The sequence below is a fragment of the Kitasatospora sp. NPDC059795 genome (genome assembly GCF_042732175.1).
In the GTDB taxonomy this organism is placed as follows: domain Bacteria; phylum Actinomycetota; class Actinomycetes; order Streptomycetales; family Streptomycetaceae; genus Kitasatospora.
The window spans coordinates 413931-529273 of the sequence record NZ_JBHWID010000002.1; the positions used below are offsets into that span (position 1 = coordinate 413931).

Genomic DNA, 115343 nt, shown 5'->3' on the forward strand with positions numbered 1-115343 from the left:
GGCGGAGCAGTCGAAGCGCTGAAGCGCGTGGGCAGCGCTGCTCCAGGCTGCGCCGCAGGCCGCGAGCTGTACGGGCCGGGGCCGACGGGGATTCGGGGCTGTGCGGAAATGCCGCTGGCGCGGTCCGGCGGGACGGCCGAAACGCGGGAGGGCGAGGGAGCCGCCCTGCGAGTCACCACCTGGGCGGGTGGGGCGGGCGGCTGCGGGAGTACGGGCCTGGGGCCGGGCGGAGTGCTGGAGTGCGTGGGCGGGGCTGTTGTGGCTGCGGGCGGTACGGGGGCGGGGCGGGAATGCCGCCGGGGAGGGCGCGACCTGGTGATGGTCGGGCCCTCCCCGGCGGGTGGGTGGTGCGGTTACTTCTCGACGGCCTTGCGGGTCCGGCGCGGGGCCGGGATCTCCTCGCCCGCGGCCGGCGCGGCGGCGGCCTTCTTGGTGGCCCGCTTGCGGGGGGCCGGGGTGGCCTCGTCGGCGACGACCTCGGCAGCGGCGGCCTTCTTGGTCGCGCGCTTGCGCGGTGCCGGGGCCTCCTCCGCCGGGGTTTCGACGGCCTTCTTGGCAGCGCGCTTGCGGGGGGCCGGGGTGGCCTCGTCGGCGACGACCTCGGCAGCGGCGGCCTTCTTGGTCGCGCGCTTACGGGGCGCCGGGATCTCCTCCGCCGGGGTTTCGACGGCGGCGACGGCCTTCTTGGTGGCCCGCTTGCGCGGAGCCGGCGCGACGGCCTCCTCCACGACGACCTCGGCAGCGGCGGCCTTCTTGGTCGCGCGCTTGCGCGGGGCGGGAGCCTCGACGGTCTCCACGGTCACCTCGGTGACCGGCGCGGCCGCAGCCTTGCGGGTGCGCTTGCGCGGGGTCTCGGCGACCGGCTCCACGACCGCCGGGGCGGCCGTCTCGACGACGATCTCGGCGACCGTCTCCACCACGGGGGCGGCGGCCTTGCGGGTGCGCTTGCGCGGGGTGCGGGCGGCGGGGGCCTCCGCGACCGGGGCCTCGACGACCACCGGCGCGGCCTCGACGGCCGTCTCGGCAACCGTCTCGACGACAGGCGCGGCGGCCTTGCGGGTGCGCTTGCGCGGGGTGCGGGCGGCCGGAGCCTCGGTGGCCGGGGCCTCGACGGCCACCGGCGCGACCTCGACCACCGGCGCGGCCGGGGCGGTCTCGACCACGGCCGTCTCGACCACGGCCGTCTCCACCACGGCCGGGGCGGCGGCGGAGTTACGGCGGTTGCGGTTGCGGCGGCGCGAGCTGCGGCCCTCGCCGGGCGCGGGCTGCTCGGCGGCGGGCACCGCGGGGGTGGTCGGCGCAGCGGCGGTGTCGGGCGCGGCCGAGTTGCCGCCGCGGGTGCGGCGACGCTCGCGGTTGCGGCGCGGACGCTCGGCCGGAGCCGGCGCCTCGGGGGCGGCAGCGCCGCGTCCGCCGCGACCGCCACCGCCACCGGTGCGGGCCGGGCGCTGGCCGCGGCCGCCGGTCTCGCCGAGGTCCTCGACCTCTTCGGCGGCCAGGCCGGCCCGGGTGCGCTCGGAGCGGGGCAGGACGCCCTTGGTGCCGGGGGCGATGCGGAGCAGCTCGTACAGGTGCGGGGAGGAGGAGTAGGTCTCCTCCGGGTCGTTGAACGGCAGGTCCAGCGCCTTGTTGATGAGCTGCCAGCGCGGGATGTCGTCCCAGTCGACCAGGGTGACGGCGGTGCCCGAGGCGCCGGCCCGGCCGGTGCGGCCGACCCGGTGCAGGTAGGTCTTCTCGTCGTCGGTGCACTGGTAGTTGATGACGTGGGTGACGCCTTCGACGTCGATGCCGCGGGCGGCGACGTCGGTGCAGACCAGGACGTCGACCTTGCCGTTGCGGAAGGCGCGCAGCGCCTGCTCGCGGGCGCCCTGGCCGAGGTCGCCGTGCACCGCGCCGGCCGCGAAGCCGCGGTTGGTGAGCTGGTCGGCGACGTCGGCGGCGGTGCGCTTGGTGCGGCAGAAGATCATCGCCAGGCCGCGGCCCTCGGCCTGCAGGATCCGGGAGACCATCTCGACCTTGTCGAGCGAGTGGGCACGGAAGATGTGCTGCTCGATGTTGGCGACGGTGGCACCGGTGTCGTCCGGCGCGGCGGCCCGGATGTGGGTGGGCTGGCTCATGTACCGGCGGGCCAGCGAGATGACCTGGCCGGGCATGGTGGCGGAGAAGAGCAGGGTCTGCCGCTTGGCGGGCAGCATCGTGATGATCTTCTCGACGTCGGGCAGGAAGCCGAGGTCGAGCATCTCGTCGGCCTCGTCCAGCACCAGCGCGCGGACCTGGGACAGGTCGAGCTTGCGCTGGCCGGCCAGGTCGAGCAGACGGCCGGGGGTGCCGACGACGATGTCGACGCCCTTCTTCAGGGCCTCGACCTGCGGCTCGTAGGCGCGGCCGCCGTACACGGCGAGGACGCGGACGTTGCGGACCTTGCCGGCGGTCTGCAGGTCGTTGGTGACCTGGGTGCACAGCTCGCGGGTGGGGACCACGATGAGCGCCTGCGGGCTCTCGGTGAGCTGGTCGGCGGTGGCCCGGCCGGCGGCGACGTCGGCCTTGACCACGGCCCGCTCGATCAGCGGGAGGCCGAAGCCGAGGGTCTTGCCGGTGCCGGTCTTGGCCTGGCCGATGACGTCGTGGCCGGTCAGCGCGACCGGCAGGGTCATCTCCTGGATCGGGAAGGGGTGGACGATCCCGACGGCCTCCAGGGCCTCGGCGGTCTCCGGGAGGATCCCGAGGTCCCGGAACGTCGTCTTGGTGGGTTCGGCGGTGGTGGACAGGGTGCTGCCTCTTCCGTGTGGAGGGGCCGAGTTCGAGCGCGTCCTGCCGTGCCCGCGCTGCCCGGTGAGGGGCGCGTCGGGCGGGCGGCGCGGGGGAGGGCGTCCCGTTTGACGGGGTCGTGCGGCCCGGCGCGTCCTGGCGCCGTCCGCGGCGGCCCTCGCTCGGCCTGATGCGGTGCCTGGGCCCGAGGCTCGGGCCAGGTCGGAGCCGATCGGGTCTCCGACCGGGCATCCGCGTACGTGAGCGCCGGGGGCGGTGCACCGGGCGGCGGAACGCCGCCGGGTACGACTGCGCGGCCTGCCGATGAACGGACGGGCCGCGCGGGTTCACACCTGGCCTCGTTACCTACCATACAGTCAAGCGACGACTCGAACACGTGACGGCGAATACTCCGACCGGCCGTGCCGGGGTGGCGGGACGTCTGCGGACGGTCCTCGCAGCGGTCGGGACCACTAAGGTCAGGTGCCATGGAGACTCAGGAACCCGCTGACGGGATCACCGACTCGATCGGGCCCTGGACGGCCCGGGCCGCCGACCCGCAGTACCGCGCGGCGGTGCTCGACCTGCTGGGCGCGCTCGCGTACGGCGAGCTGAGCGCCTTCGAGCGGCTCGCCGAGGACGCCAAGTTCGCGCCCGGCATCGCGGAGAAGGCCGCGCTGGCCCGGATGGCCTCCGCCGAGTTCCAGCACTACCAGCTGCTGCACGACCGGCTGGCCGAGGTGGGCGCCGACCCGGTCGCCGTGATGGAGCCGTTCGTCGAGCCGCTGGAGGCCTTCCACCGGATGACCGCCCCCGCCGACTGGCTGGAGGGCCTGGTCAAGGCGTACGTCGGCGACGCCATCGCGACCGACTTCTACCGCGAGGTGGCCGTCCGGCTGGACGACGACACCCGGGACCTGGTGCTGCGCGTGATGGCCGACACCGGGCACGCCGAGTTCGCGGTGGACCGGGTGCGGCAGGCGATCGAGGAGGACCCGCGGGTCGGCGGCCGGCTCGCGCTGTGGGGCCGACGGCTGATGGGCGAGGCGCTCAGCCAGGCGCAGCGGGTGGTCGCCGAGCGCGACGCGCTGTCCAACCTGCTGGTCGGCGGCGCGCACGTGCGCGGCTTCGACCTCGTCGAGGTCGGCAAGATGTTCAACCGGATCACCGAGACCCACACCAAGCGGATGGCGGCGCTCGGCCTGGCGTCCTGAGGCTCAGAACGCTCAAACGCTCAAACGCTCAAACGCTCAAACGCTCGAACGCTCAGGCGTGACGGTGGCGGCCGCCGCGGCGGGGCGCGAGGTCCGGCCGGGCCGGCACCGACACCAGCAGCGCCGCCACCACGGCGGACACCGCCAGCTGCACCGCCGGGACGTGCCCGTCCAGCACGTAGTGGGTGAGCCGGCCGGACAGCACGGCCGACACCAGGGCGGCACCCACCGGCAGGGAACGCGTCGGGAACAGCTCCGGCCGCGCCAGCAGGGCGCCGAACCCGACGACGAGGCCGATCAGGACGAACGCGGACGTCTCCCACACGGCTGTCTCCCCAGGTAGTGCGGCGCTGCGGCACCCACCGCCTACCCGCCCGGACCCGCCGGTACACAGCACGACGCCCCGTCCCCCCGGCCGGGGGAACGGGGCGCCGGTTGGCGTGCGTGTCAGAGCGTGCCGAAACCGACCTTGCGGACGGACGGCTCGCCGATCTCGACGTACGCGAGGCGCTCCGCCGGGACCAGCACCTTGCGGCCGTGCTCGTCGGACAGCGTGAACAGCTTGGAGCTGCCGTCCAGGGCCTTGGCGACCGCGTCCGCGACCTCTTCGGCAGTTTGCGCGCTCTCCAGGACGATCTCCCGGCTCGCGTTCTGCACGCCGATCTTGACCTCCACGGCTTCCGTCCCTCCGGTAGCAGCCCGCGCGCTCGAACCGCCGTTCGCGGGCGGCGCGCCGTACGGGCTTCACCTTAAGGCAGCCGAGCGGCTGGGAGGGGAAGCTCCAGGGTCGGTCCGCTCAGGGCCGAATCGGCGGTCACTCGCCGGCGGCGCCGGAGCCGTCCATGGTCGGGTGCATCGGGAAGCCCTTCAGGCCGCGCCAGGCCAGGCTGGCGACCAGCCGGACCGCCTCGTCGCGCGGGACCTCGGACTCCTGGGACAGCCAGTACCGGGCGGTGATCTGCGCCATGCCGCAGACGCCGACCGCGAGCAGCTTGGCCTCCGCCGCCGGCAGGTCGGTGTCCTCGGCGATCACCTTGGAGACCAGGGTGGCGCTCAGGTCGGTGGCCCGATCGACCCGCTCGCGCACGGCCGGCTCATTGGTCAGGTCCGACTCGAAGACCAGCCGGAACGCGCCGGACTCGCTGGAGACGTAGTGGAAGTACGCCTCCATGGTCGCGGCGACGCGCTGCTTGTTGTCGTTGGTCGCCTCCAGCGCCGCCCGGGTGCCGTCGACCAGGGCGTCGCAGTGCTTGTCCAGCAGTGCGAGGTACAGCTCCAGCTTCCCCGGGAAGTGCTGGTACAGCACCGGCTTGCTGACACCGGCCCGCTCGGCGATGTCGTCCATGGCGGCCGCGTGGTAGCCCTGGGCGACGAACACCTCCTGGGCCGCTCCGAGCAGTTGTTCACGGCGGGCGCTTCGCGGCAGGCGGGCACCGCGCGGACGCTCCTGCGCCTCCTGGATGGCCGTCACGGCGCTCCTCACTTCACGGTCTGCGATGGGCTGGCAAGGCATTGATTCTACTTTTCGGTAACCCGCACGCGCGCGGGTGAAGCCGAGTAAAGCGCACCACCACCCTTGTCGGGAGCCCACAATACGGCCCGGACCAGGACTGTCCACAGGTCGAGACGGACCCGGGACCGGGTCGGGACGGGCCGAATCGCACCAGTGGCGGGCCGTCCTCACTACCATCGTGCTCCATGAGCGCCGCCCAGCACCCTCTCGCCGCCCTGGAGCCCTACCGCACCGTCGAGGTGCCGGGGGCGGCCGTGGCCGTCAGCCGCCACTCCGAACCCCGCGAAGGACTGCCGCCCGCCCTGTTCGTGCACGGGCTCGGCGGCTCCGGCGACAACTGGCTGGAGCTGCTCGGCGAGCTCTCCGAGGACGTCGACGGCGAGGCGGTCGACCTGCCCGGATTCGGCTGGTCCGCGCCGCCGCTGGACGGCAACCTGAGCATCTCCGGCCACGTCCGGGCCGTCATCGGCTACCTGGAGGAGACCGGCCGCGGACCGGTCCACCTGTTCGGCAACTCGCTCGGCGGCGCGGTCTCCGTCCGGCTCGCCGCGCTCCGCCCCGACCTGGTGCGCAGCCTCACCCTGATCTCCCCGGCGCTGCCCGAGCTGCCCCCGCAGCGCACCGCCTGGCCCACCGGGATGCTCGCCGTCCCCGGCGTCGCCGAACTGGTCCGCCGCCGCAGCGCCGGCAGCGACCCGGAGAGCGTCACCGCCGAACTGCTGCGCCTGGTCTACGCCGACCCCGAGAACATCCCCGCGCACCGCCGCGCCCGCGCCGTCGCCGAGTACCGGCGCCGCACCGCGCTGCCGTACGCGCTGCAGGCGATGGTCGGCTCGGCGCGCGGCATCGTCAGCGCCTACACCGAGCGCGGCGAGCAGTCGCTGTGGCGGCAGGCCCGGCAGATCGAGGTGCCGGTGCTGCTGGTGTACGGGCTCAAGGACAAGCTGGTCTCCTACCGCTCCGCCCGGCGGGCCTGCGCCGCGTTCCGGGACGCCCGACTGCTGGTGCTGCCCGAATCCGGACACGTGGCGATGCTGGAGCACCCCGAGCCGGTCGCCCGCGCGGTGCGCGAACTGCTCGCCGAGGCCGAGGCCGAAGCCGAAGCCGAGGCCGAGGCCGAGGCAAAGGCCGACGCCGGGCGCTGACGGCACCCGCGCACCAGGCGCGAGCGGCGAAAACGCGACGGAGACCTGCGAGGTCACGGCCGTTCACTCGATCAGGTGGCAAGCCGGGCCGGGCCCCCAGGGGTTCCGGCCCGGCGCTCTACCGTCGTGTTGTCGGACCGAACAGGTGTGGGGGGCGAGACGGCGAAGGCGGCGGACGCGGGGGAGCGGACGCCGGCCGAACGACCGTCGAGCACGGACGCTACTCCCTGTGTCGTAGGGCCGGAACCCCGTCGAAACGCTCGTGCTCAGGAGGCGTCGTGCGCATAGCTCTGCTCACCGAGAGCGGTCATACCGGTGCGCAGCGTGGCGAAGGCGGCTGGTGCGGCCGCCTGGTCGACGGCCTGCCCGAGCACGAGTTCCGGCTCTACCGGCTGCTCCCCGCCGACCGGCCCGCCCCGCCCGCCGGGGTGGGCGGCCTGCGCGGCGTCCACGAACTGCCCATGGGGGGCCGCCGCCCGGCCGGGCGTGGACCTGCCGCGCTGCGCCGCCGCGGGTACCTGAAGGCGTACGAGGAACTGGTGCGCGCCCTGGTGATGCCCGGCGAACAGGACGGGTTCGGGCCCGCGCTGTACCGGCTGGCCGCGCTCGGGCGGGGCGACGACGCGCTGCCCGCGTTCCTCGGCTCCGGCCACGCCCACCGGGTGCTGGAGCGGATCTGGCAGACGCCCGGCGCCGACACCGCCGGCGGCGAGCCGCAGGTCTGCGACGTGCTGGTCGCCGCCGACCTGCTGGAACAGTGCCTGCGGCCGCTGTCCGCGCCCTGGTACGGCACCGGCCCGGCCGGGCTCGGCGGCACCGACCTGTGCCACGTCGTCGGCGGCGGGCCGGCCGCGCTGCCCGCGCTGGTCGCCCGCGAACTGCACGGCGTCCCGTTCGTGGTCACCGGGAACGGCCCGCACCTGCTCGCGCAGGACGGCGGCCACCGCGCCGCCCGTTACCGCGGGCCGGTGCGCGCGCTGCTGCTGTCGTTCCTCCGGCAGCTCGCCGAGGAGACCCGCCGCCGGGCCGCCGCGCCCACCCCCGGCCGACGTCGCCATGAGGACGCGCCCGCCGGCGAACCCGGGGTGCCCACCCTGGTCTGGGCCGGCGCGCTGGAACCCGGGCGCGACCCCGAACTGATGCTGCACGCCTTCGCACAGGTCCGCGCCGAACTGCCCGACGCCCGGCTGGCCATGTACGGCGAGGAGGGCGCGCCCGGCTACCTGGCGCACTGCGAGGCGGTCGCCGGGCGGCTCGGCATCGCCGACGCCGTCGAGTTCGCCGGCCGGCCGGAGAGCCCGGCCGCGGCCTGGGCGTCCGGCAGTGCCGTGGTGTTCAGCGCGCCCGACCGGCACGCCCCGCGACTGCTCGCCGACGCCATGCTCAGCGGCCGCGCCGTGGTCGCCACCGAGACCGGTGCGGCCCGCGAGGTGCTCGGCCCCGCCGGGCTGCTGGTGCCGCCGCGCACCCCGCGCGCCCTCGCCGGGGCCTGCCTGGCGCTGCTGCGCGACCCCGAACGGCGGGCCCGGTTGGGCGGCGCCGGTCGGCTGAGGGCGCAGGAACGCTTCGGCGTCGAGCCCACGGTGGGCGCGTTCCGCGAGATCTACCTCGAACTCGCCTCCCGCTACCCGGCCTTCCCGGCCCGGCCCGGCGCCCCCGCGCAACCGTTCGCCCGCCCCGCCGAGTACTGGGTGGCCGCCGCGCGGCCCGCGCTCGCGGAGGCGGTGTGAGGAGGCCTCCGCCTGCTGCTGAACTCGCTTGCAGTGGGCGGGAGTTCGGTCGGCGGTGGGCTGCTCCGGCGGCGCTGGTGCCGAAGGCCGTGGCCGGTGCCGGCGAGCTCTCGCCGGCGGGCAGCGGCGGTTGTTCCGACGTGTCGATCAGTTCTCGTTGCCCGGCCGGTGCCGGGCCTGATGGAAGGACTTGGGCCCGATGAGGGTGCTGTTGCTGGGAGCCGACGGGTTCATCGGCCGGCGGGTTGCCGACCGCCTGCTGGCGGAGGAAGGGCTCCAGGTGACCGTGCTGGGCCGGGGCGATTCCGCCGACATCAGGTTCGACCTGGCTGCGGGGAGTCCGGGCGCGCTGGCCCGGTTCCTGGACGCCGTCGCCCCGCAGGTGGTGATCAACTGCGCGGGAGCCACCTACGGGACGTCCCGGGCGCTGATCCGGGCGAACACACTGGCGGTGGCGACGGTCTGCGAGGCGATCCGGCGCAGCCGGGAACCCGCCAGGCTGGTGCACGTCGGCTCGGCCGCCGAGTACGGTCCGGCGCAGCCCGGCGGGCCGATCCCGGAGAACGCGGAGCCGCGTCCGGTCGGGCCGTACGGGGTGTCGAAGCTGGCGGGCACCGAGCTGGTGCTGAGCTCGGGGCTGGACGCGCTGGTGCTGCGGGTGTTCGACGTGGTCGGGCCGGGCTCGCCGACGGCCTCGCTGTTCGGGCGGCTGGCCGAGGGCCTGCGGCGGGCACTGGAGCAGGAGGAGGGGCAGGTCCGGATGCCGGACCTGTCCGGCTACCGGGACTTCGTGGACGTCCGGGACGTCGCCCGGGCGATCCAGGCGGCGGCGGTGTCCGCGGCCACCGGGGTGATCAACATCGGCAGCGGCCACGCGGTGCGGGCCCGGGAGGCGGCGCACCTGCTGGTCCGGGCGTCCGGCTTCGAGGGGACGATCAGCGAGGACGCCCGGCAGGTGGTGCTGCCCGCGCAGCAGGCGGTCGCGGACGGGGTCAGGGCGGTCGAGGCGCGGGCCGCCGCCGAGCCCGTGCAGTGGCGGCAGGCGGACGTCCGGACCGCCCGGGACCGTCTCGGATGGCGGACACAGGTGCCGCTGGAGGAGTCCCTCGGGGACGTCTGGCTGGAGACCGCCTGCCGCGTCTGATCCGTCCGGTCGGGGCCTGACCAGGGGGTTCGGCCAGGGGGCGCGATGTCTCGCCATCCGGCGTCGCGCATCTCAGCAAGTGGACCTGCTGTCTTGGAATACCCCCGGCACGTGACACTGTTGGCGTAGTCGAACGAGAAACTGACGACCATCGGAGTCCCCGTGTCGCTGCCACCCCTGGTCGAGCCCGCCGCCGAGCTCACCGTCGAAGAGGTCCGCCGGTACTCCCGCCACCTGATCATCCCCGATGTGGGCATGGACGGGCAGAAGCGGCTCAAGAACGCCAAGGTGCTCTGTGTCGGCGCCGGTGGCCTCGGCTCGCCGGCCCTGATGTACATGGCCGCGGCCGGTGTCGGCACGCTCGGCATCGTCGAGTTCGACACCGTCGACGAGTCGAACCTGCAGCGCCAGATCATCCACGGCCAGTCCGACATCGGCCGTTCCAAGGCCGAGTCCGCGCGCGACTCCGTCAAGGAGATCAACCCGCTGGTCGAGGTGGTGCTGCACGAGGAGCGCCTCGACAACGACAACGTGATGGAGATCTTCTCCGGCTACGACCTGATCGTCGACGGCACCGACAACTTCGCCACCCGGTACCTGGTGAACGACGCCGCGGTGCTGCTCGGCAAGCCGTACGTGTGGGGCTCGATCTACCGCTTCGACGGCCAGGCCAGCGTGTTCTGGGCCGAGCACGGCCCGTGCTACCGCTGCCTGTACCCGGAGGCCCCGCCGCCGGGCATGGTCCCGTCCTGCGCCGAGGGCGGCGTGCTCGGCGTGCTCTGCGCCTCGATCGGCTCGATCCAGGTCAACGAGGCCATCAAGCTGCTGGCCGGCATCGGCGAGCCGCTGGTCGGCCGTCTGATGATCTACGACGCCCTGGAGATGCAGTACCGCTCGGTGAAGGTCCGCAAGGACCCGAACTGCGCGCTGTGCGGTGAGAACCCGACCGTCACCGAGCTGATCGACTACGAGTCGTTCTGCGGTGTCGTCTCGGAGGAGGCCTCGGCCGCCGCCATCGGCTCCACGATCACCTCCAAGCAGCTCAAGGAGTGGATCGACAACGACGAGCCGATCGACATCATCGACGTCCGCGAGATCAACGAGTACGAGATCGTCAGCATCCCGGGCGCCCGCCTGATCCCGAAGAACGAGTTCCTGATGGGCAACGCCCTGCAGGACCTTCCCCAGGACAAGCGGATCGTGCTGCACTGCAAGACCGGTGTCCGCTCGGCCGAGGTGCTGGCCGTGCTCAAGGCCGCGGGCTTCGCGGACGCGGTGCACCTGGGCGGCGGCGTGATCGGCTGGGTCAACCAGATCGAGCCCGAGAAGCCCGTCTACTGATCGGCTGCTGATCGACCGCTGAAGGATCGTCAACCGCCCGACCAGGGGATTCCCCCGGTCGGGCGGTTTTGCGTCACCATCGGTGCGGAAAAGCACAGCTGCGTCGGTTGTGGCGCAGGTGTTCGAGACGGTTCCGAGGGACGGGGGAGTCCGATGGGCAAGCACGTGGTGGTCGGCGCAGGGCCGGTGGGATCGGCCACCGCCCGGCTGCTCGCCGAGCGCGGCGAGGAGGTCGTGGTGGTCACCCGCACCGCCGCCTCCGCCGTCCCGCTGGAGGGCGTCCGGCGCCGGCAGCTGGACGCGTCGGACGCGCAGGCGCTCGGCGAGGCCGTCGAGGGCGCGGAGGTGCTCTACAACTGCGCCAACCCGCCGTACCACCGCTGGCCCGAGGTCTGGCCACCACTGGCCGCCGCGCTGCTGACCGCCGCCGAGCGCAGCGGCGCGGTGCTGGCCACCGTCTCCAACCTGTACGGCTACGGCGCGGTGGACGGGCCGATGAGCCCCGAGACACCACTGCGGCCGGTCGACCCCAAGGGCGAGGTGCGGGCCGCGATGTGGCGCGAGGCGCTGGCCGCGCACCGGGCCGGGCGGGTACGGGCCACCGAGGTGCGGGGCTCCGACTACCTCGCGGCGAACGCCGCCGGCGTGCTCGACGGCCGGGCGTTCTCCCGCGCCCTGGCCGGCCGCACCGTGCAGGTCCTCGGCGACCCGGACGCCCCGCACAGCTGGACGGCCCCGCAGGACGTCGCCCGCCTGCTGGTCGCCGTCGGCGCCGACGAGCGCGCCTGGGGCCGGGCCTGGCACGTGCCGAGCAACCCGCCGCGCAGCCAGCGGCAGGTGATCGCCGAGCTGTGCGCGGCCGCCGACCGGCCCGCCGCCAAGGTCGCCCGCATCCCACGCCCGGTGCTCGCCCTGCTCGGCCTGGCCAACCCGACGATCCGCTCCGCCCGGGGGACGGCCTACCAGTTCGAGCGCCCGTTCGTGATCGACGACACCGCCACCCGCGAGACCTTCGGCCTGGCGCCGACGCCCTGGGAGGAGATGCTCGCCCAGGTCGTCGCCGCGTACCCGAAGGGCCAGGGCCGGGTCTAGAGCGAGCCCTTGCGCTGGAGGAGGTTGTAGGCGACCCAGCCGGGGAGGACGGGGAGCCAGAAGGTCAGCAGGCGGTACAGGAACACCGCCGGGGTGGCCGCGGTGGCGGGGACGCCGGCCACGGTCAGGGCGGTGATCAGGGCGATCTCGACCGGGCCGATGCCGCCCGGGGTGGGGATCGCCGAACCGGCCGCGTTGGCGGTCAGGAAGACCACGGCGACGGCCGCGTAGGTGACGTGCCCGCCGCCGCCGAACGCCTGCACCGAGGCGTCCAGGCAGGCGGTGAAGGACAGCGTCAGCAGCAGGATGCCGCCGAAGCCGGTGACCAGCTTGCGCGGGGTCTGCATCAGGTCGAGCATCCGCGGGACCACGCCGAAGAACAGCGAGCGCACCCGGGTCACCACGAACCGGCGCAGCGGGGCCACCGCGGCCACCACCAGGGCGAGCACCGCGGCGGACAGCACCCCGATGATCACCGCCCGGGAGGCGCCCAGGTCGCCGTTGGTCTGGGTGCCGGTGATCAGGCCGAAGGCGAACAGCAGCAGCAGGTGGCCGCTCAGCCCGGCCAGCTGGGACGCGCCGACCGAGGCGACCGCCTGCACCGGCCGGATGCCGGCCTTCTGCAGGTAGCGGGTGTTCAGCGCGATGCCGCCGACCGCCGCCGGGGCGACCAGCTTCACGAACGACCCGGCGACCTGCGCGGCGACCGTCCGTCCGAACGGCAGCTTCTCCGGGACGAAGCCGGTCAGGCTCATCGCCGCCGCCACGTACGAGGCGGCCGCGGCGGCCAGCGCGACCGCCGCCCAGGCCCAGTTCATCTGGGAGACCTTGAACTGGTCCGGCCGGATCGTGGTCAGCGCCAGGTAGGCGGCGAAGGTCAGCGCCACCACCATGATCAGCGTCTTCGGCTTGAGCCGTTCCAGCTTGGCGGGGGCCATCGGCGCCTCGGGGGCGATCTGCAGGATCTGCCCGCGCAGCTTGGACAGCAGGTCCTCGCCGGCCTGCGCGATGTCCTCCTCGGCCTGCTGCTGGGTGCGTTCGCCCGCCGCGACCTGCTTGAGGGCCAGCGCCTGCGCGGCGGTCTTCCGCTCCTTGGTCATCCGCTGCAGGTCGCCGCGGGTCTGCCGGCTCAGGCCGACCGGCTGCAGCAGCGGCAGCGCCTCGGCGATCCGGGCCGGGCCGAGCGCCTCGGTGGCGGCGGCCACCGCCCGCTCCGGGCCGGTGCGAAGCGCGAAGGTGGTGAGCAGCTGGGCGACGTCGATGCGCAGCGTCAGGTCGCCGGCCGCGATGTCGCCGCCGGACAGGTTGATCAGGCAGCCGGTGCGGTCGTCGACCACCAGCAGGGACTCGCCGGTGAGCCGGCGGTGCGCGATGCGGCGCTCGTGCAGGGTGGCCACCGACGTCCAGAAGGAGGTCATCACCGCGTCGGTGACCTCCTCGTCGGCGAGCTCGTCCAGGGTGCGGCCGGCCACGTTCTCGTACACCAGGACGGCGGCGTCCGGGCCGAGCTCGGAGGTGGCGACCAGCTGCGGGGCGCGGGCCCCGGAGGCGGCGGCCGCGTACGCGATCAGCGCCTCCTGTTCGAGCGCCTGGCGCAGCGACTGCGGGCTGCGGCGGACCGCGACCGAGCGCAGCCGCAGCCGCCGCCAGGCCCGGTAGAAGAAGCCGGAGGCCTGCTGCTCGCGGTCGATGATGTGGACGTCCAGCAGCGGCCCGTCCTGTTGGACGACCAGGTAGCGGCGGGTGCCGCCGGGGCCGTCGGGGGCGAGGTGCGCGGCGGACGGGGTGAAGCCGACCTTGCGCAGGCCGATCATCAGGTGCTGCCCGGTCGGCCGGATGTTCGGCGAGCCGATCGCGTACAGCGTGCCGTACGCCACCGACCAGCCGATCAGCACGGTGAGCAGCAGGGACAGCGGCGTCGTGTAGCCGTTGACCAGCTCGGTCGTGCCGGAGAGGATCACCACGATCCACAGCGCGACCCGCCAGCGCGGCCGGCTCGACATACCGACGGCCGTCATGTACGCGATCACGGGGGCGAGGTAGCCGTGCACCGGGTCGGTGAGGGTCTCCTCGTGGCCCGGCGGGAACTGCGTCAGCGCGTTGCGGATCTCCTCGGGCGCACTCGCCGCGACCCACCAGTCGACGCCCAGCGAGACGCCGTACGCCAGCACCGAGGCCAGCACGCCGTCGGCGACCCGCAGGCCGTCGCGTTTGATCAGCCGCTCCACCGCGAACGCCAGCGGCACCGCCAGCACCGCGACCGAGGAGACCAGCGCGGAGACCGTGGACAGCAGGTCGGGGATGCGCTTGGCGTTGGCCGTGATGTCGTTCTCGATCCCGCTGGTGGTGGAGACCGCCACCTGCGCCAGCACGAACACCGCGACGATGCCGAGCAGCCCGGCGAGGAAGCGCAGCAGGTCCGACGGGCGGTGGGCGCGCGGGGCCAGCAGCGGCTCGTCGACCGCCAGGTACTCGCCGGCCGGCTCCTCCTCCGCGAACTCCCCGGGCTCCCCGGGCTCCCCGGGCTCCCGGGATTCCCGGGACACCGCGGACTGCTCGGCTGCTGCGGACGGCTCGGGCCGCTCGGCGGGCAGCCCGCCGTCCGGCCCGTCGGTGTGCTGGTCCGGCCGCTCCGGCGGACGGTCCGGTGTGCCCGGACCGTCCGATCCGCCGTCCGGCGGCAGCTGAGCGGCCACCGCGTCCTCCCCCGTGTGGTGTGCGTCCCGCGCCCGGTGGCGCAGGTCGACCGGCGGGGCGTCCTGCGCCCGCGGGGCGGAACCGTCGGTGGCGGACTCCTCGGAGCCCTTGTCCACGTTCAATTCAGCCGTCCCGGTCATCTGGTCTTGTTTCCTCGCGTGTCGCACTGCCCCGAAGATGCTGCCATGCCCGGAACCCCGGTGCGGTCCAGGGGCGGCATCCCGCGTGCCGCATCGCCCGCACGGGGTGCTGGAAATCGACCGGATGGGGAAGAATGCGTCGGATGACCGAGCCGGAAGACGCGCCCGAGATCCCGCCCTACGCGGAGGCGGTGCTCGACCTGGCCGAGCACATCCCACCGGGCCGGGTGATGACCTACGGGGACGTCGCCGAGTACCTGGGCCGCGGCGGCCCCCGCCAGGTCGGCCGGGTGATGGCGCTGTACGGCGGCTCGGTGCCCTGGTGGCGGGTGATCCGCGCGGACGGGCGGCCGCTGCCCGGCCACGAGCACCGCGCGCTGCCCGAGTACCGCGCCGAGGGCACCCCGCTGCGCACGGTGGCCGGCGAGCCCCGGGTCGACCTGCGGGCGGCCCGCTGGGACGGCGCCGCGGAGGCCTGACCGTCTGACCGGGGAATGTGCGTCGGAGGGGTCTGTGGGTGCAGGATCGTAGGCTCGATGCGGCGGGCGCGATTTTCGGAAGAACCCCACGCCCATCGCCCGCCGTGAACCGCCGTACGACCCTGGACCGCAGTGACCTCACCGTTCCGCCTGGTGCGCAGCCCCCTCGCGCAGCCCGACCCGCCCGTGCTGGACGACTTCCAGCAGGCGGTGGTCGAGCACGCGTCGGGGCCGCTGCTGGTGCTCGCCGGGCCCGGCACCGGCAAGACCACCACGCTGGTCGAGGCGGTCGCCCGGCGGATCGCCGACGGCACCGCCCCCGAGCGTGTGCTGGTGCTCACCTTCAGCCGCAAGGCCGCGATGGAGCTGCGCGACCGGATGACCGCCCGGATCGGCACCACCGCCCCGCAGGCCACCACCTTCCACTCGTTCTGCTACGCCCTGCTGCGCGCCCACCAGCCGGCCGAGGAGTACGCCGAACCGCTGCGGCTGCTGTCCGGGCCCGAGCAGGACGTGATGGTCCGCGAGCTGCTCGCCGGCGGCGCCGAGGACGCGAAGGCCGGCACCGCCACCATCCGCTGGCCGCTCGACCTGCGGGCCTGCCTGACCACCCGCGGCTTCGCCGACGAGGTCCGCGCGGTGCTCGCCCGCAGCCGCGAGCTCGGCCTCGGCGAGCAGGAGCTGCTGCGCTTCGCCGAGGGCGTCCAGCGCCCCGACTGGGCCGCCGCCGCGCACTTCCTGGCCGAGTACCTCGACGTGCTCGACCTGCGCGGCGTCCTCGACTACGCCGAACTCGTCCACCGCGCCGTGCTGCTCGCCGAGCGCGAGGACGTCGCCGCGCAGCTGCGCGGCCGCTACGACGTGGTCTTCGTCGACGAGTACCAGGACACCGACCCGGCGCAGGTGCGGCTGCTGCAGCGGCTGGCCGGCGGCGGCCGGGACCTGGTCGCGGTCGGCGACCCCGACCAGTCGATCTACGCGTTCCGCGGCGCCGACGTGAACGGCATCCTGGAGTTCCCCGACGCCTTCCGGCAGGCCGACGGCCGCCCCGCCGAGGTCAAGGTGCTGCGGGTGTCCCGCCGCTCCGGCGCCGTCCTGCTGGCCGCCTCCAGGGAACTCGCCCGCCGGATGCCGATGGGCCGCCTCCCCGCCGACAAGCTCGCCGCGCACCGCGCCCTGCTGCCCTCCCGCGAGGGCGGCGCCGTCGAGGTGTACACCTACCCGACGCCCGGCGCCGAACTCGACTCGATCGCCGACCTGCTGCGCCGCGCCCACCTGGAGGACGGCGTCCCCTGGGGGCAGATGGCCGTGCTGGTGCGGGCCGGCTCCCGGTCGATCCCGGGCGTGCGCCGCGCGCTGGCCGCCGCCGGCGTGCCGCTGGAGATCGACGGCGACGACCTGCCGCTGCGCGAGGAGAGCGCCGTCACCCCGCTGCTGCTGGCCCTGCGGGTCTGCGCCGAGGGCGAGGGCGCGCTCACCGCCGACCTCGCGCACACCCTGCTCACCGGCCCGCTCGCCGCCCTGGACGGCTCCGACCTGCGCCGCCTCGGCCGCACCCTGCGCGAGGAGGAGCGCCGGGCGCTCGCCGAGGACGGCATCACCGGCGTGGTCCGCCCCGCCGAGGAACTCGTCCGCGAGGCACTGGAGCAGCCCGAACTGCTCGCCCTGCTGGACCCCCCGTACGCCCGGCGCGCCTACGAACTCGGCTCGCTGCTGCGCAAGGTCCGCGAGATGCTGGCCGGCGGCGCGTCCGGCGAGGACGCGCTGTGGGAGCTGTGGGACGGCTCCCGGCGCTGGCGCGAACGCCTGGAGCGGGCCGCGCTGCGCGGCGGCGCGGTCGGCCGCAACGCCGACCGCGACCTGGACGCGCTGTGCGCCCTGTTCGAGACCGCCGCCCGCGCCGAGGACCGGGTCACCGGCCACCGCGGCGCACTCGACCTGCTCGCCGAGGTCGAGGCCCAGGACATCGCCGCCGACACCCTGCACGTGCGCGCCCACCGCCCCGACGCGGTCCGGCTGATGACCGCGCACCGCTCCAAGGGCCTGGAGTGGCGGCTCGTCGTGGTGGCCGGCGTCCAGGAGGGCCTGTGGCCGGACCTGCGCCGCCGCGGCTCGCTGCTGGAGGCCGACCGGATCGGCCGCGACGGCCTCGCCGAACCGCTGTCGCCCGCCGCGCTGCTCGCCGAGGAACGCCGGCTGTTCTACGTCGCCGCCACCCGCGCCAAGGAACGCCTGGTGGTCACCGCCGTCAAGGCCCCCGCCGAGGACGGCGACGAACCCTCCCGGTTCCTGCGCGAGCTCTACCGCGAGACCCTCGACCCGCGCACCGGACGGGTGCTGGAACGCGTCCCGCAGGTGAAGGTCGCCGACGTCACCGCCCGCCCGCGCCGCCCGCTCGCGGTGGCCGCGCTGGTCGCCGAACTGCGCGCCGTCACCGTCGACCCGGCCCGCTCCCCGGAGCTGCGCCGGGCCGCCGCCGAACGCCTCGCCACCCTCGCCGCCGCGCTCGACGAGGAGGGCCGCCCGCTCGTCCCCGCCGCCCATCCCGACCAGTGGTGGGGGCTGGTGGACGCCACCGCCGCCCCCGAGCCGCTGCGCGAGCCCGGGCTGCCGGTCCGGCTGTCCGGCAGCGGCCTCGAACAGCTGGAGTCCTGCGCGCTGCAGTGGTTCCTGGAGAAGGACGTGAAGGCCGGGCAGACCGCGTCCGCCGCCCAGGGCTTCGGCAACGTGGTGCACGCCCTCGCCGACGAGGTCGGCTCCGGCCGCACCCCCGCCGACCTGGCCGTCCTGATGGAACGCCTGGACACCGTCTGGGACGCCCTCGCCTTCGACGCGCCGTGGAAGTCCCAGCAGGAGAAGACCGAGGCCCGCGCCGCCCTGGAACGCTTCCTGCACTGGCACGTGCTGGAACGCGACCGCACCACCGTCGCCACCGAGCACGGCTTCGACCTGACCCTGGACGTCGGCGGCGTCGCCGTGCGCATCCGCGGCTCGATGGACCGGGTCGAGGCCGACTCGGCGGGCCGCGCCTACGTCGTCGACTTCAAGACAGGCAAGCAGATCCCCACCGACAAGTCGCTGCCCGAGCACCGCCAGCTCGCCGTCTACCAGCTGGCGGTGCGCGGCGGCGCGCTCGACGACCTGCCCGGCTTCGACCAGGGCGCGGCGGTCGGCGGCGCCGAACTCGTCCACCTGCGGGAGCCCGCCAAGGCCGACCCGGAAGCGCCCAAGGTGCAGCAGCAACTGCCGCCCGGCGAGCCGTGGATCGAGAACCTGCTCGCCGACACCGCCGGGCGGGTGCTCGCCGAGCGGTTCACCCCCACCGCGGGCGAGCGCTGCGGCCGCTGTGCGTTCCGCGGCAGCTGCTCCGCGCAGCGGGACGGCCGGCATGTCGTCGACTGAGCCGTTGCTGCGGCACCCGGACCAACTCCGCGAACTCCTCGGCATCCCGTTCAACCCCGAGCAGTTGGCGGCCATCGGCGCGCCCATGGCCCCCGGCGTGATCGTGGCCGGCGCGGGCTCCGGCAAGACCACCGTGATGGCCGCCCGGGTGGTCTGGCTGGTCGGCTCGGGCGCCGTCCGCCCCGAGCAGGTGCTCGGCCTGACCTTCACCAACAAGGCCGCCGGGGAACTCGCCGAACGCGTCCGCGGCTCGCTGCTGCGGGCCGGCGTACGCGAGGACGACGCCCTCGGCGACCCGCAGATCTCCACCTACCACGCCTTCGCCGGCACCCTGCTCAAGGAACACGGCCTGCGGCTGGGCATCGAACCCGACGTCCGGCTGCTCGCCGACGCCACCCGCTTCCAGCTCGCCGCCCGGGTGCTGCGCCAGGCCCGCGGCCCCTACCCGGCGCTCACCGGCACCTTCTCCGCCCTGGTCGCCGAACTGATCGCGCTCGACTCCGAACTCGCCGAACACCTGGTCGAGCCCTCGCAACTGCGGTCCTGGGACGAGGAGTTGCTCGACGAGCTGGCCGGCGTCAAGCTCAGCAACGAGGACCTGCGGGCCGTCCCGAAGGCCGCCCGCGGCCGGCAGGAACTGCTGCACCTGGTCGAGGACTACCGGGCCCGCAAGCAGAAGCTCGGCCTGCTCGACTTCGGCGACCAGATCGCCGCCTCCGCCCGGCTCGCCCAGCAGCGCCCCGAGGTCGGGCGGCTGCTGCGCGAGCAGTACCGGGTGGTGCTGCTCGACGAGTACCAGGACACCTCCGTCGCCCAACGCCTCATGCTGGCCGGCCTGTTCGGCGGCCCCGACAGCGCCGGCCACCCGGTCACCGCGGTCGGCGACCCCTGCCAGGCGATCTACGGCTGGCGCGGCGCCTCGGTCGCCAACCTGGACGACTTCCCGCAGCACTTCCCGCAGGCCGACGGCAGCCCCGCACACCGCTTCGCACTCAGCGAGAACCGCCGCAGCGGCGGCCGGCTGCTCGCCTTCGCCAACGAACTCGCCGCCCCGCTGCGGGAGATGCACGAGGGCGTCGAGGCGCTGCGGCCCGCACCCGGCGCCGAACAGGACGGGTACGTGCGCGCCGCGCTGCTGCCCACCCACGCCGAGGAGGTGGACTGGCTGGCCGACTCCATCGCCCACCTGGTGCGCACCGGCACCGCGCCCGGCCGGATCGCCGTGCTCAGCCGGGCCGGCACCGCCTTCCCCGACCTGCACGCCGCGCTGGTGGCGCGCAGCGTCCCGGTCGAGGTGGTCGGCCTCGGCGGGCTGCTCCAACTCCCCGAGGTCGCCGACCTGGTGGCGGTCTGCGAAGTCCTCCAGGACCCGACCGCGAACGCCGCCCTGGTGCGCCTGCTGATCGGCCCGCGCTGGCGGATCGGCCCCCGCGACCTCGCCCTGCTCGGCCGCCGCGCCGCCGACCTGGTCCGCACCGCCCGCCTCGGCGACCAGGACCCGCTGGCCGCCGCCGTCGCCGAGACCGACCCCACCGAGGTGGTCTCGCTCGCCGACGCGCTGGAGACCTTCGTCGACGCCGAACAGCCCGACGAGCTGCCGTTCTCCCCGGAGGCCCGGGTGCGCTTCGCCCGCTTCGCGCGGGAGATCCGCGACCTGCGCCGGGCGCTCGCCGAACCGCTGATGGACGTCCTGCACCGGGTGCTGACCGTCACCGGCCTGGAGGTCGAGCTCTCCGCCTCCCCGCTGGCGCTGGCCGCCCGCCGCCGGGAGACCCTGCACTCCTTCCTCGACATCGCCGCGTCCTTCGCCGACCTGGACGGCGACCCCGGCCTGGCCGCCTTCCTGGCGTTCCTGCGCGCCGCCCAGGAGTACGAACGCGGCCTGGACGCCGGACTGCCCGGCGGCGAGGACACCGTCAAGGTGCTCACCGCGCACAAGTCCAAGGGCCTGGAGTGGGACGTGGTCGCCGTCCCCGGCCTGGTCAAGGGCGGCTTCCCGTCCGGGCAGGGCCGCGAACGCTGGACCTCCACCCGCAAGGTGCTGCCGCACGCGCTGCGCGGCGACGCCGCCACGCTGCCCGCCGACCCCGGGTGGAACGCCAAGGGCATGGGCCTGTTCAAGAAGGAGATGGCCCACCACGCCGAGGTGGAGGAACTGCGGCTCGGCTACGTCGCGTTCACCCGCCCGCGGTCGCTGCTGCTGGCCTCCGGCCACTGGTGGGGCCCTTCGCAGAAGCGCCGGCGCGGGCCGTCCGAGTTCCTGCTGAAGCTGCGCGCGCACGCCGAACGGCCCGGCAACGGCGAGATCGAGCACTGGGCCGAGGCGCCCGCGGACGACGCGCAGAACCCGGCGTTCGACGTGTCCGTGGAGACGCCCTGGCCGCTGCCGCTCGACCCGTCCGCGCAGCACGCCCGCCGCCGGGTCGCCGACGTGGTCCGGCGCCGGCTCGCGGGCGCGCCCGCCGCCGAACAGGAGCAGATGGGCATTGAGGACCAGCGGCTGGCCGCCTCCTGGGACCGTGACCTGACCGCGCTGCTCGGCGAGTTGGAACGCTCCCGGCGCACCGTCCGCGAGGTCGAACTGCCCGCTTCGCTGTCCGCCACCGAACTGATGCGGCTGGCCGCCGACCCCGACGGCTTCGCCCGCGAACTCGCCCGCCCGATGCCCCGCCCGCCCGCGCCCGCCGCCCGCCGCGGCACCCGCTTCCACGCCTGGGTGCAGGCCCGCTACGACCAGCCGATGCTGCTCGGCCCCGACGCGCTGCCCGGCCTGGACGTCGACGTCGAGGAGATCGAGGACGAACGCGACCTGGAGCGCCTCAAGGAGGCGTTCCTGCGCGGCCCCTACGCCGGCCGCACCCCCTACCGGGTCGAGACGCCGTTCCAACTGGTGCTGGCGGGACGGGTGGTGCGCGGCCGGATCGACGCGGTCTACCGGGACGCGGCCGGTGGCGCAGGGTCACCGCGCTACGAGGTGGTCGACTGGAAGACCGGCCGGGAGGACAGCGGAGACCCCCTCCAGCTCGCCGTCTACCGCCTCGCCTGGGCCGAGCAGGCGGGCGTCCCGGTGGAGCAGGTCACCGCCTCGTTCTGCTACGTGCGCAGCGGCCGGATCGAAACACCGTCAGGACTTCCCGGCCGAAAAGAGTTGAGCGATCTTCTGATCGGGAATAGGTAGAAAAGAGTCACTCAGAGCATCCAACTCGTCACGAGATCAAGCGAAACCTGTGCGCCCTGCACGTTTCGTGCCTATTGTGGGGTCGGTAACCGGTCATCCTCCCGTACTCCGGCCGCCGTCAGGGCCCCGACCCCCTGACCTCCCGTCAGACCCGCAGGTGCCGAGCACCCGCACCTTCCGCTGGAGAGACCGACGTTGAGCGCGACCGGATGGATCAGGGACGTCCTCCACGGCCCCACCCCAGGGCCGGTACCCGACACCGTCACCGGCACATGGCCCAAGACCTCGCACGCCCTGCCGCTGATCGGCATGGCGCTGGTGGTCTCCCTCGACCTGCTGACCAACAGCCAGGTCACCGTCGAACCCGCACTGACCGCCGTCCCCGCCCTCGCCGCCGTGGTCTCCCGGCGGACCTGGTACCCGCTGCTGACCGGCGCGCTCGCCGAGCTGTGCGCCTTCGGCATGGCCTGGTACAACGGCGTGCTCGGCGAGTCCGTGCACACCGCCACCGTCGCCGCGATCGTGCTGATCGCCGGCATCGGCCACCTCAGCGCCACCCTCCGACTGCGCCAGGAACTCGCCCTCGCGGAAGCCCAGTTGGTCGCCGAGATCGCCCGCCGGGTACTGCTGCGCCCGGTGCCCGAACGGATCGGGCCGGTGCGTGCCGCGGTCCGCTACGCCGCCGCCGCCGCGCACGCCTCGATCGGCGGCGACCTCTACGAGGTGGTCAACACCCGGCACGGCGTGCGCGCCGTGATGGGCGACGTCCGCGGCAAGGGGCTGGCCGCCGTGGAGACCGCCGCCGCCGTGCTCGGCGCGTTCCGCGAGGCCGCCCACCAGGAACCCGACCTCGACCGGGTGGCCGGCTGGCTCGCCGTCAGCCTGGACCGCGCCCTGCACGAGAACGACCACCCGGGCGTGGAGGAGGAGTTCGTCACGCTGGTGCTGATCGGCGTCCGCGCCGACGGCGTCCTGGAGATCGCCAACTGCGGCCACCCCTCGCCCGTCCTGCTCCGCGGCGAGGACGCGCCCCGGCTGCTGGCCGCCGACGAGACCGTCCCGCCGCTCGGGGTGCTCGACCCGGGCGACGTCTGCCCGCCGCTGCAGCGGCTCGCCACCGAACCCGGCGACCGCATCCTGCTGTACACCGACGGCGTCATCGAGGCCCGCGACCACCGGGGCGCGTTCTACCCGCTCACCGACCGGCTGCCGCTGCTCGCCGACAGCGGCCCCGTCGAGGTCCTGCACCGCCTGCACGACGACGTGGTCCGGCACGTCGGGCACAAGCTCGGCGACGACGCGGCGATGCTGATGCTCCAGTTCGACCCGGTGGTGCTCCCCGCCCAACAGCAGGGCGAGGCCCCGATCGGGCAGGCGCTCCAGACGCCCCCGGGCGCCGGGCAGGCGCTCTAGACGTCGATCTCCACCACCAGCGGGCGGTGGTCGGACACCCCGGTGCGCGGCGCCGACACCGAGCCGACCGTGGAGCGCGGCACGCCGATGCCCAGGATGTGGTCGAACTGCACGGTCGGCCGGTGCGAGGGGTAGGTGGGGGTGCGGGCCAGGTCGTACCAGCCCTGCAGGCGGGTGCGGCGGGCGGTGCGCACCCGGTCGCGGGCCGCGGTGCGCTGGATCGCGTGCGCCGAACCGAGCACGGTGCGCGGCACCGCGCCGATCAGGTTGAAGTCGCCGAGCACCAGGTAGGGCTGCGGCAGGTCGGCGATCCAGCGGCGGATCGCGGCCAGCTGCGCGACGTTCCACCCCGGTACGAACGACAGGTGCGCGGCGACCACGGTGAACTCCCCGGCCGGCCCGGCCAGCACCGCCGCCAGCGCGGCCCGCGGCTCGTCCGGCACCGCCGTCAGCCCGCGCCGCCCGGCCACCCGCAGCGGCAGCCCGAACGGGGCGGGCGCGAACCGGCGGGCCCGCCAGTGCAGCACCGGCAGCCGGGTCAGCAGCGCCGTGCCGTACGCCGGACGCGGGGCGCCGTCGTCCGCGTCGGCCGGACCGTACACCTGCAGGCCCGGGACGGCCGGGTCGGTTACCCAGCCCGCCGACGGCGCGGGCGTGCCGTGCAGCGCGGCGGCGAAGCGCCAGTCGGCGGCGCCCATCGCCTTGGCGGCGACCGCCGCCTGGTCGGTGCGGCCGGAGCGCTGCTGACCGCGGTCGACCTCTTGGAGGGCGAGCACGTCGGCGTCCAGCGCGGCGACGGCCTCGGCCAGCGGGGCGCCCGGCTCGACCGGGTAGGGCGCGGGGCTGCCGTCCGCCGTGAGCGGCTGGCCGTGCAGCAGGTTGTACGTGGCGATCCGCAGAGTGGTCACGGTGCCGACCGTACCGGGTGGGGGTGAACGGGCCGGGGCGGCGGCGCGGCTTGAGCGGGTGGACCATACCGGGTATACATACTCGGTATGTCGATCCGTCACGGCCTGCTCGCCCTGCTCGACCAGGGCCCGCGCTACGGCTACCAGCTGCGATCCGAGTTCGAGGCCCGCACCGGGGCGACCTGGCCGCTGAACGTCGGTCAGGTCTACACCACCCTGGGCCGACTGGAGCGCGACGGCCTGGTCGAGTCCGCGGGCGAGGACGACGAGGGCCACCAGTTCTACGCCGTCACCGAGGAGGGACGCGCGGAACTGCGCCGCTGGTTCGACAGTCCGGTGCCGCGCACCAACCCGCCGCGCGACGAACTGGCGATCAAGCTGGCGATGGCGGTGACCGTCCCGGGGGTCGACGTCACCGGCGTCGTCCAGGGCCAGCGCCGACACAGCATGAAGGCACTGCAGGACTACACCCGGCTCAAGGGCCGGGCGCTGGCCGCCGACACCGGCTCCGGCGGAGACCTGGCCTGGCTGCTGGTCCTGGAGCAGCTGATCTTCCAGACCGAGGCGGAGATCCGCTGGCTGGACCACTGCGAATCCCGACTCGGCCAGCACGCCGAGCGACAGGCCGCTGCCACGGCCGAACCCGGCGCCGCGCCGCCCGCGCGCCGCGCCGTCAAGAGCCGCGCACGCGGCCGCCTCTGAAACTCCTGGGGGAGTCATGACCGAACAACTCAAGCCGGCCCAGCCCGTGCTGCACCTGGACCGGGTGAGCCGGGTGCACGGCCACGGCGCGGCCGAGGTGCACGCGCTGCGCGCCGTGGACCTGAAGGTGTACCCGGGCGAACTGGTCGCCGTGATGGGCCCCTCCGGCTCCGGCAAGTCCACCCTGCTGACCCTGGCCGGCGGCCTCGACAGCCCGAGCGACGGCCAGGTGATCGTCGAAGGCACCGTCCTGGGCGTCCTGGACCGCAAGCAGCTGGCCGCCGTCCGGCGCCGCTCGGTGGGCTACGTCTTCCAGGACTACAACCTGATACCGGCGCTCACCGCCGCCGAGAACATCGGGCTGCCCCGCGAACTCGACGGCGTCTCCGCCCGCGCCGCTCGCAAGGAGGCGCTCGTCGCGCTCGAGGAACTCGGCATCCCCGAACTCGCCGACCGCTTCCCCGACGAGATGTCCGGCGGCCAGCAGCAGCGCGTCGCCATCGCCCGCGCACTGATCGGCGACCGCCGCCTGGTGCTCGCCGACGAACCCACCGGCGCCCTCGACTCCACCACCGGCGAGTCCGTGCTCGCCGTGCTGCGCGCCCGCTGCGACGCCGGCGCCGCCGCCATGATGGTCACCCACGAGGCCCGGCACGCCGCCTGGGCGGACCGGGTGGTGTTCCTGCGCGACGGCCGGCTGGTCGACGAGACCGCCCGACAGGACGCCGGCACCCTGCTGGTCACCGCCGCCGCCAACGCGCTGAAGGGCGAGGACCAGTGAGGCTGACCGCCTGGCGGGCAACGCTGCGGATCGCCCGCCGCGACGCCATGCGCGCCAAGGGCCGCAGCGCCCTCGTGGTGGCGATGATCGCCCTGCCGATCCTCGGCGTGGCCGGCGTCGACGTGGTCGCCCGCAGCGCCCAGCTGGAACCGGGCGAGAAGGCCGCCCGGGCGATGGGCACCGCCGACGCCCGGATCGACGCGCACCAGCGCGGCGACATCGTGCTGCAGGCGCCCAACCCCGACGACGAGATCCAGACCGGCGGGCCCGGCCCCGACGGGAAGCCGAGGCAGAAGACCGCCGAGGAGAAGCGCAGCGCCGACACCGAGCCCGCCGACCTGGTCAAGGAACTGCTGCCGGCCGGCACCAAGCTGGTGCCGACGCCCACCGGGCCGAGCACCACGGCCACCACCAAGGACGGCCGGATGACGGTGCAGGTCGTCGAGGCCGACCTCGCCAACCCGGTGTGGCACGGCATGCTGAACCTGGTCCGCGGTACCGCTCCGGCCAAGCCGAACGAGATCGCCGCCACCCAGGAGTTCCTGAACCAGTCCGGGCTGCGGCTCGGCGACGCCACCGCGGTCCGCGGCCTGGAGTCCAAGCCGTTCACCATCACGGCCGTCGCCGAGATACCCGCCGATCTGAAGCGCACCGAGCTGATCGCCGCTCCCGGCAGCGTGATCGCCCCGCTGGCACAGGCCGACCCGGAGCGGGCCGACAGCCGGTCCGGGCGCGACTCCTGGCTGGTCCAGCTGCCCGCCGGAGCCGCCGCGCTGGACTGGCCGAAGGTGCTGGAGCTCAACAAGTACGGCTTCGCGGTCAACTCCAGGGCCGTCCTGCTCGACCCGCCCGCCCGCTCCGAGGTGCCGCTGTACCAGCAGCCGGGACAGCAGAGCCACGGCGGCATGGACAAGGTGGGCATCGCGATCGCCGCCACCGTGGTCGGCATGGCCCTGCTGGAGATCGTGCTGCTCGCCGGACCGGCCTTCGCGGTCGGCGCCCGCCGCTCGCGCCGCCAGCTCGGCCTGCTCGCCGCCGGCGGCGGCGACCGCGGACACGTGCGCGCCGTGGTGCTCGGCGGCGGAGCGGTGCTGGGCGTGACCGGCGCCGTGACCGGCCTGGTGCTGGCGATCCTGCTGGTCGCGGTGTTCCAGGACAACGCCGAACAGTTCGCCGGCCGCCGCTTCGGCCACTTCGACCTGCAGCCGCTCGACCTGCTGGCGATCGCCACGGTCGGCCTGGTCACCGGCCTGCTCGCGGCCGTGGTGCCCGCCGTCCAGGCCGCCCGGCAGGACGTGGTCGCGGCGCTCACCGGACGCGGCGGCATCAAGCCCGCCAGCCGGATCGTCGCCGTGCTCGGCCTGATCATGGTCGCCGGCGGCGCCGCCCTGGCGATGGCCTGCGCGGCCACCGGCACCGCCGTGGTCTACGGCCTGCTCGGCGGTTCGGTGATCGCCGAGATCGGGATGCTGCTGTGCACCCCGATGCTGATCGGCCTGTTCGGCCGGCTCGGCCGCCACCTGCCGCTCAGCCCGCGCCTCGCGCTGCGCGACTCGGTGCGCCACCGCGGCCGCACCGCCCCGGCGGTGGCCGCCGTGATGGCCGCCGTGGCCGGCGCCGTCGCCGTGGGCATCTACACCACCAGCAGCACCGAGCAGCAGCGCCGCGACTACCGGCCGCAGGCGCCCGCCAACGCCGTCGCGCTGCTCGCCGGTTGGGGCCCGAACGCGGACCAGACCCGGCTGCCGCTGATGCGCGACGTGGTCGAGAGCAACATGCCCGGCCTCGGCGAGCGCGCCGACGTCTTCGACCTGACGCCGACCGCCAAGTGCGCCCCCGGCGCGCCCTGCGGCTACGCCCGGGCCGTGCAGCCCGAGTCCAAGCGCTGCCCGGCCGACGACGCCCGCACCTCGGAGGACTACGAGCGCCTGCACAACGACCCGCGGTGCCTGGCGAACCGCGACCGGCGGTCGTTCCCGATCAGCATGTTCGGTGACACCGTGGTCGGCGACGCGGCCCTGCTGCACAACCTGTTCGGGGTGCACGACCAGGCCGCCGAGAAGGCCCTCGCCGACGGCAAGGCGCTGGTGTTCCGCTCCGGGTTCGTGGAGAACGGCAAGGTCGACGTGCTGGTCGAGGAGGCCTTCGACCAGAAGGCGATGGACTCCGGCGTCCCGTACCAGCCGAAGAGCAGCCACGTCATGGTGGACGCGGTGGAGGTCCAGGCCGCGACGCCGTTCGGCACCGTCATGATGACCCGTCAGGCCGCCGAGAAGGCCGGTCTGGGCACCCGGGAGGCCGGCTCGTTCTGGCTGCCCGCCGCGGAGCCGTCCGACAAGGCGTACCAGAAGGCGAACGGCTCGCTCGCCAAGCTGGACGACAACGCCTTCATCATGGTCGAGCGGGGCTTCCAGCCGGACATCGACCTGGTCACCGTCGGCCTGATGGTGTTCGCCGGACTGGTGGCGCTCGGCGCGGCCGGCATCGCCACCGGCCTGGCCGCGGCGGACTCCCAGCAGGACCTCGCCACGCTGGCCGCGGTCGGTGCGAGCAGCGGCATCCGGCGTCGGCTGTCCGGCTTCCAGTGCGGTGTGATCGCCGCGATGGGCTCGGTGCTCGGCCTGTTGTGCGGCGCCGTCCCGTCCATCGCCCTGCGGATCTTCGAGGCGCAGGACCAGGCGAGGTGGGCGGCGCCCGGCCAGGACGCCCCCGATCCGGTGATCGCGATCCCGTGGGCCGAACTGGCGGCCATGGTGATCGGCCTGCCGGTGGTGGCGGTGCTGCTCGCGGCGCTGCTCACCCGCTCCAAGATCGCCCTGAGCCGCCGGGCCGCCTGAGGCCCGGCAGGGGGAGCGTGACCGTGCTCACGGCTGGGGGAGGCCGTGGGCACGGACCCACCCGGGCGAACTAAAGTCGTCCGTATGACGAAAACCCCGGACAGCGCCGTCCGTTCCTTCATCGACCAGCACGAGGACGCCTTCCTGGCCGACCTCGCCGACTGGCTGCGCATCCCCTCCGTCTCCGCCGAGCCCGACCGGGCCGGCGAGGTCCGCCGCTCCGCCGAGTGGCTGGTCGAGAAGCTGCGCGCGACCGGCTTCCCGGTCGCCGAGGTGTGGGAGACGGACGGGCTGCCCGCGGTGTTCGCCGAGTGGCCGTCCGGCGACGAGGGCGCGCCGACCGTACTGGTCTACGGCCACCACGACGTGCAGCCCGCCGCCAAGGCGGACGGCTGGGACACCGAGCCGTTCGAGCCCACCGTGGTCGGCCGTCGGCTGTACGCGCGCGGCGCCGCCGACGACAAGGGCCAGGTCTTCTTCCACACCCTCGGGGTGCGGGCCCACCTCGCCGCCACCGGCCGCACCGCGCCGGCCGTCAACCTCAAGCTGCTGATCGAGGGCGAGGAGGAGTCCGGCTCGCCGAACTTCGGCGCCCTGGTGCGCCGCGAGGCCGCCCGGCTCGCCTCCGACGTGGTGATCATCTCCGACACCGGCATGTGGTCCGAGACCACCCCGACCGTGTGCACCGGCATGCGCGGCCTGGCGGACTGCCAGATCGACCTGTACGGCCCGGACAGCGACATCCACTCCGGCTCGTTCGGCGGCGCCGTCCCCAACCCGGCCGACGTGGCCGCCGCGCTCGCCGCGGGCCTGCACGACGCGGACCGCAGGGTCGCGGTGCCCGGCTTCTACGAGGGCATCGTCGAGCTCACCGAGCAGGAGCGGGCGCTCTTCGCCGAGCTGCCCTTCGACGAGGCGCAGTGGCTGAAGGTCGCCAAGTCGTACGGCACCCAGGGCGAGGCCGGCTACACCACCCTGGAGCGGGTCTGGGCCCGCCCGACCGCCGAGGTCAACGGCATCTGGGGCGGCTACACCGGCCCCGGCGGCAAGACCATCGTCCCGGCCGAGGCGCACCTCAAGCTGTCCTTCCGGCTGGTCGCCGGCCAGGAGGTCGAGAAGGTCCGGGAGGCCGTCGGCGCCTGGGTCGCCGCGCACGTCCCGGCGGGCATCCGGTACGACATCGTCTTCCCGGGCGCGACCCGCCCGTGCCTGACGCCGCTGGACCACCCCGCGCTGCAGTCCACCGTCCGGGCGATGGGACGGGCCTTCGAACAGAAGATCCTGTTCACCCGTGAGGGCGGTTCCGGCCCGGCCGCCGACCTCCAGGACGTGCTGGGCGCGCCGGTGCTGTTCCTCGGCATCTCGGTGCCCTCGGACGGCTGGCACTCGATCAACGAGAAGGTGGAGCTCGACCTGCTCCGCAAGGGCGTCGAGACCTCCGCGTACCTGTGGGGCGACCTCGCGGAGAACTTCCGCCCGTGAGCGCGCGTTCCGGAGCGATCTCGCACCTGCCGCACCTGCCGCACCTGCCTTACCGAAGCGAACGGGGATGGACGAGTTGAGCAGCGCCCCTGACAGCAAGCACCTTGCGCTGGCCCGCGCCGGGGTGGACCGGGCGGCGCACCGCCGACTGGACGAGCCGTGGCTGGCCGCGGCCTGGAGCCACCCCACCACCAAGGTGCTGCCGATCGCCGGCGGCGAGGCGTTCGTGGTGGACACCGACGGCGGCAGCGAACTGGTGCTGCTGCCGTCCTTCGAGGCCCCGCAGAGCGGTGACCGCTACTTCCTGGGGACCGGCGAGGACGGCGTGCACTACTTCGCGCTGGACTGCGAGTCGCTGCCCGGCCGGCTGGACGGCGACGCCCGTCCGGCCGGGCTGCGCGAGGTCGGCGGCACGCTCGCCGACCGGGACGCCGGACTGCTGGTGCACGCCGTCGCCCTGGAGCACTGGCACCGGCTGCACACCTTCTGCTCCCGGTGCGGCCACCGCACCGAGAAGGCCGGCGCGGGCCACCTGCGCCGCTGCACCTCCTGCGCGGCCGAGCACTACCCGCGGACCGACCCGGCGGTGATCATGCTGATCACCGACAGCGAGGACCGCTGCCTGCTGGGCCGGCAGGCGCTCTGGCCGGAGGGCCGCTGGTCGACGCTGGCCGGGTTCGTCGAGCCCGGCGAGTCGATCGAGCAGGCGGTCGGCCGCGAGGTGCTGGAGGAGGCGGGCGTCCGGGTCGCCGAGGTCGAGTACGTGGCCAGCCAGCCCTGGCCGTTCCCGTCCAGCCTGATGCTGGGCTTCCTCGGCCGGGCGCACCCCGACGGCACCGGGATCACCGTGGACGGCGAGGAGCTGTCCGAGGCCCGCTGGTTCGCCCGCGAGGAGCTGCGGGCGGGCATGGAGGCCGGGGAGATCCTGCCGCCGTCCGGCATCTCGATCGCCCGGCACCTGATCGAGCTCTGGTACGGCGAACCGCTGCCGACGGCCGCCCGCTGGTGATCGTCGGCAGCTGCGGGGGCGTGTGGATTGCTCCGCGCGCCCCCGCAGTGCTTCCGTCGCGCCGGGTCGATCGGTGCGACCCGCGCCGTCCGACCGGAATGTGTTCGAATCCCGTCGGGCGGATTCGCGGGGTACCCGAACAGCGCCGCGCACCCGGTTGCCGGTTCGGCTGAAATGCCACGAAGGGCCTCACTACATTCGCTCGCGTGACGATGCCCCGCGCCGCCGCGCCCACGCCCACGCCCAAGTACCAGCTCCTCGCCGCCGACCTGCGCCGCCGCATCGACTCCGGCGAATGGGAGGACGGCGGCCGGCTCCCCGTGGAGAGCGAACTGGAGGGACAGTACGGGGTCGCCCGCAACACCGTCCGCCTCGCCGTCGACGTCCTGGTCAACGAGGGCCGGGTGGTCCGCGTCCAGGGCAAGGGCACCTACCTGCGCCGGCAGGCCCGGTACGACCACCGCGTCCACCCCCGCTCGCACCGCCGCGGCGCCCTGCCCGTGGCCGGCGAGACCTACGCCGCCGAAGCCCGCCGGGCCGGGCTGGACCTCAGCTTCGAGTACGAGGTGTGGGCCGTGCGGGCCCGCCGCGACGTCGCCGACTGGCTCGGACTCCAGCCCGAGGACGCCGTCATGATGCGCCGCCAGCGCTGCCTGGTCGCCCGGGAGCCCTACGCCATCGAGGACAGCCACTACTGGCCCGGACTGGCCGACGGCACCCCGCTGATGGAGGACCTCCCCGCCCCCGGCGGCGACGAACGGACGCTGGCCGACCTCGGCCGCACCGAGACCACCGCCACCGACCACCTCACCGCCCGGATGCCCGACCCCGCCGAGGCCGCCTGGTTCGGCCTCGGGCCCGGCGTGCCGCTGCTCGTCAACACCCGCGTCACCCGCGACCGGCGCGGCCCGATCCGGGTGGTGGAGACCCGCTACGCCGCCGACCGGGCCCGGCTGCTCTACGAACTCGGCGACCCGCCCCCGACCGACTGAGCCGGGCGGGGGCGGGCCGCCGATGCGCGGCCCGCCGGTCAGACCAGCGCGGCCTGGACCTGGCGCAGGCTCGGGTTGGTCATCACGCTCTGCTCGCCGGAGGCGCCGACCACCACGACCGTCGGCACCGTCTGGTTGCCGTCGTTCACCGACTCCACGTAGGACGCCGAGGCCGGGTCGTGCTCGATGTTGATCTCGGTGAAGGCGATGCCCTCCCGGTCCAGCTGGCTCTTGAGGCGGTTGCAGTAGCCGCACCAGGTCGTGCTGTACATCGTGACGGTGCCGGACATGGTGAGGGACTCCTTCGATCGACGGACGGGGGCCGTGCAGCCCACGGAACAAACGTCCGGCGGGCCGCCCCCATTCCGGAACGGACAACAGTGGGACGATCCGATCATCCGGGCAGGCCTGTGGACAACACCGACCGGACTGTCCGGCGCGCCTGCGAGGATGGAAGGCATGCAGGATGACCTCCCCGGCCTCGGCGGCCCCAACCAGCCCTACAGCCCCGACGGCCCCGCCCCCCTCGGGGCGGACGCCGTGCTGGCCGGACTCGATCCCGAACAGCGCGCCGTGGCCACCGCCCTGCACGGCCCGGTCTGCGTGCTGGCCGGCGCCGGCACCGGCAAGACCCGGGCCATCACCCACCGGATCGCCTACGGCGTGCGCAGCGGCGTCTACCACCCCGCGCAGGTCCTCGCCGTCACCTTCACCGCCCGTGCCGCCGGCGAGATGCGCGGCCGGCTCCGCCAGCTCGGCGCCGAGGGCGTCCAGGCCCGCACCTTCCACTCCGCCGCGCTGCGCCAGCTCCAGTACTTCTGGCCGCGCGCCATCGGCGGCGACGTCCCCCGCCTGCTGGAGCGCAAGGTCCAGCTGGTCGCCGAGGCCGCCGGCCGCAGCGGCCTGCGCGTCCAGCGCACCGAACTGCGCGACCTGACCGCCGAGGTCGAGTGGGCCAAGGTCACCCAGGTCGTCCCCGACGACTACCCGACCGCCGTCGCCAAGTCCGCCCGCGAGGCCCCGCGCGACCCGGCCGAGATCGCCCGGGTCTACGCCACCTACGAGCGCACCAAGCAGGAACGCGGCCTGATCGACTTCGAGGACGTGCTGCTGCTCACCGCCGCGATCCTGGAGGACCGCCCGGAGATCGCCGCCCAGGTCCGCTCCCAGTACCGGCACTTCACCGTCGACGAGTACCAGGACGTCTCCCCGCTCCAGCAGCGCCTGCTGGAGCAGTGGACGGGCAGCGACGGCGGCGCCAGCCTCTGCGTGGTCGGCGACGCCAGCCAGACCATCTACTCCTTCACCGGCGCCACCCCCGACCACCTGCTGAACTTCCGCCACCGCCACCCCGAGGCGACGGTGGTCAAGCTGGTGCGCGACTACCGCTCCACCCCGCAGGTGGTCCACCTGGCCAACGGACTGCTCTCGCAGGCCCGCGGCCAGGCCGCCCAGCACCGCCTGGAGCTGATCTCCCAGCGCGAGGCCGGCCCCGAGCCGGTCTACCGCGAGTACCAGGACGAGCCCACCGAGGCCGAGTCCACCGCCCGGCTGATCCGCGACCTGCTCGGCACCGGCGTGCGGGCCAGCGAGATCGCCGTGCTGTTCCGCACCAACGGCCAGTCCGAGGTGTACGAGCAGGCCCTCTCCGACCTCGGCATCTCCTACCAGCTCAAGGGCGCCGAGCGGTTCTTCGAACGGCCCGAGGTCCGCGAGGCCGGGGTGCTGCTCAAGGGCGCCGCCCGGGCCGCCGACGACCCGCTGACCTCCGGCGCGCCCGACCTCGCCGCGCAGGTCCGCGCGGTGCTCGCCACCCGCGGCTTCTCGGCCACCGCCCCGGCCGGCTCCGGCGCGGTCCGCGAACGCTGGGAGTCGCTGAACGCGCTGGTGCGCCTCGCCGAGGAGTTCGAGACCGCGCGCCGCGCCGCCGGGGAGAGCGCCGACCTCGCCTCCTACGTCGCCGAACTCGACGCCCGGGCCGCCGCCCAGCACGCCCCCGCCGTCGAGGGCGTCACGCTGGCCTCGCTGCACGCCGCCAAGGGCCTGGAGTGGGACGCGGTGTTCCTGGTCGGCCTGAGCGAGGGCACGCTGCCGATCATCTACGCCAAGACCGACGAGCAGATCGAGGAGGAGCGCCGGCTGCTGTACGTCGGCGTCACCCGGGCCCGCCGCTTCCTCACCCTCTCCTGGGCGCTGTCCCGCTCGCCGGGCGGCCGCGCCTCCCGCAAGCCCACCCGCTTCCTGGACGGCCTGCGCCCCGGCTCGTCCGGCCCCGGCGCGCGCACCCGCGGCGGGCGCGGGGGCGTCGAGCCCGGCGCGGACCGCTCGGCCGCGCGCCGGGTGCGCGGGCCGGTCAAGTGCCGGGTCTGCGACCGCACCCTGACCGACGCCGTCGAGCGCAAGCTGCGCCGCTGCGAGGGGTGCCCGTCCACCATGGACGAGGCGCTGTTCGAGCGGCTGCGCGAGTGGCGGTCGGCCCGCGCCAAGGAGCAGGGCGTTCCGGCCTACGTGGTGTTCACCGACGCCACCCTGACGGCCATCGCGGAGGACGTGCCGGGCAGCCTCGCGGAGCTCTCCCGGATCTCCGGGGTGGGCGCCATGAAGCTGGACAAGTACGGCTCTGACGTGCTCTTGTTGTGTGCGGGGGAGAGTCCGGAGCTCGTGGGGGAGCCCGACGGGGAGCAGGCGCAGGACTCGCCCGGCGACGAAGCCTCGGAGCAGGCCGGGAACCCGCCGGAGAACTCGCCGGAAAAATAGTTTGCGCGCCGCATGTAAGGCGCAATAGCCTGCCGGAGCGGTCAAGGGGACGAGACCGCAACGCTCGCAGAGGGCTTGTTTCTGCGTGCGCTGACCATCAACCAGATATCGGAGCCCGGGGGACTGGGCACCGCGAGACGCCGAGAGGAGGCGAGTTCAGTGTCGACGAAGACGATCATCAAAATGACCGACCCGATGTCCACCCTCGCCATGCCCGCGCGCGTCCTCGTGCCGGGTCTGGGTCTCGACGTGGCCGGCGGCAACGCCGGAGTCCTACTGCTTGCCGAGCACTGCCTTGTCAGTGGTCGTGGCAATGCTGAGGGCACCCGTGTCGAGGCGGGTCCGTCCCGTGACTGGTCCATGTTTGTCGACGGCGTCTCGCTGTCCGACGAGCGACCGATCAAGGCACCGAAGGCAGTAGCGGCAGAAGCGGCCCATGGGCGCTATGCAGCCGTCGTCGGTGCCGGAGTCGAGCAGAAGCAGCAGCAGATCATTCTGGCCACGGCCGCCGTCAACGGCGCCGATGCCGTCCGGAAGCAGGCTTTCCGCGGGCCTGGACCCTGGAGCGAACGACCCTGACGCAACCCGTCAGGGCGGTACCTCCAGGGCCGCGGAAACCCAGCAATCGGGTTCCGCGGCCCTTCTGTTTTGTCCGGTACGCACGACCTACCCAGGCCCCCTCGGGGCCTCCGGCCGAACTCGAACAACGAGAGCGGCCGGATCCACCAAGAAGACGAGGAAGACGCCCACAGTGTCCACGGTCATCACACCGCCGCCCCTCCCGTCCGTACCCGACAAGACCGTCAAGGCCGACCAGGCCGACCCCCCGGAGGTAACACTCATGCAGCTCACCGCCATCGACGAGGCCGACTCGCTCGGGCTTCCCATCCCGTGCCGGGCCTTCGACCCGGAGGTCTTCTTCGCGGAGACGCCCGCCGACGTCGAGTACGCCAAGTCGCTGTGTGGCACCTGCCCCGTCAAGGCCGCCTGTCTCACCGGTGCGCTCGAGCGCCGCGAGCCCTGGGGCGTCTGGGGCGGCGAGCTCTTCGTCCAGGGCGTCGTCGTCGCCCGCAAGCGTCCCCGTGGCCGCCCGCGCAAGACCGAGGTCATGGCGTGAACCCCGCAGCCAGGACCCGCACCGAAGGCGCAGCCGTCCGCAGGGGAGAGCAGCCCCCGCTGGACACCGCACTGCGCGACTCGGTACGCCTCGCGGCCGCCAAGGCCGACGCCGAACTCTCCCGTCCCTTCCCTTCTACGCACCACGAGCAGGACCACCACATGAACCCCGCCGGCATCGATCCCACCGTCCGCTCCGAGCAGACCACCGAACTTCAGATCCAGAACAGGACGCTCGAAATGAATCTTCTCCAAGAATCCCTGGCGCGTGCGCATATGCAGGAACGCCTCCACGAGGCCGAGGAGCAACGCCTCGGCCTGCGGGTGCTGCGCGCGACGCGATTGCGTCGCAAGGCCGAGCAGGCCTCCCTGCGCGCCCGTAAGGCCCTTGCCGTCGCCCTGATGTGACGGCTGCTCCACCCCTGCCGGCCGGGCCCGCGCCCACGCCGGTGACCAACCCCTGAACGCCGATGGCCGACTCCCCGCCGGGGAGCCGGCCATCGGCGCGTCCCGGCCCGGCCGCCGCCGGACCGGGAGCCGCCACCGGCCCGGGGAGCGTGTGCCCGCTTCCTCCGCAGTCATGCCGGTTCGACTGCGACTGCGACTGCGACCGGTCCAACTCGTGCCGGTCGTACTGTCGTTCGGTGGTCGAACTGGCTCTGGAAGGATGGGCCGCATGTGGTCCTCCCTTCCGCTCGGCGAGCGGCTGCGCGCGGAGCTCGGCCCGCCGCGCAAGGCCCGCCGTCTGGTCAGCAGCCCGCGCTCCCGGATCTGGCGGGCCGAGCTCTCCGGCGTCCCGGTGGTGGTGAAGCAGCTGGTCAACTCGCCCGGCGTCGAGGAGCGCTTCGCGCGCGAGGCGGCCGCGCTGGCGCTCGCCTCCCGGAGGGCCGGCCGCACCGGCCGTCCCGTGGTGCCCGCGCTGCTCGGCACCGACCCCGCGGCGCACGTCCTGGTGCTGGAACGCCTGGTGGACCGCACGCCCGGCCCCGACTGGCTGGCCCACTACGCCACCGCGCTGGCCGGGCTGCACGCCAGCGCCCCCGCCGATCTGGACGACCTCGCCGGTACGGCCCCCGCCACCGCCCTGCCCGCCTGGACCGGGCCGACCGGGCGCGACCTCGGCTGCTTCATCGCGCTGGCCCGCGCCCTCGACGTCCCCGCCCCGCCCGGCGCCCGGGCCGAGGCCGAGGACCTGCTCGCCCGGCTGTCCGCCACCCCCGTGCGGCACGCCCTGCTGCACGGCGACCCGTGCCCCGGCAACGACCTGCACACCGCCGACGGCGTCCGGTTCGTCGACTTCGAGCAGGCCGCGCTCGGCCCGGGCGCGGCCGAATTCGCCTACCTGCGCACGGGGTTCCCGACCTGCCGGTGCTCCACCGCCCCGCCGCCCGCGGTCCTGGCCGAGGCCGAGGCGGCCTACCGCGCCACCTGGCGGGCCGCCACCGGCACCGAGGCCGCCGGCCGCGCCGAACTCGCCGACGCCTGCGCCGGTTGGCTGCTGCGCGGCGACGCCCTCGTCCCCAGGGCCGAACGCGGCACCGCCGACTACCTGGCCCGCCTGCACCACGCGGACTGGACCTGGGGCAACGCCACCGCCCGTCGCCGCCTGCTGCACCGCGTCCGGGCCGTCGCCGCCCTCGCCGACGCCGACACCGACCTGCCGATCTTCGGCCGCTTCTGCGCCACCCTCGCCACCCGGATCCGCACGGCCTGGCCGACGGCGGGGCCGCTGCCGGGCGACCGCGACTGACTCCGGCCGGACGTCAGGCGCGGACCACCCGGATGCCGCGGCTCTCCATCAACCGGGCGAGCTCCTCCGGGTAGCCCGACCTGCCGTCCTGGCCCGCCCCGCCCGCCCCGGGTTTCCCGCCCGCCCTGGCCGCCAATTCCCGCTCCGTCGCGGCGAAGTCGTGCCAGACCAGGGTGAACGGCGGGACCGGCCCGAAGCCGCCGCCGAAGCAGTCCTTGAAGCCGTTCCACTCCCGACCGTAGTAGCCGCCCGGGCCGTTGACCGCCTCGCCGAGGGCGCAGTGCAGGCCGGTCTCGTCCTCGACGCCCGCGCCCGCCAGGTGGTACTCGCCGCCCGGACGGTCCGGTCCGGGATCGCGCCGGTACAGCGCCAGCGACTGCCACTCCTTCTTGGCGGCGACGCTCAACCCCCGCCAGCTGCCCGGCTCTTCGGGCGGCCCCTGCTGCCACCGCTGCCAGGCCTCGCGGCCCGCGGAGCCCGGCAGGTCCCCGGGCGGGACCGACAGCAGCAGGTCGAGCAGGCCGCCGCCGAGCACCGACGGCCGGACACGGTCGACGGCCAGCCCCGTGTGGAGCCGGGCCATCACCCGGCCGGTGTCGTCCAGCGCCCACAGCTGGGTGTACGCGGGCCAGCCGAGGTAGCCGCCGTCCAGCTTCGCCCGCAGTGGCTCGGTGGGCTCGCAGCCGATCAGCCGCACCGGCAGTCGCGTGGGTTCGGCCGGCGCCACCGGCAGCCCCGTCACCTCCGTGCACGTCGTCGGCGGCTCGTCCCGGCCGACCGGCAACTCGAAGCGCTCGCACGGGTCCTGCGCGAGGCGGAAGTCGTCCACCTCGCCGACCGCCGCCCCGACCACCACGTCGACCAGCGTCGGATCGGCGGAGTGCGGCCCGACCACGAGGACCTCGGCGTCCAGCAGCTCCCACGAGTACTCGCGCCCGGACTCCGACAGCCCGACGAGCACCGCCGGACCGAGTCGTCCGGCCGCAAGGCCCGGCGCGCAGCCGCGCAGCACCAGGACCTCGCGCGGTGGCGGTGGTGGGTCGGCGAACAGCCCCTCGGCGGCCGCGCACCGGCCGAGCAGCAGGTCGACGTCGATCGCGTCGTCGTCCTCGCTCTCCCCGACGATCAGGAAGCGCACCGGGTACGGCCGTTCCCACTGCGGGCGGTCCGTCACTCGCACCTTCACCCCCTTCGGCGGCGCGGCTACTCGGCCTCGGCGAAGCCGGGGAGCCAGCGGAGGAGTTCCTCGTGCAGGCGGACGGTGGCGCCGAGCTGGCAGAGCACGCCGATGGTGGAGAGCGTGACCCGGTGGATGAGGAGGTAGGACGGCGGGAGGTTGAGCTGCTTGCCGAGGTTGTAGGCGGGGGAGCGCGGGTCGGCGATCCGGGCGGCCTGGGTGCGCATCCACTCGCGGCTGAAGGTGAACTCCTCGGCGAGGGTCGGTTCGATGATCGGCAGCAGGTAGTCGAGCACCGCGTCCGGGTCGAGCGAGATGGCGGGCCGGACGAACCCCTCCTGCTTGAGCAGCTCGTAGACGGCGCCGGCGTCTCCCGCGAGGGCGAGCCGCAGGGAGGTGCCGATCGGGCGGGGCAGGCCGCCGGGGAGGCGGTCGACGGTGCCGAAGTCGAGCACGCCGAGCTGCCAGGTGGAGGCGGCGCGGCCGGTCTTGACGAGCCGGAAGTTGCCGGGGTGCGGGTCGGCGTGCAGCAGGCCGGTGCGGGCCGGGCCGGCGAACAGGAACCTGGCGAGCAGCTGCCCGGCCCGGTCGCGCTCCGTCCGGGTGCCGTCGGAGATGACCTGGGACAGCGGCTTGCCGTCCAGCCACTCGGTGACCAGCACCCGCCCGGACTGGGCGACCACCCGGGGCACCCGGATGTCGGGGTCGTCGGCGAACTCCTGGGCGTGCAGCTGCTGCGACTCGGCCTCCAACCGGTAGTCGAGCTCCTCGGTGACCCGCTCGCGCAACTCGGCGATCAGCGGCTTGATGTCCATCCCGGGGATCAGCGGGCCCAGCATCCGGGCCAGCCGGGCGAGTTGGCCGAGGTCGCTGAGCAGGGCGTCGCCCGCGCCCGGGTACTGGATCTTGACCGCGACGTCCCGCCCGTCCTGCCACACGGCCCGGTGCACCTGGCCGATGGAGGCGGCGGCGGACGGCTGGTCGGAGAAGGAGCGGAAGTTGGCTGCCCAGTCCTCGCCCAGGTCGGAGGCCAGCACGGAGTGCACGGTGCGGGTCGGCATCGCCGGGGCGGAGTCCTGGAGCTTGGTCAGCGCGGCCCGGTAGGGGCCCGCGACGTCCTCCGGGAGGGCCGACTCGAAGACCGACATGGCCTGCCCGAACTTCATCGCACCCCCCTTCAACTTCCCGAGCGTGGCGAAGAGTTGCTCGGCGGTCTGGGCCTGGAGCTCGGCCGCGACCTCCTCCGCGGGGCGACCGCCGAGCCGCTTGCCGAGGCCCAGCGTGGCGCGGCCGGCGAAGCTCAGCGGCAGAGCGGCCAGCCGGGCCGTCCGGGAGACCGCCTTGCGCGGCATCTCAGACATCGGCCGCCTCCGTCCGAACCGGGCCGCCGGCGACAGCCGTGGCCGGCGGCCGCAGGGCCGTCGCCGGGCGCGGGCGGGCGACCGGTCGCGCCGTGCCGGTCACTGCCTTGCGCGGTAGATCGCTCACCGGACCTCCAGATCAGCCGGACCGACCGGCGGCCCCCGCCGGCGGTGGTGCGGACTCCCCGGGCCCGCCCGACGCTCCTCCCCGCCGAGGCCCGCGCGCTCCGGCGGCGGTGCGCCGGACAGGGCGTGCGGTGGTTCGGCGGGGCTTCGCCGGACGGACCCGAAGGCATGTCCTAGGCCATTGTGCCCGCTTGAACGGGCGTGGCGGACTGCCACAGGCAACCGCAGTCGGGGTGACTGCGCAGCCGCAGGCGGCGCACCATGCCGTCGGCGGCGGACAGTTCGCACCAGCCGTCCACGCTGGGCGGCAGCACCCCGTCCAGGTAGAGCTGGACGTGCAGCGCGGCGAGCCCGGCGACGGAGGCGGCGACCGCGCTGTCACAGGCCGGGGCGCGGGGCCGGCCGGGGCCCTCGTCGATCAGCTGGGCCAGCAGCCGGGGCCAGGCCTCGTCCTGGTCGCGCCGGGCCAGGGTGGCGCAGCTGCCGCACGCGGAGGCCCCGGGGACGACCAACGGGCCGACCACACCGAGGTGTTCGAGCACCCCGGTGTACAGGTGCGGGATGCCGGCCCGCATCAACTCCTGGGCGTCCACGGCGGCCCCGGTGTACGCGGCCGAGCCGTCCCGCGGGGCGAGCACCACCAGGGTCGGCGGTGGCGGGCTGGCGGGCGGCCGCCGGTAGCGCTCGCCGACCGGGGCGCCGGTGGCGCGGTGCACCAACTCGCGGGCGGCGGTGGCGCGTAGCCGCCCGACGTCGGCCGGCGGGAAGCCGCCGGGCGCGCAGTCCCGGGCGGCGACCCGGCCGCGATCGAGCACCGCGACCTCGCCGATGCCGCCGGCGGCCAGCGCCGTGCCGACGGCCGCGCCGACCCGCCCGGCGCCGCGCACCTCGACCCGGGCCAGGGCCCGGCTGTGCAGCACGGCGGCGGCCTCGTCCGGCGCGGGGTGCACCAGGGACAGCGAGGAGACGTCGGGGCCGAGCAACTCGCCGCGCGCCGCCGGGTACAGCTCCAGTACGTCGTGCAGGGCCTCGGCGTCATCGAGCAGTTCGCTCTGCCCGAGCGAGTCGAGCATGCCCTGGCAGTACTCCTCGCTCAGGCCGAGCCGTCTCCCGGCGGCGACCACCGCGGGCCCGTCCCGGGTGCCGTCGATCAGTTCCAGGAACAGGCAGAGTTTGCGGTCGACGCCCTCGATCACCCGGGCGTGACGGCGGACGGTGCCGAACTGCAGGGTCTGCTTCTCCCGCCAGAGCCGGGACAGGGCGGGCTTGATCACGGGGCGCATGTCGGTCCTCCAAGCGTCGGTCTCCGGCGTCCCGGTCGAGGCGTCGGATCAACTGGTGACCGCAGCTTGCCCGCGACCGTCCGCACACGGAAACCCGTTGTCCACAGACCCGTGCCGACTATCGGTTCATCACCGTGCACAGCCTGTGGATAACGCACCCGGGTGGTACCCGGGGCCGCGCCGTCCCGGTACCGGACTTCTGTCGTGACGACGGGGTAACGTCCTGTTCCATGGCAGCCGAACCGGACTCCCATCGGGCGGCGTCGCGTCGGCGTGCCCGGGCAGCCTCCGGGTCCACGGTCGCGGCGCCCGGTGCGCATGCCAGCACCGAGGCCGAACGGGCCCGCGGCCCCGAGCGCGGCATCGACCGCAGCAAGGTCGAGGTCCGCCGCAGCGCCCGCCGCAGCCGCACCGTCTCCGCCTACCGCGAGGGCGACCGCACCATCGTGCTGATCCCGGCCCGGATGTCGCACGCCGAGGAACAGCGCTGGGTGGCGCAGATGCTCGACAAGCTGGCCGCGCAGGAGAAGCGCCGGGTGCTCGGCGACGAAGCCCTGCAGGCCCGGGCCGCCGAACTGTCCCGGCTGTACCTGGGCGGCCGCGCCGAGCCCGAGCACGTCCGCTGGGTGACCAACCAGAACTCCCGCTGGGGCTCGTGCACCCCCAGCGAACGCACCATCCGGCTCTCCCACCGCCTCCAGGGCATGCCCGAGTACGTCGTCGACTACGTGCTGCTGCACGAACTCGCCCACCTGCTGGTGCCCGACCACGGCCCCCGGTTCTGGGAGCTGCTGGACGCCTACCCGCGCACCGAACGGGCCCGCGGCTACCTGGAGGGCGTCGCCTCGGCCGCCCGCCTGCCGCACATTCCCGGCGCCCGGAACACCTGACGGACAACGACGGACCCCCGCAGGCCCGCCAGGGGGCCCACGGGGGTCACGGAGGAACCTCAGACCAGCGCCCGGGCCCGCGCCACCAGGTCGCGCACCGAGTGGTCGGTGTCGGCCGGCAGCTGCTCCCAGCCGAACCAGCGCAGGTCCAGCGACTCCTCGCTGATCGACTCGCGCGCCCCGGCCGGGGCGAGGGCGACGTACTGGACGTCCAGGTGGACGTTCTCCGGCCGGTCCTTGCCCATGCAGCGCACGTGGTGCCGGTCCAGCTTGACCGGCGCGGTGCGGCCGCCGACCGCGAGCAGCTCCAGGTCGGCGATGCCGGACTCCTCGACCGCCTCGCGCAGCGCCGCCGCCGCGAGCGTCGCGTCGCCGGGCTCGCAGTGGCCGCCCATCTGCAGCCACATCCCGACCTTGGGGTGCAGCGTCAGCAGCACCCGCCCCTCGGCCGGGTCGACCACCAGCGCGCTGGCGGTGATGTGGCCGGGCACGCAGGCCCGCCACAGGCCGTCGGGGTTGGCCGCCAGGTGCGCCAGGTAGTCGCGGCGCAGCTCCTGCTGGCCGTCCTCGCCCGGTGCCCAGTCGGTCAGTGCGCGGACGGCATCGGTGTGCAGCGACGTCACTTGGCGTCGCCCTCCCGGCCGTCGTCGTCCTTGCCGTCGTCCTTGCCCTCGGCCTTGTCGTCGCCCTTGCCCTTGCCCTCGGCCGGGTCGTCGCCGGAAGCGGCGTCGCCCTTGGTCAGGTCGGGCTTCGCGCCGCCGCCGGCGGCCTCGCCGAGCAGCTTGGTCAGCGCGTCGAAGTCGAAACCGCCCTCGATCTCGGCGCTGGTGTCGCGGTGCACGAAGCCGTCCGGGTCGTCCAGGTCGGCGGCGGTGGGCAGCATGTCGGGGTGGCTCCACAGCGCGTCGCGGCCCTCGACGCCGCGGGCGTCGGCGAGCGAGGCCCACAGCCGGGAGGCGTCGCGCAGGCGGCGCGGGCGCAGCTCCAGGCCGACCAGGGTCGCGAAGGTCTGCTCGGCGGGGCCGCCGGTGGCGCGGCGGCGGCGGAGCGTCTCGCGCAGCGCGGCGGCGTGCGGCAGGTGCGGGGTGGCGGCGGCGTGCACGACGGCGTCGACCCAGCCCTCGACCAGGGCGAGGGCGGTCTCCAGCCGGGCCAGCGCGGCCTTCTGCTCGGGGGTGTCCTCGGGCTGCAACAGGCCACCGGCCAGCGCGTCCTGCAGGGCCTCGGGGTTGCTCGGGTCGAGCTGGCCGACCAGCTCCTCCATCCGCGAGGTGTCGACCTTGATGCCGTGCGCGTACGCCTCGACCGCGCCGAACAGGTGCGCCCGCAGCCACGGCACGTGGGCGAAGAGCCGCTGGTGGGCGGCCTCGCGCAGGGCCAGGTAGAGCCGGACCTCCTCGGCGGGCACGTTCAGCCCGTCACCGAACTCGGCGATGTTCTGCGGCAGCAGCGCGGCCTTCCCGGCCGGGGCGAGCGGCAGGCCGACGTCGGTCGAGCCGAGCACCTCGGCGGCCAGCGCGCCGAGCGCCTGCCCGATCTGGGTGCCGAACATGGCGCCGCCCATGGAGCGCATCATGCCCATCAGCGGCCCGGCCACGGCCTGCATCTCCTCGGGCAGTACGCCGCCCATGGCGTTGCCGACCCGCTCGGCGACCGGGTCGACCAGGTCCTTCCAGACCGGCAGGGTGGCCTCGATCCACTCGGCGCGGCTCCACGCCACGGCCGCCGAGGAGGTGGACGGGAACTCGGTCGCCGAGTCCAGCCACAGGTCCGCCAGGCGGACCGACTCGACGACGGCGGTGCGCTCGGCGGCGCCCACCGAGCGGTCCTTGCTCTTGCCCTCGGGCTGCTCGGCGACCACGGTCTGCCGGGCGATGTTCTTGGCCAGCTCCCAGTTGACCGGGCCGCCCTCGAACGAGAGCATCTGCCCGAGCTGCTGGAACGCCGCGCCCAGGTCGTTGGGGTTGAAACCGCCCATCATCGCGGCGAACGGGTTGTCGCCGCCCGCCCCGCCGGCGCCGCCCATGCCGAACAGCGCCCCGAAGGGGTTTCCGTTGCCGAAGCCGAACGGCTGCTGCTGCGGGGTGGAGTCGCCCTGCTCGCCGTCCTTCTTGCCCTTGTTCTTGCCGTCCTCGGGCTCCTCGGGGGGAACGCCGAATCCGAAGGGGAGGTCGTTCACGGGGATCCTCGATCTGGTCGGCCGTCACGCGGGTGGTGTGGCGGGAAATTCTGTTGCCCGGAGGCTCCGGGCGGCTTCAATGGTCTCGCGGCCGACCGCGCCGGGTGCACCGCAGGGGCTGAGCCTCGGGCAGGATGGACGGTGCGTGACACTCGTACGTACGCACTTAAGCTAACCGTGGAGGATGGCCGGTGAGTTCCCCGCCTTCGGACGTTCGCTCTGGGCTGACCGAGGGCGAGGATGCGCCGGCCGATGCCGGTTCGCCGTCTCCAGCCTACGGCGGCAAACCCCTTACCGTGGCCGTCACCGGCGCGGCGGGCGTGCTCGGTGAGCGCGTCGCCCAACGCCTGGTGGCCTCGCCGCACGTGCGCCGGGTGCTCGCGGTGGACGACCGCCGCGGCGAAGTCCCCGGCGTGCACTGGCGCGTGCTCGACGTCCGCGACCCGGCCGTCGCCGAGCGGCTGACCGGCGTGGACGTCGTGGTGCACCTGGCGATGGACCTCGGCATGGAGTCCGACCCGCGCACCCGCAGCGCCTACAACGTGCGCGGCGCGCAGACCGTGCTGACCGCCGCGGCCGCCGCCGGAGTGCACCGCGTCGTGCTGTGCACCTCCGCGATGGTCTACGGCGCGCTCGCCGACAACGAAGTCCCGCTCGCCGAGGACTCCGAGCTGCGGGCCACCGAGGAGGCCTCGCTGGTCGGCGACCTGCTGGAGATCGAACGGCTGGCCCGCCGCGCCCCGCGCGCCCACCCCGGCCTGCAGATCACCGTGCTGCGCCCGGCCGTGGTGGTCGGCCCCGGCATCGACACCGTGCTCACCCGCCATTTCGAGGCCCCGCGCCTGCTGGTGGTGGCCGGTTCCCGTCCGTGCTGGCAGTTCTGCCACCTGGACGACCTGGCCTCGGCGCTGGAGTACGCGGCGCTCGGCCTGGTCGAGGGCGAGGTGACGGTCGGCTGCGACGGCTGGCTGGAGCAGGAGGACGTGGAGGAGCTGTCCGGGATCCGCCGGATGGAACTGCCCGCCTCGCTGGCCCTGGGCACCGCCGCCCGGCTGCACCGCCTCGGCCTGACCCCGGCCCCGGCCGGCGACCTCGCGTACACGATGTACCCCTGGGTGGTGTCCGGCAGCCGGCTGCACGAGGCGGGCTGGCGGCCCGAGCACACCAACGAGGAGGTGCTGGCCGAGCTGCTCGCCCAGGTGTCCGGCAAGCACGCGGTGGCCGGTCGCCGGCTGGGCGGCAAGGAGGCCGCCACCAGCCTGGGCGCGGCCGGCGCCACGGTGGCGCTGATCGGCACGGCGGCGCTGGTCCGCCGGGCCCGCAAGCACCGGCGGATCTGACCACCGGATTTTCGCACCGCGGGACGACCGTTCCGCGGTGCGAAAATCCGGTGGTCGCGCCGATCGGATGCGGAATGATGGGGGCCATGTCCGAGAACCACGACCCGATCCGGCTGCTCGCCGTCCGCGAGACGCCGCTCTCCCTGGACGAGGTGCACGCGGCGGTCGGCGACGACGCGGCGGGCGGCACCACGCTGTTCGTCGGCACGGTGCGCGACCACGACGGCGGGAAGGCCGTCGCGGCGCTGGAGTACAGCGCCCACCCGAGCGCGGTGCGGGAGCTGCGCCGGATCGCCGAGAAGATCTGCGCGGACTTCCCGGTCCGGGCGCTGGCGGCGGTGCACCGCACCGGCCGGCTGGAGATCGGGGACGTCGCGGTGATCGTCGCGGTCTCCTGTCCGCACCGCGGGGAGGCGTTCGAGGCCTCCCGACGGCTGATCGACGACCTCAAGCACGAGGTGCCGATCTGGAAACACCAGGTTTTCGCCGACGGCGAGGAGGAATGGGTCGGCGCGGGCTCCTGCTGACCGCCCGTGTCCGCTCCGCGCCCCGCTCGTTCCCCGTTCGGGGGTATCCCGGGACGGCGGGCGTGCCACGGGTCCCGTAACTCGGACACCGCACGCGCCGTTCCTCCGGTAGGCGGTTAATCTGCTGATACGCATGACGAGCCTGTGGGGAGTTCGAAGATGGCTGCGCTTGCCTGGTTGATCATTCCTGTAGTGGCCGGACTGCTGGCCATGGTGTGGGCGGGATGGGCGGCGCGGCCGCCGCGCTCGATCACCGACCCGTCCTCGCTCGCCGAACACGAACGCTTCCGTGCCGCGATGGAGCGCAGCACCGGCAGCGGACGCGCCGACGAGAAGTAGCTGCCGGGGGCGGCGACGGGCGCGCACCGGCAGTACATGACGACCTTCACTTCCCGTACTGTCGTGCCATGCCACGCCGATCGGCGACCATGCTCGCCGCCACCCTGCTGCTGATAGGCCTGCTCTGTGCCTCGGTCCTGATGAAGGTGCCGTTCACCGAGATGAGCCCGGGGCCGACGTACAACACCCTCGGCACGCAGGACAAGACCGGCACCCCGGTGATCACCATCACCGGGCGGGAGACCTATCCGACCAGCGGTCACCTCAACATGACCACGGTCCAGGTCACCGGGGCGAACTACCAGCCCAGCCTGATCTCGGCGATCGTCGGCTGGATGCGCGGGGACGTGCTCGTGGTGCCGCACGACAACGTGTACCCGAAGGGGCAGACCGACCAGGAGGCCCAGCAGCAGAACGCGGAGGAGTTCGCGTCCTCCGAGGACAGTGCGAAGACCGCCGCGCTCAAGCAGCTGGACATCCCGGTCACCACGCAGATCATCGTCTCTTCGGTGACCGCCGGCGGCCCCTCCGAGGGCAAGCTGCACGCCGGTGACCGGATCGTCGCGGTGGACGGCGTGGCGATCAACAGCCGGTCCCAGGTCGCCGAGCAGGTGATGAAGCACAAGCCCGGCGAGAACGCCGTCTTCACCGTGGTCCCGCACGCCAAGGCCGCCGACGCGACGCCGGACCCGGCGAACGAGCAGCAGGTGACGATCACCACCGCCAAGGCGCCGGACGAGGACCGGGCCATCGTCGGGATCACGCCCGGCGTCGACCACACCTACCCGTTCAAGATCGACATCGGCCTGCAGGACGTCGGCGGCCCGAGCGCCGGCCTGATGTTCGCGCTCGGCATCGTCGACAAGCTCACCCCCACCGACCTCACCGGCGGCAAGTTCGTGGCGGGCACCGGCACCATCGACGACGACGGGACGGTCGGGCCGATCGGCGGCATCCAGATGAAGCTGATAGCGGCGCGGGACAAGGGCGCGGAGTACTTCTTCACGCCGGCGGACAACTGCACCGAGGCGACGAAGGGGACGCCCTCCGGGCTCACGCTGGTCAAGGTCGAGAACCTCGCCGGCGCGGTCAAGGCGCTGGACTCCATCCGGAGCGGGGACAAGGCGGCGCTGCCCAGCTGCAACAGCAAGTAGGAGGAACAGCCAGGGGCGCGTGGGGAGGTACTCCCACGCGCCCCTGGCTGTGCTCTCCCGTCGTTTCGCGCCGCGGGCTTCGCCTACTGGAAGGTGGCCAGGAGGGCGGTGGTGAGGTTGGGGACGAGGTCGGGGCCGGTGAGGACCTCGCGGGCGATGTCCTTCTCGCGGAGGCGGAGGGCGACCTCGCGACCGCCGCCGCGGAGGACGGCGGCGGTGATGCGGACTTCCTGGCGCTGCGGGTGGGTCGCCACCCAGTCGTTGATCTCCTGCTCGGTGGCGTTCTTCGGGCGGGAGGACTCGGCGCCCGGCGGGAGCATCAGGCGCTCGACGACGAGGGCGCAGCCGACCACGCCGTCGGGCCAGGCGATGGTGCCGAGGAAGCGGTCGAGCTCGGTGCCCCGGGGGATCTCCTCCTGCTCGACCGGGGTGAGGCCGGTCGGGTTCTCGTCCAGGCCGAGCTGCGTGGCGAGCCGCGGGTTTGCCTTGCGCATCTGGGCGTTGTCGACCAGCGCGAACAGGCGGGCCGGGCCGTCCCAGCCGAGGGTGGCGGCGTGCTCGTCGATCTCCAGCGCGGCCCGGGTGAGGGGGGTGGCGGCGGGCATGCCGGAGGCAGCGTTGGTCAGGTCAGGGGAGTCGGACATGGGGCCATCCTCACATGTTCGGGGCGGCCGTCTCCAACTCCGACGCAGTCTCCGGGAACTCCGGTAAAGACTGTTTAAGTTCCACATGGGAGTCCCGGTGTCCGCCCGTCCACGGCGCGACACCGTCATCCCCAACGACAACAACAGCTGAGGTGGCGTCTTGACCTTCCAGATGCCGGATCGTTCCGATCCGGGTTTCCGAGCGAGAGTCGGGCCGCCGCCGCGCCGGACGAAGGTGCTGCTGCTGACGGTCGGTGTGCTGGCGGCGCTGTTCCTGGTGTTCGCGCTGGTGGCCGGCCTGTGGACCGACTGGTTGTGGTTCCGGTCGGTCAAGTACGGCTCGGTGTTCACTTCGCAGCTGGGCGCGAAGGCCGGCCTGTTCGCGGTGTTCGGGCTGCTGATGGCATTGGTGGTCGGGTTCAACCTGTGGCTGGCGTACCGGCTGCGGCCGCCGCTGGCGGCGATGTCGGTGGAGCAGCAGAGCCTGGACCGCTACCGGATGGGCGTGGCGCCGTTCCGCAAGTGGCTGCTGATCGGCCTGTCGCTGCTGGTCGGCCTGGCGGCCGGCGCGGCCGCGGGCGCGCACTGGCGGACGTGGATGCTGTGGGTCAACGGCACCTCGTTCGGGCAGAAGGACAGCCAGTTCCACCTGGACGTCTCGTTCTACGCGTTCGACCTGCCCTGGTACGAGTTCCTGCTGGGCTTCGCGTTCAGCGCGGTGATCGTGTCGCTGCTGGCGTCGGCGGCCGTGCACTACCTGTACGGCGGGCTGCGGCTGCAGGGCCCGGGTCGCCGGGCGAGCGCCGGGGCGCAGGGTCATCTGGCCGTGCTGCTGGGCGTGTTCGTGCTGCTGAAGGCGGGGGCGTACTGGCTGGACCGGTACGCGCTGGCGGTGAAGAGCGAGTCGTACAAGGGCGTCGAGGGCTGGACCGGTCTGCGGTACGTGGACGCGAACGCGTTCCTGCCGGCCAAGACGATCCTGTTCTTCGTGGCGATCATCTGCGCGGTGCTGTTCTTCCTGACGCCGGTGCGGCGGACCTGGGCGCCGGCGCTGATCGGCTTCGGGCTGATGGCGCTGTCGGCGGTGCTGGTCGGCGGGCTGTACCCGGCGATCGTGCAGCAGTTCCAGGTCAAGCCGAACGAGCAGGCCCGGGAGACGCCGTACATCCAGAAGAACATCGACGCGACCCGGCAGGCCTACGGCATCGCCGGCGTCGACGTGCAGCCGTACACGCCGACGGACGCCCCGGAAGCGGGCAAGCTGAAGCAGGACGCGCAGACGATCTCGGACATCCGGCTGCTGGACCCGAACGTGGTGTCGCCGACGTTCCAGCAGAACCAGGCGCTGCGGCAGTACTACTCGTTCCCGAAGACCCTGGACGTGGACCGGTACGGCGACCAGGACACCGTGATGGGCGTCCGCGAGCTGGACCTGTCGGGCGTTCAGCAGCGCAACTTCATCAACGACCACTTCAAGTACACCCACGGCTACGGCATGGTCGCCGCCAAGGGCAACCAGGTCGACGCCAACGGCAACCCGGTCTACACCCAGCAGTCGCTGCCGACCACCGGGTCGCTGGGCGACTACCAGCAGCGGGTGTACTACGGCGAGAAGTCCACCATGTACTCGATCGTCGGCCCCGGCATGGACGAGATCGACTACACCCGGGACTCCGACCCGGACCGGACGTACCAGTACACCGGCGGCAGCGGCGTCTCGCTGGACAACCCGCTGACCCGGGCCGCGTACGCGATGAAGTTCGGCGAGCCGCAGATCCTGTACTCGGGCGCGATCAAGGACGGCGCGAAGATCCTCTACGACCGCACCCCCAAGGAGCGGGTGGAGAAGGTCGCGCCGTGGCTGTCGATCGACGCCGACCCGTACCCGGTGGTGGAGAACGGCCGGCTGGTGTGGGTGCTGGACGGCTACACCACCTCGGACGGCTTCCCGTTCGCGTCGAAGACGGTGCTGGGCGACGCCACCAAGGACTCGCTGACCGACCAGCGCGGCCGCACCCTGAGCGCCGTCAACGAGGTCAACTACATCCGCAACTCGGTGAAGGCCACGGTCGACGCGTACACCGGTGAGGTGACGCTCTACCAGTGGGACGAGGCCGACCCGGTGCTGAAGACCTGGATGAAGGCGTTCCCGGGCACCGTCCAGCCGAAGGCGGACATCCCGAAGGAGCTGGAGGCGCACCTGCGCTACCCGCAGGACCTGTTCAAGGTGCAGCGCGACCTGCTCGGGATGTACCACATGACGGACGCCACGGCGTTCTTCAACGGCACCGACATCTGGGAGGTGCCGGTCGACCCGACCGTCAACGCCGACGAGGTGCAGCCGCCGTACTACCTGACGGTGCGGATGCCGGACGCGGAGAAGGCCAGCTTCTCGCTGACCAGCTCGTTCGTGCCCTCGGGCCGGAAGAACCTGGCCGCGTTCCTCACGGCGGACGCCGACCCCGGGGACGACTACGGCAAGTTGCGGCTCCTGCGGATGACGTCCGAGTCGGGCGCGCTCGGCCCGGCGCTGACGCAGGCGAAGTTCAACTCCGACACCGAGGTCGCCCGCCAGCTGACGCTGCTGCGCAGCGGCAGCGACTCCGACCTGGTGTACGGCAACCTGCTGACGCTGCCGGTCGGCGGCGGCATCCTCAACGTGGAGCCGGTGTACCTGGTGGCGCGCGGTGCGAAGGTGCCGGTGCTGAAGAAGGTGCTGGCGGTGTACGGGGACCACAACGTGGCCCTTGAGGACACCCTGGACAAGGCGCTGGCCAAGGTGCTCGGCCCGACGGCCGGCGGGGCCACCACCCCGCCCGCCCCCGCCGACCCGGGCAGCACCACCCCGCCCGCCCCGACCACGCCGGGCGCCAACCCGGCGCTGGACAAGGCGCTGGCGGACGCCCAGAAGGCGTTCACCGACGGCCAGGCCGCGCTGAAGAACGGCGACTGGGCGGCCTACGGGCAGGCGCAGCAGGCCCTGCAGAAGGCGCTGGACGCCGCGATGGCGGCCGAGTCGAAGAACGGCGGCGGCTCGCCGGCGCCGTCGGGTTCACCGGCGCCGACCGGCTGAGCTGCGAAAACCGATTTGCTGCTCCACCCCGCAGTCGTGCTACTGTTTGTTCACCGACGCGGGGTGGAGCAGCTCGGTAGCTCGCTGGGCTCATAACCCAGAGGTCGCAGGTTCAAATCCTGTCCCCGCTACTCAGTAGCGAAAGGCCCGGAGGCATCAGCCTCCGGGCCTTTGCCGTTCCTCAAGGGCCCCAGAGACCTCAGGGGCCTCGGAAACCTCGGCGTCCCGGGGGTGGTCATGGGTGCGGTCGTGATCGTGATACTGTTTGTTCACCGACGCGGGGTGGAGCAGCTCGGTAGCTCGCTGGGCTCATAACCCAGAGGTCGCAGGTTCAAATCCTGTCCCCGCTACTCTGTAGCGAAAGGCCCGGAGGCATCAGCCTCCGGGCCTTTGCCATTCCCCGGAGTGCGTCCCATTGACACTCCATGTGGTCCAGTCCAATCTGGGTCGTGCCCATGACGAGCGGCCCCCACCGCCCGCCTGGTGGTGCTGCAACGCGTATGCCCGCAACGGGAATTGATCGTGTTCTGCCCCGTCTGCCGCTCTCCCCGACCGGGGTGTCGGACGGCGTTTCCTGCATCCCCACGTGACAGGAGAGGCACATCCGCATGCACCGCAACAACCGAAGGCTCTGGGCCGTCACGGCCGCGGCCGCCACCCTGCTCGCCGGGGCGATGTCGCTGTTGGGAGCCCCCAACGCGTCCGCCGGACCGGCCAACACCACCGGTGCCCCCGCCACCAGCGGCGGCATGAAGGTGGCCTACTTCGACCAGTGGTCGATCTACCAGAACGCCTACTACCTGAAGAACGTCGACACCAACGGCATGGCCGGGAAGCTCGACTACCTGCTGTACGACTTCGCCAACATCGACCCCACCAACCTGACCTGCTTCGAGGCCAACTCGGCGGCCTCCCAGGACGAGAACAACCCCAACGCCGGCGACGGCGCGGGCGACTACTACGCCGACTACGCGAAGACCTTCGCCAACGGCAACAGCGTCGACAACTCCACCGACACCTGGAACCAGCCGCTGGCGGGCAACTTCCACCAGCTCCAGGAGCTGAAGGCCAAGTACCCGAAGCTCAAGGTCCTGATGTCGATCGGCGGTTGGACCTACTCCAAGTACTTCTCGGACGCGGCCGCCACCGACGCCTCCCGCAAGAAGCTCGTCTCCTCCTGCGTCGACATGTTCATCAAGGGCAACCTGCCCGCGCAGGGCGGCTACGGCGGTGCCGGCACCGGCAAGGGCATCTTCGACGGCTTCGACATCGACTGGGAGTACCCGGGCGGCGGCGGCCACCTCGGCAACCACGCCTCGCCCAACGACAAGCAGAATTTCACCGCGCTGCTCGCCGAGTTCCGCAACCAGCTCAACGCCCAGGGCAGCGCCGACGGGAAGACCTACGCGCTGAGCGCCGCGCTGCCGGCCGGTCAGGACAAGATCCAGTACATCGAGACCGACAAGATCGCCCAGTACCTGACCTTCGCCGACCCGATGACGTACGACATGCACGGCGGCTGGGAGGCGCAGGGGCCGACCAACCACCAGACGCCGGTGTACCAGAACCCGAGCGACCCGTCGAACAACATCCCGCCGGGCAACGCCAAGTACTCCATCGACGAGGCGATCAAGGCCTACACGGTCGGCGACCCCTCGTACGGCATCCCCGGCGGCTTCCCGGCCAACAAGCTCAACATGGGCGTCCCGCTGTACTACCGCGGCTGGACGGGCGTGGCGGCCGGCGCCAACCACGGGCTGTTCCAGCCGGCCAGTGGGCCCGCGCAGGGCGCGCCGAACTCCGGCAACGTGGCCGGCGTGCGGATGTACAAGGAACTGCTGGGAGTCGTCGACAACCCGAGCTACACGTACTGGGACCCGGCGTCGCAGGCCTCGTACTTCTACGACGGCACCAACTTCTGGTCCGGGGAGAACACCAAGTCGATCCAGGCCAAGATGGACTACGCGCACTGCAACGGCCTCGGCGGCTCCTTCGTGTTCTCGCTGTACGACGACCCGAACGCGGTGCTGCTCAACCCGCTGATGACGGCGACCTCCGGTTCGGCCGCCAACTGCCCGGCGCCGCCGACCTCGCCGTCGCCGAGCGCGAGCAGCAGCACCAGCAGCAGCCCGTCGCCGTCCAACTCGCCCAGCGGCTCGCCGTCCTCGTCGCCCTCGGGCTCGCCGTCCAGCAGCCCGTCCTCCTCGCCGAGCGGCCCCGGCGGCGGGATCGTCGCCAACCCGGGCCTGGAGTCCGGCGCGCTCAGCCCGTGGACCTGCGGGGGCAGCGGCGGCAGCGTGGTCGGCGGCGGCCACACCGGCTCGTACGCGCTGCAGGGCAACGCCAGTGCCGGTGACACCGCGCAGTGCCAACAGACCGTCACGGTCAAGCCGAACACCACCTACACGCTCTCCGCATGGGTGAAGGGCAACTACACCTACCTCGGCGTCACCGGCTCCGGGGCGGACAGTTCGACCTGGACCCCCGGCGGCAGCTCGTGGGCGCAGCTGTCCACCAAGTTCACCACCGGCGCCTCGGTCACCTCGGTGACCATCTGGGTGCACGGCTGGTACGGACAGGGCGCCTACCAGGCGGACGACTTCACCGTCAGCTGACCCAACGTCACCACGCGTGCAGCGAAGGCCCGGAGGGAGACACCCTCCGGGCCTTCGCCCTTGCATGCGTCGAGAGTTGATCGACTCCGGTACGATGCGGGGTTGGGGTTTGTGGGGCTCAGTGTCGGGAAATCGACAAAGCGCTGAAGCAATCTCGCCGGGCTTCGGCCCCGCTCCGCCAAAACGGACGGAGCAGGTGTACGAGGGTTACGGGTGATGCGACGATGGACCACGAGGGGGACGCGGCGCGGCCATTGACAGGCCGTCCGATCCGGCGCGACCCCCGGGGGAACCACCCCGGGCCGACGGCCGGGGGCGAATGCCGCGACACTCGGGGGGAGCTGGAGTCGGCATGAAACTCATCGGAAAAAACGGGACGGGAGAACGACTGGCGGCCAACAGCACCACGGACAGTGACACCGGTGCCCGACCCGCCCGACGGCCGGGCAGCAGCCTGCCCTCGCAGCGCAGCACCCGGGGCGGCCCCGCCACGTCCGGCTACGGCCCCGACAGCCTCGTCCACCTGACCGCCGACCAGGTCGTCGCCACCGCCTCCGCCCGCGACCTGCTGGAGAGCGACGACGGCGCCGACAGCTTCGAAACCGCTCTCGCCGCCCGCGAACAGGCCGCCCTCGAAGCCCGCCACCGCGGCTCCGCCGACGCCGGCGACCCCGGCGCCGCCAGCCAACTCGGCGCCCTCCTGCTGCGCCGCGGCGACCTCCAGGACGCCGAACCCTACCTGCGCGCCGCCGCCGCCGCAGGACTGCGCGCCGCCGCCAACAACCTCGGCGTCCTGCTCCACCAGCAGGGCCACCGCGCCGAAGCCGGCCAGTGGTGGCGACAGGCCGCCGTCGCCGGCTCGGCCCCCGCCGCCCACGCCCTCGGCCTGCAACTGCGCGACCAGGGCGAAGAAGAAGCCGCCGAATACTGGCTGCACTTCGCCGCCGAACAGGGCCACCCGCTCGGCGCGTACGCCCTCGGCGACCTCATGGAACACCGCCGCGACGTCCGCGCCGAACGCTGGTTCAAGGCCGCCGCCGACTCCGGCCACCGCGAAGCCGCCTACCGCCTCGCCCGGATGCGCGAAGCCGCCGGCGACAAGGACACCGCCGAAACCTGGTACCGCACCGCCGCCGCCCGCAGCCACGCCCGCGCCGCGCTGCGCCTCGGCGTGCTGCTCGAATCCCGCGGCGACCTCGACGAAGCCGCCCGCTGGTACCGGCAGTCCGCCCAGAACGGCGAAGCCCGCGCCGCCTGCGCCCTCGGCTTCCTGCTCCGCGACACCGGCGACCCCACCGCCGCCGCCGAATGGTGGCAGGAGGCCGCCGAAGCCGGCGACGGCACAGCGGCCAACGCGCTCGGCGCGCTGCACGCCGGGCGCGGCGAGAACGCCGTCGCCGAACACTGGTACCGCGCCGCGCTCGACGCCGGCGACCACAACGGCGCGTTCAACCTCGGCCTGCTGTGCGCCGGCGCCGGCCGCGACACCCAGGCCGAACAGTGGTACCGGCGCGCGGCGTACGCGGGCCACCGCGAAGCCTGCAACGCACTCGCCGTCATGCTGCTCCAGCGCGGCGACGAATCCGGCGCCGAACCCTGGTTCTCCAAGGCCGCCGAAGCCGGATCCGTCGACGGCGCGTTCAACCTCGGCGTGCTGCACGCCGGCCGCGGCGAGACCCGGCAGGCCCAGGAGTGGTACGCGCGCGCCGCCGCCGAGGGGCACGGCGAAGCGGCCCTGCAACTGGCCGTCGTCCAGGAACAGCGCGGCAACCTCGTCGGCGCGCTCGACCGCTACCGGCAGGCCGCGGACGGCGGCTCCGCGGAGGGAGCCTTCCGGCTCGCCTCGCTGCTCGACCGGCGCGGGGACGCCGACGCGGACGCCGACCACTGGTACGCGATCGCGGCGGACGCCGGGCACCTCCGGGCGCAGGTCCGGATGGGGGTGCGGGCGGCGGAACGCGGGGCGCTGGAGATCGCGGAGAGCTGGTACCGGCGGGCGGCGGAGGGCGGGAGCCGCAGCGCGGCGTTCAACCTCGGCCTGCTGCTGGCCCGTCAGGACTCCGAGACCGAGGCGATGCTCTGGTACACCCGCGCCGCCGACGCCGGCCACGGCCGGGCGGCTCTGCGGCTCGCGCTGCTCGCGCTGCGGCGGGGGGAGACGGTGCAGGCCGAGAACTGGTGCAAGCGGGCGATGGAGTACGGGCCTGCGGAGGTCGCGGAGCGGGCGGGGCGGCTGCTGGAGGCGATGACGGCGGAGCTCAGCGCGTAGAGGGTGCGAAAACAGGGGCGCGGGGAACTGCGCGACAAGCGCACACCACGTCCGTAAGGTCGCGATCACGTGCAGGTTATTGTCCTGCGTCGCGATCTTGCGGTTGGGTGCCTTCCGCTGCGCGCAGTTCCCCGCGCCCCTGTCGGCTCGCCCTTACAGGCTCAGCGAACGCAGCGTCGCTTCGTGGAGGATGCCGTTGGTGGCGACCGCGTCCGCGCCGGAGGGGCCGTCGATGCCGTCGAGGCCGGTGAAGCGGCCGCCGGCCTCCTGGACGACGATGCAGGGGGCGGCCATGTCCCAGAGGGAGAGCTCGGGTTCGGCGGCGATGTCGACGGCGCCCTCGGCGACCATCATGTAGGACCAGAAGTCGCCGAAGGCCCGGGTGCGCCAGCACTTGCGGGTGAGGTCGAGGAAGGCGTCGAGGCGGGCGCGCTCCTCCCAGCCGCTGAGGGAGGAGAAGGAGAGCGAGGCGTCGGCGAGGCGGGAGACCTTGGAGACGTGGATGCGCTGGGCCTTGGCGAGGCTGCGGCCGGCGAACGCGCCGAGTCCCTTGGCGGCCCACCAGCGGCGGCCGAGGGCGGGGGCGGAGACGATGCCGACGACGGGGGCGTACTCGCCGTCGGGCTGTTCCTCGAGGAGGGCGGCCAGGGTGGCCCAGACGGGGACGCCGCGGACGTAGTTCTTGGTGCCGTCGATGGGGTCGATCACCCAGCGGCGCGGGCCGGAGCCCTGCAGGCCGTACTCCTCGCCCATCACCGCGTCGCGGGGGCGGGCGCGTCGCAGGACCGAGCGGACGAGTTCCTCGGCGGCTTTGTCGGCGTCACTGACGGGCGTCAGGTCGGGCTTGGTCTCGATCTTGAGGTCGAGGGCCTTGAAGCGCTCCATGGTGACCGAGTCGGCCGAGTCGGCGAGGACGTGGGCGAGTCGGAGATCGTCGTGGTAGTCGGCCATGCCCCGAACCCTAGCGGACTCAGTGTCCCGAGCCGCTGAGCTGAAGACCGATCACACCGGCGATGACCAGGCTGATCGAGACCAGCTTGAGAGTGGAGGAGGACTCCCCGAGGAAGACGATTCCGTACAGCGCGGTGCCGGCCGCGCCGATGCCCGTCCACACCGCGTAGGCGCTGCCCACCGGGAGGGTTTTCAGGGAGAGGGTGAGCAGGCCGAAGGAGCCGAGGGCGAAGAGGCAGAAGCTGACGGTGGGCCAGAGCTTGGTGAAGCCGTGGCTGAGCTTGAGGTTGACCGCGAATCCCGTTTCCAGCAGACCGGCGAGGATCACCATGGCCCATGCCATCGGGTTGACTCCCTGTCAGATAGGACGGTGTGACCTTCCTATCGTTACCCAGTGGGCAGGGCCGGGCGACTCGTCGGCTGCGTGAACTCTCAGTCGTCCTCGTGGGCCTCCTTGGTGGCGAGCAGGCGGCGCAGCGAGTACAGCCGGGCCGGGTCGGCGTGGCCGTCGGCGACCCAGGCGTCCAGCGCGCAGTCGGGCTCGTCGTGGGAGCAGGCCCGCGGGCAGTCCTCGGTGCCGGGCTCCAGGTCGGGGAAGGCGAGGATGACCCGGGACGGGTCGATGTGGGAGAGGCCGAAGGACCGGAAGCCGGGGGTGTCGATCACCCAGCCCGGGTCGAGGGCCTTCCGGGAGCCGGGCTTCACGCCGGGCGGCGGGGGCAGCCGCAGGGCGAGCGCGGAGACGGTGGTGTGCCGGCCGCGGCCGGTGACGGCGTTGACGCGGCCGGTGCTCCGCTGCTGGTCCGGGACGAGCGCGTTGACCAGGGTGGTCTTGCCGACGCCGGAGTGCCCGATGAAGACGGTGGTCCTCCCGCGCAGGTGCTCGCGGACGGCCTCCGCGCCGGCGGTGGCCAGCTCGTCGTGCCGGGTCACCACGTAGTCGATGCCGAGCGGCGCGTACGACTCCAGCAGCTCGTCGGCGGACGCCAGGTCGGACTTGGTGAGCACCAGCAGCGGCTTCATCCCGGCGTCGTACGCGGCGACCAGGCAGCGGTCGATCAGCCGGGGGCGGGGCTCCGGGTTGGCGAGCGCGGTGACGATGGCCAGCTGGTCGGCGTTGGCGACCACGATCCGCTCGTACGGGTCGTCGTCGTCCGCGGTGCGGCGCAGCACCGAGGTGCGTTCCTCGACCCGGACGATCCGGGCCAGCGTGTCGGGGTCCCCGGAGAGGTCGCCGACCAGGTTGACGATGTCGCCGACGACCACGCCCTTGCGGCCGAGTTCGCGGGCCTTCATGGCGGTGACCAGGCGTTCGTCCTTGGTGCCGCCGTCGACCAGGCAGGTCATCCGGCCCCGGTCCACGGTGAGGATCATCGCCCCGGCGGCGTCCTCGTGCTTGGGCCGGATGCGGGTGCGGGGGCGGGAGCCCCGGCGGCCCGGGCGGCTGCGGATGTCGTCCTCGTCGGCGTCCTTGCCGTAGCGGCGCATGTTCGTGATCCCCTGTCAGCCCTGGCCGAGGAGGTCGGCCCACATCTGCGGGAAGTCCGGCAGGGTCTTCGCGGTGGTCGCCACGTTCTCCACCAGGACGCCGTCCACCACCAGGCCGAGGACGGCGGCGGCGGTCGCCAGCCGGTGGTCCTCGTAGGTGTGGAAGACACCGCCGTGCAGCGGGCGGGGGCGGATCCGCAGACCGTCCTCGGTCTCCCGGACGTCGCCGCCGAGGTCGTTGATCTCCTTGGCGAGCGCGGCGAGCCGGTCGGTCTCGTGCAGCCGCAGGTGGGAGATGCCGTACAGGTGGGACTCGGAGTCGGCGAGGGCCGCGACGGCGGCGATCACCGGGGTCAGCTCGCCGACGTCGTGCAGGTCCACCTCGATGCCGTGGATCTTGCCGGTGCCGGTGAACTCCAGCCCCTCGTCCTTGAATTGGCAGGAGCCGCCCATCGCGGTGTAGATCTCGCGGAGCTGGTCGCCGGGCTGGTAGGTGTGCTTGGGCCAGTCCCGGACGACGACCCGGCCGCCGGTGGCGAGGGCCGCGGCGAAGAACGGGGCGGCGTTGGAGAGGTCCGGCTCGACCACCAGGTCGCGGCCGATCAGCGCGCCCGGCGTGACCCGCCAGACGTCCTTCTCACCGCCGTCCTCGGGGGCGTCGACCTGGCCGCCGGCCTTGCGGATCATGTCGACGGTCATCCGGATGTGCGGCAGCGAGGGCACCGTCGCGCCCACGTTGCGGATCTCCACGCCGTTGTTGAAGCGGGCCCCGGACAGCAGCAGCGCCGAGACGAACTGCGAGGAGGACGAGGCGTCCACCTCCACCGGGCCGCCGTCCAGCGCGCCCGTGCCGTGCACGGTCAGCGGGAAACCGCCGCGGCCGCCGTCGTCGATCCGGGCGCCGAGGGTGCGCAGCGCGTCGATCACGCCGTGCTGGGGGCGCTCGTGGCTGCGCGGGTCGCCGTCGAAGTGCACCGGGCCGTCCGCGAGGGTGGCCAGCGGCGGCAGGAAGCGCATCACGGTGCCGGCGTTGCCGACGTCCACCTGCGCCGGGCCGCGCAGCCGCTCGGCCGGGATGACCCGCCAGGCCTCGCCGCCGCCGGTGCCGCCGGACGCCTCGTTCACCGTCTCCTCGACCGTCACGCCCAGCGCCCGCAGGCCGTCCGCCATCAGCTGCGAGTCGCGGCTGCGCAGCGGGCGGCGCACCCAGCCCGGGCCGTCGGCGAGGGCGGCCAGCACCAGCGCACGGTTGGTCGCGGACTTCGAGCCGGGGATCGTCACGGTGGCGTCCACGGCGGCGGTGGCGACGGGAGCGGGCCACAGGGAGTCGGTCATGCCGCCCAGTCTATGAGGACCGGGTCCGCTACCGGGGCAGCAGCCAGGCCGCTCCGAGCCCGAGGCAGGCCAGCGCCACCAGCAGGAACAGCGCCACCCAGACCGTCGCGGGCACGCCCGTCAGCCGGGCCAGCTGGTCGGCGTCCGAGCCGGTGGCGCCGCCGTGCCGCCGGGTGGAGAACAGCTCGATCAGCGGGCGCGCCCCCGCCAGCAGGAGGAACCACACGCCCAGGTGGGCGAACGCGCCCTGCCACTCGGCGTCCCCGTACCAGGACACCGCGACGAACGCGCCGCCGGTGGCCAGCACGGCCAGCACCCCGAACAGGTTCCGCAGGGTCAGCAGCATCGCGGCCAGCAGCGCGATGCCGATCCACAGCAGCGCGGTGATCCGGCCGGTCGCCAGCAGCGCCGCGCCGCCCAGGCCGAGCAGGGACGGCGCCGGGTAGCCGGCCGCGGCGGTCAGCACCATGCCCGGGCCGGTCGGGCGCCCGGAGGAGACCGTCAACCCGGAGGTGTCCGAGTGCAGCCGGATCCCGGACAGGCGGCGGCGGGTCAGCAGCGCCATCACGCCGTGCCCGCCCTCGTGCGCGATGGTCACCACCGTGCGGCTCAGCCGCCACACCGGGCGCACCGCCACCGCCAGCAGCGCCGCCGCCGCGGTGGCCCACACCAGCCAGTGCGGCGGGTCGGGCTGTGCGGCCGTCACGTGGTCCCACAGTTGTGCGAAGTCCATGCCGGCGGGCCTCCGATCGCCGTCGCTTCCCGTTCGCCCGGGCGGGCAGCCTCCCACGGAAGGACGGACGGCGACCAGCGGCCGGTTCTGTTCTGGCAAGCTGAACGGCATGTGCGGCCGCTTCGCCTCCTCCACCGATCCCGCCGAACTGGTGCGGCACTTCGGCGTCCGGCAGTGGGACCCGACCGAGACGCTGGCCCCGAGCTGGAACGTCGCGCCCACCGCCGCCGCGTTCGTCGTGCTGGACCGGGCGCCGCGCGGGGAGCGCCGGCCGGTGCGTCAACTGCGGGTGCTGCGCTGGGGATTGGTGCCGGCCTGGGCGGGCAGCGCGGACACCGCGGTGAAGATGATCAACGCCCGGGCGGAGACCGTCCACGAGAAGCCCGCCTACCGGCAGGCGTTCGCCTCGCGGCGCTGCCTGATACCCGTCGACGGCTACTACGAGTGGCAGACCGCCCCCACCGACGACGTCTCCCGGCCGCCCCGCCGCCCCTACTTCGTCTCCCGCGCCGACGGCGCCCCGCTGGCGCTGGCCGGGCTGTACGAGTTCTGGCGCAACCGGGACGTCCCCGCCGGGCACCCGGACGCCTGGCTGGTGACCTGCGCCGTCGTCACCACCGACGCCGAACCGCTGCTCGCCCCCGTCCACCGGCGAATGCCGCTGTACCTGGGCCCCGACCGCTGGGACGCCTGGCTCGACCCGTACGCCGAGACCGCCGACCTCACCCCGCCGCCGCCCGGCGACCTGCGGATCCACGCCGTGCCCGACGAGGTCGGCTCGATCCGCAACAACCACCCCGGGCTGACCAGGCGACTCACCGAGGACGACCGCACCACGCTGTTCTGAGCACGACCTCTCTATACGCTCGCGCCATGCAGCGGATCATCAGCACCCCCGCCGGCGACGCCCGGCTCCACTGGTTCCGGGCCGGCGCCCCGCGCGCCGTCCTGCTGCTCGGCCACGGCGCGGGCGGCGGCATCGAGGCCCCCGACCTGCAGGCGATCGCCGCGGCGCTCCCGGCGGCCGGCGTCACCGTGGTGCTGGCCGAGCAGCCCTGGCGGGTGGCCGGGAAGAAGCTCGCGCCCGCGCCGAAGACGCTGGACGCCGGCTGGCCCGCGCAGTTCGAGGCCGCCGCCGAGGAGGGCCTGCCGGTGTACGCGGGCGGCCGCAGCGCCGGCGCCCGGGTGGCCTGCCGGACCGCCGCCGGGCTCGGCGCGGCGGGCGTGCTGGCGCTGGCGTTCCCGCTGCACCCGCCCGGCAGGCCGGAGAAGAGCCGCGCCGAGGAACTGCTGGAGACCGGACTTTCGACCCTGGTGGTGCAGGGCGGCGCGGACACCTTCGGCGCCCCGGAGGAGTTCCCGGTCCTGCCCGACACCCACCGCCTGGTCGAAGTGCCGTACGGCTCCCACGCGTTCAAGGTCCCGAAGAAGGCGCCGCTGGGCCAGGACGAGGCCCTGGCGCTGATCACCGACGCCGTGGCCGGCTGGCTCTGACCTCCTCGGCGGAGGCCGGGAATGTCCGGGCAACGAGCGGGGTTGCACGAGTCGTCAGAACATGCCCCGGTGGAAAGGCAGCGCCCATGGTTTCGATCGCGTGCCCCGAGCGGCCCGACGAGCGGGCGGCCGAGTCGTCGCTCGTGCCGGACTGGTCGGAGTGGGTTGTCGCGGGCGAGAAGCCGGTCAGCCCGATATCCTCGCTTGCGGGTCGGCCCGAAGTGGGCCGTGTGCAGCTGACCGAGGAGGTGGGTCCGGTCGTCGGGACCGATGACGCGGCCGTGTCGGGTGCTTCAGGCACCGACCAGGGCCGTCCGGAGAGCGACCAGCTCACCGGCGACGAACTGGCCGAGGTGATCGGCGAGGACACCTTCAGGGTGTCCGAGAACGAGAGCGAGGAGGCCAGGCGCGCGCGCTTCGAGCGCGACGCGTTGGGGTTCCTGGATCCGATGTACTCGGCGGCGCTGCGGATGACCCGCAACCCGGCCGACGCGGAGGACCTGCTCCAGGAGGCGTTCGCCAAGGCGTACGCGTCGTTCCACCAGTTCCGTGAGGGCACCAACCTCAAGGCCTGGCTGTACCGCATCCTCACCAACACGTTCATCAACTCGTACCGCAAGAAGCAGCGCGAACCGCAACGCACCGCGGCCGAGGAGATCGAGGACTGGCAGCTGGCGCGCGCCGAGTCGCACATGTCGACGGGGCTCCGCTCCGCCGAGGCGCAGGCGCTCGACCACCTGCCGGACAGCGATGTGAAGGACGCCCTGCAGGCCATTCCGGAGGAGTTCCGGATCGCGGTCTATCTCGCGGACGTCGAGGGCTTTGCGTACAAGGAGATCGCGGACATCATGGGTACACCCATCGGTACGGTGATGTCCCGACTGCACCGTGGTCGCCGCCAGTTGCGCGGCATGCTGGAGGACTACGCCCGCGAGCGGGGGCTGGTCCCGGCCGGTACCGGTGCAGGGCACGAAGCGAAGGGCGCGGGCTCATGAGCTGCGGCGATCCGCACGAGACCGAGTGCGGAGAGGTGCTCGACCACCTCTACGAATTCCTCGACAACGAGATGCCCGAGGGCGACTGCGCCAAGCTGCGGGTGCACTTCGACGAGTGCTCGCCGTGCCTGGAGAAGTACGGCCTGGAGCAGGCCATCAAGGCGCTGATCAAGCGCTCGTGCGGCTGCGACGACACGCCCTCCGACCTCCGGGCGAAGGTGCTGGCCCGGATCGACTCGATCCGCGCGGGCCAGCGCCCCGGCGAGGGCCCGACGGTCGAGGTGTCCTCCGTCAGCATGGAGATGACGGTCGAGGGCGCGGCCGGTCACGGCTCCGCCGTCGCCACCGCGGAGTGATTACTCACTCGATCGGGTGAGCTGTCGCTGCTCCGGCTGCGGCAATCCGCGATCGTGCGCCCCGTCCGGGTGGCCGGGCCCTATTCTCTGACGAGTCCTCACGTCGGAGGGCCCGGTACGGGCTGGGGAGGCCGAGATCGCCAGCGAATCCGAGCGCATCGCCCTGCCGGGGCGGGCCGTGGCCTATCTGGCCGCCGTGCTGACGGCGGCGCTCGCCACGCTGCTGCCGCTGTCGGGTGCCGGACCGGACCTCGACTGGCCCCGGATCGGGCTGCTCGCCCTGCTCCACCTCTGTCTGGAATCGCTCGCCCAGGGCGCCCGCACCCCGTGCGCCCGGGTGTGGCGGTGGCTGCGCGGCCGGCCCGCGCAGGAGACCCCGGCCGATCCGCGCGGCAGCGGCTTCTTCCCGGTGCTGTTCGCCGGCGTGCTGATGCTGCCGCCCGCCGCCGCCGCGCTGGTCGCGCTGCCCGGCGCACTGCTCGGCCCGGCCCAGCGCCCGCGCGCCCTGCGCCGGGTGTGGAACGCCGCCCAGCTGGCGCTGGCCGCGGCGTGCTCCGCCGAGGTGTTCCGGCTGCTCGGCGGCTCCCGGCTGCTGCTCGGCACCCGCTTTCCCGGCGCGGCCCTCGGCGCACTCGCCGCGATCCTGACGTTCTGCCTGGTCAACGGCGTGCTGGTGGCCGGCATGGTGCGGCTGACCTGCGGCTCGGCCGGCCACGGCGTGATCCGCAAGCTGCACCGGGCGGCGCCCGCCGCACTGCTGCACGGCGCGGGCGGACTGATGGTCGCGGTGCTGTGGCAGGGCCCGTACGGGGCGTTCGCGGCGGTGCTCGGCCTGCTGCCGCTGACCATCACCGCCTGGCTGTCCGCGCAGGGCCACCGCGAACGCTCCGCGCACCGCGCCACCGTGCGGGCCCTGGTGCAGGCCGTGGAGATCAAGGACGCCTACACCCGCGGCCACAGCGAACGCGTCGGCCGGGCCTCGGTGCTGATCGCCCGCCAGCTCGGCCTCGCCGAGGACCGGATCCGCACCCTGCACTTCGCGGGCACCCTGCACGACGTCGGCAAGCTCGCCGTCGCCACCGAACTGCTGCGCCGCAACGGCCCGTTGACGCCCGCGGAGCGGCGCGCCGTCGAGGTGCACCCGGTGTTCGGGCACGAGCTGGTGCGGCAGCTGGACTTCCTCGGCGAGGGCCGCGACGGCATCCTGCACCACCACGAGCGGGTGGACGGCCGCGGCTACCCGCACGGGCTGGCGGGGGAGCGGATTCCCGAGTTCGCCCGGATCATCTCGGTCGCCGACGCCTTCGACTCGATGACCTCCACCCGCTCCTACCGGCGCGGCCGGCCCGTCCAGGAGGCCGTCACCGAACTGGAGCGGTGCGCGGGCAGCCAGTTCGACCCGGTGATGGTGCGGGCCCTGGTCGAGGCCGTCGCCGAACACGGCTGGCAGCCCGAGCCGCCGCCGCCCGGCGGCTGGGACGGCGAGGTGCCGGACATCCCGCTCGGCGTGCCCGAACCGGCCCGGCTGCCGCAGCAGTCCGGGCAGGGCCTGCCGGCCGGCGGGGCGCCGTGACCCTCCGGCGGCCGGGACCGGCCGACCTGCCGCACGTGGCCGCCGTCCTGCTCGGCGGCTTCGCGCTGGTGCACGCGCTCGCCGTCGGCACCAGCCAGACCGAGGTGGCGCTCGCGTTCACCGCCCTGATCGCGCTCGGCCAGTGCGCCGGGCCCGCGCTGCCCGGCGATCGCGAACCCGCGCCGGTGGCCACCGCCGTCGCCCTCGCGTACGCGCTGCTCGGGCCGCTGCACGGGCTGCCCACCGCGCACGGCGTGCTGCAGGCCACCGCCGTCACCGCGGCCGGCACCGCCGTCGGCCTCGCCGTGCAGTGGGTCGGGCTGGCCGCGCTGGCCGCCGTCCGCCGCCGGCCGCGCACCCCGCTCGGCGGGCTGGATGCCGCCGCCCGCCGGGTGGTGACCGTCTCCTTCGCGGCACTGCTGTTCCAGCCGCTGTACGACTCCGGCGCCACCGACCGGCTGCCCGGTCCCGCGTACGGGGCGCTGCTGGCCGCCGTCGCCGCGCTGGCCGCGCTCGGCGACGCGGTGCTGGCGGCCGGGCAGCAGCGGGCCCGCACCGGGCTGCGGTACAGCGCCGCGCTCGACGACCAGTTGCACGCGCTGCTCGGCATCGGCTCCGCGCAGGTCGCCACCGGTCTGCTGCTCAGCCTGCTGGCCGGCGAGGCCGGACTGTGGGCGCTGCCGGTGTTCTGCGTGCCGCTGCTGCTCGCGCAGGCCTCGTTCCGGCGGGCCGTCGAAGTCCGGGCCACCACCGGGCAGACCATCGAGACGCTCGCCCGGGCCACCGAGATCGCCGGCTACACCACGCCCGGGCACGCCCGCCGGGTGGCCGACACGGCGTGCGCTCTGGGGCGCGAACTCGGCCTCGGAAGCCGGGAGTTGACGCTGCTGGAGTATGCCGCGCTGATGCACGACATCGGTCAGCTGTCGCTGGTGGAGCCCGTCCCCGGCGGGGCGACCGCGCTGCTGCCCGACGACGAGCAGCAGCAGATCGCCCGGCTCGGCAGCGAGGTGATCCGGCGCACCGGCGTGCCCAAGCAGGTCTGGCAGCAGGTCGCCCGGCTCGCCGACCCGTGCCGGCTCGACGACGGCCGCCACGACCCCACCCTGCCGCTGGCCTCCCGGATCATCCGGGTCGCCAACGCGCACGACGACCTGCGCACCGCCGCCGCCGACCGCCCCAGGGCCGGCGCCCTCGACCCGCTCGACCACCTGCGCCTGGACGCCGGCCGCGGCTACGACCCGGTGGTGCTGGACGCGCTCGCCCGACTCGGCCGCCGCGGCCACCGCGCGGCCCGCTGCCGGTTCGCGGCCCGATGAGTTCCCGGGCCCGCGGACTGAATGGCCGCGCGGGGCGCGCGGCCCGCGGCGGGCGTGGTTGGATGCGGTCGTGGCGGGAAGACCCGGAGGCGGGGCGACCCGGTGACGACCGACGGCAAGGGACCAACGTGAGGATCTTCCACCGCGCACGGCACCGTCCGTCGGCGACCTGGCGGCAGACCACCGACCGTGCGTTCACGCTGATCGGCGACGGCCGGTACGAGGACGCCGGGGCACTGCTGGTGATGGCGGCCGACCTGGAACCCGGCCTGTCCGACTCCTGGTTCAACCTCGCCCTGCTGCACAAGTTCCGCCGCGACTGGGAGCAGGCCCGCAGCGCCGGCCTGCGCGCCGTCGCCCTGCTCGACCGCCAGCACGGCGCCCCGGACTGGTGGAACCTCGGCATCACCGCCACCGCCCTGCAGGACTGGCCGCTGGCCCGCCGCGCCTGGCAGGCGTACGGGCTGCGACTGCCCGGCGGCCCGGGCGCGGACGGGCCGATCGAGCTCGACCTCGGCACCACCCCGGTGCGGCTGTCCCCGGACGGCGAGTCGGAGGTGGTGTGGGGCCGCCGGCTCGACCCGGCGCGGATCGAGGTGCTGTCCATCCCGCTGCCGTCCTCCGGCCGCCGCTGGGGCGAAGTGGTGCTGCACGACGGCGCGCCGCACGGCGAACGGGTCGCCGACGGCGTCGCCTACCCGGTGTTCGACGAGATCGAACTGTGGGCGCCCTCCCCGGTGCCGACCTGGGTGGTGCTGCTGCAGGCCGCCACCGCCGCCGACCGGGACGCGCTGGAGAAGACCGTCGCCGACGCCGGGTACGCCGCCGAGGACTGGACGTCCTCGGTGCGGCTGCTGTGCCGCACCTGCTCGGAGAGCCGGATGGCCATCGACGACGGCCACACCGCGCACCACGACCCGCACGACGACGGTGACCCGCTGCACCCCGGCCACCTCAGCCACCTCAGCCAGGGATCGGCCGGCGGCCCCTGGCAGATCGAACGCGAATGCGGCATCGCCGCGCCCGCCGGCCTGGTCCGCACCCTGCTGGACCGCTGGGCCGCCGCCTCCCCGACCACCCGCGCCTACCGGGACCTCGAAGAGGTGTGCTGACCCGCCTCCCAGCTCAAAGGGGCCGGGAGGTACTTCCGTGCGCCGCCACGCCCCGTACCCTGGACCGGTACACCAGCCGGACGCGGACGGAGCGGAAACCAAGCGATGGCCGAGCACCACGACCACGAGCACGAGCACGACCACGAGCACCCGGGCGGCGACGTCCAGCAGGTGGTCGGCGATCTGCCCGACCCGGGCAAGGGCACCGCCCGCCCGATCACCGTGGTCGGCAACCCGGTCCTGCACCGCGAGACGCAGACCGTCACCGCCTTCGACGACGACCTCGCCGCGCTCATCGACGACATGTTCCAGTCGATGTACGCCGCCGAGGGCGTCGGCCTGGCCGCCAACCAGATCGGCGTCGACCTGAAGGTCTTCGTCTACGACTGCCCCGACGACGAGGGCGTCCGCCACGTCGGGCACGTCGTCAACCCGGTGCTGGAGGAGCTCCCCGCGGGCCGCCGCAGCCTGGACGACGGCCAGGAGGGCTGCCTGTCGGTGCCCACCGCCTACCAGGAGCTCGCCCGCCCCGGCTACGCGGCCGTCAACGGCCAGGACAAGCACGGCAACCCGATCCGGGTCGAGGGCACCGGCTTCTTCGCCCGCTGCCTCCAGCACGAGACCGACCACCTGTACGGGTACCTGTACATCGACCGGCTCTCCAAGCGCGACCGCAAGGACGCCCTGCGGCAGATGGCCGAAGGCACCCCCAAGTACGCCACGGCGCCCAACAGCTGACGGATGATCACAAGAGGGCCGCACTCGAAGTTCGAGTACGGCCCTTCGTCGTTCCCGTCCGCTACAGTCCTGTCCACATGTCAGGTCGGACACGACTTCAGGGGTGGGACATCAGCATGCGACGTCGTGCAGCAGGGCGGGCCGCGATCATCGCGCTCGCCGTCACGGGACTGGCCGCGGCCGTCCCCAACGCCTGGGCCGCGGGGGCGCAGCCGTCTGCGGGCCAGGGCACCAAGCAGGTCGACTACCAGGGCTTCCACGCCCGGGTACCCGCGGACTGGCCGGTCGTCGACCTCGCCGCCAACCCCCGCACCTGTGTCCGGCTCGACGTGAGCGCCGTCTACCTGGGCACCCCGGGCGCGGACCAGGACTGCCCGGCGCACATCGCGCCCGGCCGCTCCGACGGCCTGCTGATCCAGCCCGCGGTGGCCGGACGCACCCAGGGCACCGTGGTGCCCGGCCAGGCCGTGCCGCGGAGCGTCCTGGACGAGGCCGCCGCCGGGCATCAGATCCAGGCCCGGCTCGGCGCCGGCGGCCTTGAGGTGACGGCGAGTTACGCCACCGGCCCGGAGCAGGTCCGGCAGATCCTGGAGACCGCGAGCCTCGACGCCGGGGTCCGCGTCGCCGCGCCGGCCGCCCCCAAGGCCGCCGCCGCGACCGGCGCCCCGCGCACCGACGTCGCCGGGTACGGCTTCGACCGCTGCGCCGCGCCGTCGGACACCACCATGGCGGCCTGGGCGGCGAACTCCCCGTACCGGGGCACCAGCGTGTACCTCGGCGGGCCCGCGCAGGCCTGCGCCTCGCCCACGAAGAGCTGGGTGGACGCCCGCAACGCCGAGGGCTGGGGCTTCATGCCGCTGTACGTCGGCCGCCAGGCCTCCATCGGCAACCTGCTGGTCGACGCCGACCCGACGGTCGCCCGCCAGCAGGGCTCCGACGCCGCCGACGACGCGGTCGCCAAGGCCGCCGCCCTCGGCTTCCAACAGGGCTCGGTGCTCTACAGCGACATGGAGGGCTACGACTCCTCCGTCTACCGCGACCGGGTCGTCGCCTACCTGGCCGGCTGGACGGCGCGGCTGCACGGCAAGGGCTACCGCTCGGGCATCTACACCGGCGCCGCCAGCGGCGTGAAGGACCTCTCCGCCCGGTACAACGACAGCTCCTACCCGGAGCCCGACGTGCTGTGGGCCGCCGCCTGGAACTCGCACCACGACGTGACCGACGCCGGCATGGGCCTGCCCGCCGGCGCCGGCCAGTGGATGCCCGGCCGCCGCGGCCACCAGTACGCCGGCAACGTCACCGAGACCTACGGCGGCATCAGCCTGGGCATCGACGCCAGCTACCTGGACGTCACCTCGCCCGCCTCCGGCAACTCCCTCCAGCCCGGCCGGCGCCTCGCCTCCGGCCAGAGCATCAGCAGCGACGCGGTCACGCTGACCATGCAGACCGACGGCAACCTGGTCGCCTACCTGAAGGTCGGCGGCGGCCGCGCCCTGTGGGGCACCAACACCTACGGCAACCCCGGCGCGTACGCCGTGATGCAGGACGACGGCAACCTGGTCGTCTACCGCAGCAACGGCGGCCCCGGCAACGACGGCGCGCTGTGGGCCAGCAGCACCTCCGGCGGCGGCGCGTACGCCACCGTGCAGGACGACGGCAACGTGGTGGTCTACCGCCGCGGCGGCGGGCCGGGCACCGGCGGCGCGCTGTGGGCCACCGGCACCTCGGCCTTCCCGTCCAAGATCGGCTCCGGGCAGCGCCTGTACAGCAACCAGTGGACCCAGTCGGCGACCGTCCGGCTGGTCATGCAGGACGACGGCAACCTGGTGCTCTACCGCCGCAGCGACGGCGCCGCGATCTGGTCCACCAACACCTGGGGCAACGCCGGCGCGTACCTCTCCGTGCAGCCCGACGGCAACATGGTGATCTACAAGGCCGGCAGCACCACCGCCGCCCTGTGGAGCACCGCCACCTGGGGCAACACCGGGGCGTACGCCCTGCTCCAGGACGACGCCAACTTCGTGATCTACACCCAGAACGGCGGCCCGTCCACCGGCGGCTCGCTCTGGGCCAGCGGCACCTCGGGCCGCGGCTGACCGGCCGCCACCCCCGGACACGGCCGAGGGCCGCACCCCCGCTCTGCGGCGGGGGTGCGGCCCTCGGGTCGTTCCGGCGTCGGCCTAGAAGTCGTCGTCGAAGGAGACCGAGCCCTCGACGGCGACCTGGTACGCGGAGACCCGGCGCTCGAAGAAGTTGGTCAGCTCCTGGACGTTCTGCAGCTCCATGAACCCGAACGGGTTGGTCGAGCCGTAGCGGATCGGCAGGCCGAGCCGGGCCAGGCGCTGGTCGGCGACGGCCTCCAGGTACTGGCGCATCGACTCGGTGTTCATGCCGGGCAGGCCGTCGCCGCAGAGGTCCTGGGCGAACTGGAGCTCGGCCTCGACGGCCTCCTCCAGCATCTCGGTGACCTGCTGGGCCATCTTGTCGTCGAAGAGGTCGGGCTCCTCCTCGCGGACGGTGTCGACCACCGAGAACGCGAAGTCCATGTGCATCGACTCGTCGCGGAACACCCAGTTGGTGCCGGTCGCCAGGCCGTGCAGCAGGCCGCGGCTGCGGAACCAGTACACGTAGGCGAACGCGCCGTAGAAGAACAGGCCCTCGACGCATGCCGCGAAGCAGATCAGGTTCAGCAGGAAGGCCCGCCGGTCCTCCTTGCTCTGCAGCGAGTCGATGTGGTCGACCGCGTTCATGTACTTGAAGCAGAACTGCGCCTTCTGCGCGATGGAGGGGATGTTCTCCACCGCGGCGAAGGCCGCGTTGCGGTCCTCCGGGTCGGGCAGGTAGGTGTCCAGCAGCGTCAAGTAGAACTGGACGTGCACGGCCTCCTCGAACAGCTGCCGCGACAGGTAGAGCCGCGCCTCCGGCGAGTTGATGTGCTTGTAGAGGCTCAGCACCACGTTGTTCGAGACGATCGAGTCACCGGTGGCGAAGAACGCGACCAGCCGGCCGATCATGTGCCGCTCGCCCTCGGAGAGCTTGGCGAGGTCGGCGACGTCGGAGTGCAGGTCCACCTCCTCGACGGTCCAGGTGTTCTTGATCGCGTCCCGGTACCGGTCGTAGAACGACGGGTAGCGCATCGGACGCAGGGTCAGCTCGAAGCCCGGGTCGAGCAGCATCTTCTTCTGGTCTTCGGAGCTCATTACTGGCACGCCTCGCAGGACTCGGGGTTCTCCAGGGAGCAGGCGATGGCGTCCTGCTCGGCCTGGCTGAGGGTCGGGGTCTGCACCGGCACCGGGGCGGCGGTGCGGGCGGTGCCCGACGCGGCCTGCGCGATCCGGGTCGCCGGACGGGACCGCAGGTAGTAGGTGGTCTTCAGACCGACCTTCCACGCGTAGGCGTACATCGAGGAGAGCTTGCCGATGGTCGGCGCCGCCATGAACAGGTTCAGCGACTGGCTCTGGTCGATGTACGGCTGCCGGGCGGCGGCCAGGTCGATCAGCGCGCGCTGCGGCAGCTCCCACGCGGTGCGGTACAGCGAACGGACGCTCTCCGGCAGCCACTTGAAGTCCTGCACGGAGCCGTTGGCCTCGCGCAGCGAGTCCCGGGTCTGCTGGTCCCAGACGCCGAGCTCCTTCAGCTCGCGCACCAGGTACGGGTTGACCTGGAGGAACTCGCCGGACAGGGTCTCGCGCTTGAACAGGTTGGACACCTGCGGCTCGATGCACTCGTAGACGCCGGCGATGGACGCGATGGTCGCGGTCGGCGCGATGGCCAGCAGCAGCGAGTTGCGCAGGCCGGTCTCGGCGATCCGGGCACGCAGCGCGTCCCAGCGGCCGGTCCACTGCGGGGCGGCCGCACCGCTGTGCTGGTCTTTAAAGAAATGGTCGATGTGCAGCTGGCCGCGGGCCGCGCGGGTCTCGCCGTACGCCTCGTGGCGGCCGAACTGCTCGGCCAGGTCCGCGGAGCGCTCGTACGCGGTGAGCATGATGCGCTCGGAGATCAGCGTGGACAGCTGCTTCGCCTCGGCGGAGTCGAAGTCCAGCCGCAGCTTGAAGAAGACGTCCTGCAGGCCCATCACGCCGAGGCCCACCGGGCGCCAGCGGGAGTTGGACGTCCCGGCCTCGGTGGTCGGGTAGAAGTTGATGTCGATCACGCGGTCGAGGAAGGTCACCGCGGTGCGCACGGTGGCGTCCAGGCGGTCCCAGTCCATGGCGTTGACCAGGTCGTCGGCGGTGGCGCCCGGGGCGACGTGCGCGCCCAGGTTGACCGAGCCCAGGTTGCAGACCGCGGTCTCGGAGTCGTCGGTGACCTCCAGGATCTCGGTGCACAGGTTCGAGGAGTGCACCGTGCGGCCCGGCAGCGCGGTCTGGTTGGCGGCCCGGTTGGAGGCGTCCTTGAAGGTCATCCAGCCGTTGCCGGTCTGCGCCAGGGTGCGCATCATGCGGGCGTACAGGGTCTGCGCGGGGATGGTGCGCACGGCCTTGCCGGCCAGCTCGGCCTTGCGGTACGCCTCGTCGAAGTCGGCGCCCCACAGGTCGACCAGCTCGGGCACGTCCGCCGGGGAGAACAACGACCAGTCCTCGTTGGCGTTGACGCGGCGCATGAACTCGTCCGGGATCCAGTGCGCCAGGTTCAGGTTGTGGGTGCGCCGGGCCTCTTCGCCGGTGTTGTCGCGGAGCTCCAGGAACTCCTCGATGTCGGCGTGCCAGGTCTCCAGGTACACGCAGGCCGCGCCCTTGCGCCGTCCGCCCTGGTTGACCGCCGCCACGGAGGAGTCCAGGGTGCGCAGGAACGGGACGATGCCGTTCGACTTGCCGTTGGTGCCGCGGATCAGCGAGCCGCGGGAGCGGATCCGCGAGTAGGACAGGCCGATGCCGCCGGCGTGCTTGGACAGCCGGGCGATCTGCGCGTACCGGTTGTAGATCGAGTCCAGGTTGTCCAGCGGCGAGTCCAGCAGGTAGCAGGAGGACATCTGCGGGTGCCGGGTGCCGGAGTTGAACAGCGTGGGGGAGCTGGTCAGGTACTCCAGGCGGCTCATCAGCTTGTAGAGCTCGGCCACCTCCAGCACCGACTGCTCGGAGGTGCCGACCGCCAGGCCCGCCGCGACGCGCAGCAGGAAGTGCTGCGGGGTCTCGACCACCTTGCGGGTGATCGGGTGGCGCAGCAGGTAGCGGGACTGCACGGTGCGCAGGCCGAAGTACTCGAAGCGGTCGTCGCCGGAGGCGTCGATCAGCGAGTCGAACAGCTCGGTGTGCGCGGCGACGAACTCGGCGGTGGCGTCACCGATCAGGCCCTCGGCGTGGCCGACGGCGATCGAGGCGGAGAACGAGGTGACGCCCTGGGTGGCGGCCTCGTCGGCGATCTCCATCGCCAGCAGGCGCGCGGCCAGCTTCGAGTACTGCGGGTCCTCGGCGATCATCGACGCGGCGGCCTCCACGGCCAGCCCGCGCAGCTCGGCGAAGTCCGAACCGGCGTGGCGGCCGCGCAGCGCGGCGGCGGCGACGTGGCCGGGGTCCACCTGGGGGAGGTCGGTGCTGCGGTCGGTGAGCAGCCGAAGCAGCGCCGCACCGGGGTCGGTGAAGGCGTCGGCGGAACCCTGGGACGGCAGGGTGACTGAGGCGGCGACGGTCAAGGCGCACTCTCTCCTGTGGCGGCGACGGACGTGGATCGAGGTGTCCGGTGGCACACGGGAGGACAGGGGAGGACGGCACGCCGAAACGCTCGATCGGCGCGCGAAAGACCCACCCCCGGCCCGCCCGCGAGGCCGGACGGCAAAGCTGTGCTGCATGGCGTCTGCGGGGATGCCGTGTCGCACACCGTCGGCAGGTCCTCGGACTGCGCGGGCGTCGCTACAGCCCGCTCACCGTTGCGGGGCAGTCCCGGATTTGCACCGGGTTCCCCTGCTTCGACAGCGAGTCGAGCATACATGTTGTGGCGGCTGGAGCTGGCGGCACCAGATGTAGTAGCCGCGTGTCGCGGCGTGGTGCCGCGCGTAGACAACGGGAACCACGCCGGAGAGGCCTCAGAACCGCATCGTGTAGACCATCAGGTCCACCCCGGGGGCCGGCGCCCAGTCCCGTTCCGGGGTCCGGACGAAGCCCAGAGCATCGTAGATCCGATGCGCGGCGGTCATCGTCGGCCGGGTGGAGAACGCCATCCCGGCCAGTCCGAGTTCCCGGCTGCGGTCGATCGCCGCGGACACCAGCGCCCGGCCGACGCCGCGCCCGCGGGCCGCCGTGCCGACCGCCAGCATCCGGATCTCACCCTCGTCCGGACGCGCGATGTCCGCCCACGGGTTGCCGCCCGCGGCGAACGTCACACTGCCGAGCACCGAGCCGCCGGCGCGGTCGACGGCGACCAGCACCTCGGCCTCCCGGTTGCGCCGGGCGGCGTCCCGCAGGAGCTCGACGTAGTCGGACCCGGGGCGGGTGTGGCCGTCGCCGACGAAGGCTTCGACGGTGACCTCCGCGGCTCCGGCGAGGTCGTGGTCGAGGGCGCGGCGGACGAGCGTGACGCGGTCGGTCGGGGAGTGCATCCGGACAGTGTGCCGGACCGCTCCCGGCGCGGATCGGCCAGGTCCGGGTCGAACGGCCCGCCGAGATGGCAGGAATGCGCCTTTGCCGCGAAATCCTGCCAGTGCCATGCTGGGCGGATGCTGAGCAACGTCGCGGTGATCGTGCTGGAGCAGATCCACCCCTTCGAGCTGGGCGTGGCCAGTGAGATCTTCGGTCTGGACCGCAGCGACAGCGGCCTGCCGGCGTACGAGTTCGGCCTGGTCGGCGACCGGCCCGGCCCGATGCGCACCCACGCCGGCTACGACGTCCACGTGCCGTACGGCCCGGAGCGGATCGCCGAGGCCGACCTGGTGATCGCCACCGCCACCGGCATCCGCCCGCACTACCCCGAGGCGCTCGTCGAGGCGCTGCGGGCCGCGCACGACCGCGGCGCCCAGCTGCTGTCGATCTGCTCCGGCAGCTTCCTGCTCGGCGCCGCGGGCCTGCTCGACGGCCGCCGCAGCACCACGCACTGGAAGTACGTCGACGTGCTGGCCGAGCGCTTCCCGCTGACCACCGTCGAACCCGACGTGCTGTACGTGGACGACCACCCGGTGATCACCTCGGCCGGCACCGCCGCCGGCATCGACGCCTGCCTGCACCTGGTGCGCAAGGTGCAGGGCGCGGAGGTGGCCCGGGAGATCGCCCGCCGGATGGTGGTCGCCCCGCACCGCGACGGCGGGCAGGCCCAGTTCATCAACCGCCCGCTGCCCGAGGGCGCCGGCGACTCGCTGGCCGGGACCCTGGAGTGGATGCGCCGCCACCTCGACCGGGAGACCAGCGTGGACGACCTCGCCCGGCACGCCCACATGTCCCCGCGGACCTTCGCCCGGCGCTTCCAGCAGGAGACCGGCACCACCCCGCACCGCTGGCTCACCGGCCAGCGGGTGCTGTTCGCGCAGCGCCTGCTGGAGTCCACCGGCGAGAGCGTCGACGCGGTCGCCGCCCGCTGCGGCTTCGGCAACGCCGCCACCCTGCGGCACCACTTCGGCCGCCGACTCGGCACCACCCCGCAGGCCTACCGGCGGGCCTTCGGCGGCCCCGGCCGGACGGCCGCGCTCCGCGCGGTCTGACGGACGCTCAGGACAGGTGCTCGGTCTCGTTCCAGCCGGCAGGCCGCAACCGGCCCTCGCGCGCCCGCCACACGCTGGTCGAGCAGTTGGCCACCGGCGGCAGCGCCAGCAGCTCCTCCTCGCCCAGCCGGTCCAGCACGTGACGCAGCATCAGCACCGTGCAGTCGTGCGCGACCAGCAGCACCGGCCGGCCCGCCTCCTCCTCGCCCAGGTCGCGCAGCACACCGCGCACCCGCAGCGCCACGTCCAGCCAGGACTCGCCGCCGGGCGGCCGGTAGTACAGCTCGCCCATCCGCCGGCGGCGCTCCGCCTCGGCCGGGTGGTCGCGCTCGATGGCGGCCTTGGTGAGCATCTCCAGCACGCCCAGCTCACGGTCGCGCAGCCGCTCGTCCCAGCGGATCGGCAGGCCCACCGGGACGGCGCCCAGCCCCGACGCCTGGGCCAGGGCGATTCTCGCGGTCTCCGCGGTGCGCACGTACGGGGAGCACCACACCGAGCGGGGCCGGTCGGCCGGTGGCAGGGCGGCCCACCAGCGGCCCAGGTCGGTGGCCTGGGCCTGGCCGCGCAGCGACAGCGGGATGTCGGCGTCCCGGCAGGTGATCGGGACGGTCAGCGCGCCCGTGGCGTCCGCGTGCCGGAACTCCACGTTGGCGGTCGACTCGCCGTGCCGGGTGGCGATCAGCACCGACGGCAGCCGCCGCCCGCCGTCGGCCTGGGTGCGGTGCCCGTTGCGTACCGTGGTGAGGTCGGTCATTGGCGGTGGCTCCCCGTTGTCGGTGCTGCGTCGGTGGTTCTCGTCTCTCCCCGGTCTCTCCCGAAAAGCGCTGTCATAACAGATGATCGCGCCGTCACCCCAGTGTCGATCGAGGCAACGGCGCGACCCAAGGGCGCATGCGGGGGGTGGTTGCGCCCCCGCACGCGTCAGTGCGCCAGCGTGGGCTGCGGGGCCTGCTTCACGGCCTCGTCACCGGCCTCCGCGGAGTAGTCGGCCTTCGAGGTCTCGTCGGTCCCCTCGGGGGCCTTCAGGGCCCGCAGCACCAGCGTCAGCAGCACCGCGACGACCAGGTTCAGCGCGAACCCGGTCAGGCCGATGTAGCCGACCTGCCCGAGCACCGGGATCTCCGCGGCCGACCCGCCGAAGTGCTTGGTCGCCGCCGACGAGATCCCGTACGCCTTCCAGGTGCCGTACGCCATGCCGACCGCCCAGCCGGCCAGCAGCGCCCAGCGGTGGAACCAGCGGGTGAACAGGCCCGCCACCAGCGCCACCGCGGTCTGCAGGATCCACACGCCGCCCAGCAGCTGCATGTTGATCGCCGCCTGCTTGTCCATCACCAGCACGAACGCCAGCGCGCCGACCTTCACCAGCAGCGAGGCGATCTTCGCCACCCGGGTCTCGTCGGCCGGCGTCGCCTCCGGCTTCAGGAACTCCTTGTACACGTTGCGGGTGAACAGGTTCGCCGCCGCGATCGACATGATCGCCGCCGGCACCAGCGCACCCACCCCGATCGCCGCGAACGCCACGCCCGTGAACCAGCTCGGGAACATGTCCGCGAACAGCTGCGGCACCGCCAGCTGCGCGTTGAACTTCTTGTCGCCCCGGCTCACCCCGGCGGCGATCGCCATGAAGCCCAGCAGCGCCAGCAGGCCCAGCATCAGCGAGTACGTCGGCAGGATCGCCATGTTGCGGCGCACCGTGTTCCGGGACTTCGCCGCCAGCACGCCCGTCACCGAGTGCGGATACATGAACAGCGCCAACGCCGACCCGAACGCCAGCGTCGCGTACTGCCACTGCGAGGCCGTCGCGATGATCAGCGACCCCGTCGGCTTCGAGCCGTCCGCCGGCGGGGCGAACTTGTGCGCCGCCGCGTCGAAGATGTGCCCGTAGCCGCCCAGCCGCATCGGGATGTAGATCACCGCCACCAGGATCACCACGTAGACCAGGGTGTCCTTGACGAACGCGATCAGCGCCGGCGCCCGCAGACCCGACGAGTACGTGTACGCCGCCAGCACGCCGAACGCCACGAACAGCGGCAGGTCCTGCAGGAACCAGTTGCCGCTGCCGCCCAGGCCCAGCACCGACAGCACCGCCTGGATGCCCACCAGCTGCAGCGCCACGTACGGCATGGTCGCCAGGATGCCGGTCAGCGCCACCGCCACCGACAGCCCGCGCGAACCGTACCGGCCGCGCACGAAGTCCGCCGGAGTCACGTAGCCGTGCACCCGCGACACCGACCACAGCCGGGGCAGGATCAGGAACACCAGCGGGTACGCGACGATCGTGTACGGCACCGCGAAGAAACCCGCCGCGCCCGTCGCGTACACCGCGGCCGGCACCGCGATGAACGTGTACGCCGTGTACAGGTCGCCGCCCAGCAGGAACCAGGTGACCCAGGTGCCGAAGTTCCGGCCGCCCAGACCCCACTCGTGCAGGTGCTGCGCATCGTCCGCCTTGCGCCAGCGCGCGGCCATGAAGCCCATCACGGTGACCACGACGAAGAACAGCAGGAAGACCGTCATCGCGGTCCAGTCCACGTGCTTCACGACTGCTCACCCCCGCCCGGCTGCGCCGGAACCGGCGCCGAACCGGCCGAGGCGGCCCGGCGGGCCGCCTCGTCACGGCGCAGCAGCAGGTACGCGGAGGTGGTGAACACCGCCGACACCGGCACCCACATCAGCTGGTACCAGTAGAAGAACGGCATACCGCCGAGCGACGGCTCGGCCTTGGCGTACGAGGGCACCCACAGCACCACCACGATCGGCACCAGCAGGCACAGGCCCGCCAGCACCCGGGCGGGAGAGACCGCGGGCAGCGCGCCCGCGGATGGCGATTGAGACGACACGAGCGGCTCCCGGATGACGAGGAGTCACCTCACTGGCGCCGCACCGCACATCGCTGTGCGTCCGCCGAGCAGCACCTTCGGTGATCGAAAGGTCTCCGCGAGAGTAGGGCAGGGGAGTGACTTGTGTCACTACCCTGTCAACTACGCGTTACTCGGGCCGCTGCAGCCTGGTGGTGCTGTGCTTGTCCGGGAGCTGCGAAGGACGGCTATTCGGGCCGCTGCAACCTGGTGGTGAACTTGTACCTGTCCCCGCGGTAGATCGACCGCACCCACTCCACCGGCGCGCCGTCCGCGTCGAAGGAGTGCCGGGAGAGCTGGAGCATCGGCAGGCCGAGGTCGGAGCCGAGCAGGCCGGCCTCGCGCGGGTTGGCGAGGGTGGTCTCGATGGTCTCCTCGGCCTCCGCGACCGTCACGCCGTAGACCTCGCGCAGCGCGGTGTAGAGCGAGTTGTGCTTGGCGAGGTTGCGGCGGAGCGCGGGGAAGCGCTTGGCCGACAGGTGCGCCACCTCGATGGCCATCGGGTCGCCGTTCGCGAGCCGCAGGCGCTCGATCCGCAGGACGCGCCCGCCGGGTTTGATGTCCAGCAGCGGGGCGAGCCGCTCGTCGGCGGAGATGTACGCGACCTCGACCAGCCGGGAGGTCGGTTCCATGCCCTGGGCGCGCATGTCCTCGGTGTACGAGGTCAGTTGCAGGGCCTGCGCGACCTTCGGCTTGGCGACGAAGGTGCCCTTGCCCTGGATGCGCTCCAGCCGGCCCTCGACCACCAGCTCCTGCAGGGCCTGCCGGACGGTGGTGCGGGAGGTGTCGAACTGGGCGGCGAGCGCCCGCTCCGGGGGCACCGGGGTGCCGGCCGGCTGGGTCTCGGTCAGTTGCAGCAGGTGCCGCTTCAGGCCGTAGTACTTCGGCACCCGGGCCGTGGTGGTGGCAGGGCCGGTCTGGGTCGGCACCGTGGAGCCCTCGGCGAGCGCCGAATCCCTGTCGCCACTCATGGCAGCTCTCACTCCTCGTTGGAGGTGGTCCTTAACGGACCCCTAAGTCCTATGTAACAGCACATGTTTGCACGCGCGGGGAAGCCTGCGGGACGGCTGGGGTCAAACCGGCATGCGACGGGCCCGGAACGGAGCGCGTGGCGCCCGTCCGGGCCCGTACCCGAGTGTCTCAGCCCGCGGTGGCCGCAGTCACCGCGAGTCCGGCCAACGCCTCCGCCGCGGCGATCGCGCAGACCCGCGAACCGCCGTACGTGGCAAGGGTGGTGACGCCGGACGGGGCGAACAGTTCGGCCAGCCCGTGGCCGGTGCCGATCTCCACCACGACGGCGTCCGGGCGGTGCTCCACCAGGGCGAGCGCGGCCCGGCGCATCCAGGAGTGGCGGTGCACGTCGCGCACCACCAGCACCAGCGGACGGCCCACCGCGGCGCCGAGCAGCGGGGCGGTGTCGATCTCGGCGTCCTCGGCGGCGACGGCCACGTGCAGCAGACCGGAGCCCTCGGTGACGGTGGCCGGCGGGGAGACCCGGCTGGAGGTGGTGCCGGGGACCAGCTCGGCCAGCGGGCCGGCCACGCCCCACGGGGTGTCGTCGCCGGCCGCGATGTTCGCGCCGGGGGAGAACTCGACCACGTGCGGGATCCCGCCCAGCGGGCGCAGCCCGCCGGTGACCCGCAGCGCGCGGCGGGCGGCGACCAGGCCGACGCCGACCTCGCCCTGCCGGCCGACCAGCGACGCCCGCAGGTCGGCGGACCAGCGGGCCACCGTCCGGTTGCGCTCGGCGGCCTCGTGCAGGCGCTCGGCGGACAGCCGGCCCTCGCGGACCGCCCAGACCAGCGCGTCGCGCAGGTACACGAAGGCGTCCTCGTCCTGCAGGCCGCCGCCGACGCAGATGGTGTCGGCGCCGGCCGCGATCGCCCGGACCGAGCCGGCCGCGACGCCGTGGGTGCCGGAGATGGCGCCCATCTCGATGCCGTCGGTGACGATCAGCCCGTCGAAGCCGAGCTCCTCGCGGAGCAGGCCGGTGAGGATGCGCTGCGACATGGTGGCGGGCAGCTGGGCGTCGTAGGCGTCGAACAGGATGTGCGCCGTCATGATGCTCTTCACGCCGGCCGCGATGGCGGCCTTGAAGGGCAGCAGGTGCTGGCCGAACTGGTCGGCGGCCAGGTCGATCCGGGGCAGCCCGAGGTGCGAGTCGCCGGCGGTGTCGCCGTGGCCGGGGAAGTGCTTGGCGCAGGCCGCGACGCCCGCGGACTGCAGGCCGCGGACGTACGCGGCGGTGTGCCGGGCCGCCAGGTCGCCGTCGCCGCCGAAGGCGCGGACGCCGATCACCGGGTTGTCGGGGTTGGAGTTGACGTCCGCGTCCGGCGCGTAGTCGAGGTTCACGCCGACGGCGGCCAGGTCGAACCCGATCGAGCGGGCGACCCGCTCGGTGAGGTCGGTGTCGTCGACCTCACCGAGCGCCAGATTCCCCGGGTACGACGAGCCGCTCGTCACTTCGAGGCGGGTGACGTCGCCGCCCTCCTCGTCGGTGGCGACCAGCAGGTCGCCGTTGAGCGCGTACATCTCGGCGGTCAGCGCGGCGACCTGCTGCGGGGTGCGGATGTTGCGGCCGAACAGGGCGACGCCGCCGAGTTCGCCGTCGCCCAGTCTGCGGCGCAGCCACTCGGGCGCGGTCAGACCGGCGAAGCCGGGCTGCAGGACCGCTCCGGCGTCGCGCAGGAGCGAGGCGCTTTCCGTACCGGGCATCGCCATGGTTCCTTCCCTGGGGGTGGAGGTGCTTCAGGTGCGATCGGGGGGTGTGGAAGGGGACTCAGCCCTTGACCGCACCGGCGGTGAGACCCGCCGACACCTTCTTCTGGAAGAACACGAACAGGATGATCACGGGCAGCGAGACCAGCAGGCCGCCGGCCATCTGCGAGCCGTAGTCCGCACCCCGGGTCGGGGTGGTCGAGTAGAAGGTCAGCCACATCATCGAGGTCTTGGCGCCGCTGCTGGCGAGCAGCGTGTTGGCGACGATGAACTCGTTCCACGCCTGGATCCAGCTGTAGACACCGGTGGTGATCAGGCCGGGCAGGGTGAGCGGCAGGATGACGCGGAAGAACGCGCCCCACTGGGTACAGCCGTCGACCATGGCGGCCTCGTCCAGTTCCGCCGGAATGTTCACGATGAAGGAGCGCAGCGTCCAGATCACGTACGGCACGGTGAAGACCAGGTACGCGAGGATCACACCGAACAGCGAGCCGGTCATGCCGGCCTTGTTCATCACCACGAACAGCGGAATGATGATCGCCAGCAGCGGCACCATCTGGACCACCAGCATGGTGACGATGAAGAAGCTGCGGCCGCGGAACTTGAACCGGGCCACCGCCACGGCGGCGAGGAAGCCGACGGCCAGGCCGAGCAGCATGGCGCCGACCGTGATGATCAGGGTGTTCTGCAGCGAGGGCAGGAACTCCTTGTCATCGAAGATGGTCTTGTAGCTGTCGAACGAGAAGGCCGACGGCCAGAAGGTCGGGTCCTGGGAGATCAGGTCCTTGTTCGTCTTGAACGTGGTGAGGATCATCCAGTAGATCGGGAAGGCCATCACCAGGGCCACGCCCATGGCGACGGTGTTCCAGACCCCCGTCATGACGGGGTTGCGGCCGATGGTGCGGACCTTGGCCTTCTTCTGCTTCTTCGGCTTTGCGGCCTCGGGCGCCAGTGGCGTCCCGGACGGGTGCGTGGTCGTCGCGGTCATCGCTCGTTGGCTCCGATCTTCAGCATCTGGCGGATGTAGTACACGAGGACCGCCAGCATCATGAGGATCATGACGATCGAGATCACCGAGCTCTCGCTGTAGCGCGAGCGGACGATGCCGTTCATGTACAGGTAGGTGCCGATGGTCCAGTAGCCGGGCTCGGGCGAGGCGTTGCGCAGCGCGTAGATCTGCGCGAAGACCTGGAAGTCCCAGATGAAGCTCAGCGCGGCGGAGATCATCAGGAACGGCCGGATGACCGGGATGGTCACGTGCCGGAAGACCTGGAAGCCGGAGGCGCCGTCCAGGCGGGCGGCCTCGGTCAGCTCGACCGGGACCTGGGTCAGCGCGGCGTACAGGCCGAGGACCAGGAACGGTAGTGCGCCCCAGATGATGACCGCGGCGCCGACCACGTACAGGCCGACCGTCGGGTCGGCGAACCAGTCGTAGTGCTTCCAGGTCTCGTCACCGGTGACCAGGAAGGCCAGGTAGTCGACCACGCCGCCGTTGGAGGAGAACAGCCAGCGGAACACCTGGCCGTTGACCAGCGCGGGGATCGCCCAGACGAACATCATCACGGTGATGACGGTGACCCGGGCCCAGTTGGACACCCGGTTCAGGAGCAGCGCGATCAGCATGCTCAGCACCAGCGAGAGGACGACCAGCTCGGCGGTGAAGTAGATGGAGCGGAGCACGACCTCCCAGAACTGGTGGTCGCTGAGGATGTTGGAGTAGCCGTCGAACCCGATGTACTTCGCCAGAGAGGGGTTGACCAGGTACGCGTACCGGTTGACGTTCTGGAACGACAGGTCGAACAGTCTGAAGATCGGATACGCCAGAACGCCCACCAGCACGACGATGGCGGGCAGCAGGAGGGCGTAGGGGATGTACTGGCCGGCCGCGAAGAATCCGCGGCGCTGCGGCTTCCCCACCGGGGCAGGCCCCGACTTTCCGGACCGGGTCACGGTCTCGTTCGTAGTCACACTCATCAGGGTCCTTCCCGGGCCCGCGGTTCTGATCGGTCCTGGCGCACGGGTGGGCAGTCCGCGCGATCGCGGACTGCCCACCCCCTTCATCGGCGCTCAGTGCGGTGGTCCGCCCGGGAGCGGACTCCCGGGCCGACTGCGGAACAGCTGGGTCAGCCGTTCAGGTCCTTGACGATGGTCTCCTGGGCCTTCTTGAGCTCGGCGGCCGCGTCTCCGCCGGAGGCGATCGCACCGAAGGCGGTCTTCAGCGCGGTCTCGTCGGCGCCGGACCACAGCGGCGAGTTCGGGATGAACCAGGTCGCGCCCTCGGCCGCGTCACCGGCCGCCTTGTTGGTCGGGTCGGCGGCCTTGTAGGCGGCGACCAGGTTCTTGGCGTTCGGGATCGCGAACTTGGCGAGCGCGGTCTGCTGCGCGGTGTTGGTGTAGATCTGCAGGAAGGTCGCGCCCAGGCCGGCGTTGGCGGCCTTGGCCGGAACGGCCAGGTCGGAGCCGCCGAGGAAGGCCGGGGTCGGGGAGCCGGCCGCAGCGCCCGGGAGGGCGATGGTGGCGAGCTTGTCCTTCAGCGCCGGGTCACCGGTCTTCGGGTCGGCGACGGAGGAGACCTCCCAGCCGTTGCCGATGATGGCGGCGATGTTGCCCTTGGCCATCAGCGCGTCCTGGGTGGCCTCGTCAGTGGTGGTGCCACCGACCGAGTACTCCTTCTGCAGGTCGTTCCAGGTCTTGACGCCCTCGATGAACTTCGGGTCCGTCAGGTTGCCGGTCCACTTCTCGCCGTCCTTCTTGGCGATGACACCCTTGACACCGAACTGGCCGGCGCCGAAGGAGACCGCCGAGTACCAGTTCTGGCCCGGCATGTAGAGCGCGGAGAAGTTCGGGACGTTGGCGTTGGCGGCCTTGACCTTGGTCAGGGCGTCCTTCAGCTCGGCCAGGGTGGTCGGGGCCTGGGCGACACCGGCGGCCTCGAACAGGTCCTTGCGGTAGATCAGGACGCGGGCGCCGGCGTAGTACGGCACGGCGTAGGTCTTGGAGCCGTCGGGCGACTGGCCGGAGGCGGCCAGCGAGTCCAGCCACTTGTCCGAGTTGTCGAACTGGCTCTTGACCCCGGTCAGGTCGGCGAAGGAGCCGGCCTCGATGTACTTGGCGACCTGGGTGTTACCGAGCTCCAGTGCGTCCGGGCCACCGGCAGCGGCCAGGGCGGTGTCGAGCTTGGTGGTGTAGTTGGTCCAGGTCTGCCACTGGATGTCGACCTCGGCGCCGGTCTGGGCGGTGAACTCCTTCTTCGCCGCCTCGACGACGTCCGGCCAGCCCTTCTGGGCGTCCTCCATCAGCCAGACGGTGATCTTCTTGCCCTTGCCGTCCTTGCTCAGCGCGAAGCCCTTGCTGTCGCCACCGCCGGAGCTGGACGAAGACGAGGAGCAAGCCGAGGCGACCAGCACGGTGGCAATAGCGGCCACGGCTGCGATCTTGCGGTTCAAACCATCCTCCAGAGGGATGAGCAAGGTGAGGCACCGGGCCGCCGGGCCATGGGCCCTGAAGCTGCGTCGTGCCGTTTGGGGGAACGTCACCGGATGACACGGACGCGAACTGCCGGGGCAGGCGGGCCGATCCGTGAGGTGGAGTAGACCATTGGTTTAGACCAACGCCTGGAGATTGGCATGGACCAATGACGAGCGTCAAGGGATCGAAGAGTGCATGCACAAGCCGTTATCAACGCTTGACTCGGCCGTGTTGGACTGGACCAAGTCGGGGGCGGATCCGGATATGGCGGGACGAATCGGCCATCCCGGAACCTTCGCCTCCGGTTGCTCAACGTGGCCTGAAGTGCACCTTAAGTGAGCCTTAAGCGGCATACCCGGCCCGGTATTGACGTGAGCGGGGCAGAACCGGCAACGGATCGACAACAAGCGGGACTTGTAATCATCACGTGCGTTGACGGTGCAATTGGTCTAAGCCAGTATCCGAAGCGCTGGTCTGTACCACTCGCGCAGACCTCCCCGCACCACATTCGGAGGATTCGCGTGAAGCGTCAGGTACTGGCCACGCTCGGCACTGCCGTCCTGCTGGCCACCGCCGTCGGCTGCTCGTCCGGCGGGAAGTCGGCCGCCCCCGCCGGCGCGGTCGACCCGAAGAGCGTCACCGGCACCGTCACGGTCTGGCTGATGGACGACGCGCAGAAGAGCTGGCCGGAGCTGGTGCAGCAGGTCAACGACGAGTTCGGCGCCAAGTACCCGAACGTCCAGCTGAAGCTCAGCTACCACACCTGGAAGGACAAGATCGCCGAGCTGGACGCCGCGATCGCCGCCAACCAGGTGCCCGACGTGGTCGAGCTCGGCAACACCGAGACCACGAAGTACATGGTCAACGGGGCGCTGGCAGGACTCGACCGGACCGATTTCGACAACTCCGACAACTGGATCAAGGGTCTCGCCGACACCTGCACGTACAACCAGAAGCTCTACTGCGTTCCCTACTACGCGGGCGCTCGGGTCGGCGTCTACAACGCGAAGATGTTCCAGGACGCCACCGGTTCCGCGAGCCTGCCGCAGACCGAGGAGGAGCTGACCGCCGCCCTCGACAAGGTCGCCCTGCGCTACAAGAGCACCCCCGGCTTCTCCGCGCTCTACCTGCCCGGCCCCTACTGGTACGCCGCGATGTCCTACGTCACCGCGTACGGCGGCTCGATCGCCAAGTTCGACTCCGCCGGCATCTGGCACGGCACCCTGCACGACACCAAGTCGCAGGCCGGCCTCCAGCACTTCGTCAACCTGGTGAAGACGTACAACAAGGGCGATCTGAAGGTCAACGAGGCCAAGCAGGCCGGCGTGCTCGGCCACGAGAAGGCCGCGCTGATCTACGCCAACGGCTGGGAGCTGAGCGACGCCATCGCGCCGATCACCGGCACCCCGGCGCTCAAGGACTCGCTGAAGATCGTCACCATGCCCGGCCCGAACGGCAAGCCGCTGCCCTCCTTCATCGGCGGCTCCGACCTCGCCGTCACCGCGAAGTCGCAGAACGCCGCGGCCGCCGTCGACTGGGTCCGGATGTTCACCAGCACCAAGTCCCAGCAGGTGCTCGCCGACAAGGACACCCTGCCCAACAACCTCACCCAGCTGGCGCCGCTGAAGAACAAGCCCGCCACCGCCGCGGCCGCCAACGCCGTCCAGGACGCCTGGTTCACCCCGGCCGCCCCCGGCTGGGGCGCGGTCGAGAAGCAGAACGTCCTGGTGAACATGCTCGACGCGATCTTCAAGGGCAAGAGCGTCGACGACGCCACCAAGGAAGCCGACGCACAGATCGACCAGCTGATCAACAATCCGTCCTGATCCGATTTCCGTGGACCGGGTGCCGACGCACGGCCCCCGGTCCACGTAGGATCGGCACAGCACAGTTCCACTGCAGCGAGGGTGCGGTCTCGCCGCCGTTCAAGAGGTCCCCGTCGGGCGTCCCGCCCCACGGGGTAGATCCATCTCTCCACGGAGGCACACCCCGATGTCCGACCCGCAGACTGTTTCCGTACCCGGCAGGATCATGTCGGCGGAGATGGCCGAGCAGCCGGCCGTCCTGCAGCGCATCCTCGACGAGGGCGCGCCGGCGATCCGTGAGATCGCCACGCAGATCGCCGCCCGCAACCCGCGGTTCGTCCTGCTCACCGCCCGCGGCACCTCCGACAACGCCGCGCTGTACGCCAAGTACCTGATCGAGGTCCTGCTCGGCAAGCCCGCCGGCCTCACCTCGATGTCCACCACCACCGCCTACGGCGCCAAGCCGGACCTCACCGACTGCCTGGTCATCACCGTCAGCCAGTCCGGTGGCTCGCCCGACCTGGTCGCCTCCACCAAGGCGGCCCGCGAGGCCGGCGCGATCACCCTGGCGGTCACCAACAACGCCGGCTCGCCGCTCGCCGAGGTCTCCGAGTTCCACATCGACGTGCTGGCCGGGCCGGAGAAGGCCCTGCCCGCCACCAAGACCTACACCGCCGAGCTGCTCGCGCTGTACCTCTTCGTCGAGGGCCTGCGCGGCAACGACGGCTCCGCGGCGAAGGTCCTGCCGGAGCTGGCCGCCGGCATCCTGGCCCGCCAGGCCGAGGTCAAGGCGCTCGCCGAGCGCTACCGCTTCGCCCAGCGCCTGGTCATCACCTCGCGCGGCTACGGCTACCCGACCGCCCGCGAGGCAGCGCTGAAGCTCATGGAGACCACCTACATCCCGGCCTCCCCGTTCTCCGGCGCCGACCTGCTGCACGGCCCGCTGGCCATGGTCGACAACGTCTCCCCGGTCATCGCGATCGTCCCCGACGGCCGCGGCGGCGAAGCCCTGCAGCCGGTCCTCGACCGCCTGCGCGGCCGGGGCGCGGACCTCGTCGTGGTCGGCCGGCAGGACCAGGTCGACGCCGCGAGCGCCGGCTTCGCCCTGCCCGGCGGCGTGCCCGAGGAGGTCCAGCCGATCCTGGAGATCCTCCCGCTCCAGCTCCTCGCCTACGAGGTCACCATCGCCCGCGGCCAGGACCCGGACGCGCCGCGCGCTCTCGCGAAGGTCACCGAGACGCACTGACGCCTGCTGCACGAAAGGCCGCTCCCACGAGAAGTCGGTGGGGGCGGCCTTTTTTTGGGAGGGGGTGGGCTGTGGAGTGCGAAGACCGGGGGAGTGCGAAGCCCGGGGAGGCGCGCGCGGGCGCGTGGGTTCGCGTCCTTGCAGCCTTTCGGAAAACACTACGGGCCACGGCGCCGACACAGGACCCTCAACCTGTGCGGCACCGCAGCCCGGAGCTGTATGTCGGAGGCGGGTGTCGGCCGAGAGTTGTGCGGGACTCTCGAACGACGCCTCCGACCGCGGAGCGGCCTCGCGCGGTCAGGGCAGTTGCGCGGGGGGCCTCTCCTTGGTGCACTTTCATTGTGGACTAGACCAATCCGCGTTGTCCAGGGGCTCCCCCCGATTGGTCTGGACAACGTGGGCCGTGACGGTCGGAGATACGCTCACGGTGTGCCCTCGCTGAACGAACTCGTCCGCCGCCACACCACCCTCACCGGTGCCGATGTGGAGTGGCTGCATCTGCTGGTCTCGGAGTGGCAGTTGCTCTCCGACCTGTCCTTCGCCGACCTGGTGCTGTGGATCCCCACCTGGGACGGCATCCGCTACGTCTCGGTGGCCCAGATGCGGCCCAACACCGGCCCGACCTCGTACCAGGACGACATGGTCGGCCACCTGGTGCCCCGGGGGCGGCGGCCGCTGCTGGACGCCGCGTACGACGAGGGGCGGATCGTCCGGGAGGGCGACCCGGAGTGGCGGGAGGAGGTGCCGGTGCGGGTGGAGTCCATCCCGGTGCGACGGGAGGGCAAGGTGCTGGGCGTGATCGCCCGGAACACCAACCTGCTGACGGTGCGCACCCCGAGCCGGCTGGAGCTGACCTACCTGCAGAGCGCCTCCGACCTGGCGCAGATGATCGCCGCCGGCACCTTCCCGTTCCCGGGCGCCGAGCAGACCGACATGGACGCCGCGCCGCGGGTCGGCGACGGCCTGATCCGGCTGGACGCGGAGGGCGTGGTGACGTACGCCAGCCCGAACGCGCTGTCGGCGTACCACCGGCTCGGACTGACCACCGACCTGGTGGGCAGTCATCTCGGCCAGGCCACCGCCGAGTTGGTGCCGCCGAACCGTGGCAAGGTGCACGAGTCGATGGTGAAGATGGCCAGCGGCTGGGCGCCCCGGCAGACCGAGGTGGAGGCGCAGGGCGGCGTGGTGACCCTGCGGACCATCCCGCTGAAGCCCAAGGGGACGCCCACCGGTTCGCTGGTGCTCTGCCGCGACGTCACCGAACTCCGGCGTCGTGACCGCGAGTTGATGACCAAGGACGCCACCATCCGGGAGATCCACCACCGGGTGAAGAACAACCTCCAGACGGTCGCGGCACTGCTGCGGCTGCAGTCCCGCCGGATGGACTCCGACGCCGGCCGGGCCGCGCTGGACGAGGCGGTGCGCCGGGTCGGCTCGATCGCCATCGTGCACGAGACGCTGTCGCAGGCGCTGGACGAGCAGGTGACGTTCGACGAGATCGCCGACCGGGTGCTGGCGATGGTGATGGAGCTGTCCCAGGACGGCCGGGTGTCGGCCCGCCGCAGCGGCTCGTTCGGCATCCTGTCCGCCGAGGTGGCCACCCCGCTGGCGATGATCCTCACCGAGCTGACCCAGAACGCGCTGGAGCACGCGTTCGGCCCGTCCGCCTCCGGCAACCTGGAGGTGAGCGCGCTGCGCGGGCGTGCGCCGGTCGGCGGCAAGGGCTGGTCGGACAGCTGGAACAGCGGGGCGCGGCCGGAGGAGTACCTGCTGATCACCGTGCAGGACGACGGCCGGGGCATGCCGGAAGGCTTCGACCCGCAGCAGGCCGGCAACCTGGGCCTGCAGATCGTCCGCACCCTGGCCACCGGTGAACTCGGCGGCAGCTTCGACATGGTGGCCGCGCCCGGCGGTGGCACCAAGGTGGTGCTGGAGATCCCCGTCCGCTGACGGCAGGTCGGGAAGAGAAACGAGGCCCTGCCGACCGGGGGGGTGGGTCGGCAGGGCCTCTCAACCCGGTCCGGCCGTCGGGGGGAGTCGGCCGGAACGGGGGCTCTGGTGCGGCGCGACGCCCGCCTCGTGTGTGTTGCACACGGTGAGCGCCACAGGTCCACAATATTGCTCTAAGTGAACAGTATCAAGTGCCTGGGCGGCTCGCGTCGTCGGCCCCGCCGCTGGAGCGGGGCCCGTTCGGGAAGGCTCGGCCGACCGAATGCGGCCGAACCCTTGATCATGGGTTGATCTGTAAGGCTTCTGACGGTGTGTCAGGCGGTGCGGGCGCGGTTGCGGGCGGCGCGGCGCTTCATCGCACGACGCTCGTCCTCGCTCATGCCGCCCCAGACGCCGGCGTCCTGGCCGGTCTCGAGCGCCCACTGCAGGCACTGCTCCATCACGGGGCAACGGCGGCACACGGCCTTGGCTTCCTCGATCTGCAGCAGAGCAGGACCGGTGTTCCCGATCGGGAAGAACAGCTCCGGGTCCTCTTCGCGGCAGACAGCGCGGTGGCGCCAGTCCATGGTCGTCCAACTCCTCCGGTCGACAGGCGGTGGCCCGCGACTCACTCGTACGGCTTGTGAATGTGAACGCTTTCACGAATCCCGCAACAGCAAAAGGGACCAAAGGCCCACCGGGCCCGGGAGGTCTTTGCTGAGAGGGGTTCGGCGATTCGAGGGACTCTGCCGCGATGTCGTCTGCGGTGTGTCCCGATCGCCATGTAGAGGTTCGCAAACCTCGAAGCCGGATACAACCCCCTTCGGCAAGAAATTTTTGATTCTTCGGTGTCGCCTACCTCACAGGCAGTACTTCTATGGAGTGAAGGGGCTCGCACGTTCGAGTGCAAGGTGAAGACCCCCTTCTGGTCACACAATCACACGCAGTGCCCGCCGTACGCCTGTGAAACTGACGCGACTCCTGTCTCCAAGGTGGTCCCCGTCGACCTGAAACGGCACAGGTTCCTGTGAAACCAAGGTGAAGTGCCTGACGTCGTGATAGGAGACGAGATGCTTCCCGGCCGGGCCGGCGGGGTTCGCACCACCCTCTGCGGGGGCCTGTGGGCGCAGGATCTGACGGACCGTCCGGGCTGTGCGGAACGCCGTCATTCGAGTGATGCCGAAGATGTCCAGATCGGTCTCGAAGGACGCCGAGGGGGACGGAAAGACCGGACGGGAGCCCAGGAAAGTCCAGGGAGAGGTGTTGGAGACTATGGCCATCACCATGCCCGGAACCGGCTCGCGGCCGTTGATCTCCAGCGTGATCGGACCCGAACGGCGGTGTTCACGCTCGGTGACGTAGTGCCGCAGCGCCTCCATGACATAGAGCGCGTGAGTGGATTTGCGCCCCGCCCGGCGCTGACGCTCCACCCGGCCGACGACACCCGCGTCGAACCCCAGTCCGGCCGTGAAGGTGAACCAGCGGTCCGGCTCGCCGGCGGTCAGCGCCTTGCCCAGACCGATCGCGCGCTCCCTGTGGTGCTCCAACGCGTCCAGGAGTGCGCCGGTCGCCTCCACCGGGTCGTTCGGGAGCCCCAGCGCACGCGCGAACACATTGGTCGAACCACCCGGCACCACCGCCAGCCGCGGCACCCGCTCGCCCGGCCCGTGCGCCAGCAGGCCGTTCACGGTCTCGTTCACGGTGCCGTCGCCGCCCAGCGCCACCACCAGGTCCACCGTGCCGTCCTCGGCCGCCTGACGGGCCAGATCGCCCGCGTGGCCCCGGTACTGGGTCTCCGCGACGTCCAGCTTCAGGTCGCTGCGCAGGGCATGGATCAGGACGTCCCGGGTCCGGCCACTGGTGGTGGTCGCCTTCGGGTTCACGACCAGGAGAGCGCGCATGGCGATCAGCCTACGACCCGTCCGACACAAGACGACCGTTACCCTGGCCCGGTGACCGCTGAAACCGCTCCCGCCACCGCCACCGCACCCGACCGGCCCGTCCCGCTGCTCGTGGGCGCGGGCATCACCGCGCTCGAAGGCGCGGCGATGGCGGGCTGGGGGATCTACGACCTGATCTCCGGCTTCGCCGGCTCGGGCGCCGACTTCGGCCGCACCGAGATGGGCGGCATCGTGCTGCTGCTGATGGGCCTGCTGCCGCTGATGGCCGGCCGCGCCCTGCTGCGCGGCCAGAAGTGGGGCCGCAGCCCCGCCGTGCTCACCAACTCCATCTGCCTGCCGGTCGCGTACTACATGTGGCAGTCCGGCGGCGGCATGGTCGCCGTCGGCGCCGCGATCGGCGTCGTCGGCCTGATCGGCATCGTCTCGCTGCTCAACCCGCGGGTCACCGCGGTGCTGTACGGCGACCAGTAGACGCCCACCGGTAGGCGCACGACGACACGCAGGGCCCGCCCCCGGGTTCGGGGACGGGCCCTGCGGCGTTCGCACGGGTCGGCTACTCCTCGACGAGCAGCTTCTCGCGCAGCTGCGCCAGGGTGCGGGCCAGCAGCCGGGAGACGTGCATCTGGGAGATTCCGACCTCGGCCGCGATCTGAGACTGCGTCATGTTCCGGAAGAACCGCAGCACCAGGATCTTCTGCTCCCGGGGCGGGAGTTGGGCCAGCAGCGGCTTCAGCGACTCGCGGTACTCGACGCCCTCCAGCGCCTCGTCGGTGGCGCCCAGGGTGTCCGCCACGGCCGGCGACTCGTCGTCGCTGTCCGGGACGTCCAGCGACAGCGTGGAGTACGCGTTGGCGGACTCCAGGCCCTCCAGCACGTCCTCCTCGGAGATCCCCAGGTGCTCGGCCAGCTCGTGCACCGTCGGGGAGCGGCCGTGCCGCTGGGAGAGCTCGCTGGTCGCCGTGGTCAGCGACAGCCGCAGTTCCTGCAGGCGGCGCGGCACCCGCACCGCCCAGCCCTTGTCGCGGAAGTGGCGCTTGATCTCGCCGACGATGGTGGGCGTCGCGTAGGTGGAGAACTCCACGCCCCGCTCGTGGTCGAAGCGGTCCACCGACTTGATCAGGCCGATGGTGGCGACCTGGGTCAGGTCGTCCAGCGGCTCGCCGCGGTTGCGGAAGCGGCGGGCCAGGTGCTCGACCAGCGGGATGTGCATCCGGACCAGCTGGTTGCGGATCTCCACCCGCTCCGGCGAGCCCTCCGCCAGTTCGGACAGCCGCACGAACAGGGCCCGGGCCGCCTCGCGGTCCGGCGCGCCGCTGCGGTGCCCCTGCGCCGGCACGGTCGAGCGGACGGCCTCGGCGGCGGACGCCGGGGCGGCGTTCCCCTCCTCGGGCTCGGCCGCGGGCCGCTCGGGCTTCGGGTCGGTCGGCTGGCTCATCCGGCTGGGGTCCTTCGGGAGGGCTTCGTCAGGGGTGGCGGTGCGGGCAACGCTCGCCTGCGGCGGTACGACGGCAACTGTGCGGTCCAGATCACTCACGGCGATCACCCGTTCCGTTCCGAGAAACGACACTGGTTAAGGCTGGGCCGAGGACCCGCCGCGCTTCTTGTTCAGGCTGATGGAGACGGTGTTGTCCGCGGCCACCGCGGAGTCCACCTCCCCGGCCAGCGCGGAGAGGACCGTCCACGCGAAGGTGTCCCGCTCCGGGGCGCGTCCGTCGGTGGTCGGCGCGGACACGGTGACCCGCAGCGCGTCGCCGACCAGGCGGAACTCGCAGCTCAGGATCGAGCCCGGAACGGCCTGTTGGAGCAGGATCGCGCAGGCCTCGTCCACTGCGATGCGGAGATCCTCGATCTCGTCCAGGGTGAAGTCCAAGCGGGCCGCGAGGCCGGCCGTAGCCGTCCGCAGCACCGAGAGGTAGGCGCCCGCCGCGGGCAGGCGGACCTCAACGAAGTCCTTCACTCCGGGCTCGCCGTCGATCTGGGACACCCTCACCTCCTGGATGAAGCTCGGTGCTCGGGGACCCGGAGGCCCCGGCGCCACCACTGGCATTGGTTCAACTGCCTTGTGCCCCGAGACGTTACCGCGCTCGGGGTCGGTCTGTCGTGATCTCCGTCCACCGTCACGGGAACGAGGGATCAGAGTTCGAACGGGACTGCGTTCAGCGGGGCGTGGAGCCCAGCTCGGCGAGCGCGTCGTCGGTGAGCCGGAAGACCGTCCACTCGTCCATCGGGACCGCGCCCAGGGACTTGTAGAAGCCGATCGACGGCTCGTTCCAGTCCAGCACCGACCACTCCATCCGGTGGTAGCCGCGCTCCACGCAGATCCGGGCCAGTTCGGTGAGCAGCGCCTTGCCGTGGCCGCCGCCGCGCTTGTCGGGGGAGACGTACAGGTCTTCCAGGTAGATGCCATGAGTGCCGCGCCAGGTCGAGAAGTTGCGGAACCACAGCGCGAAGCCGGCCGGCACGCCCGACTCGTCCTCGGCGATCAGGCCGAACAGCGCCGGGTGCTCGCCGAACAGCGCGTCGTGCAGCTGCTCCTCGGTGGCCCGGGCCTCGTGCAGGGCCTTCTCGTAGTCGGCGAGCTCGCGGATCATGGCGTGGATGACGGGGACGTCGGCGGGAGTCGCATTGCGGATCATACGATCGAGCGTACTCATCTCCCCCCTCCTTCCGGAAAGGTCCGTCGCCCGGGAAATTGCTGTATGCCCGGGACGAACCCCGGAAAACCCCGGCCCGGCGGGCGCGGCCGGTGCGTGCGGCCGGTGCGGGCGGCCAGTGCGGGCGTTCGGTGCGGGCGTTCGGTGCGGGCGTTCGGTGCGGCGGGGAAACGCGGAGCCCGGCCGCCGGCGCCCGGGGCGGGGCGGTGGCGGCCGGGCTCCGGCACGCTGAACTGACGTGGCGTCAGGCCTTCTTGGTCTCCCAGAAGATGGCGTCGATCTCGGCGATCAGGTCCAGCAGGGCCTGGCCGGTCGCCGGGTCGGTGGACGCCTTGGCGGCCGAAGCGGCCTTGCCCGCACGGTTGAACAGGTCGTGCAGGCCCGGGTAGGCCTCGAAGTGCGGGGCCTTGAAGTAGTCGGTGTGCAGCACCGAGAGGTGGTGCTTGACCAGCTCGGCGCGCTCCTCCTTGATGACGATCGCGCGAGCGCGGAACTCGGCGTCCTCGTTGGCCTGGTACTTCTCCTGAGTGGCCTTCACGGACTCGGCCTCGATGCGGGCCTGAGCCGGGTCGTACACGCCGCAGGGCAGGTCGCAGTGCGCGTGGGCGGTGACCCGCGGAGCAAACAGACGAGAGAACATGGGGGTCCTTCCTTAGATCGTCTTCCCGGGCCCGACATTACCCTCACGGCGGGCCGAATTCGCCGTCGCCCCGGGGGCCTAGGGCAAAAGAAGGAGTGGGAATCGTGCGATATGGGACACCGCTCGGCGTGGCCGACATCGCCGGACCGTCGATGCGCCGGCTGCTGGCCGACGGCGACCGGGTGCTGGTGCGCTACGGCGCGCCACTGCGGCCGGGCGCGATCGCGCTGTTCCGGCACCCGCTGCAACAGGACCTGCTGGTGGTGAAGCGGGCGGTGGGCCGCCGTCCGGGCGGCTGGTGGATGCTCTCCGACAACCCGCTGGTGCGCACCGACAGCCGCGAATACGGCGCGGTGCCGGACGAGTTGGTGCTCGGCCGGGTGCTGCTGCGGCTGGCGCCCCGGCCGGCCTGGCTGGCCCCCGGACGCCGGCTGGAGCGCGCCCTGCGCGGTCGCCCGGCGTGGCTGGTCGAGCGGCTGGGCGTCAGCGCGCCGGTGGAGACGGAGCTCTGACGGCCGCTCAGTCCTGCGTGGTCGCGGCGGCCGGCGCGCGCAGCGCCTCCTGGCGCTTGCGGGCCCGGTAGGCGGCCACGTTGGCGCGGGTGGCGCAGCGGTCCGAGCAGTAGCGGCGGGAGCGGTTGGTGGAGGTGTCCAGGTAGGCGTTGCGGCAGGGCGAGGCCTGGCAGATGCCGAGCCGGTCGACGCCGAGCTCGGTGAGGTGGATGGCCAGCCCCATGCAGGCGACCGCGGCGTAGTTGGCGGCGGCGGTGGGCGCGTTGTCGGCCAGGTGCAGGTGCCAGTTGGGCCGGCCGGTGTCGTCCAGGTCGTCGTGGCCGGAGACCAGCGGGCTGACGGGGTACTCCACCATCAGGCTGTTCAGCAGATTGACGGCGCGGACGGCCTCGCTCTCGGCGGCGGCCTCGAAGACGCCGCGCAGCCGGGTGCGGACGCCGCGCAGCCGGGGCAGGTCCGACTCGTCGGCGAGCGCGGACGCCCGGGCCGAGGTGGTGCCGAACAGGGCCCGGACGGCGTCCACCGAGGTGAGGTCGTCGGTGCCGCGGGCCGGCTCCTCGCTGTTGACCAGCCGAACGGCGAAGTCGGCGTACGAGGCGAGATCCACGGGGGTCCTTCCGGGCGGGGTGTAACGGGCTGAAGGACTCCAGGGTATTACAGCGGGCACGAGAGCCCTGCGGGCGCGAAACCGGGGGCGCGGGGAACTGCGCGAAGCGGGAGGCACCCCACCGCAAGGTCGCGATCACGTGCAGGTCATTGTCCTGCGTCGCGATCTTGCGGACGTGGCGCGTTCCCCCCTCGCGCAGTTCCCCGCGCCCCTGGTTGTGCGTTGTCAGAGCACCTTGGAGAGGAAGGCCCTGGTGCGCTCGTGCTGCGGGTTGGTGAGTACCTCGCGCGGGTGGCCGGACTCGACGACCACGCCGCCGTCCATGAACACCAGGGCGTCGCCGACCTCGCGGGCGAAGCCCATCTCGTGGGTGACCACGATCATCGTCATGCCCTCCTCGGCCAGGCCGCGCATGACGTCCAGCACCTCGCCGACCAGTTCGGGGTCGAGCGCCGAGGTGGGCTCGTCGAACAGCATCAGCTTGGGCTGCATGGCCAGCGCCCGGGCGATCGCCACCCGCTGCTGCTGGCCGCCGGAGAGCTGGGTGGGGTAGTTGCCGGCCTTGTCGGACAGCCCGACCCGCTCCAGCAGGGCCATCGCCCGTTCCTTGGCGGCGGCCCGGTTCTCCTTCTTGACCTGCACCGGCGCCTCGATGACGTTCTCCAGTGCCGTCATGTGCGGGAACAGGTTGAACCGCTGGAACACCATGCCGATGTCCCGGCGCTTCAGCGCGACCTCGCGGTCCTTCAGCTCGTACAGCCGGTCGCCGCGCTGCTGGTAGCCGACCAGCTCGCCGTCGACGTACAGCCGGCCGGCGTTGATCTTCTCCAGGTGGTTGATGCACCGCAGGAAGGTGGACTTGCCGGAGCCGGACGGGCCGACCAGGCAGAACACCTCGCTCTGCTTGACCTCCAGGTCGATGCCCTTGAGCACCTCGACCTGGCCGTACGACTTGTGCACGCCCTCGGCCTTGACCATCGGGCGGTCGTCGACCGCCATCGGCGCCTTGGTCAGGTCGGTCATGCCTGGCTCCCTTCGTCCGTCACCGCGGCGGGCTTGCGGGCGGAGGAGCCGCCGAGCAGGGCCCGCAACCGCTGGATCGGGGTGGGTGGCAGCGTCCGGTTGGCGCCACGGGCGTAGTGCCGCTCGATGTAGTACTGGCCGACCGTCATGACCGAGGTCATCAGCAGGTAGTAGATGGAGACCGCGATCAGCACCGGCACGGTCTGGAAGGTGCGGGCGTAGATGTCGTGGCCGGCGGTGAACAGCTCGACCAGCGCGATCACCTGGACCAGCGAGGTGTTCTTCAGCATAGAGATGGTCTCGTTGCCGGTCGGCGGGATGATCACTCGCATCGCCTGCGGCAGCACGATCCGGCGCATGGTGGCGGCCTTCGACATGCCGAGCGCGTGGGCGGCCTCGGTCTGGCCCTCGTCCACCGACTGGATGCCGGCCCGGACGATCTCCGCCATGTACGCGGCCTCGTTCAGCGCGAGGCCGAGCAGCGCGGCCGTGAACACCGGGACGAGGGTGTTGGCGTCCTCGGAGAAGAAGGACGGGCCGAACGGGATGCCGATCGACAGCTTCGGCCACAGGTAGCCGATGTTGTTCCAGAACACCAGCTGCACCAGCAGCGGGGTGCCGCGGAAGATCCAGATGTAGAACCAGGCGGTGCCGGACAGCACCGCGTTGCCGGACAGCCGCATGACGGCCAGCAGCACGCCGCCGACCACGCCGATCACCATCGACAGCACGGTCAGCTCGATGGTCACCCAGATGCCGTGCAGCACGGTCCGGTCCTGCATGGTCTGCCAGACCACGTCCCACATGAAGGCGGGGTTGTAGATGAGGGTGTGCAACAGCATCGCCGCGAGGACGGCGATGACCGCCACTCCGGCCCAGCGTCCGGGGTGGCGGACCGGGACGGCCTTGATGGCCTCAGGCCGTCCCGATGTCACCGACCCCTGGTCGGTCTTGTTCACGTGATTACCTCGGCAGGGGCTCGGGCGGCAGGGGGTCAGCTCTTGGCGGCGTTGATCTCGGAGGTGGTGACGGCGCCCGCGGAGACGCCCCACTTGTCGAGGATCGTCTTGTAGGTGCCGTCGGCGATCAGCGCGGTGATCGCGCCCTGGACGGCCTTGGTCAGCTCGCTGCCCTTGTTGACGATCGCGCCGTAGGGGGCGGAGTCGTAGGTGTCGCCGAGCTTCTCCAGCTGGCCGCCGGTCTGCTTCAGCGCGTAGTCGATGACCGGGGAGTCGGCGAGCATCACCTGCTCGCGGCCGGCCATCAGGGACTGGGTGACGTCCGTCTGGAGGGTGAACTTGTCGCCGTCGTTCGGGATGGTCGGCTTGCCGGCCTTGACGCAGTCCGGGTTGCGGACGTCCTTGATCTCGTCGGCCTGGGTGGTGCCGGTCTGCACCGCGACCTTCTTGCCGCACAGGTCCTTGGGGTCGATCTTGGCCGGGTTGCCCTTCTTCACGGCGGCGGCGGAGCCCGCGGTGAAGTAGGTGATCATGTCGACGGTCGCCTCCCGCTCCTTCGTGTCGGTGAAGGAGCTCATGCCGAGCTGGTACTTGTTCGACGTGATGCCCGGGATGATCGAGGTGAAGTCGGCGTTCTGGACGTCCGCGGTCAGGCCGAGCTTCTGGGCGATGGCGACCGCGAGGTCGATGTCCATGCCGACGATCTTGCCGCTCTCGTCCTTGAACTCGTTGGGCGCGTACGACGCGTCGGCGGCGACCACGAGCTTGCCGGAGGACTTGACGTCGGCCGGGAGCAGGGCGGCCAGCGCGGGGTCGGCGGACGCGGCCGGGATGGCCTGGGTCGGTATGGCCGCGGGACCCGCGGCGCCGGCCGAGCCGGACGAGGCGGTGTTGCTGCCGCACGCGGTGAGGAGCAGGGAGCCGGTGGCGAGGACGGCGGCAGCGGCGATGAGCCGGGTGCGCTGGGTGCGAGCGGTCATGAGGGGGATCTCCTCCTGGGGGTCGGGTCTGCGCCGCGGGGGGAGCGGTGCGGTACAGCGGGGTCGGTGCTCTCGCCACCCTCCGCCGAGGTGACAGGTGGATCCGATGTGTGGGGAATCCTGCCACCGTGCACGGCCGATCGGACCTCGGATCAGATCAAAATCGGATAACAGGACCACCATGTGTCCGCTATTCGGACCATTATCCTAGCCATGTCACATTGCGCATAAGTATGCACCCCTGGCGTGTCGGGGCCCGGAACCGCCACCGGTCCGGGCCCGTCCCCACGCGGCCCGGTCAGAAGCCGCCGTTCACCACCGCGTTCTGCGCCGCACCTGCGGACAGGCCCCACTTCGAAAGGATCTTGTCGTACTCGCCGCTGCGGATCACCCGGTCGAGCGCCTTCACCAGGGTGTCCCGCAGCACCGTGTCCTCCTTGGACAGCACGATGCCGTACGGCCCCGCCTGCATCTGCTCGCCCGTCACCTGGAACTGCGCCCCACCGCGCCCCTGCTGCGCCGCGTACGCCGCGGCGGGCGTGTCACTCAGGTCCGCGGCCGCCTTGCCCTGCGCCACCAGCGCCAACGCCTGGTCCTCGGTGTCGGTCTCCTGCACCGTCAGCTTCTTGCGCGAGGACTTCTCGCACACCCCCGCCTGACGCTCCGCCAGCGTCGCCTGCACGGTGCCGCGCTGCAGCGCCACCGTCCGCCCGCACAGGTCGTCCAGCGCGGTGATCTTCTGCGGGTTGCCCTTGGCCACCACGATCGAGGTGCCGGTGATGAAGTAGTCCACGAAGTCGACGCCGGAGTTCATCTTCATGCCCTTGGCGTCGGTGCCGTCCCGGCGCTGCAGGTTGTCCGTCACGCCGGCCATCACCACGTCGAACTGGCGGGCCTGCAGCCCCATGAACAGCTTGTCGAACGGCACTTGGGAGAACTCCACCCGCACCCCCAGCGCCCCGCCCAGCGCGTTCGCCAGGTCCACGTCCAGGCCGTCCGGCTTGCCCGCGGCGTTCTTGAACCCGATCGGGGCGTACCCCAGGTCCGTGCCGATCCGCAGCACCCCCGTGCTGCGCACCTGCTCGGGCAGCTGCCCGTGCAGGTCGGGGACGGCCGGGCCGCCCGAGGAAGAGCTGCCGCACGCGGTCAGCAGAAGGGAACCGGCCGCCGCAGCGATGCCGAGGCGCTGTCTTGCAGCGGAACCGGAGGAGAGGGAGGCGAACGACATGACACGTGCTCCTGTGGGAGAGGCGGTGCGGTCCTCCTCCGCCGGGCACGGGCGCACCAGGGTGTGCGCGACCGCACGACGGCGGCGGGAGATGCCGGACAGCGCCGAAAAGGCGGGGGAACGTCCGGACAACGGTGGTCGAACTCCGGATACTGCCATCCCTCCCGGACGACCCCGGTGGCGGGTGTGTCAGAATCTGGTAACGGGTGACCCCCGACGCAGAACTCAGACCGCCGGTTCGCCACAGGGCCGGAGGTGCGCAGGAACGGAAGCCGTCACCGGCTCCGTATCCGAGGCACCAGCTCCCACACGTGTCTGCGTTCACTCCTGCGAGTGCCTGCGGACCCCTCGCTTCGGGGGCCACGCGGAACAAGACGGACCCGGCGCAAGGTGCGATGCCGGCGTCCCGACGAAACAGCGCAGAACACCTAAACCCTCATTCGAGGGCGCCCGCCCGACGGCAGCGCCCCGACCCGGCCACGGGTACGCCGACCACGGCGTGCCCGTCCTTCGCGCACCGGCGCGCGAACGGGTCGAAGTCCGTCGGAAGCGCCTTCGCCGATATGACGAAGAGGTCATTGTGGCAGCGGAGATCATCACCGACACCCAGAGCACGGACGACCCGGTCGACGCCGTCTTCGCGCTGCACCGCGGCGGCAAGATGGAGATCCGGGCGACCGTCCCCGTGCGCGACGCGGACGACCTGTCCCTCGCGTACACCCCCGGCGTGGCCCGGGTCTGCACCGCCATCGCCGAACAGCCCGCGCTGGTCAACGACTACACCTGGAAGGCCAACACCGTCGCCGTCGTCACCGACGGCACCGCGGTGCTCGGCCTCGGCGACATCGGCCCCGAAGCCTCGCTGCCCGTCATGGAGGGCAAGGCCATCCTGTTCAAGCAGTTCGGCGGCGTGGACGCGGTGCCGATCGCGCTGGCCTGCACCGAGGTCGACGAGATCGTCGAGACCGTGGTCCGGATGGCCCCGTCCTTCGGCGGCGTCAACCTGGAGGACATCGCCGCCCCGCGCTGCTTCGAGATCGAGAAGCAGCTCCAGGAGCGCCTCGACATCCCCGTCTTCCACGACGACCAGCACGGCACCGCGATCGTCACCACCGCCGCGCTCTGGAACGCCGCCAAGGTGACCGGCCGCGAGATCGGCGACCTCCGCGCCGTCATCTCCGGCGCCGGCGCGGCCGGCATCGCCATCGCCAAGATGCTGGTCGCCGCCGGCATCGGCGACGTCGCCGTCTGCGACCGCCGCGGCGTGGTGCACGAGGGCCGCGGCGACCTCACCGACGTCAAGGCGGAGATCGCCGCGCTCACCAACCGGACCGGGCAGAAGGGCAGCCTCGCGGACGCCCTGAACGGCGCGGACGTCTTCATCGGCGTCTCCGGCGGCACTGTCCCCGAGGAGGCCGTCGCCACCATGGCGCCCGGCTGCTTCATCTTCGCGATGGCCAACCCCACCCCGGAGATCCACCCCGAGGTCGCCCACCGCTACGCGGCCGTCGTCGCCACCGGGCGCTCCGACTTCCCGAACCAGATCAACAACGTGCTGGCCTTCCCCGGCATCTTCGCGGGCGCGCTGTCGGTCCGGGCGAGCCGGATCTCGGAGGGCATGAAGCTCGCCGCCGCGAAGGCCCTGGCGGGCGTCGTCGCGGACGAGCTGACCGCGCAGAAGGTCATCCCGTCCCCCTTCGACGAGAGGGTCGCCCCGGCGGTCACGCGGGCCGTCGCGGCGGCGGCGAAGGCGGAGGGGCTCGCGCGGCTGTAGGACAGCAGGCGGGGAGCTGCGCGACAAGCGCCGACCTGTCCGTAAGGTCGCGATCAACGGCAAGTCATTGCCCGCGTCGCGACCTTGCGGTTGGGGGCCTTCCGCTTCGCGCAGTTCCCCGCGTCCCTGGTTGTGCTCTCCCCGGTTGTGCTCTTCGCGTCCGCGCAGGTTCGCGCCCGCCTGCGTGCGCAATATGCGTCGTCTCACAGTGAGTCGTGGTTAACAGCCGGGCGGCCGCAGGGCTATGGTCCGGGCATGTTTGCTGCCTATGCCGCCCGTATCAGTCCTGACGATCCGTTGAGCGCGCTGGAGTTGGGCGAGGTGCCCGAGCCCGCGGTGCGGCCGGGGTGGAGTGTGGTGACGGTGAAGGCCGCCACGTTGAACCACCATGATCTGTGGTCGTTGCGGGGAGTGGGGCTGCCGGAGGGGCGGTTGCCGATGGTCCTGGGGTGTGACGCCGCGGGCGTCGACGAGGACGGCAACGAGGTGGTGATCCACTCGGTGGTCGGGCAGAGCGGCCACGGGGTGGGACCGGACGAGCCGCGGTCGATCCTCACCGAGCGGTACCAGGGGACGTTCGCGCAGCGCGTCGCGGTGCCGACGTGGAACCTGCTGCCGAAGCCGAAGGAGCTGAGCTTCGAGCAGGCGGCGTGCCTGCCGACCGCGTGGCTGACGGCGTACCGGATGCTGTTCACCAACGCGGGCGTGAAGCCGGGCGACACGGTGCTGGTGCAGGGCGCCGGTGGCGGGGTGTCGACGGCGCTGGTGGTGCTGGGGAAGGCGGCGGGCCTGCGGGTGTGGGTGACCGGCCGGGACGAGGCCAAGCGGGCCCGGGCGGTGGAGCTGGGCGCGGACGCCGCGTTCGAGAGCGGGGCCCGGCTGCCGGAGCGGGTGGACGCGGTGATGGAGACGGTGGGTGCGGCGACGTGGTCGCACTCGGTGAAGTCGCTGCGTCCGGGCGGCACGATCGTGATCTCGGGGGCGACCAGCGGGCCGAGCCCGAAGGCCGCCGAGCTGAACCGGATCTTCTTCCTGGAGCTGAAGGTGGTCGGTTCGACCATGGGCTCGAAGGAGGAGCTGGCCGGCCTGCTGGCGCTGTGCGCGAACTCCGGGGTGCGCCCGGTGATCGACTCGGTGCGGCCGCTGGCGGAGGCCCGGTCGGCGTTCGAGCAGCTGGAGCGGGGGCAGGTGTTCGGCAAGCTGGTGCTGACGCCCTGAGTCGGAGGGCCCCTGTCCGTCCAGTCAGGGGCCCTCCGGGTCTCAGCGGCGCCCGTGCAGGGCGCGGGCGGCGGCGGCCAGGGCCTGCTGGGCGCGGGCCAGGTCGGCGGCGTTGACGCCGCGGTCACGGGCGGTGTCCCGGACGTGGTCGCGGAAGCGGTCGAGCAGGCGTTCCAGTTCGCGGGCCGGGTCGCCGGACGGATCGGTGCGGGCCCAGTCCGGCAGGTCGCCGGGGGCGGCGTCCTTGTCGAGGTCGATCCGGACGGGTTCCTCGGCGGCCGGGGTGTCGGTGGAGCCCCAGCGGGCGGCGTCGGCCAGCGAGCCGAGGCCGCGGGTCAGTTCGGCCAGGCCCTCGGCGAGGCCGGTGGACCAGTCGCCGTGCGAGGTGTGCTCGCGGACCTGCTCCTCGATCCGGCGCTTGAGTCGCAGCGCCTCCTGCTGGGCGGCGGTGCGGGCGGCCTTGGACTGCTCGCGCAGCCGCTTGGCCTCGGCCTCGGCGGCCTTGGCCTGTTGCCGGGCCGCCTTCTCCTGCTCCTTGGCGCGGCGGGCCTGCTCCTTGGCCTCGGCCTTGAGGCGGGAGAACTCGTCCTTGGCGCGCTGCCAGGACTCCTTGCTCTGCCAGGGAGTGGCGAACGGGTCGCCGCCGGCGGCCGGGGTCTGCTCGGCCTGCTGCCACAGCTCGGCGCGCAGGTCCTTGGCGCTGTCCCGGACGTCCTGCCGGATGGCGCCGGCGAGCTGGCCCACCGAGTCGTGGATCTCCACCTCCAGGGCCGTCAGTTCGGCCTGCCGGGAGGCGAGTTCGGCGCGCCCGGCGTCGGTCAGCCGGTAGACCTTGCGGCCGCCCTCGGTGGTGTGGCTGACCAGGCCCTCGGCCTCCAGCTTGGCGAGCCGGGGGTAGACGGTGCCCGCGGAGGGCGCGTACAGGCCGTGGAAGCGCTCCTCCAGCAGGCGGATCACCTCGTACCCGTGGCGGGGGCTCTCGTCGAGCAGCTTCAACAGGTACAGACGGAGCCGGCCGTGGCCGAACACCGGGGTCATCTCAGACCTCCTTGGTCAGGTCGAGCGGGCCGGCGGGCAGTTCCTTGGCCGGCCGGTCCTCCTCGGCGTCGGGACGGCGCTGGACGGTGACCGCACCGGTGACGGTGGTCACCTGGAGGCGGCCGGCGCCCGAGCCGAGCTGGCCGGAGAGCTTCTTGGAGCCCCAGCCGCCGCCGACCTGGAGCTCGGCGAAGGCGCTGGAGAGGGTGCCGCTGGTGGTGCCGGCCTGGACCTTGGCGTCGGCGAACGAGGGCAGTCGGACGCCGACCGCGCCGGAGACGGTGGTCACGCCGATGTCGGTGGGGGTGGCGGCGTCCAGGTCGAGGGTGACCGCGCCGGACACCGAGTGGGCGCGGATCCGGGTGGCGCTGCCGGCCACCAGGGTGACCGCGCCGGAGACCGTGTTGACCTTCAGCTCGCCGGACAGGCCCTCGGCGTCCACGTCGCCCGAGACGGTGTTGGCGGAGACCAGGCCGGTCAGCCCGGCCAGCGTGGTGTCGCCGCTGGCGCCGTGCACGCCGACCTCGCCGGCGATGCCGGAGACGGTGGCGTGCGCGGAGACCGTGCCGACCTTGACCGCGGCGGCGGCCGGAACGGCCACCGTGACCTCGACCCGGCGCTTGCGGCGCAGGCCGGAGAAGTACGACTTGACGGTCTGCACGGACTTCGCGGCCTCGCCGAACTCGGCCCAGCTGAGGTCCTTGTAGCTGACGGTGAGCACGCCGTCGAGCAGGGTGACCTCCAGCGGTTCGCCCTCCAGGGCCGCCACTTCGAGGCGCGCCGGCCCCTCGGTGGGGACCACGTTCACGGTGCCGTCGACGGCCCGGACGTGCAGGATGTGCACGGCCTCGTCGAAGGTGATGGTCTCGGTGCTGTCTACCGTCCGCTGGAACATGTCCGGCTCCCCGTCCTCCCACACGCGATGTATCGCGTTGTTGTTGGTATTTACGATATATCGCGTCGGGCGGAAGTCAAGGAGATCCGACCCCGATCCGGACCCGGAGCGCACCCCGGCCGACCCCGACCCCACCCCGAGGAACGACCCCGGGAAAGCCGACGGCCCGGTGGGCGAAAACGCCTACCGGGCCGTGCTGTCGGGACTGCGGGTCAGTCCTCGTCGTCCTCGTCGTCCAGCCGGGCCAGCCAGGTGGCCAGCCGCTCGACCGGCACCTCGAAGTCCGGGTTCAGGTCCACGAACTCCCGCAGGCGTTCGGCCAGCCACTCGAAGGTGACCTCCTCCTCGCCTCGCCGGCTCTCCAGCTCCTCGATGCCGCGGTCGGTGAAGTACACGGTTGCTCGCTCCGGTGATGGTTCTGCTACGCCGCCGCCCAGAATAGTGCGTCGCCCGGAAACGACGCGGCCCCCGCCCTCGGAGACCGGGGACGGGGGCCGACAGGGCCGGGCGGGCGTCAGCGCGTCAGAGCGCGAACACCTCGTTGACCAGGGCCTCCTGCTCGGCGGCGTGCCGCTTGGCCGAGCCGACCGCGGGGGCCGAGGAGGCCGTGCGGGCGACGCGGCGCAGACGGGCGCCGCTGTTGGCGGAGCGGCCGACGACGACCTGCAGGTGGTCGACCAGGTTCATCGCGATGAACGGCCAGGCACCCTGGTTGGCGGGCTCCTCCTGCGCCCAGACGAACTGGACGTCCTCGCCGTACCGGGCCAGCTCCTCCTGGAGCTCCGCGATCGGCAGCGGGTACAGGCGCTCGACACGGACGATCGCGGTGTCGGTGACGCCGCGCGCGGTCCGGGCCGCCTCCAGGTCGTAGTAGAACTTGCCGGAGGTGATGACCACCTTGCGCACCTGCGCCGGGTCCACCGTGCTGTCGCCGATCACCGGGCGGAACGAGCCGCTCATGAACTCGGACGCCGAGGACGCCGCAGCCTTCAGACGCAGCATCGACTTCGGGGTGAAGACGACCAGCGGCTTGTGGTGCGGGTTGTGCGCCTGCCAGCGCAGCAGGTGGAAGTAGTTCGACGGCGAGGTCGGCATCGCGACCGTCATGTTGTCCTGCGCGCACAGCTGCAGGAAGCGCTCCGGGCGGGCGGACGAGTGGTCCGGGCCCTGGCCCTCCATGCCGTGCGGCAGCAGCAGGGTGACGCCGGAGTGCTGGCCCCACTTCTGCTCGGCCGACGCGATGTACTCGTCGACCATGGTCTGCGCGCCGTTGACGAAGTCGCCGAACTGCGCCTCCCACATGACCAGCGCGTTCGGGCGGGTCAGCGAGTAGCCGTACTCGAAGCCCATCGCCGCGTACTCGCTGAGCAGCGAGTCGTAGACGGTGAAGCGGGCCTGGTCCTCGGTCAGGTACATCAGCGGGGTGTAGTCCTCGCCGGTGTTCCGGTCGATCAGCACCGCGTGGCGTTGACCGAAGGTGCCGCGGCGGGAGTCCTGGCCGGCCAGCCGGACCGGGTGGCCCTCCATCAGCAGCGAGCCGATGGCGAGCGCCTCGCCGGTGGCCCAGTCGATGGTGTTGTCCTCGATCGAGGCGGCACGGCGCTGAAGCTGCGGCAGCAGACGCGGGTGCACGGTCAGCCAGTCCGGCAGGTTGACCTGCGAGGCGGCGATCCGCTTGACCATCTCGGCGGAGATGCCGGTCTGGATGGCCACCGGGAAGTCCGAGACCGGACGGCCGATCTCGGCCGGCGCCGGGGCGGTGGTGGCCTCGCGGACCTCCGCGAACACCTTCTCCAACTGACCCTGGAAGTCCTGGAGCGCCTGCTCCGCCTCTTCCATGGTGATGTCGCCGCGACCGATCAGCGCCTCGGTGTACAGCTTGCGCACCGAACGCTTCTTGTCGATCAGGTCGTACATCAGCGGCTGGGTGAACGACGGGTTGTCGGCCTCGTTGTGACCGCGGCGGCGGTAGCAGATGAGGTCGATGACGACGTCCTTGTGGAACGCCTGGCGGAACTCGAAGGCCAGCCGCGCGACGCGGACCACGGCCTCCGGGTCGTCGCCGTTCACGTGGAAGATCGGCGCCTCGATCATCCGGGCGACGTCGGTGCAGTACATCGACGAGCGCGAGGAGGTCGGGGCGGCGGTGAAGCCGACCTGGTTGTTGACCACGATGTGCACGGTGCCGCCGGTGCGGTAGCCGCGCAGCTGCGACATGTTCAGGGTCTCCGCGACCACGCCCTGGCCCGCGAAGGCCGCGTCGCCGTGGATCTGGATCGGCAGCACCGGGAAGGTCGTGCCGCCGAAGTCCAGGATGTCCTGCTTGGCGCGGGCGATGCCCTCGACGACCGGGTCGACCGTCTCCAGGTGGGACGGGTTCGCGGCCAGCGACACCTTGATGGTCTCGCCGTCCAGGCCGGTGAAGGTGCCCTCGGAGCCCAGGTGGTACTTCACGTCGCCGGAGCCGTGCATCGACTTCGGGTCGAGGTTGCCCTCGAACTCGCCGAAGATCTTGCCGAACGGCTTGCCGACGATGTTCGCCAGCACGTTCAGGCGGCCGCGGTGCGCCATGCCGATGACGGCCTCGTCGAGGCGGTGCTCGGCGGCGGCGTCGATGGTGGCGTCCAGCAGCGGGATGAGCGACTCGCCGCCCTCCAGCGAGAAACGCTTCTGCCCGACGTACTTGGTCTGCAGGAAGGTCTCGAACGCCTCGGCCGAGTTCAGCCGGCGCAGGACGCGCAGCTGCTCCTCGCGCTCCGGCTTGGTGTACGGCTTCTCCAGGCGCTCCTGCAGCCAGCTGCGCTGGGCCGGGTCCTGGATGTGCATGTACTCGATGCCGACGGTGCGGCAGTACGTGTTGCGCAGCAGGCCGAGGATGTCGCGGAGCTTCATCATCTTCTGGCCGCCGAAGCCGCCGACCGCGAACTCGCGCTCCAGGTCCCACAGGGTGAGGCCGTGCGTGGTGACGTCCAGGTCGGGGTGCTTGCGCTGCATGTACTCCAGCGGGTCGGTGTCGGCCATCAGGTGGCCGCGGACCCGGTAGGAGTGGATGAGCTCCATGACGCGCGCGGTCTTGTTGACCTCGTCGTCGTGCGTGGTGGCCACATCGGTGGCCCAGCGCACCGGCTCGTACGGGATCCGCAGGGACTCGAACACCTCGTCGTAGAAGTTGTTCGCGCCCAGCAGCAGCTGGTGGATCGAGCGCAGGAACTCGCCCGAGGCCGCGCCCTGGATGACCCGGTGGTCGTAGGTCGAGGTGAGCGTCATGATCTTGGAGACGCCCAGGCGGGCCAAGGTCTCCGGGGAGGAGCCCTGGAACTCGGCCGGGTACTCCATCGCGCCGACGCCGACGATGGTGCCCTGGTTCTGCATCAGACGCGGCACGGAGTGCACGGTGCCGATGCCGCCCGGGTTGGTCAGCGAGACCGTGACGCCGGTGAAGTCGTCCATGGTCAGCTTGTTGGCGCGGGCCCGGCGGACGATGTCCTCGTAGGCCTGCCAGAAGCCGAAGAAGTCGAGCGTCTCGGCCTTCTTGATGGCCGCGACGACCAGCTGGCGGTCGCCGTTCGGCTTGACCAGGTCGATGGCGAGGCCCAGGTTCACGTGCTCGGGCTTCACCAGGTAGGACTTGCCGTCCTCCACCTTGTAGCTGTAGTTCATGCCCGGGTTGGCCTTCACGGCCTGAACCAGCGCGTAGCCGATCAGGTGGGTGAAGGACACCTTGCCACCGCGGGCGCGCTGCAGGTGGTTGTTGATGACGATGCGGTTGTCGATCAGCAGCTTGGCGGGCACCGCGCGCACCGAGGTGGCGGTCGGAACCTCCAGCGAAGCATCCATGTTCGACGCCACGGCCTTGGACGGGCCGCGCAACTGCACCAGCTGCGGGCCCTCCGCGGGCGCCTTCGCCGGGGCGGCCGGAGCGGCGGCCTTCGGCGCGGGCGGGGCGGCGGGAGCGGCGGCCAGCGGCTGCGCGGGCGCCGGGGCGGCGGCGGCCGGAGCGGCTGCGGCCGGGGCCGGAGCCTGCGTCGCAGCCGGAGCAGCGGCAACGGGAGCGGCAACGGGGGTCGGCTGGGCGCCGACCGGAGTTGCGGCCTGGGTCACTGGAGTCACCTCGGTACCGGGCTTGTAGTCGGCGAAAAAGTCCCACCAGGCGCGATCGACCGAGGCCGGGTCCTGGAGGTACTGCTGGTAGATCTCGTCGACGAGCCACTCATTGGGGCCGAAGCCAGTGGAGCTTGCCGAGCTGGGGGTTTCTTGGTGTGGCGACACGGGGCAACCGCCCTCTTCCGCTTCCTTTTGGGATGGTGGACAGCGGGGATTAAGGCTACGCCTCCGACCAGTGATCGCGCAGTCCCCGGTGGGCAGGCGTCGCCCAGATCACATCGTCGGACCGGATTTTGGCCGGAACTGTGCGTTAGAGATGCCGGAAAGCAGGGAACTGCCGGTCCGGTCGATCGCTGCCAAACCGAGTGAAAATCGGACGAACAGGTGGTCAGGGGCGGTGCGGGACGGCCCGGGTTCGGGACCGATCGGCCCCGAACCCGGGATTTGTACCGGTTCCGCCACAAACTAGGCGGCGACGCTCTTCCCGCCCGGCAGGGTGACCTCGATCCGGCAGCCCTCGCCGGCCTCCGCGACCCGGATCCGGCCGCCGTGCAGATCCACCGCCCAGCGGGCGATCGCCAGCCCGAGGCCGGTGCCGCCGTCGCTGCCCGGGCCGAGCGCGGTCGGCGAACCGCTGCGGCCGAACCGCTCGAACACCCGCTCCCGGTCGGCGACCGGAATGCCCGGACCCTGGTCGTCCACCTCCAGCAGCAGCCCGCCGCCCTCCGCCGCCCGGGCCCGCACCGTCACGGTGCCGCCGGCCGGCGAGTGCTTGCAGGCGTTGTCCACCAGGTTGGCCACCACCTGGTGCAGCCGCTCCGCGTCCGCCACCGCCGAGAGGTCGGACGGCTGCACGTCGAGCGCCAGTCGCACGTCCTCGCGCCGGGCGTACGCGCCGCCCGCCGTCGCGCCGTCCACCGTCACGCCCCGCAGCACGCCGTCCAGGAACTCCCGTACCCGGAACGGGCGGGAGTCCAGCGGGACCACGCCGTCGTCCAGCTTCGACAGGTCCAGCAGGTGGGTGACCAGCCGGCCCAGGCGTTCGGTCTGCTCCAGCGCGGTGCCCAGGTTCTTCGGGTCCGGCTTCACCACGCCGTCGACCACGTTCTCCAGCAGGCCGCGCAGCGCCGCGATCGGCGTGCGCAGCTCGTGCGAGACGTTGGCGATCAGCTCGCGGCGGTGCCGGTCGGCGGCCTCCAGGTCGCCCGCCATCCGGTTGAAGGTGTCGGCCAGCTCGCCGATCTCGTCCCGCGAGGAGACGTGCACCCGGGCGCTGTAGTCGCCCTCGGCCATCGACCGGGCCGCCGCCGTCATGTCCCTGAGCGGCGCGGTCAGGCCGTTCGCCAGGAACTGCATGAACAGCAGCGAGGCGATCAGCGAGAAGATCATGATGATCCGGATCTGGGTCTCCGACCGGATCGCCACCACCACCATGCCGGTGGCGAGCACCACCGAGACGACCACCAGCATCGCCAGCTTGCCCTTCACCGAGCGCACCGGGTCGAACGGGCGGATGTCGGCCCACACCCGGCGCGCGGCGCGCACCGCGAGCGGGGGCCGCGGGGTCGGCTCGGCTTCCCCGTTGCGTTGCTGCGGAAAGGTCATGGTGTCCCTCGGACTCGTCGTCCCCCGTGCACGACCGGGCCGCCGCGCGGGCCCCCCGGAGGCCCGGACCGGCGGCGCCCGATCAGGACAGCGGAGCCTCCAGCGCGTACCCCACGCCGTGCACCGTGCGGATCCAGCTCGCACCGATCTTCCGGCGCAGCGCCTTCACGTGGCTGTCGACCGTGCGGGTGCCGGACGCGTCGGTCCAGTCCCACACCTCGGCCAGCAGCTGTTCGCGGGTCAGCACCGCGCGCGGCTGGGCGGCCAGGCAGGCCAGCAGGTCGAACTCGGTCGGCGTCAGGTGCACGTCGCCCGAGCCCAGCCGGACCCGGCGCTGCACGTGGTCGATCTCCAGTTCGCCGAAGCGCAGGCTGCCCAGGGCCGGCGTGCGGGCCGCCTGCTGGGCGCGCTCCACCCGGCGCAGCAGCACGTTCACCCGGGCGGCCAGCTCGCGCATCGAGAACGGCTTGGTCATGTAGTCGTCCGCGCCGACGCCCAGGCCGACCAGCAGGTCCGTCTCGTCGTCCCGTGCGGTCAGCATCAGCACCGGCACCGGGCGCTGGGCCTGGATCCGGCGGCACACCTCAAGGCCGTCGAAGCCCGGCAGCATGATGTCGAGCACCACCAGGTCGGGCTGCCAGGTGTGGAACCCGTCCACCGCGCCCGGCCCGTCGTGGGCCACCGCCACCTTGAAGCCCTCGGCCCCCAGCCGGGCCGCGATCGACTCCGCGATGGTCGGCTCGTCCTCCACGACGAGCACCCGTCGCTGGGTGCCCACCGGGCCACTGCTGATCGTCTCTTGCTGGATCTCTGTCACGGTCACGCCACCGCCCCCAGGGCTGCGGGCCGGCCGCCTGTGGGGACGGCGGGCTCCGCTTCTGTAGTCGTCTTGTTCCGTCGTGGGCTGTGCCCCGCCCGTCGGTGCTGCTCCTGGCAGCGTACGGACGCCGTCCCCGCCCGCGAGGGCGGACCGGACGATTCCGGCCGCGGACCGTTCGTGTTTGGCAGGTCCCCGTTCGGACGGGCACGGGCCTGTACCTTACCCGCAGCACTTGCGACCTGTAACGGTACGTGTGCGAGCGGCATATGCACGGACAGTGGTCTTCACAGGACTTCCGCAGACACCTCTCACCTGCCACCCGTATCGTGGGCCCGACGGAGGCCTTCGGAGGGCACCATGACCAGCGCGGAACTGCGACGACGACTGATCCGGCCCGGCCTGCGGGCCGTTCCCACGCCGCGGACCAACCCCTTCGCGCTGGGTTACCTCGCGGTGCTGCTCGGCACGACGCTGTACGCGCGCTTCGGCGACCCGGACACCGTGGAGCGGCTCCAGTCGGTGTCCTCCACGGACGCGCACAACCTGATGACGCATCCGGTGCTCTCGCTGATCGGCAGCGGGATGTGGGTCGCCGGATCGGTGTGGATGCCCTACTTCTGGGCGTTCGGGTTCACGGTCGCGCCGCTGGAACGCCGGGTGGGCGGGCTGCGGGCGCTGGCCGTCTTCGGGGCCGGGCACGTGGGCGCGACGCTGCTCTCGCAGGGAGTGGTGGTCGCCTCGGTGGCGGGGGGCACGACCGGGGCGGACGTGCTGGACGCGATGGACATCGGCGTCAGCTACGGGGTCCTCGCGTCGCTGGGCGGACTGGCCGGGCTGCTGCGGCCGGTGGGGCGGGTGGTCGCGCTGGGGGCCGGGCTGGCGCTCATCGGGCACCAGTTCGTGAGCGGGCCGGACCTGGTGACGGCGGTCGGGCATCCGGCGGCGTTGGCGCTGGGCGTCGCGATGTGGCCCTGGCTGCGGAAGGGTCCTCGGCGGCGCCGGCGGGCGCGGGCCTGGAAGGCTGCGACGGTCGTGGAGGGCTGATTCGCGCCCCCCTGAACCCTCTTCGCTCAGGGTGAACACCCGGAGGGGAACAACCGGCGCCGCCCAAGCCTTAGTCAGGTCGACTCAACTTCACTGACTGGGGAGAGATCATGGCATCGACGTCCGTTCCGCTCACTCTGCCTGTGCTGCCGCTCGACGACGAGGTGGTGCTCCCCGGCATGGTGGTTCCGTTGGAGCTCTCGGATCCGGAGGTGAGGGCCGCCGTGGAGGCGGCCAGGGCGGGGAACAGCGGGGGGAAGCCGCAGGTGCTGCTGGTGCCGCGGCTGGACGGGTCGTACGCGGCGGTGGGAGCGCTGGCGACGGTCGAGCAGGTGGGGCGGCTGGCGGACGGCGATCCGGCCGCGCTGGTGCGGGCCGTGCGCCGGGTACGGATCGGCAAGGGGACGACGGGGCCGGGGGCGGCGCTGTGGGTGGAGACCACCCCGTTCAAGGAGTCGGACCAGGGCCTGCCGGTGGCGGGTCGGGCGGCCGAGCTGGTCAAGGAGTACAAGGCGCTGTCCACGAAGTGGCTGCGCAAGCGCGGGGCCTGGCAGATCGTCGACCGGGTGGCCGCGATCGAGGACATCGGCGAGCTGGCGGACAACATCGGGTACGCGCCGTTCGCCACCGCCGAGCAGAAGCTGAAGGTGCTGCTGGAGGCGGACCGTCCGGCCCGGCTGGAGTACGCGCTGGGCCTGCTGCGCGACCACCTCGCGGAGGAGGAGGTCGGCGACACCATCCGCAAGGACGTCGAGGAGGGCGTCGCCAAGCAGCAGAAGGAGTTCCTGCTGCGACGCCAGCTGGAGGCGGTCCGCAAGGAGCTGGCCGAGCTGAACGGCGAGTCGGGCACCGAGGAGGACGACTACCGGGCCCGGGTGGAGGCCGCGTCGCTGCCGGAGAAGGTGCGGGAGGCGGCGCTCAAGGAGGTCGACAAGCTGGAGCGGTCCAGTGACCAGTCGCCCGAGGGCTCCTGGATCCGGACGTGGCTGGACACGGTGCTGGAGCTGCCGTGGAACGAGCGCTCCGAGGACGCGTACGACATCGCGGCCGCGCGGGCGGTGCTGGACGCCGACCACACCGGGCTGGTCGACGTGAAGGACCGGATCGTCGAGTACCTGGCGGTGCGCAAGCGCCGGTCCGAGCAGGGGCTCGGGCTGATCGGCGGTCGGCGCGGAGGTGCGGTGCTGGCGCTGGTCGGGCCGCCCGGCGTCGGCAAGACCTCGGTGGCCGAATCGGTGGCCCGGGCGATGGGCCGGTCGTTCGTCCGGGTGGCGCTCGGCGGCGTGCGGGACGAGGCGGAGATCCGCGGCCACCGGCGGACGTACGTGGGGTCGATCCCCGGGCGGATCGTCCGGGCGATCAAGGAGGCCGGGACGATGAACCCGGTGGTGCTGCTGGACGAGATCGACAAGGTCGGCTCGGACTACCGGGGCGACCCGGCGGCGGCGCTGCTGGAGGTGCTGGACCCGGCGCAGAACCACACCTTCCGGGACCACTACTTGGAGGTCGAGCTCGACCTGTCCGACGTGGTGTTCCTGGCCACCGCCAACGTGCTGGAGGCGATCCCGGAACCGCTGCTGGACCGGATGGACGTGGTCCGGCTGGACGGCTACACCGAGGACGAGAAGGTCGCCATCGCCCGCGACCACCTGCTGCCGCGGCAGCTCGCCAAGGCGGGCCTGGGCACGCCGGAGCTGACGGTGGACGACGAGACGCTGCGCCGGCTCGCCGCCGAGTACACCCGGGAGGCGGGCGTCCGGAACCTGGAGCGGGCGATCGCGCGGATCCTGCGCAAGATCGCGGCGCAGACCGAGCTGGGCGAGCGCGAGCTGCCGGCCGCGATCGGCCCGGACGACCTGCGGGCGCTGCTGGGGCGGCCGCACCACGTGCCGGAGTCGGCGCAGGAGCCGGCCGAGCGGCGCACCGCGGTGCCGGGTGTGGTGACCGGACTGGCGGTGACCGGGGCCGGCGGTGACGTCCTCTACATCGAGGCGTCGCTGGCGGACGCGGAGACCGGTGCGACCGGGCTGACGCTGACCGGGCAGCTGG

94 protein-coding genes, 2 tRNA genes and 1 riboswitch (1 of these 97 only partly in view) are annotated in these 115343 nt (G+C 72.6%); of the genes, 50 read left to right on the forward strand and 46 right to left on the reverse strand.

Translation table 11 applies throughout. The features are described from left to right. Nucleotides 1-353 precede the first annotated feature (353 nt). The gene (locus tag ACFV4P_RS05850; protein ID WP_380467752.1) at nucleotides 354-2654 is read right to left on the reverse strand and encodes a DEAD/DEAH box helicase; all 2301 of its coding nucleotides are present in this window, start codon (nucleotides 2652-2654) and stop codon (nucleotides 354-356) included. Nucleotides 2655-3236: 582 nt separating this feature from the next. Here ACFV4P_RS05850 and ACFV4P_RS05855 point away from each other — a divergent pair. After that, on the forward strand, nucleotides 3237-3962 hold the full coding sequence (locus tag ACFV4P_RS05855; protein ID WP_073810950.1) for a ferritin-like fold-containing protein: 726 nt from the start codon (nucleotides 3237-3239) through the stop codon (nucleotides 3960-3962). Between the two features lie 52 nt (nucleotides 3963-4014). On the opposite strand, the gene ACFV4P_RS05860 is transcribed toward ACFV4P_RS05855, so the two are convergent. From ACFV4P_RS05860 to ACFV4P_RS05870, 3 genes are all read right to left on the reverse strand, one after another. Then, a complete protein-coding gene (locus ACFV4P_RS05860) occupies nucleotides 4015-4287 on the reverse strand; it encodes a hypothetical protein (RefSeq protein ID WP_073810949.1) in 273 nt (90 codons plus the stop codon). Nucleotides 4288-4409: 122 nt separating this feature from the next. Further along, a complete protein-coding gene (locus ACFV4P_RS05865) occupies nucleotides 4410-4637 on the reverse strand; it encodes a DUF3107 domain-containing protein (RefSeq protein ID WP_073810947.1) in 228 nt (75 codons plus the stop codon). A 139-nt stretch (nucleotides 4638-4776) separates the two neighbouring features. Beyond that, nucleotides 4777-5433, reverse strand: a complete 657-nt coding sequence (locus ACFV4P_RS05870; RefSeq protein WP_380467755.1) for a TetR/AcrR family transcriptional regulator — start codon at nucleotides 5431-5433, stop codon at nucleotides 4777-4779. A gap of 227 nt (nucleotides 5434-5660) precedes the next feature. On the opposite strand from ACFV4P_RS05870, the gene ACFV4P_RS05875 reads away from it, so the two are divergent. From ACFV4P_RS05875 to ACFV4P_RS05895, 5 genes are all read left to right on the forward strand, one after another. Then, nucleotides 5661-6620 carry an alpha/beta fold hydrolase gene (locus ACFV4P_RS05875; RefSeq protein ID WP_380467757.1) on the forward strand — a complete coding sequence of 320 codons (960 nt, stop codon included), beginning with the start codon at nucleotides 5661-5663 and terminating at the stop codon, nucleotides 6618-6620. A 278-nt stretch (nucleotides 6621-6898) separates the two neighbouring features. Next, nucleotides 6899-8350, forward strand: coding sequence for a glycosyltransferase (locus ACFV4P_RS05880; RefSeq protein ID WP_380467759.1), 1452 nt, complete (start codon nucleotides 6899-6901; stop codon nucleotides 8348-8350). A gap of 199 nt (nucleotides 8351-8549) precedes the next feature. Next, nucleotides 8550-9494: an NAD(P)-dependent oxidoreductase gene (locus tag ACFV4P_RS05885; RefSeq protein WP_073810942.1), complete on the forward strand. Its 945-nt coding sequence runs from the start codon at nucleotides 8550-8552 to the stop codon at nucleotides 9492-9494. A 162-nt stretch (nucleotides 9495-9656) separates the two neighbouring features. Continuing rightward, a complete protein-coding gene (gene moeZ, locus ACFV4P_RS05890; RefSeq protein WP_380467761.1) occupies nucleotides 9657-10835 on the forward strand; it encodes an adenylyltransferase/sulfurtransferase MoeZ in 1179 nt (392 codons plus the stop codon). Nucleotides 10836-10988: 153 nt separating this feature from the next. After that, nucleotides 10989-11927: an NAD-dependent epimerase/dehydratase family protein gene (locus ACFV4P_RS05895; protein WP_380467763.1), complete on the forward strand. Its 939-nt coding sequence runs from the start codon at nucleotides 10989-10991 to the stop codon at nucleotides 11925-11927. Here the strand turns inward: ACFV4P_RS05895 and ACFV4P_RS05900 are convergent. Further along, entirely contained in the window at nucleotides 11924-14764 is a 2841-nt protein-coding gene (locus tag ACFV4P_RS05900; RefSeq protein ID WP_380467765.1) for a lysylphosphatidylglycerol synthase domain-containing protein, read from the reverse strand. The two genes, ACFV4P_RS05895 and ACFV4P_RS05900, sit on opposite strands and share 4 nt — an antisense overlap. A gap of 143 nt (nucleotides 14765-14907) precedes the next feature. On the opposite strand from ACFV4P_RS05900, the gene ACFV4P_RS05905 reads away from it, so the two are divergent. From ACFV4P_RS05905 to ACFV4P_RS05920, 4 genes are all read left to right on the forward strand, one after another. Beyond that, a complete protein-coding gene (locus ACFV4P_RS05905) occupies nucleotides 14908-15243 on the forward strand; it encodes an MGMT family protein (protein WP_380467766.1) in 336 nt (111 codons plus the stop codon). Nucleotides 15244-15375: 132 nt separating this feature from the next. Then, nucleotides 15376-18645, forward strand: a complete 3270-nt coding sequence (locus tag ACFV4P_RS05910) for an ATP-dependent helicase (protein ID WP_380467768.1) — start codon at nucleotides 15376-15378, stop codon at nucleotides 18643-18645. Continuing rightward, nucleotides 18632-21823, forward strand: a complete 3192-nt coding sequence (locus ACFV4P_RS05915) for a UvrD-helicase domain-containing protein (protein WP_380467770.1) — start codon at nucleotides 18632-18634, stop codon at nucleotides 21821-21823. Before ACFV4P_RS05910 ends, ACFV4P_RS05915 begins: the two co-directional genes overlap by 14 nt. A gap of 195 nt (nucleotides 21824-22018) precedes the next feature. Continuing rightward, nucleotides 22019-23236 (forward strand): PP2C family protein-serine/threonine phosphatase, encoded by a 1218-nt coding sequence (locus ACFV4P_RS05920; protein ID WP_380467772.1) that lies wholly within the window; start codon nucleotides 22019-22021, stop codon nucleotides 23234-23236. Here the strand turns inward: ACFV4P_RS05920 and ACFV4P_RS05925 are convergent. After that, a complete protein-coding gene (locus ACFV4P_RS05925; protein WP_380467774.1) occupies nucleotides 23233-24144 on the reverse strand; it encodes an endonuclease/exonuclease/phosphatase family protein in 912 nt (303 codons plus the stop codon). The two genes, ACFV4P_RS05920 and ACFV4P_RS05925, sit on opposite strands and share 4 nt — an antisense overlap. 87 nt (nucleotides 24145-24231) lie before the next feature. On the opposite strand from ACFV4P_RS05925, the gene ACFV4P_RS05930 reads away from it, so the two are divergent. From ACFV4P_RS05930 to ACFV4P_RS05955, 6 genes are all read left to right on the forward strand, one after another. Further along, the gene (locus ACFV4P_RS05930; protein WP_073814451.1) at nucleotides 24232-24846 is read left to right on the forward strand and encodes a PadR family transcriptional regulator; all 615 of its coding nucleotides are present in this window, start codon (nucleotides 24232-24234) and stop codon (nucleotides 24844-24846) included. Nucleotides 24847-24862: 16 nt separating this feature from the next. Then, nucleotides 24863-25627, forward strand: a complete 765-nt coding sequence (locus ACFV4P_RS05935; protein ID WP_380467775.1) for an ABC transporter ATP-binding protein — start codon at nucleotides 24863-24865, stop codon at nucleotides 25625-25627. Beyond that, a complete protein-coding gene (locus ACFV4P_RS05940; protein ID WP_380467776.1) occupies nucleotides 25624-28464 on the forward strand; it encodes an FtsX-like permease family protein in 2841 nt (946 codons plus the stop codon). Before ACFV4P_RS05935 ends, ACFV4P_RS05940 begins: the two co-directional genes overlap by 4 nt. A gap of 84 nt (nucleotides 28465-28548) precedes the next feature. After that, nucleotides 28549-29946, forward strand: coding sequence for a dipeptidase (locus tag ACFV4P_RS05945; RefSeq protein ID WP_380467778.1), 1398 nt, complete (start codon nucleotides 28549-28551; stop codon nucleotides 29944-29946). A gap of 67 nt (nucleotides 29947-30013) precedes the next feature. Beyond that, nucleotides 30014-30955, forward strand: a complete 942-nt coding sequence (gene nudC, locus ACFV4P_RS05950; RefSeq protein WP_380467780.1) for an NAD(+) diphosphatase — start codon at nucleotides 30014-30016, stop codon at nucleotides 30953-30955. A gap of 212 nt (nucleotides 30956-31167) precedes the next feature. Continuing rightward, nucleotides 31168-31947, forward strand: coding sequence for a GntR family transcriptional regulator (locus ACFV4P_RS05955; protein WP_073814442.1), 780 nt, complete (start codon nucleotides 31168-31170; stop codon nucleotides 31945-31947). A gap of 38 nt (nucleotides 31948-31985) precedes the next feature. On the opposite strand, the gene ACFV4P_RS05960 is transcribed toward ACFV4P_RS05955, so the two are convergent. Further along, complete coding sequence (locus ACFV4P_RS05960) at nucleotides 31986-32237, reverse strand: mycoredoxin (RefSeq protein ID WP_380467782.1); 252 nt, start codon at nucleotides 32235-32237, stop codon at nucleotides 31986-31988. A 169-nt stretch (nucleotides 32238-32406) separates the two neighbouring features. Between ACFV4P_RS05960 and ACFV4P_RS05965 the strand changes: the two genes are divergently transcribed. The 5 genes from ACFV4P_RS05965 (at nucleotide 32407) to ACFV4P_RS05985 (ending at nucleotide 37570) form a co-directional block, all read left to right on the forward strand. After that, the gene (locus ACFV4P_RS05965) at nucleotides 32407-34704 is read left to right on the forward strand and encodes an ATP-dependent DNA helicase UvrD2 (protein WP_380467784.1); all 2298 of its coding nucleotides are present in this window, start codon (nucleotides 32407-32409) and stop codon (nucleotides 34702-34704) included. Between the two features lie 159 nt (nucleotides 34705-34863). After that, on the forward strand, nucleotides 34864-35283 hold the full coding sequence (locus ACFV4P_RS05970) for a hypothetical protein (protein ID WP_380467786.1): 420 nt from the start codon (nucleotides 34864-34866) through the stop codon (nucleotides 35281-35283). A gap of 172 nt (nucleotides 35284-35455) precedes the next feature. Further along, the gene (locus tag ACFV4P_RS05975) at nucleotides 35456-35821 is read left to right on the forward strand and encodes a WhiB family transcriptional regulator (protein WP_143200328.1); all 366 of its coding nucleotides are present in this window, start codon (nucleotides 35456-35458) and stop codon (nucleotides 35819-35821) included. Continuing rightward, nucleotides 35818-36228 carry a hypothetical protein gene (locus ACFV4P_RS05980; protein ID WP_380467788.1) on the forward strand — a complete coding sequence of 137 codons (411 nt, stop codon included), beginning with the start codon at nucleotides 35818-35820 and terminating at the stop codon, nucleotides 36226-36228. The genes ACFV4P_RS05975 and ACFV4P_RS05980 overlap by 4 nt, the downstream gene beginning before the upstream one ends. 268 nt (nucleotides 36229-36496) lie before the next feature. Beyond that, nucleotides 36497-37570, forward strand: coding sequence for an aminoglycoside phosphotransferase family protein (locus ACFV4P_RS05985; protein ID WP_380467790.1), 1074 nt, complete (start codon nucleotides 36497-36499; stop codon nucleotides 37568-37570). Nucleotides 37571-37583: 13 nt separating this feature from the next. Here the strand turns inward: ACFV4P_RS05985 and ACFV4P_RS05990 are convergent, their stop codons facing one another. From ACFV4P_RS05990 to ACFV4P_RS06000, 3 genes are all read right to left on the reverse strand, one after another. Further along, entirely contained in the window at nucleotides 37584-38750 is a 1167-nt protein-coding gene (locus ACFV4P_RS05990; protein WP_380467792.1) for a barstar family protein, read from the reverse strand. Nucleotides 38751-38773: 23 nt separating this feature from the next. Beyond that, a complete protein-coding gene (locus tag ACFV4P_RS05995; RefSeq protein WP_380467794.1) occupies nucleotides 38774-40108 on the reverse strand; it encodes an ABC1 kinase family protein in 1335 nt (444 codons plus the stop codon). Between the two features lie 299 nt (nucleotides 40109-40407). Continuing rightward, nucleotides 40408-41517: a ThiF family adenylyltransferase gene (locus ACFV4P_RS06000; RefSeq protein WP_380467796.1), complete on the reverse strand. Its 1110-nt coding sequence runs from the start codon at nucleotides 41515-41517 to the stop codon at nucleotides 40408-40410. Between the two features lie 230 nt (nucleotides 41518-41747). Between ACFV4P_RS06000 and ACFV4P_RS06005 the strand changes: the two genes are divergently transcribed. After that, entirely contained in the window at nucleotides 41748-42407 is a 660-nt protein-coding gene (locus ACFV4P_RS06005) for a M48 family metallopeptidase (RefSeq protein WP_380467798.1), read from the forward strand. Nucleotides 42408-42466: 59 nt separating this feature from the next. On the opposite strand, the gene ACFV4P_RS06010 is transcribed toward ACFV4P_RS06005, so the two are convergent. After that, nucleotides 42467-43030 (reverse strand): NUDIX hydrolase, encoded by a 564-nt coding sequence (locus ACFV4P_RS06010; protein WP_380467800.1) that lies wholly within the window; start codon nucleotides 43028-43030, stop codon nucleotides 42467-42469. After that, complete coding sequence (locus tag ACFV4P_RS06015; protein WP_380467801.1) at nucleotides 43027-44586, reverse strand: zinc-dependent metalloprotease; 1560 nt, start codon at nucleotides 44584-44586, stop codon at nucleotides 43027-43029. Before ACFV4P_RS06015 ends, ACFV4P_RS06010 begins: the two co-directional genes overlap by 4 nt. Nucleotides 44587-44777: 191 nt before the next feature. Between ACFV4P_RS06015 and ACFV4P_RS06020 the strand changes: the two genes are divergently transcribed. The 4 genes from ACFV4P_RS06020 (at nucleotide 44778) to ACFV4P_RS06035 (ending at nucleotide 47946) form a co-directional block, all read left to right on the forward strand. Then, nucleotides 44778-45926 carry an NAD-dependent epimerase/dehydratase family protein gene (locus ACFV4P_RS06020; protein ID WP_380467803.1) on the forward strand — a complete coding sequence of 383 codons (1149 nt, stop codon included), beginning with the start codon at nucleotides 44778-44780 and terminating at the stop codon, nucleotides 45924-45926. Between the two features lie 86 nt (nucleotides 45927-46012). Continuing rightward, nucleotides 46013-46453 carry a molybdenum cofactor biosynthesis protein MoaE gene (locus ACFV4P_RS06025; RefSeq protein ID WP_241844508.1) on the forward strand — a complete coding sequence of 147 codons (441 nt, stop codon included), beginning with the start codon at nucleotides 46013-46015 and terminating at the stop codon, nucleotides 46451-46453. A 159-nt stretch (nucleotides 46454-46612) separates the two neighbouring features. Next, nucleotides 46613-46792, forward strand: coding sequence for a hypothetical protein (locus ACFV4P_RS06030; protein WP_380467805.1), 180 nt, complete (start codon nucleotides 46613-46615; stop codon nucleotides 46790-46792). Nucleotides 46793-46860: 68 nt separating this feature from the next. Beyond that, entirely contained in the window at nucleotides 46861-47946 is a 1086-nt protein-coding gene (locus ACFV4P_RS06035) for a PDZ domain-containing protein (protein WP_380467807.1), read from the forward strand. A gap of 83 nt (nucleotides 47947-48029) precedes the next feature. Here ACFV4P_RS06035 and ACFV4P_RS06040 read toward each other — a convergent pair whose 3' ends face one another. Continuing rightward, nucleotides 48030-48590 carry a PPA1309 family protein gene (locus ACFV4P_RS06040; RefSeq protein ID WP_198953406.1) on the reverse strand — a complete coding sequence of 187 codons (561 nt, stop codon included), beginning with the start codon at nucleotides 48588-48590 and terminating at the stop codon, nucleotides 48030-48032. A 172-nt stretch (nucleotides 48591-48762) separates the two neighbouring features. Here ACFV4P_RS06040 and ACFV4P_RS06045 point away from each other — a divergent pair, with 172 nt between their 5' ends. The 5 genes from ACFV4P_RS06045 (at nucleotide 48763) to ACFV4P_RS06065 (ending at nucleotide 56547) form a co-directional block, all read left to right on the forward strand. Continuing rightward, nucleotides 48763-51663 (forward strand): UPF0182 family protein, encoded by a 2901-nt coding sequence (locus tag ACFV4P_RS06045; protein WP_380468166.1) that lies wholly within the window; start codon nucleotides 48763-48765, stop codon nucleotides 51661-51663. Nucleotides 51664-51720: 57 nt separating this feature from the next. Further along, nucleotides 51721-51794, forward strand: a tRNA-Met gene (locus ACFV4P_RS06050). Between the two features lie 145 nt (nucleotides 51795-51939). Then, nucleotides 51940-52013: transfer RNA gene (locus ACFV4P_RS06055), tRNA-Met, on the forward strand. A gap of 258 nt (nucleotides 52014-52271) precedes the next feature. After that, nucleotides 52272-54278 carry a glycosyl hydrolase family 18 protein gene (locus ACFV4P_RS06060; protein WP_380467809.1) on the forward strand — a complete coding sequence of 669 codons (2007 nt, stop codon included), beginning with the start codon at nucleotides 52272-52274 and terminating at the stop codon, nucleotides 54276-54278. Nucleotides 54279-54630: 352 nt separating this feature from the next. Next, complete coding sequence (locus ACFV4P_RS06065; protein WP_380467810.1) at nucleotides 54631-56547, forward strand: tetratricopeptide repeat protein; 1917 nt, start codon at nucleotides 54631-54633, stop codon at nucleotides 56545-56547. A 153-nt stretch (nucleotides 56548-56700) separates the two neighbouring features. Here ACFV4P_RS06065 and hisN read toward each other — a convergent pair whose 3' ends face one another. The 5 genes from hisN to ACFV4P_RS06090 all read right to left on the reverse strand — a co-directional run bounded on the left by hisN (nucleotide 56701) and on the right by ACFV4P_RS06090 (nucleotide 61054). Beyond that, nucleotides 56701-57498, reverse strand: coding sequence for a histidinol-phosphatase (hisN, locus tag ACFV4P_RS06070; RefSeq protein ID WP_380467812.1), 798 nt, complete (start codon nucleotides 57496-57498; stop codon nucleotides 56701-56703). Between the two features lie 19 nt (nucleotides 57499-57517). Then, nucleotides 57518-57841 carry a DMT family transporter gene (locus tag ACFV4P_RS06075; protein WP_380467814.1) on the reverse strand — a complete coding sequence of 108 codons (324 nt, stop codon included), beginning with the start codon at nucleotides 57839-57841 and terminating at the stop codon, nucleotides 57518-57520. 89 nt (nucleotides 57842-57930) lie between these two features. Next, entirely contained in the window at nucleotides 57931-58986 is a 1056-nt protein-coding gene (gene rsgA / locus ACFV4P_RS06080; protein WP_380467816.1) for a ribosome small subunit-dependent GTPase A, read from the reverse strand. Nucleotides 58987-59001: 15 nt separating this feature from the next. After that, on the reverse strand, nucleotides 59002-60321 hold the full coding sequence (gene aroA / locus ACFV4P_RS06085; protein ID WP_380467818.1) for a 3-phosphoshikimate 1-carboxyvinyltransferase: 1320 nt from the start codon (nucleotides 60319-60321) through the stop codon (nucleotides 59002-59004). Nucleotides 60322-60349: 28 nt separating this feature from the next. Next, complete coding sequence (locus ACFV4P_RS06090) at nucleotides 60350-61054, reverse strand: M50 family metallopeptidase (RefSeq protein WP_380467820.1); 705 nt, start codon at nucleotides 61052-61054, stop codon at nucleotides 60350-60352. Nucleotides 61055-61163: 109 nt separating this feature from the next. Between ACFV4P_RS06090 and ACFV4P_RS06095 the strand changes: the two genes are divergently transcribed. The 9 genes from ACFV4P_RS06095 to ACFV4P_RS06135 all read left to right on the forward strand — a co-directional run bounded on the left by ACFV4P_RS06095 (nucleotide 61164) and on the right by ACFV4P_RS06135 (nucleotide 70737). Then, a complete protein-coding gene (locus ACFV4P_RS06095) occupies nucleotides 61164-61901 on the forward strand; it encodes an SOS response-associated peptidase (protein ID WP_380467822.1) in 738 nt (245 codons plus the stop codon). Between the two features lie 26 nt (nucleotides 61902-61927). Next, the gene (locus tag ACFV4P_RS06100) at nucleotides 61928-62548 is read left to right on the forward strand and encodes an alpha/beta family hydrolase (protein WP_380467824.1); all 621 of its coding nucleotides are present in this window, start codon (nucleotides 61928-61930) and stop codon (nucleotides 62546-62548) included. Between the two features lie 248 nt (nucleotides 62549-62796). Continuing rightward, nucleotides 62797-63543: a sigma-70 family RNA polymerase sigma factor gene (locus tag ACFV4P_RS06105; RefSeq protein ID WP_380468168.1), complete on the forward strand. Its 747-nt coding sequence runs from the start codon at nucleotides 62797-62799 to the stop codon at nucleotides 63541-63543. Further along, entirely contained in the window at nucleotides 63540-63899 is a 360-nt protein-coding gene (gene rsrA / locus ACFV4P_RS06110; RefSeq protein WP_073814400.1) for a mycothiol system anti-sigma-R factor, read from the forward strand. The genes ACFV4P_RS06105 and rsrA overlap by 4 nt, the downstream gene beginning before the upstream one ends. A gap of 178 nt (nucleotides 63900-64077) precedes the next feature. Further along, nucleotides 64078-65472: an HD-GYP domain-containing protein gene (locus ACFV4P_RS06115; RefSeq protein ID WP_380467826.1), complete on the forward strand. Its 1395-nt coding sequence runs from the start codon at nucleotides 64078-64080 to the stop codon at nucleotides 65470-65472. Further along, on the forward strand, nucleotides 65469-66791 hold the full coding sequence (locus tag ACFV4P_RS06120; protein ID WP_380467828.1) for an HD-GYP domain-containing protein: 1323 nt from the start codon (nucleotides 65469-65471) through the stop codon (nucleotides 66789-66791). The genes ACFV4P_RS06115 and ACFV4P_RS06120 overlap by 4 nt, the downstream gene beginning before the upstream one ends. Nucleotides 66792-66919: 128 nt before the next feature. Next, entirely contained in the window at nucleotides 66920-67903 is a 984-nt protein-coding gene (locus ACFV4P_RS06125; RefSeq protein ID WP_380467830.1) for a tetratricopeptide repeat protein, read from the forward strand. 105 nt (nucleotides 67904-68008) lie between these two features. Next, nucleotides 68009-68641 (forward strand): peptide deformylase, encoded by a 633-nt coding sequence (gene def / locus ACFV4P_RS06130; RefSeq protein WP_380467832.1) that lies wholly within the window; start codon nucleotides 68009-68011, stop codon nucleotides 68639-68641. Between the two features lie 116 nt (nucleotides 68642-68757). After that, complete coding sequence (locus ACFV4P_RS06135; RefSeq protein ID WP_380467834.1) at nucleotides 68758-70737, forward strand: glycoside hydrolase domain-containing protein; 1980 nt, start codon at nucleotides 68758-68760, stop codon at nucleotides 70735-70737. Between the two features lie 84 nt (nucleotides 70738-70821). Here ACFV4P_RS06135 and ACFV4P_RS06140 read toward each other — a convergent pair whose 3' ends face one another. The 3 genes from ACFV4P_RS06140 to ACFV4P_RS06150 all read right to left on the reverse strand — a co-directional run bounded on the left by ACFV4P_RS06140 (nucleotide 70822) and on the right by ACFV4P_RS06150 (nucleotide 75176). Further along, complete coding sequence (locus tag ACFV4P_RS06140; RefSeq protein ID WP_073814376.1) at nucleotides 70822-71841, reverse strand: ribonucleotide-diphosphate reductase subunit beta; 1020 nt, start codon at nucleotides 71839-71841, stop codon at nucleotides 70822-70824. Continuing rightward, the gene (locus ACFV4P_RS06145) at nucleotides 71841-74273 is read right to left on the reverse strand and encodes a ribonucleoside-diphosphate reductase subunit alpha (protein WP_380467836.1); all 2433 of its coding nucleotides are present in this window, start codon (nucleotides 74271-74273) and stop codon (nucleotides 71841-71843) included. Before ACFV4P_RS06145 ends, ACFV4P_RS06140 begins: the two co-directional genes overlap by 1 nt. Nucleotides 74274-74444: 171 nt before the next feature. Continuing rightward, nucleotides 74445-74577, reverse strand: a riboswitch (cobalamin riboswitch). Nucleotides 74578-74663: 86 nt separating this feature from the next. Continuing rightward, nucleotides 74664-75176, reverse strand: a complete 513-nt coding sequence (locus ACFV4P_RS06150; RefSeq protein WP_380467838.1) for a GNAT family N-acetyltransferase — start codon at nucleotides 75174-75176, stop codon at nucleotides 74664-74666. Nucleotides 75177-75293: 117 nt separating this feature from the next. Here ACFV4P_RS06150 and ACFV4P_RS06155 point away from each other — a divergent pair, with 117 nt between their 5' ends. Next, nucleotides 75294-76268: a helix-turn-helix domain-containing protein gene (locus ACFV4P_RS06155; RefSeq protein WP_380467840.1), complete on the forward strand. Its 975-nt coding sequence runs from the start codon at nucleotides 75294-75296 to the stop codon at nucleotides 76266-76268. Between the two features lie 7 nt (nucleotides 76269-76275). Here ACFV4P_RS06155 and ACFV4P_RS06160 read toward each other — a convergent pair whose 3' ends face one another. From ACFV4P_RS06160 to ACFV4P_RS06195, 8 genes are all read right to left on the reverse strand, one after another. Beyond that, nucleotides 76276-77022: a histidine phosphatase family protein gene (locus ACFV4P_RS06160; protein WP_380467842.1), complete on the reverse strand. Its 747-nt coding sequence runs from the start codon at nucleotides 77020-77022 to the stop codon at nucleotides 76276-76278. 167 nt (nucleotides 77023-77189) lie between these two features. Beyond that, nucleotides 77190-78785 (reverse strand): monocarboxylate uptake permease MctP, encoded by a 1596-nt coding sequence (gene mctP / locus ACFV4P_RS06165; protein ID WP_380468170.1) that lies wholly within the window; start codon nucleotides 78783-78785, stop codon nucleotides 77190-77192. A gap of 20 nt (nucleotides 78786-78805) precedes the next feature. Then, nucleotides 78806-79108, reverse strand: a complete 303-nt coding sequence (locus ACFV4P_RS06170) for a DUF3311 domain-containing protein (RefSeq protein ID WP_380467844.1) — start codon at nucleotides 79106-79108, stop codon at nucleotides 78806-78808. A gap of 206 nt (nucleotides 79109-79314) precedes the next feature. Further along, complete coding sequence (locus ACFV4P_RS06175; protein ID WP_073814367.1) at nucleotides 79315-80097, reverse strand: GntR family transcriptional regulator; 783 nt, start codon at nucleotides 80095-80097, stop codon at nucleotides 79315-79317. A gap of 169 nt (nucleotides 80098-80266) precedes the next feature. Next, nucleotides 80267-81841 (reverse strand): glycoside hydrolase family 3 protein, encoded by a 1575-nt coding sequence (locus ACFV4P_RS06180; RefSeq protein ID WP_380467846.1) that lies wholly within the window; start codon nucleotides 81839-81841, stop codon nucleotides 80267-80269. Between the two features lie 64 nt (nucleotides 81842-81905). After that, nucleotides 81906-82832: a carbohydrate ABC transporter permease gene (locus ACFV4P_RS06185; protein ID WP_380467848.1), complete on the reverse strand. Its 927-nt coding sequence runs from the start codon at nucleotides 82830-82832 to the stop codon at nucleotides 81906-81908. Further along, the gene (locus tag ACFV4P_RS06190; protein WP_380467850.1) at nucleotides 82829-83818 is read right to left on the reverse strand and encodes a carbohydrate ABC transporter permease; all 990 of its coding nucleotides are present in this window, start codon (nucleotides 83816-83818) and stop codon (nucleotides 82829-82831) included. The genes ACFV4P_RS06185 and ACFV4P_RS06190 overlap by 4 nt, the downstream gene beginning before the upstream one ends. A 149-nt stretch (nucleotides 83819-83967) precedes the next feature. After that, nucleotides 83968-85269, reverse strand: coding sequence for an extracellular solute-binding protein (locus ACFV4P_RS06195; RefSeq protein ID WP_380467852.1), 1302 nt, complete (start codon nucleotides 85267-85269; stop codon nucleotides 83968-83970). A 564-nt stretch (nucleotides 85270-85833) separates the two neighbouring features. Between ACFV4P_RS06195 and ACFV4P_RS06200 the strand changes: the two genes are divergently transcribed. The 3 genes from ACFV4P_RS06200 to ACFV4P_RS06210 all read left to right on the forward strand — a co-directional run bounded on the left by ACFV4P_RS06200 (nucleotide 85834) and on the right by ACFV4P_RS06210 (nucleotide 90313). Continuing rightward, complete coding sequence (locus ACFV4P_RS06200; RefSeq protein ID WP_380467854.1) at nucleotides 85834-87138, forward strand: extracellular solute-binding protein; 1305 nt, start codon at nucleotides 85834-85836, stop codon at nucleotides 87136-87138. Between the two features lie 166 nt (nucleotides 87139-87304). Then, nucleotides 87305-88363 carry an SIS domain-containing protein gene (locus tag ACFV4P_RS06205; protein ID WP_380467856.1) on the forward strand — a complete coding sequence of 353 codons (1059 nt, stop codon included), beginning with the start codon at nucleotides 87305-87307 and terminating at the stop codon, nucleotides 88361-88363. Between the two features lie 429 nt (nucleotides 88364-88792). Next, a complete protein-coding gene (locus ACFV4P_RS06210) occupies nucleotides 88793-90313 on the forward strand; it encodes a sensor histidine kinase (protein ID WP_380467858.1) in 1521 nt (506 codons plus the stop codon). A gap of 314 nt (nucleotides 90314-90627) precedes the next feature. Here the strand turns inward: ACFV4P_RS06210 and ACFV4P_RS06215 are convergent, their stop codons facing one another. Together ACFV4P_RS06215 and ACFV4P_RS06220 are read right to left on the reverse strand one after the other, a co-directional pair. Beyond that, on the reverse strand, nucleotides 90628-90879 hold the full coding sequence (locus ACFV4P_RS06215; protein ID WP_014138019.1) for a WhiB family transcriptional regulator: 252 nt from the start codon (nucleotides 90877-90879) through the stop codon (nucleotides 90628-90630). Nucleotides 90880-91221: 342 nt separating this feature from the next. Then, nucleotides 91222-92193 (reverse strand): diacylglycerol/lipid kinase family protein, encoded by a 972-nt coding sequence (locus ACFV4P_RS06220; RefSeq protein WP_380467860.1) that lies wholly within the window; start codon nucleotides 92191-92193, stop codon nucleotides 91222-91224. Nucleotides 92194-92244: 51 nt separating this feature from the next. Here ACFV4P_RS06220 and ACFV4P_RS06225 point away from each other — a divergent pair, with 51 nt between their 5' ends. Next, on the forward strand, nucleotides 92245-92664 hold the full coding sequence (locus ACFV4P_RS06225; RefSeq protein ID WP_380467862.1) for a hypothetical protein: 420 nt from the start codon (nucleotides 92245-92247) through the stop codon (nucleotides 92662-92664). An 82-nt stretch (nucleotides 92665-92746) separates the two neighbouring features. On the opposite strand, the gene ACFV4P_RS06230 is transcribed toward ACFV4P_RS06225, so the two are convergent. The 4 genes from ACFV4P_RS06230 to sodN form a co-directional block, all read right to left on the reverse strand. Next, nucleotides 92747-93727 (reverse strand): RNA polymerase sigma factor SigF, encoded by a 981-nt coding sequence (locus ACFV4P_RS06230; RefSeq protein WP_380467864.1) that lies wholly within the window; start codon nucleotides 93725-93727, stop codon nucleotides 92747-92749. Nucleotides 93728-93763: 36 nt separating this feature from the next. Further along, nucleotides 93764-94177, reverse strand: a complete 414-nt coding sequence (locus ACFV4P_RS06235) for an anti-sigma regulatory factor (protein WP_380467866.1) — start codon at nucleotides 94175-94177, stop codon at nucleotides 93764-93766. A 172-nt stretch (nucleotides 94178-94349) separates the two neighbouring features. Beyond that, nucleotides 94350-94829 (reverse strand): GNAT family N-acetyltransferase, encoded by a 480-nt coding sequence (locus tag ACFV4P_RS06240; protein WP_380467868.1) that lies wholly within the window; start codon nucleotides 94827-94829, stop codon nucleotides 94350-94352. A 262-nt stretch (nucleotides 94830-95091) separates the two neighbouring features. After that, complete coding sequence (sodN, locus tag ACFV4P_RS06245) at nucleotides 95092-95487, reverse strand: superoxide dismutase, Ni (RefSeq protein WP_030457790.1); 396 nt, start codon at nucleotides 95485-95487, stop codon at nucleotides 95092-95094. A gap of 104 nt (nucleotides 95488-95591) precedes the next feature. Here sodN and sodX point away from each other — a divergent pair, with 104 nt between their 5' ends. Beyond that, a complete protein-coding gene (gene sodX / locus ACFV4P_RS06250) occupies nucleotides 95592-95999 on the forward strand; it encodes a nickel-type superoxide dismutase maturation protease (protein ID WP_380467870.1) in 408 nt (135 codons plus the stop codon). Nucleotides 96000-96006: 7 nt separating this feature from the next. Here the strand turns inward: sodX and ACFV4P_RS06255 are convergent, their stop codons facing one another. The 5 genes from ACFV4P_RS06255 to ACFV4P_RS06275 all read right to left on the reverse strand — a co-directional run bounded on the left by ACFV4P_RS06255 (nucleotide 96007) and on the right by ACFV4P_RS06275 (nucleotide 100796). After that, nucleotides 96007-96606, reverse strand: coding sequence for a CGNR zinc finger domain-containing protein (locus ACFV4P_RS06255; RefSeq protein WP_380467872.1), 600 nt, complete (start codon nucleotides 96604-96606; stop codon nucleotides 96007-96009). 225 nt (nucleotides 96607-96831) lie between these two features. Further along, entirely contained in the window at nucleotides 96832-97584 is a 753-nt protein-coding gene (locus ACFV4P_RS06260; protein WP_380468172.1) for an amino acid ABC transporter ATP-binding protein, read from the reverse strand. Nucleotides 97585-97625: 41 nt separating this feature from the next. Next, the gene (locus ACFV4P_RS06265) at nucleotides 97626-98588 is read right to left on the reverse strand and encodes an amino acid ABC transporter permease (RefSeq protein ID WP_380467874.1); all 963 of its coding nucleotides are present in this window, start codon (nucleotides 98586-98588) and stop codon (nucleotides 97626-97628) included. A gap of 35 nt (nucleotides 98589-98623) precedes the next feature. Continuing rightward, nucleotides 98624-99568, reverse strand: a complete 945-nt coding sequence (locus tag ACFV4P_RS06270; RefSeq protein ID WP_380467876.1) for an ABC transporter substrate-binding protein — start codon at nucleotides 99566-99568, stop codon at nucleotides 98624-98626. Between the two features lie 298 nt (nucleotides 99569-99866). Beyond that, a complete protein-coding gene (locus ACFV4P_RS06275; RefSeq protein WP_380467878.1) occupies nucleotides 99867-100796 on the reverse strand; it encodes an ABC transporter substrate-binding protein in 930 nt (309 codons plus the stop codon). 580 nt (nucleotides 100797-101376) lie between these two features. Here ACFV4P_RS06275 and ACFV4P_RS06280 point away from each other — a divergent pair. Together ACFV4P_RS06280 and ACFV4P_RS06285 are read left to right on the forward strand one after the other, a co-directional pair. Then, nucleotides 101377-102570 (forward strand): NADP-dependent malic enzyme, encoded by a 1194-nt coding sequence (locus ACFV4P_RS06280; protein ID WP_380467880.1) that lies wholly within the window; start codon nucleotides 101377-101379, stop codon nucleotides 102568-102570. 255 nt (nucleotides 102571-102825) lie between these two features. Further along, on the forward strand, nucleotides 102826-103788 hold the full coding sequence (locus ACFV4P_RS06285) for a zinc-binding dehydrogenase (RefSeq protein WP_073814340.1): 963 nt from the start codon (nucleotides 102826-102828) through the stop codon (nucleotides 103786-103788). 42 nt (nucleotides 103789-103830) lie between these two features. On the opposite strand, the gene ACFV4P_RS06290 is transcribed toward ACFV4P_RS06285, so the two are convergent. From ACFV4P_RS06290 to ACFV4P_RS06315, 6 genes are all read right to left on the reverse strand, one after another. After that, nucleotides 103831-104826: a PadR family transcriptional regulator gene (locus ACFV4P_RS06290; RefSeq protein ID WP_380467882.1), complete on the reverse strand. Its 996-nt coding sequence runs from the start codon at nucleotides 104824-104826 to the stop codon at nucleotides 103831-103833. 1 nt (nucleotide 104827) lies between these two features. Next, a complete protein-coding gene (locus ACFV4P_RS06295; protein WP_073814335.1) occupies nucleotides 104828-105721 on the reverse strand; it encodes a DUF4097 family beta strand repeat-containing protein in 894 nt (297 codons plus the stop codon). Nucleotides 105722-105933: 212 nt separating this feature from the next. Next, nucleotides 105934-106116, reverse strand: coding sequence for a DUF6104 family protein (locus ACFV4P_RS06300; RefSeq protein ID WP_073814331.1), 183 nt, complete (start codon nucleotides 106114-106116; stop codon nucleotides 105934-105936). Between the two features lie 127 nt (nucleotides 106117-106243). Continuing rightward, nucleotides 106244-109990 (reverse strand): multifunctional oxoglutarate decarboxylase/oxoglutarate dehydrogenase thiamine pyrophosphate-binding subunit/dihydrolipoyllysine-residue succinyltransferase subunit, encoded by a 3747-nt coding sequence (locus ACFV4P_RS06305; protein WP_380467884.1) that lies wholly within the window; start codon nucleotides 109988-109990, stop codon nucleotides 106244-106246. Between the two features lie 300 nt (nucleotides 109991-110290). Beyond that, complete coding sequence (locus ACFV4P_RS06310) at nucleotides 110291-111430, reverse strand: ATP-binding protein (protein ID WP_380467886.1); 1140 nt, start codon at nucleotides 111428-111430, stop codon at nucleotides 110291-110293. An 82-nt stretch (nucleotides 111431-111512) separates the two neighbouring features. Next, complete coding sequence (locus tag ACFV4P_RS06315) at nucleotides 111513-112247, reverse strand: response regulator transcription factor (protein ID WP_014138042.1); 735 nt, start codon at nucleotides 112245-112247, stop codon at nucleotides 111513-111515. 360 nt (nucleotides 112248-112607) lie between these two features. On the opposite strand from ACFV4P_RS06315, the gene ACFV4P_RS06320 reads away from it, so the two are divergent. Both ACFV4P_RS06320 and lon read left to right on the forward strand, forming a co-directional pair. Beyond that, on the forward strand, nucleotides 112608-113294 hold the full coding sequence (locus ACFV4P_RS06320) for a rhomboid-like protein (protein ID WP_380467888.1): 687 nt from the start codon (nucleotides 112608-112610) through the stop codon (nucleotides 113292-113294). Nucleotides 113295-113404: 110 nt separating this feature from the next. Beyond that, nucleotides 113405-115343, forward strand: partial view of an endopeptidase La gene (gene lon, locus ACFV4P_RS06325; protein ID WP_380467890.1) — the 5' portion only. 455 nt of this gene lie beyond the right edge of the window; 1939 of the gene's 2394 nt are visible here — the first part of the coding sequence; its start codon is at nucleotides 113405-113407; the stop codon falls past the right edge of the window.

Coding starts and splice junctions, on each gene's coding strand:
- ACFV4P_RS06260 (WP_380468172.1), bottom strand. CDS start 97,584: ATGGTCAAGGCCGAGGGCGTGCACAAGTCGTACGGCCAGGTCGAGGTG.
- ACFV4P_RS06005 (WP_380467798.1), top strand. CDS start 41,748: ATGGCAGCCGAACCGGACTCCCATCGGGCGGCGTCGCGTCGGCGTGCC.
- ACFV4P_RS05900 (WP_380467765.1), bottom strand. CDS start 14,764: ATGACCGGGACGGCTGAATTGAACGTGGACAAGGGCTCCGAGGAGTCC.
- ACFV4P_RS05855 (WP_073810950.1), top strand. CDS start 3,237: ATGGAGACTCAGGAACCCGCTGACGGGATCACCGACTCGATCGGGCCC.
- ACFV4P_RS06285 (WP_073814340.1), top strand. CDS start 102,826: ATGTTTGCTGCCTATGCCGCCCGTATCAGTCCTGACGATCCGTTGAGC.
- ACFV4P_RS06215 (WP_014138019.1), bottom strand. CDS start 90,879: ATGGACTGGCGCCACCGCGCTGTCTGCCGCGAAGAGGACCCGGAGCTG.
- ACFV4P_RS05945 (WP_380467778.1), top strand. CDS start 28,549: ATGACGAAAACCCCGGACAGCGCCGTCCGTTCCTTCATCGACCAGCAC.
- ACFV4P_RS05895 (WP_380467763.1), top strand. CDS start 10,989: ATGGGCAAGCACGTGGTGGTCGGCGCAGGGCCGGTGGGATCGGCCACC.
- ACFV4P_RS05960 (WP_380467782.1), bottom strand. CDS start 32,237: ATGTCCGGCACCGTCACGATGTACAGCACGACCTGGTGCGGCTACTGC.
- ACFV4P_RS06190 (WP_380467850.1), bottom strand. CDS start 83,818: ATGAGTGTGACTACGAACGAGACCGTGACCCGGTCCGGAAAGTCGGGG.
- aroA (WP_380467818.1), bottom strand. CDS start 60,321: ATGACCGACTCCCTGTGGCCCGCTCCCGTCGCCACCGCCGCCGTGGAC.
- ACFV4P_RS05875 (WP_380467757.1), top strand. CDS start 5,661: ATGAGCGCCGCCCAGCACCCTCTCGCCGCCCTGGAGCCCTACCGCACC.
- ACFV4P_RS06140 (WP_073814376.1), bottom strand. CDS start 71,841: ATGAGCTCCGAAGACCAGAAGAAGATGCTGCTCGACCCGGGCTTCGAG.
- ACFV4P_RS06205 (WP_380467856.1), top strand. CDS start 87,305: ATGTCCGACCCGCAGACTGTTTCCGTACCCGGCAGGATCATGTCGGCG.
- ACFV4P_RS06270 (WP_380467876.1), bottom strand. CDS start 99,568: ATGACCGCTCGCACCCAGCGCACCCGGCTCATCGCCGCTGCCGCCGTC.
- hisN (WP_380467812.1), bottom strand. CDS start 57,498: ATGGCCGACTACCACGACGATCTCCGACTCGCCCACGTCCTCGCCGAC.
- ACFV4P_RS06320 (WP_380467888.1), top strand. CDS start 112,608: ATGACCAGCGCGGAACTGCGACGACGACTGATCCGGCCCGGCCTGCGG.
- nudC (WP_380467780.1), top strand. CDS start 30,014: ATGGACGAGTTGAGCAGCGCCCCTGACAGCAAGCACCTTGCGCTGGCC.
- ACFV4P_RS06030 (WP_380467805.1), top strand. CDS start 46,613: ATGGCTGCGCTTGCCTGGTTGATCATTCCTGTAGTGGCCGGACTGCTG.
- ACFV4P_RS06060 (WP_380467809.1), top strand. CDS start 52,272: ATGCACCGCAACAACCGAAGGCTCTGGGCCGTCACGGCCGCGGCCGCC.
- ACFV4P_RS06175 (WP_073814367.1), bottom strand. CDS start 80,097: ATGAGTGGCGACAGGGATTCGGCGCTCGCCGAGGGCTCCACGGTGCCG.
- ACFV4P_RS05955 (WP_073814442.1), top strand. CDS start 31,168: ATGCCCCGCGCCGCCGCGCCCACGCCCACGCCCAAGTACCAGCTCCTC.
- mctP (WP_380468170.1), bottom strand. CDS start 78,785: ATGACGGTCTTCCTGCTGTTCTTCGTCGTGGTCACCGTGATGGGCTTC.
- ACFV4P_RS06155 (WP_380467840.1), top strand. CDS start 75,294: ATGCTGAGCAACGTCGCGGTGATCGTGCTGGAGCAGATCCACCCCTTC.
- ACFV4P_RS06310 (WP_380467886.1), bottom strand. CDS start 111,430: ATGACCTTTCCGCAGCAACGCAACGGGGAAGCCGAGCCGACCCCGCGG.
- ACFV4P_RS06065 (WP_380467810.1), top strand. CDS start 54,631: ATGAAACTCATCGGAAAAAACGGGACGGGAGAACGACTGGCGGCCAAC.
- ACFV4P_RS05965 (WP_380467784.1), top strand. CDS start 32,407: ATGCAGGATGACCTCCCCGGCCTCGGCGGCCCCAACCAGCCCTACAGC.
- ACFV4P_RS06100 (WP_380467824.1), top strand. CDS start 61,928: ATGCAGCGGATCATCAGCACCCCCGCCGGCGACGCCCGGCTCCACTGG.
- ACFV4P_RS05850 (WP_380467752.1), bottom strand. CDS start 2,654: ATGACCCTGCCGGTCGCGCTGACCGGCCACGACGTCATCGGCCAGGCC.
- ACFV4P_RS06025 (WP_241844508.1), top strand. CDS start 46,013: ATGTCCGAGAACCACGACCCGATCCGGCTGCTCGCCGTCCGCGAGACG.
- sodN (WP_030457790.1), bottom strand. CDS start 95,487: ATGTTCTCTCGTCTGTTTGCTCCGCGGGTCACCGCCCACGCGCACTGC.
- ACFV4P_RS06045 (WP_380468166.1), top strand. CDS start 48,763: ATGCCGGATCGTTCCGATCCGGGTTTCCGAGCGAGAGTCGGGCCGCCG.
- ACFV4P_RS05985 (WP_380467790.1), top strand. CDS start 36,497: ATGTGGTCCTCCCTTCCGCTCGGCGAGCGGCTGCGCGCGGAGCTCGGC.
- ACFV4P_RS05935 (WP_380467775.1), top strand. CDS start 24,863: ATGACCGAACAACTCAAGCCGGCCCAGCCCGTGCTGCACCTGGACCGG.
- rsgA (WP_380467816.1), bottom strand. CDS start 58,986: ATGCGCCGCTACGGCAAGGACGCCGACGAGGACGACATCCGCAGCCGC.
- ACFV4P_RS06095 (WP_380467822.1), top strand. CDS start 61,164: ATGTGCGGCCGCTTCGCCTCCTCCACCGATCCCGCCGAACTGGTGCGG.
- ACFV4P_RS06075 (WP_380467814.1), bottom strand. CDS start 57,841: ATGGCATGGGCCATGGTGATCCTCGCCGGTCTGCTGGAAACGGGATTC.
- ACFV4P_RS06160 (WP_380467842.1), bottom strand. CDS start 77,022: ATGACCGACCTCACCACGGTACGCAACGGGCACCGCACCCAGGCCGAC.
- ACFV4P_RS06275 (WP_380467878.1), bottom strand. CDS start 100,796: ATGTCGTTCGCCTCCCTCTCCTCCGGTTCCGCTGCAAGACAGCGCCTC.
- ACFV4P_RS06240 (WP_380467868.1), bottom strand. CDS start 94,829: ATGATCCGCAATGCGACTCCCGCCGACGTCCCCGTCATCCACGCCATG.
- ACFV4P_RS06220 (WP_380467860.1), bottom strand. CDS start 92,193: ATGCGCGCTCTCCTGGTCGTGAACCCGAAGGCGACCACCACCAGTGGC.
- ACFV4P_RS06290 (WP_380467882.1), bottom strand. CDS start 104,826: ATGACCCCGGTGTTCGGCCACGGCCGGCTCCGTCTGTACCTGTTGAAG.
- ACFV4P_RS06040 (WP_198953406.1), bottom strand. CDS start 48,590: ATGTCCGACTCCCCTGACCTGACCAACGCTGCCTCCGGCATGCCCGCC.
- ACFV4P_RS05995 (WP_380467794.1), bottom strand. CDS start 40,108: ATGTCTGAGATGCCGCGCAAGGCGGTCTCCCGGACGGCCCGGCTGGCC.
- ACFV4P_RS06150 (WP_380467838.1), bottom strand. CDS start 75,176: ATGCACTCCCCGACCGACCGCGTCACGCTCGTCCGCCGCGCCCTCGAC.
- ACFV4P_RS05905 (WP_380467766.1), top strand. CDS start 14,908: ATGACCGAGCCGGAAGACGCGCCCGAGATCCCGCCCTACGCGGAGGCG.
- ACFV4P_RS06135 (WP_380467834.1), top strand. CDS start 68,758: ATGCGACGTCGTGCAGCAGGGCGGGCCGCGATCATCGCGCTCGCCGTC.
- def (WP_380467832.1), top strand. CDS start 68,009: ATGGCCGAGCACCACGACCACGAGCACGAGCACGACCACGAGCACCCG.
- ACFV4P_RS06000 (WP_380467796.1), bottom strand. CDS start 41,517: ATGCGCCCCGTGATCAAGCCCGCCCTGTCCCGGCTCTGGCGGGAGAAG.
- ACFV4P_RS06185 (WP_380467848.1), bottom strand. CDS start 82,832: ATGACCGCGACGACCACGCACCCGTCCGGGACGCCACTGGCGCCCGAG.
- ACFV4P_RS06180 (WP_380467846.1), bottom strand. CDS start 81,841: ATGCCCGGTACGGAAAGCGCCTCGCTCCTGCGCGACGCCGGAGCGGTC.
- ACFV4P_RS05915 (WP_380467770.1), top strand. CDS start 18,632: ATGTCGTCGACTGAGCCGTTGCTGCGGCACCCGGACCAACTCCGCGAA.
- ACFV4P_RS05885 (WP_073810942.1), top strand. CDS start 8,550: ATGAGGGTGCTGTTGCTGGGAGCCGACGGGTTCATCGGCCGGCGGGTT.
- ACFV4P_RS06035 (WP_380467807.1), top strand. CDS start 46,861: ATGCCACGCCGATCGGCGACCATGCTCGCCGCCACCCTGCTGCTGATA.
- ACFV4P_RS06295 (WP_073814335.1), bottom strand. CDS start 105,721: ATGTTCCAGCGGACGGTAGACAGCACCGAGACCATCACCTTCGACGAG.
- ACFV4P_RS05930 (WP_073814451.1), top strand. CDS start 24,232: ATGTCGATCCGTCACGGCCTGCTCGCCCTGCTCGACCAGGGCCCGCGC.
- ACFV4P_RS06090 (WP_380467820.1), bottom strand. CDS start 61,054: ATGGACTTCGCACAACTGTGGGACCACGTGACGGCCGCACAGCCCGAC.
- rsrA (WP_073814400.1), top strand. CDS start 63,540: ATGAGCTGCGGCGATCCGCACGAGACCGAGTGCGGAGAGGTGCTCGAC.